Genomic DNA, 114,711 nt, shown 5'->3' with positions numbered 1-114,711 from the left:
AGGGATATTGTTTGACATATAAAAATTATTAATATTATAGCCTTATATATTAAGAAATTTATTATTATGAAACTAAAAGATTTATTTATTAAACATGCTATTAAAACTCCTTTTTTGGTTGATTGTAAAGACGATAAAATTGTATTTCCTTCAGATAAAGAGCAAAATATAAAAATAGACTAAAAGAAAAAATAGGCGAGGAAGAGTTTGAAGGATTAACGGCTTCAGATAGAATAGTTCAATGTCCTGAAAACTTAGAAAATATAGCTTTAGTAAATATAGAAAAATATCCTGATATATCGCTTATAGCAGCAACATTTCTTAATGATGTACAACGTGAATATTATATAATCCATATAGATATCGATAATAATATTAAATCGATGGTCGTGCCTCCGTATTGCAGTTTAGAGTAAATAGTCTATAATCCTCAAACAGTAATAAGAGAGAATTATAGTTAAGGAGTTATGGCAAAAATAGATGTTAAGTGTAGATATTGTAACAACACAGAAGAAGTAATAAAGTCAGGATATTCAATTTCAAAACAACAGAGATATGGTCATGCCTCCATATTGCAGTTACGCCTATTAAAAAGCTATACGTTCAATAAGAGTACCAATAACCTTATCATGAATATCCAATGACTTGGAAAAGCAGATTGTCTTACGTGCAAGCCTCTTGCATCTCGTTCTAAGGTTCAAGTTACTTCGTTCTATCCGTTGAGTGTATTTTTTACTGATAATATGCTTTTTAGGGTCTAATAACCTAGCATAACTCCCCCATCCATCTGTATAGTAAAAAGTCACCTTGAAATTCTCTAGTTTTTTCAGTAATGATTCTAATGTGCTATCACATCTTGTACCAAACGTATAAGCAACTACTTTTAACGAAATCTTATCCAAGGCATACCAAAGCCATCGTTGTCTGGATTTATTCTGTACATAAGACCATTGTTCATCTATCTCAGGAGCAATAATTACTTTTGTTGTACTGATAGAATGATTTATTGTTTTTAATACTAGATTTTTTTAAAACACGGATAACTGTATTGATACCCACTTTTAATACTCTTACTGTATCTCTAACTCCAGAGCCGTTGATTGACATTTCTACTATTTGCTCCTTAACTCCAGGCTTAGATGCATTATTAATATACTCCAATTGAAAATATCGATTACACCGCTTGCATTGATATCTCTGTTGTTTTGAAATTGAATATCCTGACTTTATTACTTCTTCTGTGTTGTTACAATATCTACACTTAACATCTATTTTTGCCATAACTCCTTAACTATAATTCTCTCTTATTACTGTTTGAGGATTATAGACTATTTACTCTAAACTGCAATACGGAGGCACGACCCTCCAATTGAAAATATCGATTACACCGCTTGCATTGATATCTCTGTTGTTTTGAAATTGAATATCCTGACTTTATTACTTCTTCTGTGTTGTTACAATATCTACACTTAACATCTATTTTTGCCATAACTCCTTAACTATAATTCTCTCTTATTACTGTTTGAGGATTATAGACTATTTACTCTAAACTGCAATACGGAGGCACGACCTGCTTTTTAATAGGCGTAACTGCAATATGGAGGCATGACCTTACTATACAGATGGATGGGGGAGTTATGCTAGGTTATTAGACCCTAAAAAGCATATTATCAGTAAAAAATACACTCAACGGATAGAACGAAGTAACTTGAACCTTAGAACGAGATGCAAGAGGCTTGCACGTAAGACAATCTGCTTTTCCAAGTCATTGGATATTCATGATAAGGTTATTGGTACTCTTATTGAACGTATAGCTTTTTAATAGGCGTAACTGCAATATGGAGGCATGACCAATCAATGTATACTGTTCTTACCGACTTGCAGTTAGAACATTTATATATTGTTACCGCCGGTAATAATATATATAAAAAAACAGAAAAAATAAGTGTAGTCGGAATAGAGAACTTATCTAATTTACAGCTTGGTTAAAGTATATAAGTTACCATATTTCATTACCTTTAGTCTTATCATCACTTAATAATTCATGATGATAATTAGAGTCAGTAATATTATCTAGTAATATATCTAATTCAGATTTTTCTGTGCTTAAACTGTTATTAGTGAATGTTAAACTACACATAAGGATTTTTAGTTTTTACGTAAGTAAATCTAATAGGAATGCCTGGCATGTCAAAAGCCTCACGCATATTATTTACTAAATACCTGGTATAGCTATCGGTAATTTTTTCCGGATTATTGGAGAATAATTTGAAAGTAGGGGGGCGGGTTTTTGTTTGAGTCATATATTTTACACGCACTCTTTTACCGCCTTTTTGTAGAGGTAGTGGATGTGCTTCCGTAGTAAAATTAAGCCATTCATTTAATTTGCTAGTAGTTATTTTCTTATTCCAAATTTTATAGATTTTAAGACACGCATCTAAAACCTGCTCTATATTTTGTTTATTTATTGCTGAAATAAATAGAACGGGTACGCCCTTAACCTGAGGCAGATGAGTATTTATCTGATAATAAAATTCTTCCTGAAATGCTTCTTTTTCGGATTCTTTAACTAAATCCCATTTATTCACTACTATAACTATACTTCTCCCCTCATTTACCACATGGCTTGCAATATTTAAATCTTGCTGTTTTAAAGGGGCTAAAGCATCAATCATTAAGATTACGGTATTAGCAAATTTAATAGAGTTAATAGCATCTGAAGCCGATAATTTTTCTAAAGACTCTGTAATAGTAGATTTTTTGCGGAGTCCTGCCGTATCGATTAATTTAATGTGATTATTTTTATATTGCCAATCAATTTCAATTGATTCACGAGTAATACCGGCTTCAGGACCGGTTAATAATCTTTCATCATTAATAAGAGCGTTTATAAAAGTAGATTTTCCGGCGTTAGGTCTGCCACTAACTACTATCTGCAAACAATCTCCTTTAATTGGATCGGCTATATTTGTCTCGATTGATTCTTCTTCAGGTAACTTGGCAATAATTTCGTCATATAAATCAATTAAGCCTGTGCCATGCTCGGCAGAGATAGCCACCATACTATCAAACCCTAATTTGTAGTATTCTTTATCAAAATCAAAAGCTTTCTCGCATTTATTAACTATCAATATAGCAGGCTTATTATATTTTCTAACAAAGCTACCAAGTAGCTTATCATCGGGCAATATTCCGCTTCTACCGTCAACCATAAAACAAATTAAATCTGCCTCTAAAATTGCTTTAGTAGTCTGTTCCATTAACCTTTCTCCCATACTATCAGGATTCTCTTCAAGTCCTGGGGTATCAATTAATAAAAATTCAAATGAGCCGATTTTGCCGTCTGTATATTTTCTATCCCTAGTGACGCCCGGCAAATCGTGAACGATAGCTTTTTTACGTATGCTTAATCTATTGAAAAGGGTTGATTTGCCTACATTCGGACGACCAACTAAAGTAATGATTTTCTTAGTCATTATTAATATATTATTATGGTTAAGAGAACTAATAATGCTCCGATAAAACCTACTATATTTGCTATTATAATAGGTGTATTTTTTATTAATATGCCGTATATAAGCCAACTACAAAGAGCAATAGCACTTATAGTAAAGGCGGGCATAGAAACAGAAGCCGAAGATTTGCAGGTGAAAATCTTATGAGCCTGTACATAAAACATAAAATTGCCGATTGTACCGACAATCGTCATATATTTTTCGTAAAATTTCATGAATTTTGGAGACATATGTTTATTTCTTATTTTTTCGTCATTGTGAGGAGTGAAGCGACGAAGCAATCTCAGGAGTTTGTTATTATCTCATGAGATTGCCACGCAGCCTACGGCTGCTCGCAATGACGAATTGGACAACCCTGACTACCCCTTAAAACTCGCAATTACCGGTATATGATCCGAAGGTTTTTCTTGAGTCCTTAAATTATAATCCATATAGCAATTTTCTAAATAGTCAATAGTATTATTACAACCAAGAATCATATCAATTCGCATACCTTTATTTTGTTCAAAACATCCGGCTCTATAATCCCACCATGAAAATTCTTGTTTACTCGGATGTATCAATCTATATAAATCCTCAAACCCAGAATTTAGAATAGTACGTAGTTTTTTTTGTTCAACCTGAGTAAAACAAGTAGTTTCAGCAAGAGCTTTAGGTGAATATACGTCTATATCGAACGGTGCAATATTGAAATCACCGCCTATGATAGTTTTTTCGTCAAAAGATTTTTTAGTTGATAGATAATTGATAAAATTATCATAAAATGCTAGCTTTGCTACAAATTTATCGCTACCGACAAATGAACCGTTAGGAGCATAGAGCGAGATTATATTACAAAACCCTATAGGTAATGATAATTTTATTTCTAAGAATCTTGCTTGATCACTGCAGTAATTATTCGGAAAATCCTTAATTATTTCATCGGCAGGAAATTTTGAAATTATAGCAACACCGTTATATGATTTTTGCCCGTGAACATAAAAATTATAAGGTAGATCGGATAATTCATCAAAAGGAAATTTTTCGGTTTCGCATTTTATCTCTTGCAATAATAAAATATCCGGATTTTCTTTAGATAAAAAATTACGCAATAAATTAAGTCTTGTTTTTATGGAATTAATATTCCAAGTAGCTATCTTCATGTTTGTTTTTCTATGTCTTCTAATTTTTCATTACGGAATCGCCACTCAAGAAAACCAAAATGATAGACTAAGAGACTAGTAATAAATGCTCCGGAAATTACTATAATCATTGAATATTTTATTGTATGATAATTTGGATTACTACCATACATATCTAATAATACGCTAAAAGCTATACCCCATAATACAGTGATTTCAATACTAACGCCTCTTGGTACCCTCTTAATTGAATTTTCTTTCATAATAAAATCTCGTAATATTGCACCGCAATTAGCCGTAATGAAAGCAAAAAACGGTCCCCAAAAACTTAGAGGCTCAATTTTGTGAATAATAACCATTGCAACTCCTATAATTATAAAAGTTGCTTGTCCGAATGAATCGCAAATTGCTACTATATTATTTAATGATTGTTCTAAATAATTATCTTCAGCAATCTGTTTATTATAATAGCTGAATAATTTAATAATTGTAAAACCGAGTAAAACTACTACAAATATGTAATAGAAATAAGAAGGAGTAAAATAGAAGTTTAAATGTCCGGTATCATGATTTACTATTAAATCTAACATTATGCAGCTACTAACAGATGGTAATACCGCAAATAAAAATGTACCGAATAAAGTACTATTTTTTCTGCTACTCAAAATAATTCCCGAAAAAGCAAAAGCAAGGCAACCAAGTAAACCTATAACATGACACCAACGAGAATCTATAGATTTAGGCAATAGAATATGATATATATATGTCTTAATAATTTTTTTATACTCGTTACTTGCAAGAAAATCATCTATCGCAAAATTAAATTGTTCAACTATGTTTAAAGATACGGTTTTTTTGCTAAACATTAAATGTAGGGGTGTTTTAATATTTAAGGGAACTTCTAATATATTCCTGTCCATTGTTCTTCCTAAAATATTAACGGCACCAACAATTCGATCACTAATGAAACCATCAATTTCTTTCTTGATTAGTCCATTTATCAATTCCATATTATTTTGATATATTCTAATTATATCTTGATTTTTCTCATTATATAAAAAATCCGTAAATTTAGGGTCTCCGTATACAGTACCTTTCACTATTCCTAACTGGAGATTAAATAGACGTATTTGTGCTGTTAGTTCATTAACATTTTGGAAATTTAACTTTTTGGCAAGCGGTTCAATAATAAATAATGATAATTCTTCAAGACGATAAGGCTTTGAAAAATAAGCATAGTTACTTCTCTCAGTAGTATAAGTAGCTCCTGCTGTCATGTCGGCATTGCCGCTTTGAATATCTAGCTGATCTTGATACCAGCTATCTTGATTATACTCAATATTAATACCTATTTTTGCAGCAATAGCGTTAATTAATTCTATATCCATACTGGAAACGGTAGTATGACCGTTTGAAGTAGCAATTAAGTATTGGTAAGGTTCATTTATATACCAGGCATTTATCAAAGTTTTTTTATCGGCTGTCCCTTCGCATTCTAAAATTGCTTGTTGTTCGTTTGCACCTATGCTCAAAGCATAAAAATTTTTAGAAATGAGAAGTATAAAAATAAAAAGCTTTAAAATTTTCATGGTTTGTATTTTTTAAATTAACGTGTCATCCCGCGGCAATACTTTATCGTTATTGCGAGGAGCGAAGCTTTGCTGCAATCTCATGAGGTAATACTAATTCCTGAGATTGCCACGCTCCTTTTAGTCGCTCGCAATGACGGTATTACGAACTACTTTAATTTCGCCGTCAGAAAATTTAATATTAAAAATTTTTTCATTTGCAGCAGTAATTTTAGAAGATAAAAAATTACCCGTTTCCCCTTTAACTATAGCAAAACCTCGTTTTAATACGTTATTATAATCAAGGCTTGCAAGTAACGTACTATTTAATTCTAATTTATACTCAAAATTTTTCAAAGTATTATTTGCCGATTTTGATAGATAAGCTGTTTGATGTGTTAATTCTAATGTTTTGTAATTGAGTATTTTAGCAGGGTTAACTCTTTCTTTAGAAAAAGATTTAATCTTTGTTTCTTGTAGTTCAATAAAGCACGGTAAAGCATCTAGCAAATTAAAACCGGTTTCGTCCAGTAATTGCTGCTTATTATTCATATAGTGAGAGAGATATCTGTGTATTTTATCGTAATTTATTATATTTTGTTCGTGATATTTAATTAACCTGCTAGTATTATTCAATAATATTTTTTCATAAGATTGTAGAGTATTATTTAAAATAGATCGTACCGGTACAGCAAATTCTGCGGCAGCAGTCGGTGTTGGAGCTCTTTTATCGGCTGCTAAATCTATTAAAGTATAATCCACTTCATGACCTACTGCGGAAATAATAGGAATTTTTGAGTTATAAGTAGCACGTACTAATATCTCATCGTTAAATGACCAAAGATCTTCTATAGAACCGCCGCCTCTAGCAACAATTATAACATTTGGTTTATTTATCTCTTCTAAATTGTTAAATCCTTCAATTGCTTCAGCAATTTCATTGCCGGAATTTTCGCCTTGTACGCTAACCGGCCATATTATTATCCGAGTTGGAAAACGTTCGCGAATGCGATGAATAATATCTTTAATAACAGCACCGGTTATTGAAGTGATAACGCCTATTTTATCAGGTAAAAAGGGTATAGGAATACGTTTCTTATTAAATAGTCCCTCTTTTTCTAAACGAGCTTTGCGTTCATTTAGAATTTGCAACATAGAACCAAGTCCTGCAGGTTGCAAATTATCTACCGATAATTGATAGCGTGAATTACCTGCATAACTTGAAAGCTTGCCGCTAATCACCACTTCCATACCGTCATTTAAAGGAAATTTGATTTTAGCAAGAATAGGACGCCAGCAAGTACAAGCTAAAATAGCGGTATTTTCTTTTAAGTTAAAATAAGCATGACCTGAGCTTGCTATTTTTAAACCTGAAATTTCTCCTTTTACCTTAATATAGCCAAAATTATTTTCTAATAATTCTTTGATTTTATTAGAAATCTCACTAACTGAAAACTCTTTGGTTGCTTGATTTGCAATGAAATTGTCTAGCATTTTATTCTTGGTTTTTTTGAGCTGAGAGTAGTGCATTATTCGTCATTGCGAGGAGAAGCTATAAGTTTCGACGAAGCAATCTCAGGAAGTTTGACGAGATTGCCACGTCGATGCTACGCATATCCTCGCAATGACGTTACCTCAATAGAATAACCTTGCTACTCTCAAAAGAGCAAGCAAAATTTTTTATTATTTGATATATTACTAATAGCTTGCTATTATTTTTTACTATTAAAATATATTTATTAATATAAATGCTATTGCGAATAATATGCTTGCTTATTATCATAATATTTTCTTTGGTAAGCTTTGCCGATCTTTCTAAGAATGGTCAGAATATTAAAATTAGTAATATGATAGCCGACTTCGTAGAGTATAACGAAAGTCAGGATTTGATATATGCTAAAGGTAATATAAGAATTATCACGGATGAGTATTTATTAACGGCAGATAATTTACTTTATGATATAAAAAATGATATTTTATGGGCAGAAGGTAATATCCGAATTAAGGATAAACAAAACAGAATAATAGAGGGTGATAAAGCAGTTTTAAAAGATGAATTTAAGAAAGGTATCATATCGGAATTCATTTTACTTTCCGGTGATAATAATCTTTTAATTGCTAAACTTGCCGAAAGAATAGACGAAAATAATCTTAAGCTGCACCATGCCGAATTTACCCCTTGCGATGTTACTTGTAATAGAAACCCTATTTGGCAAATTGCTGCTAAGGATACTTATATTCACTCTGAAGAACATAGAGTAGTTTATAAAAACGTGTTTTTTGAAGTATACGGCGTACCGATTTTTTACTTACCGTATTTTTTTCATCCGACTCCTACGGCCCCTGCAACTTCCGGATTATTGGTACCTGACGTCAAAAATAAAGGGTTTGGTATACCTCTATATCTACGTGCAAAACCTAATATGGATTTTACTCTCACTCCAAGGATTTTTAGTAAATATCAAACTTATGAGCTAGAAGCACGCTATCGTCCGAATGATACCGATAATATGAATTTTCAAGGTAGTTACGGTAAATTACCGTATTTTCTAAAAAAAGACGGAAATGTAGTGAAAAACAAAAAAGTTTCTTCTTATCATTATATAGCAAGCGGTAATTTTATTAGTACCGATAAAGTTTATGATTACGGCTTCAGGGTGGAACGTACATCGGATAAAGCTTATTTAAAAAATTATTATAATAACTACGCTTCATATTTAACTTCTAAAATATTCTTAAATAAAATTCATGAAGCTGATTATTTTTCGGCGGAAGGATTAAGTTTTCAAGGCTTAGGTAGTAATGATAGTAAATATACTGACCCGTTAGTATTACCGAAAATCAATACAAAAAACGTGATAAATTTGAATGATAATGAAAACAGCCATATCGTTGTTGAAAATAATACGTTAATGTACAAAGAAAGAATAGGGAAACAAGTCGCTAGAACCTCTTTGCAACTATCCTTTATGCAGAATGTGCTGACTTCTTCAGGGCAAATTTTTGATTTTGTAGCAAAAGATAGAGGTGATTTTTATCTTGCTAGACGGGCTTATTTAGATAAGACGAGAGAAAATAAATCATTTCAAAGGAATATACCGGAATTGCAAACCTTATGGCGTTATCCGTTAGTAGGTAATATAACAAAAACGATAAATTTACTTATTGAGCCGGTAGTTTCTTTTACTATGGGACGTAAACTATCTAAGAAAGATAAAAAATTTGTTATAATTGATCCTGCTAAATATGAATTATCCGAAAAAAATATCTTTTTATCCAACCGTTATAGCGGTATTGATTGCCATGATTTCGGTAATAGATTAAGTTACGGCTTAAATACTAGTATTGCTAAAGAAGAAAATTATTTAAAATTATTTTTAGGACAGTCACGTAATACAAGATATAGTATAGATTTGCCTGCGGATGATACGGAAAATGTAGGACAGATTCTAGGTAATCTTTCTAATAATTTAGAAGTGTTTTATAGCTTTCGGAAAGATAAATATTTCAGACCTATTAGAGATGAGGTGGGAGGAAATTTTAACTATGATAAGATTAACTTGCTAGGTAGTTTTATTCAGCTTACAAACCTTAAAAAATATTATTCCGTAGAAAGTATAAAGGTTTCAAATAATAGAGTACGACAATTTTATGGAGACATAAATTATCAGCTAGCGGAAAATTGGACTATAGGCTTTGGTGCACGTATTGATCTCTCTAGACGTTCTCCAAATTTACTTACTCGAACTATTAGGGTGACATATGCTAAAGATTGTGTTAGAATTACTGCAAAGATTTATTCCGATTATCTAGCCGATGGAAGCAGAGGAATCAAAAAGACTACCTCTTCGCCGACTATTTCTATCGGTTTAAAGGTGCTAAATATGTGAGTTTAGCATTGTGCTTGTGTGGATAGTTGTCATTGCGAGGAGCGAAGCGACGTGGCAATCCAGAAAAAGTAATAAAAAATGCTATTTAGCATTTTTAACTGGATTACTTCGTCAATTTACTATGTAAATTTCCTCGCAATGACGAGTTGCTATCCACATAAAAACTATTCCAATTATTACGTTATGTGAGTCTGAAAAAATATGAAAAAATTACTACTTATAATCATTACTGTTTTTTTTGCTTTTAATGTAGCACAAGCTTCGTTGCCGAATATAGTAGCATCCGTAAATGATGAACCTATTACTCTTAATGAGTTCCGTGCTAGAAAAAAAATGATTATGGCACTAAATAATGTTGAAAGTCTAACGCCTGCTCAAGATAAGCAGCTAAGTGACTTAGCAATCAAGAGCTTAATTGATGAATCTTTGCTTTTTCAATATGCCGGAGATAGAGAAATTCCGCAAGAAGAGATAGATAATGCTATTAAATCTATTGAAGATCGTAATAAAATGCCTCACGGTTCTCTTCTTCAGTATTTAAAAAGCAGATCGGTTAATCCTGATAGTTTTATTTCCCAAATTAAATCCGAGTTGATTAAAATGAATATTTTATCAAGTCTATCAAGATCAGTACAAGTAAGTAATAAAGAAATAGATGTCGCAATTTTATCTAGTGATCAAAAAGACGTAGAAATTTCAATGCAAGTATTTACATCTAAAGATGGTGGCAATAAAGCGTTTACACAGATGAATAATTTGAAAAATCGACTAAAAAAATGTGCAGACGTTAAAAAATCGCTTTATGATAATTTTGCTACTATGCAAATTATTACCGATAAGCTTAGCAAGATAGAAGCTGTAAAACAAACTATTGTAAAGGACTTAAGCTCGGATAAAGCAAGCAGTGTTTTTGAAGTAAATAACAAATTTGAAATAATATTAGTGTGCAGCAAAAAAATCTTAAATGTTAATGAAGATGAAAATAATTATGTAGTAAACTTCCTAACCAATAAAAAGATTTCACAAAAAGCACAAAAAATGTTTGAAAATATGCGTAAGAAAGCAGTTATAAAAATAATGTTATCAGAATAACGTCATTGCGAGGAGCGAAGCGACGTGGCAATCTCATGAAATAATACAAACTCCTGAGATTGCTTCGTCAATACTTCGTATTTCCTCGCAATGACGATGCTTGCTCTACACAATCACCTTTAAAATCCATGCTCCCTTCAATTGCAAAACATGCAGCATCTCATCAAATTAATCCTCTTAAAAAGCACGGACAAAATTTTATTTTTGACAGTAGTCTATGTGATAAAATTGTACGTGCGAGTAACCTTGCAGCAAACAGCAGAGTGCTAGAAATAGGACCAGGCACCGGAGGATTAACTAGGTCAATATTGCAGAAAAATCCTGAATCCTTAACTGTTATAGAAACAGATGAGAGATGTATCCCGCTTCTTAATGAGATTAAAGAATATTATCCTAATCTAAATATTATAAAACAAGATGCTCTTAAAATAAATTTAACTGATTTAGGTTATGATAAAGTAACTATAATCTCTAATTTACCATATCATATAGGTACTGAGTTAGTAATTAGATGGCTGAAAGAAGCACGGTTAATTACTAATATGACGCTAATGTTACAAAAGGAAGTAGTAGAACGTATTTGTGCTATGCCGTCAACTAAAGCATATGGCAGGTTATCGGTAATATGTCAGTTAATTACTAAAGTGGAAAAATGCTTTGACGTAGCACCGACTGCTTTCTATCCACCTCCTAAAGTATATTCTGCGATAGTCAAACTAATACCTTTAGAAAATCCGCCGTCTATTGCTCTGATAAATAAAGTTGAGCAAATAACAAAACTTGCTTTTGCAGGACGACGGAAAATGATCAAATCATCACTGAAAAATCTTGTACCTAACATACATGAAATATTAACTCAGTTGAAAATCAATGATAATTATCGTGCTGAAAATCTTACTCCTCAAGATTATTTGAGAATTGCCGAAATGTTGGACAATGTCATCTAGTTCGCTTGACGAGCGTTGTTGCATGGCTCAACTTCACTCTTGTCATCCTAGCTAACTTGAACGCGGGATCTAGCTTAAAATACTAAATTATTAATATTTTTTATTGTTTTTATGGACCTAGTTAGCAAGCCACGGGGTGACATAGTGGGGTTTACCGAGTCATGCAACAAGGCTGGCTTGTCCACGGGATGACACATCATTCAGTTTTATCTAACTTTTTTGCTTCTGCTTCTTGCTGTAGTTTATATTCTGCTGCTTTTTCTTCTATATAGTTAAAAAAGAAATAACAAAATGTTAAAAAGCTAGTTAAAATGATTGCAAACGTTATTAATATTAGCTTAAGTTCTTTTTTAGAGTTTTCAGCTTTTAATCGCTTTTCCTCCTCTTCATTAATTATAAACTCAGGTAATATATCTGATTCTTCTTCTTTATTTTCCATGCGTTACCAATATCTTAAGTTTATTAAAAATTAATGATAGAGTTTAAATATCATTTAAGTAAATTACGATATAAAGATACTTAAAATAAGTCAACAATTTTTAATCATTAGTTGTGATTTAATATAAATTACTGTTTTGATTTTGGGAAATCTACATTATCTTAGCCAAGTGTATGAAGGTGTTTAAGCTTTCTTCGTCGTCTTTGGTCATTATATAAGGTACTTTAACATATATAAGCATTTGATGTGTTTTGTCCGATATTTTATTTTTCTCTAAAACGCATATAATTTGTGAGTATTGTTATATTCATCTTGTATACTAAACGCTTTATTTGCTACAACTGATTTATCAGATTTTGATATAAAATCATCAATAAAATAGTTTAAAGGATCTCCAAATAATTCGCTTAATTGCTCGTCATTTTGAAATTCTTCATATGATAACGATCTTGCAGTTTTCAACTTAAAATATGATTTAATCATTTCAAGAGCAGAATATCTATCGCAGTTCATTATTAAGAATTTTATATAACATTTTTTATCAAAATATGCAGGTATCATTTTTAAATCCTTATTAATAATTTGCTGTTTGTAATAAGATAATTGACGCATAAAAACGATAATTGTAGCTGTAAGACCTGCAACTAAGATAGAGTATAAATTTAGTGATTGAAAAAGCATATTTTTAATATATTTAATTATAACTACCAACGATAGTATAGTATTTTCTGCTTTTCAATCTAAAAATGAAACATTGCTATATATTACTTATTTTTTCTTTCAATTAGTTTATTTATCACATATTTATTGTGTCGCTAATAGAACATGAGGTTTATATAAATTAAGTTTCAACTCAACTAATCAATTTTTATATCTAGGACAAGAAAGTTATTAAAAAATAAATTTCTAAAATCTTATTAATTTTTGCTTAAAAATATATTAAAATATAAGAAAATAAAAGTTGAACATCAATTAATGCAGATAAATAAGCAGCAGAAAAAGGACCTTTTGATATTATTGGTGATGCATGGTTGTTTTGATGAGTTAAAAAACTTATTAGAAAAGCTCGGTTATAGAATTAAAAAAGATAATAAATATATTATTACTCATCCTCAAGAAAGACGAATTATTTTCGTAGGGGACTTAGTAGATCGAGGTCCAAACTCACCGGAAGTATTACGCTTAGTAATGGATAGTGTTTCCTCATCTATTGCCTTTTGCGTTAACGGTAACCATGATGACAAACTAAAACGAAAACTTCAGGGACGAAATGTTGTTATTGCCCATGGACTTCAGGAAACACTTGATCAATTAGAAAAACGAGCCGGCAGAATTTAAAGCATCTGTTCTTGAATTTTTAGAAAGTTTAAGTAGTTATTACATATTAGATAATGAAAAATTAGCAGTATCACATGCCGGCATTAAAGAAAAAGATCTAGGGCGTAGTTCTGAGCGAATAAGTAAATTTTGTATGTATGGTGCAACCATCGGTGAAATTGATGAGTTTGGTTTACCGCTTCGTTATCCGTGGGACCAAGAATATCAAGGAAATACGCTGATTGTTTATGGGCATACCCCTGTTTGTGAAGCACAGTGGCTTAATAATACTATAAATATTGATACAGGATGTGTATTTGGAGGTAAACTTACTGCACTTCGTTATCCGGAAAAAGAGTTAGTTTCTGTAGATGCTGCGAAAATTTATTATAAACCAATCAAACCATTTAAGAAATAATTAGATTATGAATTCAAAAATAATAAAGAAAAAATAAATATGTATGAGATAGTTCAAATAAAAATTGTAAATATTTTTCATAAGCCGGTCGTGCCTCCGTATTGCAGTTTAGAGTAAATAGTCTATAATCCTCAAACAGTAATAAGAGAGAATTATAGTTAAGGAGTTATGGCAAAAATAGATGTTAAGTGTAGATATTGTAACAACACAGAAGAAGTAATAAAGTCAGGATATTCAATTTCAAAACAACAGAGATATCAATGCAAGCGGTGTAATCGATATTTTCAATTGGAGTATATTAATAATGCATCTAAGCCTGGAGTTAAGGAGCAAATAGTAGAAATGTCAATCAACGGCTCTGGAGTTAGAGATACAGTAAGAGTATTAAAAGCGGGGTATCAATACAGTTATCCGTGTTTTAAAAAATCTAGTATTAAAAACAATAAATCATTCTATCAGTACAACAGAAGTAATTATTGCTCCTGAGATAGATGAACAATGGTCTTATGTACAGAATAAATCCAGACAACGATGGCTTTGGTATGCCTTGGATAAGATTTCGTTAAAAGTAGTTGCTTATACGTTTGGTACAAGATGTGATAGCACATTAGAATCATTACTGAAAAAACTAGAGAATTTCAAGGTGACTTTTTACTATACAGATGGATGGGGAGTTATGCTAGGTTATTAGACCCTAAAAAGCATATTATCAGTAAAAAATACACTCAACGGATAGAACGAAGTAACTTGAACCTTAGAACGAGATGCAAGAGGCTTGCACGTAAGACAATCTGCTTTTCCAAGTCATTGGATATTCATGATAAGGTTATTGGTACTCTTATTGAACGTATAGCTTTTTAATAGGCGTAACTGCAATATGGAGGCATGACCATAACATTTATTAAAGCGTAGGTATTGTTAAGTAAAAAATGCTGAAAAGCTTGACTTTATGCTGCGTTCGCCGTTTGATACATTGGTGAATTTGCCTAAAAATGGCGAATGGTACCCGCGGCCGGACTTGAACCGGCAAGAGCTTACGCTCCACGGATTTTAAGTCCGTTATGTCTACCATTCCATCACGCGGGCAATTATAAATACAGAACTGTATTTTTCTAAGTGGACAGATTAATAAAAAAAATACAAAAAAGCAAGTACTTTTATCGTTAATATATTAGTCGGATATAAAAAAATTATTAAACCACTTTAAAATAGTTAGTTTACTCATTAATTTATTAGATAATTAACTTAAATAGTGACAAAATAGTAATAATATGATAGATTAGTTTCAGAAAGTAATACTTTCCCTTGCATGTTATTGACATGTTTATTGACAAATGCCGCAAGGTAAGGTAGTTTTGCATAATGAATTTTTATCGGCTCTTATATTTAAGTAAGATTTAAAGTAAAATTTAAGTTTTAGTTATTATAAGCGTGTGTTAAGTTCAAATAAGTAATTTCTATCTAATAAAGGTTTTTATGGCTACAAATATAGTAGGTAAAGTTAAGTGGTATAATTCTACGAAGAATTTTGGATTTATTGAACAGGAAAATGGCGGCAAAGATGTGTTTGTACACAAATCAGCCGTAGACGCAGCAGGTTTACATAGCCTTGAAGAAGGACAAGATGTAATTTTTGATCTTGAAGAAAAGCAAGGAAAAGCCTACGCTGTTAACCTCAGAATTAAATAAATATATTTATAATACCAAAAGCAGCTATCCAAAATTGTTTATAATTTAGGGTAGCCTAGTCATCTTTATCAAAATAGTAAATATTTTGTTTTTGTCTTATAATAACCTATATAATTTTAAGTATAATAAATTATTTTTACTAAGGGGCATGAAAATGCCCTAAATCTAATAATATTATTCTGGCTTGAATAAGATTCTAAAATAGTTTCATTATTCATTATCGTTTTATATATTTAGTTGGTTTGTAATCTAGCTTAAGCATATTTTTTGATTCAGGATAATTATATAAGTCGTTATTTTAATTTACTATAACTTATTTTTTATACAATAGACCTGCATAACTTATCTTAGAGGCTATCTGTAAATAAATTTTAATTAGTAATTAAAGAGTTTTTTTAGCGAAAAGTGATAAGATTTTTGAAGAAATAGTTATTCATATTTCAAAAAAAAATCTTATAATTTGCAGCCAAAAAGAATTAAATTATCGGTTAAAATTTATTTACAGCTAGGCTCAGGAAATAAGAGATCTCTACTCTACTCAAGCGTACTATAGTTAAGTATACAAGGCTGAGAGAGCATCTCATATATCTTTAAGAAATGGGCTATGTAAGAGGTCTAATCAATAATGTGCATATTTTGATTTAAAACTATATTGGATTATATAATGAAAAATTTTAATTTATCTGAAGAATTAATTATCGCTCTTGAGACAATGAATATCACTGAGCCGACTGAAATACAAAAGCAATCGATTCCGGTTGCAATGGCAGGGTCGGACATACTTGCTTCTAGCCAAACAGGTTCAGGAAAAACTCTCGCTTATTTATTGCCGTTAATTGATTCATTTATTAAAAATAAAACTACTGCTTTAATTCTTGTTCCGACTAGAGAATTAGCAACGCAAATACACAGTACTTTAAATAAAGTAACTACATCCTATAAAATTAATAGTGCAGTTTTGATAGGCGGTGAACCGATGCTTAAACAATTTATGCAATTAAAAAAGAATCCGAAAGTGATTATTGGTACGCCGGGGCGTATTATCGATCACTTAAATAGAGGAAGTCTAAAAATTGATCGCATAGGCATAACCGTACTTGACGAAATGGATAGAATGCTTGATATGGGGATGAAAGAACAGTTAGAAGAAATCAATAAATTTTTACCGGAAAAAAGACAAGTTTTAATGTTTTCTGCTACTATGCCAAAACATATTATTGCTGTTTCTCAAAAATATCTAAACAATCCGATACGTATTACAGTAGGTGCTACTAATAAAGCAGCTGCAGAAATAAAACAGGAATCAATGCATGTTTCTGATAAAGAAAAATTTAGTGAATTAACTAAACAACTTGGTAATAGGGAAGGATCGGTAATTATTTTTGTGAAGACTAAACGCTCTGCTGATCAATTAGCTAAAATGTTAAAATATGAAAATCATAAAGCAGAAGCTATACATGGTGATTTAAGTCAGCGTCAACGTGAAAGAGTAATTTTATCATTTCGTAAGTCAAATTATAGAATAATGGTAGCAACTGATGTAGCGGCTCGTGGACTTGATATTCCTCATACACAGCATGTTATTAATTATGATTTACCTATGTGTCCTGAAGATTATTTACATAGAATAGGTAGAACGGGTAGAGCAGGGGCCACCGGCCATGCTTTGTCTTTTATTTCTCCTGATGATGTTATTAGATGGCGTGCAATTGATCGTCTAGTAAATAAAGGTGAATCTACACCACGCAGTGAGTTTAGGAGTGATAAAAATAATCGTAAAAGATCATTCGGTAAAAGAGCAGGCGGTGAGGGTAAAAAGTTTAATTCTTTTGATAATAATCGTAAAAAAACTTTTGACGGTAACAATTACGGTAATAAAAGAAAGAAAGTCTCGTAGTTTAGATTTACGTCATTGCGAGCAGCCATAGGCTGCGCGGCAATCTCATGAAATAATAAAATCCTGAGATTGCTTCGTCAAAACTTACAGTTTTTCCTTGCAATGACCGAAAAACCGACCTATGCAACAACGCCAACGCTATGCGGGAATGACATCAAGGCATTTTATATAAGGAGGATAAATTCATAAGTTTAAATTTTTCACGATTTCAATCTATATTTAATATTTTATTCATATTGATAATTTCTTTTCCAGGTGGTTTAATTTATTTACTTACCGGTTCAACTCTTTCTTTTTGGCTTCGAGAATCCGGTTTTGATAAAATCACTATCGGGCTTTTTAGTTTAGTTAATTTTATTCATATATTTAAATTTTTATGGGGTCCTTTACTAGAAAAAGTAAGTTTTGCTCCTTTAAGTAAGCAAGGATATAAATATTGTTTAATTATTACTTTGGTTAGCTGTATTTGTTGTGTATATATTCTAACAAATTTTAACCCTAACACTCATTTTATACCATTTGCTTTATGCTTAGTAGCGGTGGCATTTTTTTCTTCCATTTATGATATGTTGCTTCAATCATCACAGATGTTACTTATTACAAATAGAAATTGGGGCATAAGTGAGGCAGCTTGTACTACAGGCTTTAGAATAGGTATACTTATAGCAGGTTCAGGAGCGTTATATTTATCGACTATCATATCTTGGCAAGATGTTTATCGTTCTATGGCAATTTTATGTATACCGTCATTACTATTAATTATAATCTATCCGCTTAAATTTAAAGATAAGACAATTATCAACGATTTTGATAGATTTTGGCATGCTTTTTATGATTTTATTAAGAAACCTAAATGGCTAATAATTGTTAGTTTTATGCTTCTATATCGTCTTCAAGATAATTTTCTTTCAATGATGCCGAATATGTTTTATCTCGATATCGGGTATACGAAGAAAGATTTAGCACTTGGATATAAAGCTTTTGGTATGTGCGCTGCAATCCTTGGAGGTTTTATAGGCGGGTTTTTGTGCCGAAAATATGAATATTCTTATTTGCTTAAAAGAGCATTAATATATCATGCTTTATCTAGCCTATCTTTTTTATTTCTCTATTTTTATAATCGAGATATTACAAGTCTGTATATAGCGGTCTTTTTTCAAGAATTTACCAAAGGCTTAACTATGTCGCCGTTTTTTTCTTACCAATTAAGATGTTGTAGTTCTAAATATTGTATAACCCAAATTGCGTTAATTACTTCTATTGCTTATATTAGTACCATATTGTTTGGTAGTATTTCAGGCTATGCAGCTACTTATTTAGGTTGGACTTATTTTTTCATCGTAGCAGGATTTTGTTTTATACCGGCTTATATATTAATTAGATATTTACCGACTTATGTCATTCCTAGCTAAAAGGGTTGTTGTTGTGTGGCTCGGCTCCATCATCCCGTGATTTATTCACGGGATCTAGTTAAAAATACTATATTATTAGTATTTTTAGTTGTTTTACTGGATACTGTAGATAAGCCACGGTATGACACTGAACGTGCTTTCCGAACCATACAACAACACCTAAATTAATCCGCTAATCCGGCTAGCTTTACTTCAGGAAATAATTCTTCGGTCATGCCTCCATATTGCAGTTACGCCTATTAAAAAGCTATACGTTCAATAAGAGTACCAATAACCTTATCATGAATATCCAATGACTTGGAAAAGCAGATTGTCTTACGTGCAAGCCTCTTGCATCTCGTTCTAAGGTTCAAGTTACTTCGTTCTATCCGTTGAGTGTATTTTTTACTGATAATATGCTTTTTAGGGTCTAATAACCTAGCATAACTCCCCCATCCATCTGTATAGTAAAAAGTCACCTTGAAATTCTCTAGTTTTTTCAGTAATGATTCTAATGTGCTATCACATCTTGTACCAAACGTATAAGCAACTACTTTTAACGAAATCTTATCCAAGGCATACCAAAGCCATCGTTGTCTGGATTTATTCTGTACATAAGACCATTGTTCATCTATCTCAGGAGCAATAATTACTTCTGTTGTACTGATAGAATGATTTATTGTTTTTAATACTAGATTTTTTTAAAACACGGATAACTGTATTGATACCCACTTTTAATACTCTTACTGTATCTCTAACTCCAGAGCCGTTGATTGACATTTCTACTATTTGCTCCTTAACTCCAGGCTTAGATGCATTATTAATATACTCCAATTGAAAATATCGATTACACCGCTTGCATTGATATCTCTGTTGTTTTGAAATTGAATATCCTGACTTTATTACTTCTTCTGTGTTGTTACAATATCTACACTTAACATCTATTTTTGCCATAACTCCTTAACTATAATTCTCTCTTATTACTGTTTGAGGATTATAGACTATTTACTCTAAACTGCAATACGGAGGCACGACCCAAATAATATGGAAAGATTTATTTGAAGAAGAATTGCAAGGTCAACATATATATACTTTAGAGATTGGTGATACAACCCACTATACTGAATTAGATTTTACTGCATTAAATTATAATAATGTACAAAATACAGTAGAACCTAAATTTCCTGACTTTACTCAACAGGAGTTGTTAAGTATTTTTTCTTCCAATATACAAAATAATCATAATAATTGTATACCATTTCCTAAAGGAATAAACCTTGAAGAACAAGTTACCATAGATGTATTAAATAATTTATTATTAGGTGCTTATAATAAATGTAATTTTTTTGAATTCAATAACGGATCAGAAATATATTTTAGATTACCTAATAATGAAAGGCTTGCCATGAAAGTTTTTAGTTTAAATAATCAGCCTATATTAAAAGAAAATAAATTTGAAAATGCTATATTATTTTTAAGTAAAAAAATAAACGAAAATGGTGATGTTGACTATAGTGAAGGCTTTAGTGCTGATATAGCCGAGGGCAAAATAAATTCTTCTTATATAACTCCTTTAGGCGAAATAATGGATTTTAATTAATTTAAAAAAACAATCATATGCAAAATAAAATTATACTACTTCTTACATTATGTTTTTTAAATACTCATTTATTAGCTGATACCGATAAGCGGTTAAAAGATATTGCACCCTACCCTCTACCGACAGATAGCCAAAAACGATATGTAATTCATTTACCTACAGAGTCTAATGAAGAAAAGCTAAAAGTAGAATTGCAAGCAACAAAAAATGCAATGAAAGATTGTAATCGTGTTTGGTTTGGCGGTAAGCTGGAAACAAAAACTTTAGAAGGATGGGGATATAATTATTATATAATCGATCAAGTTAGCGATCACCCTGCTAGTACAATGATGGCATGCCCTGGGGTAAAAGCAACCATGCAACCGGTTAGTGTATTTTTAGGCGATGAAATATTTTTAAGATATAATAGCAAACTACCTATCGTAGTATATGCTCCAAAAGATGTTGAACTACATTACGTTATTTGGCATCAAAATGATATAATCAATTCTGCAAAGGAAGGTTAGTATTATAGATATCGTCATTGCAAGTAGCTGAAGTTGTTATTATATGGCTTCTATGTCATTCCCGCAGAAGCGGGAATCCAGCATAAAGCGAGATAAATCGAACTTTTAATTTTAAAAATTTGCTGTATTTATACTTTTTTTCTGGATTCCCGCTTCTAGCTAGGAATGACATAGAATGCGGGAACGACATCGAAACTTAAAATCAACTCTTTTTAGTCAATACCTAAATTACTCAAAATCTTCCTCTACGGCTTCAACTTCTTGCACTTCCGGTACAAAATGTTTAAGCATGGATTCAATGCCGTTTTTTAAGGTGATAGTAGAGCTTGGACAGCCAAGACAAGCACCACGAAGTGCTAATTTAACTACACCGTTTTCAAAGCCTTTATATATTATGTCACCACCATCTTGTGCAACAGATGGTCGCACTCTAGTTTCAATAATCTCTACGATTTGCTTCTCTATTTCCGAAAGCCCATCAAGGTTATGATTTACATTATCTGCTTTTGTACTTTCTTCAAATACCGGAAATCCTGAAACAAAATGATCCATAATAACCATTAAAACTTCAGGCTTTATAACTTGCCAATTACTTTCAGCTTGCTTAGTCACCGTTATAAAATCACTACCAAAAAATACTGATTTCACATTATTAATATAAAATAGTGACTCTGCAAGTTTGCTTCTTCCTTTAACTTCAGCAATATCGCTAAAAAATACCGGCTGTTCACTACTTATTTCCTGCCCCGGGAAAAACTTTATTGCATCAGGGTTGGGAGTATCTTCAGTTTGAATAAACATAATTAAAGTACACTAATAAATTTGTTAACCATAATAACTTGATAGTACTATTTTGACAATAGACTTCTTGCATAACTTGCTTCTAAGGGTAATTTGTACGTCGATCCGGTACTCGCATCCTCACGTACTAAAGTGTACGCTGCAGTGGCAAGCACTTCCGTGTATCCTACAAATTCCTCCTTATTAGCTACGTTATGCAAGAAGTCTAATATATTTGTATTTATCTTGGAGATTGTTGTATGGCACTGTTAACAAAATAATTTTAAAGCTATTTTGTTAACAGTACCATAGCAACTTTTTAATTTATCGTTGATTTTATTAAAATAAGTTATTATTTTAATATATTACTAACTACTGCTAGATTATTATGCCTAAAAAATTTACTACAAGAAAAGGTCGTGCCTCCGTATTGCAGTTTAGAGTAAATAGTCTATAATCCTCAAACAGTAATAAGAGAGAATTATAGTTAAGGAGTTATGGCAAAAATAGATGTTAAGTGTAGATATTGTAACAACACAGAAGAAGTAATAAAGTCAGGATATTCAATTTCAAAACAACAGAGATATCAATGCAAGCGGTGTAATCGATATTTTCAATTGGAGTATATTAATAATGCATCTAAGCCTGGAGTTAAGGAGCAAATAGTAGAAATGTCAATCAACGGCTCTGGAGTTAGAGATACAGTAAGAGTATTAAAAGTGGGTATCAATACAGTTATCCGTGTTTTAAAAAAATCTAGTATTAAAAACAATAAATCATTCTATCAGTACAACAGAAGTAATTATTGCTCCTGAGATAGATGAACAATGGTCTTATGTACAGAATAAATCCAGACAACGATGGCTTTGGTATGCCTTGGATAAGATTTCGTTAAAAGTAGTTGCTTATACGTTTGGTACAAGATGTGATAGCACATTAGAATCATTACTGAAAAAACTAGAGAATTTCAAGGTGACTTTTTACTATACAGATGGATGGGGGAGTTATGCTAGGTTATTAGACCCTAAAAAGCATATTATCAGTAAAAAATACACTCAACGGATAGAACGAAGTAACTTGAACCTTAGAACGAGATGCAAGAGGCTTGCACGTAAGACAATCTGCTTTTCCAAGTCATTGGATATTCATGATAAGGTTATTGGTACTCTTATTGAACGTATAGCTTTTTAATAGGCGTAACTGCAATATGGAGGCATGACCCAGTAATGATTCTAATGTGCTATCACATCTTGTACCAAACGTATAAGCAACTACTTTTAACGAAATCTTATCCAAGGCATACCAAAGCCATCGTTGTCTGGATTTATTCTGTACATAAGACCATTGTTCATCTATCTCAGGAGCAATAATTACTTTTGTTGTACTGATAGAATGATTTATTGTTTTTAATACTAGATTTTTTTAAAACACGGATAACTGTATTGATACCCACTTTTAATACTCTTACTGTATCTCTAACTCCAGAGCCGTTGATTGACATTTCTACTATTTGCTCCTTAACTCCAGGCTTAGATGCATTATTAATATACTCCAATTGAAAATATCGATTACACCGCTTGCATTGATATCTCTGTTGTTTTGAAATTGAATATCCTGACTTTATTACTTCTTCTGTGTTGTTACAATATCTACACTTAACATCTATTTTTGCCATAACTCCTTAACTATAATTCTCTCTTATTACTGTTTGAGGATTATAGACTATTTACTCTAAACTGCAATACGGAGGCACGACCATAAGATTCAATTTTATTTTGTAATTTCTCTTCTAAATAATCTATTAGTGATGCAATATCTGCAGGAAAATTTTTAGTTATTTCTAATAATTCTTTTTTATGCTGTTCTGAAATTATATTCATTTTCTAATCTAATCCCGTTTCTTTCTTAAAAAAGCCGGTATGTCATGAATATCAGACTCTTTATTATCTTGATCTAGAGTATTAACAATAATGTTTTTGCGTTCTAAAGTTTGATTATTTGAAGCACGCAGAGAACCCCATATTTTTCCTAAAAATGATGGTTTTGGTGAGTCATCTTCAGATTTGTTGAAACTATTTGCATGTAGCCCTAGCTCTTTTTCATTTCCGATAAAATTTTGATTTATTGGAGAGTCGGTAATTTCAATATTTTCGGTACTATAGCTGTTAAAATCAGGAATTTCTTCTATTTGTGTAGGTTGTACTATAGCTTCATTATAAGTTTCTTCAGGAACTATATTGGTAGTTTCAGCTATTGCGGGTTTATATGTCGGTACTTTATCGGCATCAATACCGGTAGCAACAACCGATACTCTGATAATTCCTTTTAGTTCCGGATTAAATGTTGAACCGAAAATAATATTAGCATCAAGATTATCTACTTCTTCTCTAATTCTATTAGCAGCGTTGTCAACTTCAAATAAGGTCATGTCAGAACCGCCGGTAATATTGATTAATACACCTCTTGCACCGCACATTGAGCTATGATCTAGCAGCGGATTTGAAATTGCAGATTCTGCCGCTTTAATAGCTCTATCTTCGCCGCTAGCTTCACCCGTACCCATCATTGCTTTACCCATTTCGCTCATTACTGCTTTAATGTCAGCAAAATCAAGATTAATAAGTCCTGGCATAATCATTAAATCTGTTACTCCTCTAACGCCTGCATGTAATACGTCATCTGCCATTTTGAAAGCATCGGCAAACGTCGTTTGTTCATTAGCAATACGGAATAGATTTTGGTTCGGTATTACAATTAAAGTATCAACGAATTGCTGTAATTCAATAAGTCCTTTATCGGCAGTTTTCATACGATGACCGCCTTCAAAATGGAAAGGTTTAGTTACTACCCCAACCGTAAGGATGCCTAGTTCTTTAGCAATGCGTGCAATAACCGGTGCAGAACCGGTACCTGTACCGCCGCCCATACCTGCCGTAATAAATACCATATTGCTATTTTCTAGGTAACTACGAATTTCGCTTTCTGATTCTTGAGCAGCAAGTGCTCCAACCTCAGGAGAAGCTCCTGCTCCAAGACCTCTAGTCGTAGAAACACCGAGTTGTATTTTGTTAGTGCATAAAGAATGTTCAAGCGATTGTGCATCAGTATTAGCTACTACAAAATTAGCACCTTGCAGATTAGCACTAATCATATTATTTACTGCATTACTACCTGCACCCCCAATGCCGAAAACCGTAATGGTCGGCTTTAATACTATATTTTCAGGAGCTTTTATATTTAAAACCATGATACTCTTTTATTTTATATAATTAATGTTTAAGTATAATAAAAGATTAAGGCTGTGTGAAGAAAAATTTAATTAATATATTTTTGTTCTTTTTGGTTGCAAATTATAAGATTTTTTTGAAATAGGAACAGCTATTTGCTGCAAAAATCTTATTAATTTTCGCTCAAAAATATCTAAAAATATAAATAATTAAATTTTTCTTCACACAGCCTAAAAATTTCCACAGTATTTTATGAAAAGTTTAAAATAAGTTTTCTTTTAATAGCGGAACACCGTTATTATGACATGCTTTTTTTATTAATGCTTTATCGTTAGTGGCTATAGGAAGCCCTTCATGCATGGCAGTTAACAAATAAGTTGCATCGTATGAAGTAAGATTATTGGCTCTTGCACTTTGTGTAATTTCATTTATGGAAAAATTAAAATTTGATATGTTAAGAGGCAGAGAATTATATAAATCTATAAATTTAACTGTATCGGCTATATGTAATCTGGTCATGCCTCCATATTGCAGTTACGCCTATTAAAAAGCTATACGTTCAATAAGAGTACCAATAACCTTATCATGAATATCCAATGACTTGGAAAAGCAGATTGTCTTACGTGCAAGCCTCTTGCATCTCGTTCTAAGGTTCAAGTTACTTCGTTCTATCCGTTGAGTGTATTTTTTACTGATAATATGCTTTTTAGGGTCTAATAACCTAGCATAGCTCCCCCATCCATCTGTATAGTAAAAAGTCACCTTGAAATTCTCTAGTTTTTTCAGTAATGATTCTAATGTGCTATCACATCTTGTACCAAACGTATAAGCAACTACTTTTAACGAAATCTTATCCAAGGCATACCAAAGCCATCGTTGTCTGGATTTATTCTGTACATAAGACCATTGTTCATCTATCTCAGGAGCAATAATTACTTTTGTTGTACTGATAGAATGATTTATTGTTTTTAATACTAGATTTTTTTAAAACACGGATAACTGTATTGATACCCACTTTTAATACTCTTACTGTATCTCTAACTCCAGAGCCGTTGATTGACATTTCTACTATTTGCTCCTTAACTCCAGGCTTAGATGCATTATTAATATACTCCAATTGAAAATATCGATTACACCGCTTGCATTGATATCTCTGTTGTTTTGAAATTGAATATCCTGACTTTATTACTTCTTCTGTGTTGTTACAATATCTACACTTAACATCTATTTTTGCCATAACTCCTTAACTATAATTCTCTCTTATTACTGTTTGAGGATTATAGACTATTTACTCTAAACTGCAATACGGAGGCACGACCTGTAATCTATTACGTTTTTCTGATACTAATAGAGTATTAGTTATTTCAAGTTTCCAAAGATACGGTACTGTAGCTCCATGTTTCATACAATAATTTAATACAAATTTTGAATGTTCATTTTTTTCATCTTCAAAACACCATGTTATAGCTACAGAGCAGTCTAGTATAAAAGAGCGATTATTCATCTTCTGCCTTCATCTCTAAGCTCTTTAATAGTATAAGGTGCTAATGTTTTACCCTTACTAAATTCAGCAAATTTTTCCACTACATTTTCTATTTTTGGTCTGTGTGTGATTGGTGAAAGCACGGCAACCGGTGTATTATGCTTACAAATAGTAATTTGTTCGCCGTCTTGTACACGTTGTATTAGATCGGAAAAATGAGTTTTTGCTTCTAGTAGGTTAATTTGATTAGATAAATTTGTTTCACATAGGTAATATAATAAATAGACTAATTTAATATTAGCCTATTTATAAGATTTTGTACAGCAATATTAATAGTTTAAATTTATATTTTTATATCAAACCTAAGATTGACCAATCATTTTTTCAGGAACTACTATTTTATCAAATTCTTCTTCGGATAAAAGATTGAGTTTTTTAGCTGCTTCTTTTAAAGTTATTCCGTGCTTATGTGCTTCTTTAGCAATTTTTGCAGCATTATCATAGCCTATATGCGGATTAAGAGCCGTAACAAGCATTAGAGATTTATCACGTAAATCATTAATGCGTGCTATATTGGGTTCTAATCCTTTAACACAGTGAGTAACAAAGCTATTTACGCTATCGGATAACAGCTCTATAGATTGTAGGATATTGTATATTATTACAGGTTTAAATACGTTAAGTTCAAGATGTCCGTTTGAGCCGGCAATAGTAACTGTAACATGATTTCCCATCACCTGACTGCATACCATTGTTAAAGCTTCGACTTGGGTAGGGTTTACTTTACCTGGCATAATCGAAGAGCCGGGTTCATTCTCAGGTAAATGCAGCTCACCAAGACCGCATCTTGGACCGGAGCCGAGCAGTCTTATATCATTTGCTATTTTCATTAAGCTAACTGCTATAGTATTAAGAGTTCCTGAAAATTCTACTAGTGCGTCATGGGCAGCTAGACTTTCAAATTTATTAGGAGCCGTTTTAAAAGGTTGTTTAGTAAACTCTGCCACTTTCTCGGCAAATTTTATATCAAAGCCTATTTTTGAGTTAATAGCTGTGCCGACTGCCGTTCCACCTTGAGCAAGTAGATAAACTTTTTTTAGTGCATCTTCTATGCGTTCTAAAGCATACTCTATTTGTGTAATATATCCGGAGAATTCCTGTTTAAGAGTTAAAGGAGTTGCATCCTGCAAGTGGGTACGTCCTATTTTTATGATTTTATCCCAATCTTTTGACTTGTCTTGCAAAGAGGTAAGTAAATTATTCAAAGCCGGTATAAGTTGCTGTTTAGTTGCAAGTGTTGTTGCTATATGCATAGCGGTTGGAAAAGAGTCGTTGGATGATTGTCCTTTATTAACATGATCGTTAGGATGTACTGGAGATTTACCTCCTTTCTTGCTTGTTAATTCTTCATTAGCAATAGAGGCAATAACCTCGTTCATATTCATGTTTGTTTGTGTACCTGAACCTGTTTGCCAAACTACTAAAGGAAAATTATCCTCAAATTCACCTTCTAAGATTCTATCCGTGGCTTTATCGATACTTGTAGCTATTTTAGCTTCTAAATCACCAAACTCATAATTAACCTGTGCTGCACATTTTTTTAAAATAGCAAGAGCACGAATTAAAATTTCAGGCATTTTTTGTTTGCCTATTTTAAAATTTTCTAAAGATCTTTGAGTTTGAGCCCCCCAATAAAATTTTTCTTCTATCTGAATTTCTCCAAAAGAATCGCTTTCGGTTCTGTAATTTTTCATAAATTGTTAAATGTTATATAATTATCTATTTTTTTCATAAAATGATCACTTACTACATTCAAATCTAATTGCTGGGCTAATTTAGCAAAGCTATAATATAATTTGTCTGTTAAAGAAGCTTTTTTTAGATTCTTAGCAATAAATATTAATGTGCTTTCTATCATAAGATTACGATTAAAACTATAAAATTTTTGCCAATGTTCGTTATATTTAGGTTCAGAAGATTCTATATAATCGGAATATATAGGTTTAGTAATTACTGCTTTACCTTGATATATATCAAATATAGTATCATTAATTAATCTTTCATTCTTGAGGTTATTGATCACTTTATCAAAAAAATTATTTAATATAGCCGTTGTGGTCATGCCTCCATATTGCAGTTACGCCTATTAAAAAGCTATACGTTCAATAAGAGTACCAATAACCTTATCATGAATATCCAATGACTTGGAAAAGCAGATTGTCTTACGTGCAAGCCTCTTGCATCTCGTTCTAAGGTTCAAGTTACTTCGTTCTATCCGTTGAGTGTATTTTTTACTGATAATATGCTTTTTAGGGTCTAATAACCTAGCATAACTCCCCCATCCATCTGTATAGTAAAAAGTCACCTTGAAATTCTCTAGTTTTTTCAGTAATGATTCTAATGTGCTATCACATCTTGTACCAAACGTATAAGCAACTACTTTTAACGAAATCTTATCCAAGGCATACCAAAGCCATCGTTGTCTGGATTTATTCTGTACATAAGACCATTGTTCATCTATCTCAGGAGCAATAATTACTTTTGTTGTACTGATAGAATGATTTATTGTTTTTAATACTAGATTTTTTTAAAACACGGATAACTGTATTGATACCCACTTTTAATACTCTTACTGTATCTCTAACTCCAGAGCCGTTGATTGACATTTCTACTATTTGCTCCTTAACTCCAGGCTTAGATGCATTATTAATATACTCCAATTGAAAATATCGATTACACCGCTTGCATTGATATCTCTGTTGTTTTGAAATTGAATATCCTGACTTTATTACTTCTTCTGTGTTGTTACAATATCTACACTTAACATCTATTTTTGCCATAACTCCTTAACTATAATTCTCTCTTATTACTGTTTGAGGATTATAGACTATTTACTCTAAACTGCAATACGGAGGCACGACCAGCCGTTGTTATCTCTTCTTCTGTAAGTTCATTTATAAATATGTCTAATTGTTTTTCAAAACTCTCGATAATTTGTTCATTTGGTCCCCTTTTCATGACTTTTCTCTCAAATTAATTGATATAATAAAAGTTTATGACTTTAATTTTAGTAGACTAAATATTTATATCGAAGTAAATAAAAAACAATATTTGATTTATTAAAAATATTATTTATGTAATGAATGAAAAATTATAGAAGCGGCATTTGATACATTAAGACTTTCTACTCTCTTAGAAATAGGGATTTTGGCTAAATAATCACATGTTTCTTCGACTAATCTTCGCATGCCTTTATCTTCTGAGCCAAATACTAATACCATTTTGTCGGAAATTAATTTATCGGTAAAGTAGTCATTTGCAGAACCTGTTAGACCTATAATCCAAAAGCCGTGTTTTTTAAGATAATTCATACATGAGCGTAAGTTAGTAACTTTAATTATAGGTATTAATTCTAAAGTACCGCAAGCCGCTTTAGCAATGCTGCCGCTTTCATTCGGAGAATTATCTTGAGGTAATATTATAGCATTTATATCAAAAGCAGCGGCACTACGAATAATTGCTCCAATATTTTGTGTGTCTGTTATTTGATCAAGAATCGCAATTTTACATTTTGGGTTTTTTATATCTACGTCCTCTAGATTGTAAGAAAAAATTGGTCTAACTTTTGCAGCTATTCCTTGATGTGTTTGGTTTTCCAGTAATTTAGATAAAATATCGTTATTAACAATTTCATAAGATCTAGTACCTATTAATTTTTTGTTTGTATCAAAAATTTCCCTAGTGCATAAAATATTTTCAATTTGACGTTTTGGATTATTTAGAGCAGAAAATACAGGATGTTTCCCATACATATAATAACAATTTTTAGAATCAAGTTTTTTATTTTGCATCTTATTGAAAACCGTCAGTAATTTGTTCTTGACAGAAACTACTATTTATTATAGAAAGTTACAACTAAATAAATGTGCAAGCTGCTATTTGTTTATTTGATGATTCGGCAAGAAGTTTTATTAAGTCCTAATACTAATTATATATTGTATTTTACAGTGAATTAGTCTATTTAATACAGTAAAGTTCTTTAGGAGGGGTGGCCGAGTGGTCAATGGCAGCAGACTGTAAATCTGCCCGCGTAAGCGTTCGAAGGTTCGAATCCTTCTCCCTCCACCACTTAAATGGTTCAGGGAAGCGTATCATTTTATTTTAAAAGATTCATGTATATATGTTTAATTTTATTTAAAAATAAAACATAATTGTGTATATTTATAAACCTGAATAAAATTGATATAGCATTGTTAACAAAATAGCTTTGAAATTATTTTATTAACAGTGCCACAATGCGGGTGTAGCTCAATGGTAGAGTTCCAGCCTTCCAAGCTGGCTGTGTGGGTTCGATTCCCATCACCCGCTCCAGAGATAGTGGTAACAAATAAATTTAGCAAAAAATGCACTTATAAAAAATTAACTTGTATTAAACCTAATTGTAGAGAGTAATAACATGGCAAAAGCAAAATTTGAACGAACTAAACCGCACGTTAATATAGGTACGATCGGTCACGTAGATCACGGTAAAACTTCCTTAACGGCAGCAATAACTATAGTACTTGCTAAGACAGGTGGAGCAAAAGCTACAGCGTATGATCAAATTGATGCTGCTCCTGAAGAAAAAGAAAGAGGTATAACTATTTCTACTGCACACGTAGAATATGAGACTAAAAATAGACACTATGCACACGTAGATTGTCCGGGACACGCTGACTATGTAAAGAACATGATAACCGGTGCTGCTCAGATGGACGGTGCAATATTAGTAGTTTCTGCTGCTGATGGTCCTATGCCGCAAACTAGAGAGCATATATTACTAGCAAAACAGGTAGGTGTACCTGCTATGGTAGTATTCTTAAATAAAGTAGATATGGTGGATGATCCTGATCTATTAGAACTAGTAGAGATGGAAGTAAGGGAATTATTATCAAAATACGGTTTCCCGGGTGATGAAATACCTATTATTAAAGGTTCTGCACTTCAAGCTTTAGAAGGAAAACCTGAAGGTGAAAAAGCTGTTAATGAGTTAATGGATGCAGTAGATAGCTATATACCGCAGCCTACTAGAGAAACTGACAAACCTTTCTTAATGCCGATAGAAGATGTGTTTTCTATTTCAGGAAGAGGTACGGTCGTAACCGGTAGAATAGAATCTGGAATAATTAAGATAGGTGAGGAAATTGAAATAGTCGGTCTTAAAGATACACAAAAAACTACCTGTACCGGTGTAGAAATGTTTAGAAAATTACTTGATGAAGGACAAGCTGGAGATAACGTCGGTCTACTACTACGTGGTACAAAGAGAGAAGAAGTGGAAAGAGGACAAGTGCTTGCGAAACCCGGTAGTATAAAGGCGCATGATAAGTTTGAAGCTGAAGTATATGTGCTTAGTAAAGAAGAAGGTGGGCGTCATACACCGTTTACTAATGACTATCGTCCGCAGTTCTATTTTAGAACGACAGACGTTACCGGTACAATAAAATTGCCTGCTGATAAGCAGATGGTTATGCCTGGAGATAATGCTACTTTTACAGTGGAATTAATTAAACCGATTGCTATGAAAGAAGGGTTAAAATTCTCTATACGTGAAGGTGGTAGAACAGTGGGTGCCGGCGTAGTAACTAAAATAAATAATTAATTGATTTTATAAATACCTATTATTTTTTAATAATAGGTATTTATATTTTAAGATGTCTGAAAAACATCTTGCTGTTTAAATATTAGGTTTACTGAATGAAAAATAAAATCAAAATTCGTTTAAAATCATTTGATCACCGTAGTCTTGATCAAGCTACAAAAGAGATAGTTAGTGCTGTTAAAAGAACATTTGCTAACATTAATGGTCCTATTCCTTTACCTAGAAAAATTGAAAGATTTACCGTAAATAGGTCTCCTCATGTACATAAGAAGTCAAGAGAGCAATTTGAAATTAGAAAGCATAAAAGATTATTAGTTATAGATGATCCGAATCCGGCGGTTGTTGATGCTTTAAGTAAAGTTGATTTAGCAGCAGGTGTTGATGTAGTGATTGAATTAGAGAGTGGGGAATAAATGAGAACCGGTATAATTGCTCAAAAAATTGGGATGACTAGTGTTTTTAATGATAAAGGAGAAAGAATTTCTTTGACATTAGTAAAAGTTGATGATTGTCAAGTGGTAGGGCATAAAACTCTAGAAAAACATGGATATAATGCTTTGGTTATAGGTATAAAAGATAAAAAAATATCTAGAGTAACCAAGCCTATGAAACAAGTTTTTGCTAATGCTAAAATATCTCCTAAAACTAAATTAAAAGAATTTAGAATTTCTGAAGAGAATTTTATTGATATAGCAGCAAGTCTAGAAGTAGATCATTTTACGGCAGGACAATTTGTGGATATAACGGCAACTACTATAGGTAAAGGGTTTGCCGGTAGTATGAAAAGACATAATTTTAGAGGTCTTGAGGCTTCTCACGGTGTTTCTATATCCCATCGTTCGCACGGTTCTACAGGGCAAAGACAAGATCCGGGAAAGGTTTTCAAAGGCAAAAAAATGGCTGGTCATATGGGATGTAACCAAGTTACTATTCAAAATTTGAAAATATTTGCCGTTGATAAAGAGCGTAAGCTTATTATGATTCAGGGTAGTATACCTGGTCATAAAAATTCGTATCTTTCAGTAAAAGATGCAATAAAAAAGATTTCAATAACTGTATAATAGATATTTAGAGGCTATCAGTAAATGAATTTTAATTAATAATTAAAGAGCTATTTTAGTGAAAATTGACAAGATTTTTGCAGGAATATTATTCATATTTCAAAAAAATCTTATAATTTACAGCAAAAAAGAATTAAATTATCGGTTAAAATTTGTTTACTGATAACCTCTTAGACATGTTTGTTGAGGTTAAAGATTATTAAATTAACAAAACGCCATGCAATATTATTTATATAAAAGTTTTATATAAGACTGTATAAGGTTAAATAAAGATGAAAACTAAAATATTAAGTCTTGCTAATGAAGAAGTTGGTGAGATTAGCTTAAACGAAGATATATTTGCTGTTGAATTTATCAGAGATGATATAATAAAGCAGGTTATTGATTGGCAGAGAGCTAAAGCAATGTCCGGTAACCATAAAACTAAAACAGTATCAGAAGTATCAGGAACCACAAAAAAACCTTTTAAGCAAAAAGGTACAGGTAATGCAAGACAAGGCTCCCTTAGATCGGTACAGATGCGTGGTGGTGGTGTAGCTCACGGACCTAGAGTACGGAGTCATGCAACAAAATTACCTAAAAAAGTACGAAAACTTGGTTTAATTCATGCTTTATCCGAGAAATTCGCTGAAGGAAAATTATTAGTAATAGATTCTTTAAAGCTAGATAAGCCTAAAACTTCTGCTCTTGTAAATATATTAAGCAAATTTCAAGGAAAAAGTTTCTTTGTAATAGATGGAAATGAAGTAGATACTAATTTTTCTTTAGCTGCAAAAAATATTTATAATACTGTGATTGTTCCACAAATAGGGGCAAATGTTTATGATATAATACGGCATGAATATGTCCTATTATCACAAGAAGCAGTGAGCGTTTTAGAAGAGAGGTTAAGATGAGTTCTTATAAATATTACGATTTAATTAGAAAACCTATTATTACAGAAAAAACTACAACCCTTTCGGAACAAAATAAATACGCTTTTTATGTAGATAAATTTGCTGAAAAACTTACCGTTAAAAAGGCTATAGAAGAAATATTTAAAGTAAAAGTAAAAAAAGTGAATATTTTAAACGTTAAAGGTAAGAAGAAAAGATTCAAAGGAATTATAGGGACTCAAATCAATAGAAAGAAAGCTATTGTTACATTAGAAAAAGACCATAATATCGATTTTGCCGGAGGAATTAAATAAATGGCTTTAAAAAACTTTAATCCAATTACTCCTTCTCTTAGAGAGTTAGTTCAAGTTGATAAAACTAGTTTATGGAAAGGCAGACCTTTAAAATCTTTGACCAAAGGTATATCTAAAACCGGTGGACGAAATAATCAAGGTAGAATTACTTCTTGGCACAGAGGTGGAGGACACAAAAAATTATATCGTATTATTGATTTTAAAAGAAATAAAATAGATATTTCTGCTATTGTTGAAAGAATAGAGTATGACCCTAATAGAACTGCTTTTATTGCTTTGATAAAATATGAAGATGGGGAATATTCTTATATTCTAGCACCGCAAAAATTATCTGTAGGTGATAGAGTAATATCAAGCCAAGATGCTGATATAAAAATAGGAAATTGTTTACCTTTAAAATTCATTCCTATCGGTACTACTTTACATAATGTTGAAATGAAAGTGGGTAAGGGTGGTCAAATTGCAAGGTCTGCAGGTACTTCAGTAGATCTAGTGGGTAAAGATTCAGGGTATGCTCAGATTAAATTAAGATCAGGTGAATTTAGATTAGTACCTTTAGATTGTAAAGCTACTATAGGTAGTATATCTAACCCGGATCAAAAAAACATTAATTTAGGCAAAGCAGGTAGAAATAGATGGCTCGGTTGGAGGCCGCATGTTAGAGGTGTAGCAATGAATCCTGTAGATCACCCTCATGGCGGTGGTGAAGGTAAAACTTCAGGAGGACGCCATCCTGTTACTCCTTGGGGATTCCCAACAAAGGGTAAGAAGACACGTAAAAATAAACGTACTTCAAAATTTATCGTAAAGAAAAGAAAATAGATTTTAAATTAATTAGGTATTAGTATGGCACGTTCAATATGGAAAGGGCCTTTTGTAGACGGTTATTTAATAAAGAAAGTTCAAAAATTAATGGAATCAGGTAAATCTGAAATGATTAAAACTTGGTCTAGAAGATCAACGATTTTGCCTATTTTTGTAGGGTTTACCTTTTCTGTTCATAATGGAAATAAATTTATTCCGGTTTCTGTAAATGAAGAAATGGTTGGAAGAAAATTAGGTGAATTTGCTCCTACTAGAACATTTCACGGTCATGGAGCAGATAAAAAAGTCAAAAGAAAGTAAAGATTTATATGGTACAGGAAAATAAAAATTTTGCTACGGCAAAAGCTAAATCTATTAGAGTAAGTCCAAGGAAGCTAAATTTAGTTGCAGCTTTTATTAGAAATATGAAAGTATCTGAAGCATTGGTACAGTTAACTTTTTCTCCTAAAAGAATTGCAAAAGTTGTAAAAGATTGTTTACAATCTGCTGTTGCAAATGCTGAAAATAATTTAGGTCTAGATATAGATAGATTGGTTATTACTAAGGCGACTGTAGGTAAGGCTTTAGTAATGAAAAGAGTTATGCCAAGAGCAAAAGGAAGAGCAACTAGAATAAATAAGTTTTTTAGTAATCTTTATATAACTGTTACAGAAAAAGAGGATAATTAAAATGGGGCAGAAAGTTTGTGCACATGGTTTTAGAGTTGGACCGACTTTAATTAAAGGTTGGGATTCCGTATTATATGCAGAAAAACATTATAAAACTCTTTTTATACAAGATTTAAAAATTAGGGATTTAATAAATAAGGGTTTTAATCAAGCTCAAGTTAGCAGAGTTTTAATTGAACGTCCTTCTAATAAAAGTATTATAATTAATATTAATACCAAAAAACCAAATATCATTATCGGTAGAAACGGTAGTGAAATTGATAAGCTAAAAAAAGCTATCGAGAAAATGACTTCTTTAAAAGAAGTTTATATAAATATACACGAAGTTAGAAAATTTAATATAGATGCTGCTATAGTAGCTCAAACTATAGCACTACAGCTTGAAAAAAGAGTTTCTTTTAGAAAAGCTATGAAAACAGCAATTCAGGCTTCATTTAAACAAGGTGGACAAGGTATAAGAGTTAGTTGTTCAGGGCGACTTGGAGGTGCTGAAATTGCTAGAACCGAGTGGTATATAGAAGGAAGAATGCCGTTACATACTTTAAGAGCTGATATTGATTATTCAACAGCTGAGGCTATAACTACTTATGGAGTTATAGGGGTTAAAGTGTGGATTTATAAAGGTGAATATACAGAAAATAAAAGATATAATTAATTTTAAGTATTAAAATGTTAGCTCCGAAAAAACAAAAATTTAGAAAAGCTCATAAAGGTAGAGTTGCTTCAAAAGCAAAAGCAGGTACGACGCTTGCTTTTGGATCATTTGGTCTAAAATCTATAGACGGTTGGCGTGTTACTGCAAGACAAATAGAAGCAGGAAGAAAAGCTGCTACTAGATGTATGAAAAGGCAAGGAAGATTATGGATTCGTATTTTTCCGGATGTTCCCGTTTCTAAAAAGCCTGCCGAAGTAAGAATGGGTAAAGGTAAAGGTTCTCCTGAATTTTTTGCAGTTAGAGTTTCGCCTGGAAGAATTATGTTTGAAATTGAAGGGGTAGAAGAAAATGTTGCACTTAGAGCTTTGGAGCTTGCAAGTGCAAAATTACCTGTTAGAACAAGGATAGTGAGACGTTATGAATGATTTAAAATTATTAAGAAGTAAGTTATCTACTGAAACAATAGAAGAGCTTTATAAAAACCTTAATCTTTTAAAAAAAGAATTGTTTAATTTAAGATTTCAACAAGCTTTAGGTGAGTTAAAAAATACTAGTAGGTTTTCGTTAGTCAAAAAGTCTATAGCACGTATTAAAACTGAATTAACAAAAAGATCTAATAGTGAGGAATATTAAAATGCCGAAAAGAGTGTTACAAGGCGTGGTTATAAGTTCAAAAGCTGATAAGACGGTTACAGTAAAAGTAGAAAGAAAGTTTAAGCATCCTATTTATAAAAAGTTCGTGAAAGTATCTAAAAAATATGCTGCTCATGATTCAGAAAATAAATATCAAGAAGGAGATAAAGTTAGTATAATTGAAAGTCGTCCTATCTCAAAAACCAAAACATGGTTAGTGGTAAATGGGGAATAAAGTTTTTTAATCTTTGACTTTATAAGGTAGATTGTTTATTTTATCTCTCGTGTATAAAAAATTGGAAGTAGTTTATGATTCAAATGCAGAGCATCTTGGAAGTTGCAGATAATTCCGGTGCTAAAAAAGTTATGTGTATTAAAGTTTTAGGTGGCTCTCACCATATGGTGGCAAAGTTGGGTGATGTTATAGTTGTATCTGTTAAAGAAGCTATACCCGGCGGTAAGGTTAAAAAGGGTGATGTTTATAAAGGCGTGATTGTTCGTACAAAGACCGGAGTAGTAAGACCTGACGGTAGTACAATAAAATTTGATAAAAACGCATTAGTGCTTTTGAATAAACAAGATGAACCTATCGGTACTAGAGTTTTCGGTCCTGTTACAAGAGAACTTAGAGCGAAAAAATATGTTAGAATAATGTCGCTTGCAGAGGAAGTGTTATAAATGATTAAATTAAAAGTAAAAAAAGGTGATGAAGTTGTTGTTATTACCGGAAAGCACAAAGGAAAAAAAGGTAAAATATTAAAAGTTTTTCCTGAGGACAGTAAAGTAATTGTTTCTGGAGTAAATTTAGTAAAAAAGCATACTAAACCTAATCAAATGAGTGAAGGCGGGATAATAACTAAAGAATTACCTATACATATCTCAAATATTGCACACATCGATCCAAAAACTGGTAACCCTACCAAAGTAGCTTTTAAATTCTTAGAAGACGGTTCTAAGGTTAAAGTAGCAAAGAAATCAGGGGAAATTATCGGTAAGGAAGGTAAATAATGTTAAGATTTAAAGAATTATATCAGCAAAAAATTATTGAAAACTTACAAAAAGAATTTTCTTATAAAAATAAGCATGAAATACCGCAAATTAAGAAAATTGTTATAAATATGGGAGTAGGGGAAGCGATAGCCGATTCCAAAGTAATTAATAATGCGGTAAATGATCTTACTTTGATTTCCGGTCAGAAGCCGGTTGTAACGTTAGCAAGAAAATCTATTGCAACCTTTAAGTTACGCGAAAGTATGAAAATAGGCTGCAAGGTTACATTACGTAAAGATAGAATGTATGATTTTTTAGAAAGACTAGTAATTGTTGCGTTACCTCGTGTTAAAGAATTTCGCGGTTTTTCTTATAAAAGTTTTGACGGTAAAGGGAATTTTACTTTTGGATTAAAAGAGCAGATAGTTTTTCCTGAAATTAATTACGATAAAATCGATACAATAAGGGGTATGGATATTACAATCGTTACATCTGCTAAAACAGATAAAGAAAGTAAGTTTTTGTTATCAGGGTTTAATTTACCTTTTTATAATTAATTTTTAGGATATATATAATGGCAAAAGTAAGTTCTATAAAAAAGAACGAAAGTAGGAAAAAAAAATCACAAAGTTTACATAATAAACGTTCAGCACTAAAAAGTAAAATTTATGATAAAAATATTTCATTAGAAGAGCGTTTTTCTTTGGTAATGTCACTTGCACAATTACCTAGAAATTCATCATCTACTAGAATAAGAAATAGATGTGAGCTTACAGGTAGACCAAGAGGTGTTACAAGAAAATTCGGTATATCTAGGAATAAGCTTAGGGAATTAATAGGTAGAGGCTTAGTTCCCGGTGTAGTTAAGTCAAGTTGGTAAAAGTCGATAGGTAAATAATATGTCAATGACGGATAATGTAGCAGATATGTTAACTAGAATTAGAAATGCTTATAAAAGCAAATTGATAAATGTTTCTTTTCCTAGTTCTAAAATTAAAACTTCAATTTTAGATGTTTTGCAAAAAGAAGGTTATATAAAAGATTATGTAACTACTCAAAAAAATAATATTAGTTATACTGAGGTAGCTTTAAAATACTCTGTAAACGGTGATGCTTCTATATGCGAAATTCATAGAGTATCAAAGCCTGGAAAAAGAGTATATTCTGCTATTAAAGATTTGAAAGGATATTATAATAATATGGGTATATATATTCTTTCTACTCCTTACGGCGTTATGTCTGATAGAGAAGCTCATATCAAAAATGTCGGCGGCGAAGTAATTTGTAAAGTATTTTAAGGTAAAAAAATGTCACGTGTTGGAAAATTGCCGATTACTATACCTGAAGGTGTAAAAGTTGGTTTAAATGATTTAGAAGTAAAAATATCCGGACCTAAAGGCGAATTATCAAAAACTTTTAAAGGTAATATAGCAATTTCATTGGCAGAAAATAAGCTTTTAGTAAAACCTTTAGCCGCAAATAAAAATGCACGTGCTATGTGGGGTACTGCAAGAAGCATAATATCAAATATGGTTACCGGCGTTAAAGAAGGGTTTAAGCTTAAACTCGAAATTAACGGAGTCGGTTACAGAGCAATGGTAAAAGGTAAATATTTAAATTTAATGCTTGCTAAAAGCCATAATACAAAAATTGAAATACCTTCAGATATTAAAATAGAGGTACCTAAGCAAAATATTATTATTCTTGAGGGAATAGATAAAGAAAAATTAGGACAATTTGCCTCAATTATTATAAAACAGAGACCACCTGAGCCTTATAAAGGAAAAGGGATTAAATTTGAAAATCAATTTATACCGCGTAAAGAAGGTAAGAAAAATTAAATTTAAGAGTTAAATATGCGTAGTGCTAAGCTAAAATTTGAAAAAAGAAGAAGTAGAATAAGACATAAAATATCTAAAACATCTAATAGAGTTAGATTATCGATATTTAAATCAGGTAGACATATATATGCACAAATTATTGATGATTCTAAGTCTATAACGATTGCTTCTGCTTCAACTTTAGATGAGAAAATAAAAAAATTAAAAAAATCTCATTGTAATATTGAAAATGCTATCAAAGTAGGTGAAGAAATAGCAAAAAAAGCTGATTCTGCAGGGATAAAAGAAGTAGTATTTGATAGAGGCGGATATAAGTATCACGGTGTTGTAAAAGCTCTAGCTGATGCAGCTAGAGAGAAAATAAAATTTTAGGTTATAAGGTTGTAGTAATGTCTAAAGTTAAAAAAAATGAAGAGACTTTAAGCGAAGTTTTAGTTGATGTAAATAGAGTTACAAAAGTAGTAAAAGGCGGTAGAAGATTTGCTTTTTCTGCTTATGTAGTTGTCGGTGATAAAGCTGGCAGAGTCGGAGCGGGACACGGAAAAGCTAAAGAAGTAAACGAAGCTCGAGGAAAAGCAAAACAAGCCGCTAAAAAGAGAATGATGAAAGTGCCGCTATATCAAAATAGGACTATTCACCATGACGTTGTCGGTAAAAGCGGAGCTGCTAAAGTGATTTTAAGAAGAGCTAAAGCAGGTACAGGCGTTATAGCCGGAGGGTCTATGAGAGCAATTTTTGACTCTTTAGGCGTTCATGATATTGTTGCTAAATCAATAGGTTCAACGAATGTTTACGCAATGATTTCTGCAACATTTGATGCCTTAAATAAACTTGCATCACCAAAATCTATTGCTATGAGAAGAGATAAAAAAGTAAATGAAATATCTGTAAAATCCTCTGATATTCAAGTTAATGAATAATGTTGCGTTAAGTATAGGTGAAGTTATGAATAATAATATAAAAATTACTCAAGTTAAAAGTGCTATAGGTCGTAAGTATGATCAAAGATTGACATTAGTTGGGCTTGGTTTAAACAAAATTAATAAGAGCGTTATTCTTGAAAATACTAATTCAATTAAAGGGATGGTTGAAAAAGTAAAGCATTTGTTAAAAATAGAAAATATGTAATTAGAGTTTTTAAATGAAATTAAATGAATTATATAATAATATAGGTGCTAAAAAAAATAAGAAAAGAATAGCACGCGGTATTGGTAGTGGTAAAGGAAAAACCGGCGGTAGAGGAATTAAAGGTCAAAAATCTAGATCTGGCGTTGCAATAAAAGGTTTTGAAGGTGGTCAAACACCTATGATCAAAAGACTACCTAAAAGAGGATTTAATTGTATTTCAACTAAAAAATACAATATAATAAATATTTATAATATTGAAGAAGCATTAGCCGATGGGCGTTTAAGTGCTGCTGATACTATTACAAAAGAAAAATTGGTAGAAGCCGGAGTAGTTAATAATAAAAGTAATAAGAAATTAGTGAAATTATTATCTATTTGTAGTGATGATTTCGCTTCTCCCCTATCATTAAAATTAGATGCTTATTCTTCTAAAGCTAAGGATTTAATCGAAAAAGCAGGTGGAAAATTATTATAGTATATGGGGCAGAATTTTTCTAAAAAATCCGGTAATGATTTAGTTAGTCGCATTGTTTTTACTATTCTCATTCTTATAGTATGTAGATTTGGGTCTTTTATACCTATACCCGGTATAGATTCAATTGCTTTAAGTAGTGTGGCTGAAAAGAATCAATCCGGAATACTTGGAATGTTCAACATGCTATCCGGAGGATCGCTAGGTAGAATGTCTATTTTTGCTTTAGCAATTATGCCGTATATTACCGCCTCAATTATTATCCAATTAATGTCAGTTGCATATAAACCTTTAGAAAATTTAAAAAAAGAAGGGGAAGTAGGTAAAAGAAAAGTAAATCAGCTATCGAGATATTTAACGGTTCTACTTGCTTCTTTTCAGGCTTATGGAGTTGCTATAAGTTTAGAGTCGATTGTAACAAATACCGGTCCTGTAGTAATTTTAGCGGGTTTTTTCTTTAGAGTTACAACCGTAATTACTTTGGTTGTAGGCACTATGCTATTAATGTGGTTAGGAGAACAAATTACACAACGCGGAATAGGTAACGGTACGTCCTTAATTATATTTATAGGCATAATTTCAGGAGTACCTAGTGCTATTATTAGTATGTTTGAATTATCAAGAAAAGGAGCATTATCGCCTTTAATAGCGTTAGCTGTTTGTATTGGAGTAGTTGTATTAATAGCTATAATTATATTTTTTGAAAAAGCCCAAAGAAAATTATTGGTGCAGTATCCTAAAAGACAAGTAGGAAATAAAATTTATGGAGGGGAAGCAACGCATATGCCTCTTAAATTAAATACTTCTGGTGTAATACCTCCAATATTTGCTAGTTCAATTTTACTATTTCCTGCTACGCTTGCTAATTTTTCTAATAGTAATTCAGAAACTATGGGCATGCTTACTTATTACTTAGGGCATGGAAAGCCCGTATATATTTTATTATATGTAGCATTAATTATGTTTTTTAGTTTTTTTTATACTGCAATAGTATTTAATTCTGAAGAAACTGCTAATAATTTAAGAAAATACGGTGCTTATATTCCAGGTAAAAGACCAGGAAAAAATACGTCTGATTATTTTGATTATATACTTACAAGGCTTACGGTTATAGGTGGGATATATTTAAGTGTAATATGTGTAATTCCGGAGCTATTAATGAATAAGTATGTAATTTCTCTTTCGTTAGGAGGTACGAGTTTTTTAATTGTAGTGAACGTGGTACTTGATACTATGACTCAGATTCAAACTTACTTATTTAGTAGTAAGTATGAAGGTTTAATGAAGAAAGTAAAATTAAAAAATTAAAAATGAGCTTAAATAGTGATAGTAATTTTTTTAGGTCCTCCAGGAGCCGGAAAGGGAACACAAGGAAAAAAGATAGCTAAAAAAATTGATTTACCACATATAGCAATCGGTGATATATTTAGAACAATTATTAAAACGTCAACTAGTGAAGCAGAGTTAATTAATAATTATGTTAAGCAAGGGGAGCTTATCCCTAATGAAATAGTTAATCAAGTAATTAAAAATTTTTTATTATCCTCTGAATATAAAAACGGTTATATATTAGATGGATATCCACGTAATTTAGAGCAAGCAAAATTCTTTGAATCATTTATTAAAGAAAAAATTAAAATAATATATTTCGATGTTTCAGATGAATTATTAATTAAAAGAGTTTTAGGAAGATATAGTTGTAAAAATTGCGGTAAAATATATAATAGTTACTTCTTGCAGCCTAAAACTGATAATGTATGCGACGTTTGCGGTTCAAGTACATTTGATTATAGAAAAGACGATAATGAAGAAGTAATAAAAAAAAGAATTGAAGTATATAAAACAGAAACATATCCATTAATAGATTATTATAAAAATAGTGGTAATTTTTATATAGTTGATGGAAGTAAAAATGAACAAGAAATAGAAATTGATATACAGAAAATACTAAAAATAAATTGACTTTATCAAAGATTTTTATATTATTTTCTAGTTACCAGTAAAATTTGGAGATTATTTGTGGCAAGAATTGCAAGTGTTAATATTCCCGATAATAAACGTTTAGTTGTGAGTTTAACTTACATTTACGGTCTTGGGCCTACTATGGCATCAGAGATCTGTAATAAAGCAAAAATATCGAAAGATAAAAAAGTTAAAGAACTTACGGATCAAGAGTTAATAAACTTACGTAATATTATTGAAAGTGAGTATAAAGTTGAGGGTGATTTAAGACGAGAAGTTACGCTTAATATTAAGAAGAAGAAAGATATAAGATGTTATCAAGGGCTTAGACATATACGTAAGTTGCCGGTGAGAGGACAGAACACGCATTCTAATGCTCGAACTAGAAAAGGTAAAGCTATTGCGATAGCCGGAAAGAAAAAAGCTGTAAAATAATAGTTTAAGTATAGAGTATAAATAATGAATCAGACGGTTAAAGTTAAGAAAAAGAAAAAAACTATCACTCTGGGTGTTGTGCATATCCGAGCATCATTTAATAATACTATAGTAACATTTACTGATATCCAAGGTAATACTATTTCTTCTGCATCGGCAGGAGGTAATGGGTTTAAAGGGGCAAGAAAAGCAACACCTTATGCAGCTCAAGTAACAATTGATAGAGCATCGGAAAAAGCAAAAGAATATGGTCTAAAAACTATTTCTATTAGGATTGGAGGGCCGGGAGCTCAGCGTGAATCAGCAATGAGAGCTTTATTCGGGCAAAATTTTGTGGTTACATCAATTTTAGATGTATCGTCAATTGCTCATAATGGAGTAAGACCGCCAAAAAGAAGAAGAGTATAAGAGAATCATAGGTATTAAATGTTATCGTTAAGTAAAAATTGGAATACTTTAATAAAGCCGAATAAAGTCGCTTATGAAAATTTTCCGGAAACCAATAATAAAGCTAAAATTGTAGTTGAACCTTTAGAAAGAGGTTTTGGTTTAACACTCGGTAATGCTATGAGAAGAGTATTACTTTCTTCTTTACAAGGAGCAGCTATCACTTCTATAAAGATCCCTGCTATAGAACACGAATTTTCTTCTATACCCGGTGTAAAAGAAGATGTATCGGAAGTGATTTTAAACATTAAAGGTATTGAAGTAAAAATGCATGTTGCAGAAAAACGTATCATGAAATTAAAAGCAATAGGACCTTGTGTTATAACGGCCGGTATGATTGAAACAGGTCATGATGTAGAAATACTGAATCCGGATCATGTAATTTGTAATCTAGCTAAGAACAAGCAGCTCGAAATGGAATTAACTTGTAAGGTTGGTAAAGGATATGTACTTAGCACAAATAGCTATGAGGATAATTTACCTATTGGTGAAATAGCTATAGATGCTTTATTTAACCCGGTGAAGAGTGTTACTTATAAAGTAGAAAATACTAGGGTAGGTCAGGTTACCGACTATGATAAATTAATTATGTTTGTAGAAACTAACGGTGATTTATTACCTGAAATGGCTGTAGGTTTAGCTGCACGTATTCTACAAGAGCAATTACAGTTATTTATTTCTTTTGAAGAACAGGAAGAAGATAAGCAAGTTAAAACTGATGCTTTACCGTTTTCACCTTATTTACTTAAGAGAGTTGATGAATTGGAATTATCGGTTAGATCGGCAAATTGTTTGAAAAATGATAATATAATATATATAGGGGATCTAGTAAAAAGAACGGAATCCGATATGCTGAGAACTCCAAATTTCGGTAGAAAATCTTTAAATGAGATTAAAGAAATATTGGCAAAATTTAATTTAAGATTCGGTATGGATGTACCGGATTGGCCACCGGAAAATATTCAAGAATTATCTAAACGTTATGAAGATTCTTATAATTAAGGACTAATAAAAATGCGACATAAAATTAAAGGTAGAAAGTTAAATGTAACAAGTAGTCATAGGCAAGCAATGCTCGCTAATATGGCTGTAGCACTTGTAACCCATGAACAAATTAAAACTACTTTACCAAAAGCTAAGGAATTAAGATCTTACATTGAAACTCTAATTACTAAAGCTAAAAAAGCTGATTTAACGGTAAGAAGAAGCGTTTTATCAAAAATAAAAGATAAAAAAGCAGTAGAAAAGCTTATAAATATTTTAGGTACCAGATATAAAGATAGACCTGGCGGTTACACTAGAATAATAAAAGCCGGATTCCGTTATGGTGATTTAGCACCGATAGCATATATTGAATTTGTAGATAGAGATATTAATGCTAAAGGAAATATACAGCAAGATGCTAATGAAGAAATTAAAAATTAAAATATAAGGGACTCGGTAATTGCTAATCATTTTTTAGCAAAAAAAGCTGCCAGACAAACAGTAAAAAGAACTCTAATCAATAAAAAAAGATCTAGTGCAATAAAAACTTTTATAAAGAAAGTTGTACATGAAATCAGTCTTGGTAATAAAGAAAATGCTAACTTAGCTTTATCTGTTGCTCAGTCTAAGATAATGCAAGGTGTGAAAAAAAATATAATTAAATTAAATACCGCCTCAAGAAAAATCAGCAGGTTGTCAAAACAAATAAAAAGTTTGAACGAAAGTAAATAACACTTTATAGGTAATTTAAAAGCAAGAGCTAATAAAATTTTGCTATAAATTACTTATATATACTTCTTATTAATTATAAATAATGTTATTTTACTAATTAATAAAAAATATGGGCGATTAGCTCAGCTGGTAGAGTATCTCGTTTACACCGAGAGTGTCGGCGGTTCGAGTCCGTCATCGCCCACCAATCGAAAGTTTTTAGTATTTCAACGAAAACATCACGCAATCCATGAGCCTTAAACTTAAGCTTTTCAGTTTTAAATATTACAATAGTTAAACCTATCAAGAAAAATAGTATCTTTGTGAAATGGCATTATTAACTAAGTATATATTAGTTAATAATTTAATGCCCTTGCAAGAAAATTACAAAGTAATTGATGAAATAATCCAGTAAAAAAATACTAAATTTTAGCATTTTTTATTGGAAGTGAAGTGCAACTTACTATTAGCTTATTTTTACCTGTTCATTAAGGACTTAATAGTATGATAATAAACTAATTGAGAGAGAAAAATATTTATATGTCAATCCGGTACTCGTATCCTCATATACTTTTTGTATGTTGCAGTGCGAGGTGAGTGTTTCCTCTTTATAGATTAGGTTATGCAAGAGGGCTATGGATGATTTCCTATTTTACCTTATTAACCCTAAATCTTTTTTTGTAATTCTTTTTATATAATTATTTGGCGTATCTGTATTTTTATTAGAAATAGTATTGTTATTAATTAATTGTTTCCCGATTCTATTTACTATATTTTCTGTGCCGCTTAGTTCTAATTTCTTTTTTAACTGTATCGTTTTATATTCCTTATGATCATTAGTATTTGTATTTTCAACTGCTTTTGTTAACACGCTTTTATGGGTAGTTATTTGTTCTGGTTGTTTATAAAAAGGATTAAGTGTTCTATTTATATCTTTTAGTACGTCTACTATTATATTTTGTGATGTTATTTTTTTTGTATCAGCATATTCTAATGCTGTCCTTAATGTTATTTCTTCACTAAGCTGATTAAATCTCTGTTGTTTTTCTTGATCGGTAAATTTAAAGTAATTCTTATCTTGTAGTAAAGCGGTTAATGCTTCAGTTTGAACAGCTTGTTTATATCCTATCTCTGCTAATTCTTGGATATTTTTATAATTACCTATATCTGTTTTTTGTTTTTCTTGATTAATATTATGGTTTAACTCCTTAATTAACTTTATTCTATCCTGAATCTGATTTACTGAATCTTTAGAACTTTTTAATGATTGTAATCCTATATTTATTGATGAAATTATTTGTGCTACACCACCACCGATTATAGCGGCAGATACCCCTGCTACGTTTACTATATTACTTATTCCATTTGTTATAACCGATGCTATAAATAATGATTGAGTATTTTGACCTTTCGTTTGATTCGGATCATTATGTATATATAAATCATCTTTTAAAATATCTTGTAACTTCGGGTCAATTTTTAAAAGAGCTTGTTGTTTACTCAAATCGTCACGATGTTTTACTAATAATTTATTTTCTTGGGTAAGAAGACGTATCTTTCGAGTATGTACTACATCTATTATTGCTTTACCTACTATAGATGTTGCCATGGCAGCAGCTGATACAAACATAAATGGAGCTGTTGCGGGTGCTATAGTTGCCAGCATAATACTACTTGCTATTAATCCGAGTACACTAGCTGTAGTTTTATTAAAAAGAATCTTTCCTGTTATGTTGCTTATTTTCTTTATATTACCCCATGTTTTTGAGGTCTTAATACTATTTAGAATATTAGATGTTCTTGAGTTAGCTTGTGCTTTATGCTCACTATTTGGCTGTTGTTCATGGTTTTTTAAGGCGTTTGTGCCTCTATTCATTAATTTTTGTATCCGTTCTTGCTCTATTATATATAAATCATCTTTACTTTTTACTGTTTCTTGAGAAATTATACGCTCCAAGTTACGCCTTTGTATAACTTCTATATCATCCATACTTCTAAATATTGGAGGCTGCTTTTTAGCTACTGGATCTATATTATTGGATGATGCCTTTTTTTTCTGCTCCTTTACAATATCTAAATCTTTTGCTAGTGATTGTGCGTATTTATTTTCTTCTTCTATAGGTCTTGCCATTCTATTCGCTCTATTTGTATGCCTTTAATCTCTTTTAGGGTGCATTATAGATAATTATTAAAATTTGTGAATAGTTATCTATAATTAAATTACTTAAAATGCAAATTTAAGGTAAATCTTTATTATGAATTAGTGATAATAGAGCAAAGATAGATAAATAATAATATAAACTAACTAAAAGTTATTGTATTATTAAAAAATTCATATATTAATTAAAATACAAAGTTATTTATTAATTATTATGTCAAATACACCTAAGTTAGAAAATCACTATAATAAATTTTTACAAGATATTATGCTTAAAACATTAGAGCAGAATAAAACTGTAGAAACCTATTTAATACAAGAAGATTTTAGTAGTGCTTTAGATGAGCTGCAAAAAATAAACGAAAAGCTTGAAGAATATTGTAAGGTTTTTTCTCTGCTTGAAATAATTAAAACCGAACTCTCTGAAGAAGATAAATTATATAACTAATTATAATTGATATAAAAGGTGAAAGCCGCGTTTCGCCTTTTATATTCAATAATAATTTCCTGCTTCAACTTCTAGCTTTTTAAAATGTGATATACCGAGGCTATAGCCTATAATAATAGGAATTACTATCATCAACAATCCTAAATTATTAAAACGTTCTGTTAAATAAACAAGCCCAAAAGAACTAATTACATACATAGCGGCTCGTGAAGAAGCATATATAAAGCTAGCATAGGTAAATCGTTTAAAAACCGGAAAACTTTTATAAAATATTGGAATTGCCGGAAATTCACTTGGAGAAAAAGTAACTACAATTAGTTGAATTAAGAGAATTTGCCAGCCTTGTGTTATATTATCTAATATTAATGGACTAAATAGAAGAAAAGTTAAAAATATTACTAATTGCGTTTTTAAAATTTTTAGTGGGTGAAATTTATAGCATAAACACGTAAGTGCTAGTGCTACAAAAAATTCTACTATAGAAATAATGAAATTTTGATGTATTACTGCTTCAGCGGTATAGTGTAACGAATCTTTAAGTATATTACTACAATGAATATAAGCAAAATAGAACCATACCGGTTGTGCTAGTTGTATTAAAAAATAATAGATTGCAGTCTTCTTATTAACTTTTTCTTGCCATACAGGATTATTTTTTATCTTTGCTACATCAATTATATTACTATCTTTTATAGTTTCTTGTATTCTACGCTTAGCATCAACAAAATCCGGTGTTTCACGTAAAGTAGTCCTAGCAGCACTCCCTATTAAAGCAATTCCTGCACCTACCCAAAATGCGATACGCCAATTAAAACTGTAAGATGTAACTAAAGTTGCTACGCCAAGGGCAACAGTTAATCCTAAGCTAGCACACACCCCTACAAATGCTACGGCAGGAAAGCGTTTAGGAACTCCGACGGATTCCGTTAAATATAATTCTGCTCCTACTCTTTCTCCCATGGACGACATACCTTGCACTATACGGCATATTGTTACTATCCAAGCGGCACTAGCACCTACTTGGGCATAAGTAGGAAGATTAGCCATAACGATGCAAGAAAACGACATTAAAATAGTGGTAATAATGACTGTAGATTTCCGACCTATATTATCTCCTATCCAGCCAAATAACAAAGCTCCTAAGGGTCTAAAAATAAAAGTAGAACAAAAAGAAAAAGCTGCAAGAAGGCGATTAACGTGAGTATCATATTGCGGAAAGAAAAGCTCATTAAGTAGTACTGCCATATGAACATATAGCATAAGATCAAAATACTCTAAAAAAGTACCTATCGATAGTAAGCCTATAGCCTGTTTTTGTTCTCTATTTAAATTTTTTTGTTTTTTTTCGTATCCCAACACAATTTTTTCTAAAAAGTTAATTTATAGAAAGGTTATATTGAGAAGATTTAAAGTCAAGGAAAAAGTTACAATATTTTATGATTATACTTATTTAAAACTTCTTTGACTAATGAAGTTGTTATTTTTCTTTTGGAAATTAAAGCAAAATAGTTAATATTTTCTAATATTTCTATAATTTTAGAATATTCCCTAGGCAAATTTACTAAAAGAAAATCTATTATTTGTTCTGATATTGTTACCGAAGAAATAGAAAAATGCTTAAATATTAGAATTTTGATTAATTCATCATCAGGTGAGTTTAATGCTATACTAAGGACTGATTTAATACGCGAAGATAAATCGGGTAAAGTAAAATTTCTGCTTTTATTAGATGAGGTAAGTAAAAGATATTTTTGTTTTTCATTAATAATATTAAATATATGAAGTAATGCCGGCTCTTGCCAGTTTTCAATATCTTCAATGATAAAAGCATTATATTTTTCTAAAATTTCTTCATTAAAAAAAATATCTTTAATAATATAGGCACTGCTTAAATTTTGCCATATTTTGGTTAAATAAGTTTTTCCTGACGAAGAAGGTCCTTTAATTAATAAAGTAAATTTATAAGGATTAACGCCAAAGCTGCACTGCCAATTTTTTATAATATTATAAGCTTGCTCGTTAGAACTAGAAACAATAAACTCATCAGGATGATATTTATTAGAAGTAGTAAAACGAAATATATATTGCTGCATTTATTAATCCTTAGCAGCATTGTTGTAGGTCGAGGAGGTCATTTTCATGCTTCTCTATGTCATTCCCGCGAAAGCGGGAATCCAGAAAAATAATCTTAATACTAGTACACAAATTATACATTAATTCATAAAATAAACCTAAAAAAACAAGTTTTTTATAGGTTTGACTGGATTCCCGCTTTCGTGGGTATGACATTAGACACTTTTTAAAAATCATACAATAATATTATAACTTAGCCGTCTGTTTGATAGAATTTGCTAGATTTATAAAATTTAATTAGATTTAGGAGTAAAATTTTTGTAATCCCTGCAATTGGTATAGCAAAAAATATTCCAATAATTCCAAATAAACTGCCGCAGGCAAAAATCGAGAATATAATCCAAAGAGGATGCAACCCTATTTTATCACCGATAATTTTAGGGGTTAGAATATAAGATTCACAAATATTTCCGACTAGATAAATTATCATTATATATAGTAATTTGCTAGTTACACCAAAAGTTAAATAGCCGATAATTAGAGTTAAAAGAAACGATATAAAAGTACCAAGAAAAGGAATAATGACAAAAAACCCTGTTAAAATACCGAGTAAAAGAGCGAGATCAATACCTATTACGGTAAATGCAATACTATAATAAGTAGATAATAATAAGCAAATATTTAGTTGTCCTCTTATGTAAGCAGATAACAGATTATTAATTGCCGATAATATTTCAAGGATTTTCGGTCGGGTTTTTATAGGTAATAATGATTTCATGTTTGCAATAATTTTAGACCAATCACGTAGGAAATAAAATAATATTATAGGTATAAGTAAAAATAAAACAAATATGTTAATGGTAATAATGGTATAACGCCAAAAATTATTAGCAATACTGCCAAGTATAGTAAATATACTATTTATAAAATCACTTAAAGAATTCTTGATTTTATCGGCAATATCAGGTTCTATCGAATAAATTTTTGCCATTATAGGAGGTAATATTTCTGCCTGTAAATAATTTTTATATTTTGGAATATTATTTATAAAAGTAAAAATTTGTCCATAAATTATCGGTACTAAAATAGTTAAGCTTAAGAAAAATATGCTCAAAAATATCAGATAAATTATGCTTGATGCAAATTTATTTGATATTTTAAATTTTGATGCGATAAAACCTATAGCAGGTTGTAGTAAGTAAGATATTATAAATGCGATAAAAAATGGTTTTACTGCGTCTGAAATTAGCATAAAACCGCTTATAAAAAGCCCTAAAAAAACTAGCCAAAATATAGCAGTTCTATTCATATTATTATTTTCTATTCGGATTTTTTAACTACTTGTACGGTAGCGGGTCTAAGTAGCCTATCTCTAATTTTATATCCTGATTGCATTAAAGTAATAATGCTATTCGGTGCATGATCAGGATGTTCTATCTGCGAAATTGCATTATGTAAATTATAGTCGAACATTGATCCTATTTTCGGCTTTATTTCTTCAATATGATGTTTATGAAAGATTTTGTCCAGTTCATCTTTAGTCATCTGAACGCCTGCAATAATATTTGTGACTTCTATATCAGAATTCGCCGGTTTATGAGCTAATGCTCTTGAAAGATTATCACTAACATTTAGTAGTTCTTTAGCAAATGTAGCAATTGCATAATCTTTTGCTTCGTCACGTGCTTTTTCTAAACGCTTTCTTGTATTATCTATTTCGGCAGTAGTTCTAATTAGCTTGTCTTTTAACTCTTCAATTTCTGCTTTTAACTCTGTTATTTCCGGATTTGCCGTTTCAACTATCTCTTCAGCAATATCATTTATTGTTTGTTCATTATTTTCTATATTATCATCTATCATATTATTTACTTTATATTTATGTTCTTTTTTGAGATATATATAGATATAATAAAAATTTTTTCAATGGTATACTTGTTTAATTTAAAAAATTGCGGCGTCACTTTTCGCTTATAATCCTCACGTAGTATACCTACGCTGCGGTTATAAGCTTTAAAGTGTCTTGCTCTTTTTCAAATTAAACTTCGTCTACCGATTCTGTATATTTATTAGGAGTACAAATTGTATTATGAGACAGTCAGGAAGAAAAAGCAACCAATTACGTCCTATTTCATTAGAATTATCACCGCTTATTAATACGGAAGGTTCATGCCTTATTAAAATCGGTAATACACATGTCATGTGTAGTGCTACTTGCGAAACTACCGTACCGCCGTTTTTACGAGGGCAGAATCAAGGTTGGGTTACCGCTGAGTACGGCATGCTCCCAGGCTCTACATCCCAGCGTATTAAAAGAGAAGCAGCACAAGGGAAGCAAGGAGGAAGAACCCAAGAAATACAGCGTTTGATAGGAAGAAGCATGCGATGTGTAATTGACTTGAAGAAACTAGGTGAGAGGCAGATTATTATAGATTGTGATGTTATTAATGCCGATGGCGGTACTAGAACGGCAGCGATAACAGGAAGCTACGTAGCATTACACCTAGCTATTAGATCATTGATGAAAAAGAGAATTTTAAAGGTAAATCCGTTAATTAGTCAAATTGCAGCTGTTTCTTGCGGGATATATAAAGGTGAGGCGATACTAGATTTGGATTATTTAGAAGATAGCGATGCGGAAGTGGATAGTAATTTTGTATTTGCAGGTAATGGTAATTTAATCGAAGTACAAGGCACGGCAGAGAAAGAACCTTTTTCCGAAGAGCAGTTTTTAGCAATGTTAAAACTTGCTAAAGGCGGCGTAGCAGAATTATTTAAACTACAAAATCAAGTGCTGCTTGGGGCTTAGAGGTGTTATTTTGTGGGGCGGTAAAATGCTCTTTATGTCATTCTGCGAGGCATTGCCCGCGTGGATACCACCCCGTCATTGCGAGCAGGCATTGTTGCGTAGACCGGTAAAATCCAATGTGTCACCCCGTGGCTTGACCACGGGGTCCATAAAAACAATAAAAAATACTAATAATTTTAGTATTTTTAACTGGATTCAGTGGTCAAGCCACGGGATGACAGAGGCGAAATTGATCCACGCAACAACGCATTCCTGCGAAAGCAGGAATGACAGAAAATATCAATAAAATTTAAGCGTAGGGATTATCATAAAAATTAGTATCTTCACCTGATAATATAATTATCTTATCTCGATTAGTATTATTTATAAATACCTTATGATTAAGATCTGTTACTTTAACACTACTATGTGGTCCTAAGATTAATTCCTCAATATTACCTAGGCTTTTAAACGTGACCCGCTGATTAGCTCCAATTGTTATTTTATCGGGAGATATATTAATATTTGCTATTTTGGTCATGCCTCCATATTGCAGTTACGCCTATTAAAAAGCTATACGTTCAATAAGAGTACCAATAACCTTATCATGAATATCCAATGACTTGGAAAAGCAGATTGTCTTACGTGCAAGCCTCTTGCATCTCGTTCTAAGGTTCAAGTTACTTCGTTCTATCCGTTGAGTGTATTTTTTACTGATAATATGCTTTTTAGGGTCTAATAACCTAGCATAACTCCCCCATCCATCTGTATAGTAAAAAGTCACCTTGAAATTCTCTAGTTTTTTCAGTAATGATTCTAATGTGCTATCACATCTTGTACCAAACGTATAAGCAACTACTTTTAACGAAATCTTATCCAAGGCATACCAAAGCCATCGTTGTCTGGATTTATTCTGTACATAAGACCATTGTTCATCTATCTCAGGAGCAATAATTACTTCTGTTGTACTGATAGAATGATTTATTGTTTTTAATACTAGATTTTTTTAAAACACGGATAACTGTATTGATACCCGCTTTTAATACTCTTACTGTATCTCTAACTCCAGAGCCGTTGATTGACATTTCTACTATTTGCTCCTTAACTCCAGGCTTAGATGCATTATTAATATACTCCAATTGAAAATATCGATTACACCGCTTGCATTGATATCTCTGTTGTTTTGAAATTGAATATCCTGACTTTATTACTTCTTCTGTGTTGTTACAATATCTACACTTAACATCTATTTTTGCCATAACTCCTTAACTATAATTCTCTCTTATTACTGTTTGAGGATTATAGACTATTTACTCTAAACTGCAATACGGAGGCACGACCAAAATTATTATCGAAGATGACGATTATTTAATGATTAAAGAAATAGCCTTATATAATTTACCGTCTTGTTTTCATGTTATATCTGTTCCGAAAAGTCTACCAAGAACTAAACCGAAGGCTCTTAATTATGCTTTAGAATATTCACGTGGTGAGTATCTAGTCGTATATGATGCTGAAGATAAACCTGAACCTGAACAGCTACTTAAAGCTCTAACAACGTTTAGAAGTTTATCTGATGAATATGTTTGTCTTCAGGCTAAGCTCAATTTTTACAATAAAAACGAGAATATTTTAACTAAATTATTTAATATAGAATATAGTTTATGGTTTGAATATATCTTGAAAGGATTAAGTTTATTAAAACTTCCTACCCCTCTTGGTGGTACTAGTAATCATTTTAAAACGGATATATTAAATAAGCTTGGCGGATGGGATGCTTATAATGTAACGGAAGATGCCGAGCTTGGTATAAGAATTTACTCACAGAACTATAAAGTAGCTATCCTTGTTTCCTATACTCTAGAAGAAGCTCCGAATAGTTTAGGTAATTGGCTAAATCAAAGGTCACGTTGGATTAAAGGTTTTCTGCAAACATTTTTTGTATTTAAAGCACAAAAAGATAAATACCGAAAATTTACTTTATTGCAAGTAATAACAATTTATATTTTTATCGGCTTATCTACATATAATTTTTGGAGTTTACCTTTTATAATATTTTCTATTGTTATAAATAAAAATTCTATAATTAATTATTTATGGCTTGTTAATAGTATTTTTTCGCTTTTATATCTTTATAGTACTGCTCTGTATATATTAAAGAATTCTTTAAAAAGCGGAAAAGTAAAATTTCAGGATATAGTAGCTTTGATCTTATGGGCTAGCTATTTTATATTACATACCATCGCTTCATATAAAGCAGTATTTGAAATAATTTTCTGTCCTTTCAAATGGAGCAAAACTAAACACGGCACTAGTTTAGAGGATTTTGAGAAAGAATAGACCTCTTGTATAAACAAAGAAGAATTTGAAAGAGGTCCGTAAAAAAAATTTTATTCTTTCCCCTTGAACTAGCAAAAATAAAATATATATAGTATGTACATTTAAAGATTTAATAATTGGAGGTTAAAATGTCTTTTAAACCATTACATGATAGAATTGCAATAAAGCCTATCGAACACGAAGAAAAAACTAAAGGTGGAATTATTATTCCTGATACCGCAAAAGAAAAGCCGATGCAAGGTGAAATAGTAGCCGTAGGTAACGGTATTCGTAATAAAAAAGGTGAAATTCATCCTTTAGAGCTAAAAATAGGCGATAAAGTTTTATACGGTAAATGGGCAGGCACCGAAATTGAAATTAAAGGCGAAAAACTGATCGTTATGAAAGAAAGCGACGTATTTGGTATTATTAATTAATTATTTGTTTTAAGGAGAAATTAAATATGGCAACAAAACTTATTAAACACGGCTCAAAAGCTCGTGAGCAAATGCTAGAAGGCATTGACATACTTGCAGATGCAGTAAAAGTTACTTTAGGTCCAAAAGGTAGAAATGTACTTATTGAGCAATCATTCGGTTCACCGAAAATTACCAAAGACGGTGTGACGGTTGCAAAATCGATCGAGTTAAAAGATAAAATTAGAAATGCAGGAGCTCAGCTATTAAAATCAGCTGCTACAAAAGCTGCAGAAGTAGCCGGTGATGGTACTACTACAGCTACGGTACTTGCTAGAGCATTAGCTCGTGAGGGTAATAAGTTAGTCGCAGCGGGCTATAATCCTATGGATTTAAAGCGTGGTATGGATTTAGCGGTAAACGCAGTAGTGGAAGAAATTAAAAAATCCAGTAAAAAAATCAATAGCCAAGAGGAAATCGCACAGGTTGGTACTATTTCTTCAAACGGTGATAAGGAAATCGGTGAGAAAATTGCTAAGGCAATGGAGGAAGTCGGTAAAGAAGGCGTGATAACCGTTGAAGAAGCAAAGAATTTTAGCTTCGATGTTGAAGTAGTTAAAGGTATGATGTTTGATAGGGGTTATCTATCACCGTATTTTGTAACGAATTCCGAGAAAATGGTTGCTGAGCTTGAAAATCCTTTCATCTTATTATTTGAGAAAAAATTATCAAATTTACAACCGATGTTACCTATACTTGAGGCTGTAGTACAATCACAACGTCCGCTATTAATTATTGCTGAGGATGTTGAGGGTGAAGCTCTTGCAACGCTTGTAGTCAATAGATTACGTGGTGGTTTAAAAGTTGCGGCAGTAAAAGCCCCAGGTTTTGGTGATAGAAGAAAAGCAATGATGGAAGATATTGCTATCCTAACTAAAGGTGAGCTTATTACTGAAGATTTAGGTATGAAGCTTGAAAATGTGAGTATTAAAAGTCTAGGGACGGCAAAAAGAGTAACAATTTCTAAAGAAAATACTGTAATTGTTGACGGTAACGGTGATAAGAAAAATATTGAAGATAGGGTATTACAAATTAAATCTCAAATAGCTGAAACTACTTCTGATTATGATAAAGAAAAACTACAAGAGCGTTTAGCTAAACTTTCCGGCGGTGTTGCCGTATTAAAGGTCGGCGGTGCTACAGAAGTTGAAGTGAAAGAGCGTAAAGATCGTGTTGAAGATGCACTTGCTGCTACAAGAGCTGCAGTTGAGGAGGGTGTTGTTGCAGGAGGCGGTGTAACATTACTTCACGTTTCACAAACTTTAAGAAATCTTAAAGTAGATAACAAGGATCAACAAGCAGGTATTGAAATAGTAATAGAAGCTCTAAAAGATCCGTTAAAACAAATCGTTGAAAATGCTGGTGAAAACGGTGGTGTAGTAGTTGGAAAATTATTAGAGCATAAGGATAAAAATTTCGGCTTTAATGCTCAAGATATGCAATATGTCGATATGATTAAAGCAGGAATTATCGATCCGGCTAAAGTAGTGCGTACTGCACTTCAAGATGCTGCTTCCGTTGCTTCGTTAATTATTACCACGGAAACTTTAATTGTTGACGAGCCTTCTGATAAAGAAGATTCAATGCCGCCAATGCGTGGTGGTATGGGAGGCATGGGCGGTATGGACTTCTAAGTCTATATCTCCATAAGATATGTTATGCAATAGGTCTAATAAACTCGTCTTGTTGCATTGCTCGTTTCCATCATTGCGAGGAGACATTGCTGCATGGATCGGTTTTACCGCCGTCACTCAGTGGCTTGACCTATAGTACCGGACTTCTATTCTATGTCATTCCCGCCTCCGCGGGAAGATATTGTTACGTGGTCCGGTTTTCCGTCATTGCGAGGAAAAATTGAAAATTTTGACGAAGCAATCCAGTTAAAAATTCTGTAAATCAGAATTTTTTTAATCTTTTTTTGGATTGCCACGTCGCTTCGCTCCTCGCAATGACGGTTTTGGTATCTACGCAACAATGCCACGCAGAAATGACATAAACGAGCCATGCAATAACGCTGGCTTGACCACACGGGGTCTAGTTAAAAATACTAATAATATTAGTATTTTTAGTTGTTTTACTGGATACCGTGGACAAGCCACGGTATGACACCGAATGCGTTTTGTGGTCCACGCAGGCAATGCTTGTTATAATAACGATTTTAACAACGTACCGTACAACATACTATCAAGTCGTAGTTAGGATACTGAAAACTGATTTATGTAACAAATGGGTTTTAAAGCGATTCTTTGCTTAATTTGAAAATAAATTCTTTAATAAAACTCTTCCTTAAAAAATAAAATATAGAATTTCTTGTAATTATTTCAATAAATGATTGCAAATATTTTTTAATTAATTATAATAGCTCAACCTTTGGTATTTATCCTATGAGACTGTTAAAAAATAATTTTAAAGCTCATTAAATTCTTTAATTACAAATTATAAGGTTTTTAAAATAAGGATAGCTATCCTATCAAAAATCTTTGTTAATTTCAATTAAAGTTATTTTGTTAACAGTCCCATATAGAAGATCAAAAGGTTTAAAGCGGTTTTGCCTTTAATTATTAAGAATAGATTTTTTGTTAAAGCTATAGGCAAGCTTAATCTATAATATATATTCGTTCAATTTAAAAAATTAGTAATAAAAAGTTTCTAGCTTTGGTCAGTTAACTATACTAACTAAAATTAGTAAGGTTTTAGAAAATTACTATTCTTTATTTTTAAAAAATCTTATAATTATACAGTTAAGAAAGACTAAAATAAGATAATTTAAATTTTTATGTAAAACTTAAAAAAATTAGGTTCTAAAAGATAAAAATAATAGGGTAGGGTAGTGCAAAGCTCGCCACAAGCTTAATTTTTCCTATTAATATCCAACTAAAGCTGGGTTTTATTAATATTTACTAAAATAGCAAATTAATTAGAAATATTAATAGAATTTAATTAAGTTTATTGCTTTAATTGGTGTTTAGTTATTCGTAAGTATAACTATTAACTAAATTAGTATAAATTAAGGAGGTAGTTTTGCTCCAAAGGGTTATTAAACATTTAAATCATAATTTATCTGAACATGATATTACTGCTCAAATAACAGGTAGGATCAAACATCCAATATCAATTTTATATAAATTATATCGTAAGTATAAAGTTAGAAGAATTAACAGATATTTTTGCGATAAGAATAGTGGTAATAGATGAAGAGAAATGTTATAAAGCTTTAAAAGTAGTTCATGATCTTTATGAGCATGAAAAAGGATAAATTTAAAAATTATATTCTTAATCCTAAGCCAAACGGCTATCAATCTTTACATACTATTATTACAACTGAGGATAATTATAAAATAGAGATACAAATACGTTGATCATAAGATGCATTATCATGCAGAGAGCGGTGAAGCTGCACACTACTGGAAATATAAAAATAGTTTTTAGCTAATATACACTTTCTTCTAAAGTAGCATTGCATACTTTAATTTATTTTGTATTATTTTGAAGTTTAAAAAAGAAATTTCGTAAACCGACTTTTTGAAATATTTCTTTTTGTTCTGAAGGGAAATGTTGCTTGATAAAATTAGTGCAAACATTTAATAGTTGTTGTTCTACGGTTCGTATTTCTAAATAAGCTGCTATGAGTAAGAAGCTTTCTATAGTTTCTTTTACTGTTTCTAAAGCCTTTTTCCGTAGATTTAGCATTTATAGTTTGTAAATTATGTAGGCGATCAAACACTTTAATAAGTGCGATATCATATCTTTGTTCCTGTATTAGTAAATTTAACATTTCACCGGAGCTAATTTTACCGTACGGCTTAATTCTTGTTAAACGTTCTAACGCTATCGGCAATATTCTTATCAAAAATTTTGCTAATATCAGCGTATGTAAGTATTGTATCCTCTATAGTATCATGAAGAAGGGCAACATTTATCATATATGATTTGTAAAGTTTAGGAGCCTCAAGAGCCGTAAAATCTGCAAGCATGATTGCAACTTCTATAGGTGAGAATAATAAGGCTCCTGATTGACGCATTTGAGAAGCATGATATTTACGGGTATAATAAAGACCTTTTTCAATTTCTGTTATATCTATAGGCGAGTCTACTATAGTATTCAAATATTTAATTCGATCAATTAATTTTTTACTATAATCACAAACCTCAAATTTTTTCTGCCAAGTATCAATATCTTCCATAAACCTACTAATTATTTAAACTTTTTTAAAAGGAGTATATACATATTATTAGTATAAAATATTTTATAAGAAAATTAATAAGATTTTAGAAAGATATGATATTTATTTTTTAAATTTATCGATAATCAATGGTTAAGCACAAGTTAAACTATATCTTGATTTTTAAATAGAATTATATTCTTGTGATTTTTTTACACAGTTATATTACATTAATATTAATATAATAAATTGAATATATCAATATAATAATAGCTGATAGCTTAAGTAAAAATATAAAAATAGTTAATAAAATTTAATAAAAAGAAAAGCATTTTTTTATTTATTCTCAAATATTTTTCATTTTAGTGTTTTATAACTTCTTGCAATATATTAAAAATTTAGTAAGCATTGTTAACTGTAAAGGTGGTTATTATTTAATCTATTTTTATTTCAAAAATATTTATAATTTTTAACAATTAAACTAAAGAGGTTATTTTATGTCGTCATATGAAATTACTGCAAAATGGGTAACAAGTTCTCATGATACCGGATGGTATTTTCCATTAGAAGTTACAATAAAAAACAATACTAACCAGGCAGTATTTGCTCCGGAAATAAGTTTTGATCTTAGTAAAGTAGAACACATTGATCCTGCACAACCAATTAACGCTTATACCGGTTTTACTCATCAATCAAATACTTTACCTGTAATTAAAGGTAAGTTAGCAGGACATTTAGCAACTCTACCGGCTAACGGTTCTGTAACTGTAACTTTTGGGGTGAGTTTTAATCCGGCGGTGCTTCCTAATCCAAATGCACTACCTGAAAAATTTACTTTTAATGGTGAACTAATAGAGAATCCAGAGCCAGAACCGGAGCCAGAGCCAGAACCGGAACCAGGAACTAGTAAACTAGTACAAAAAGATGATTTAACTGAGCAGACATATAAACTGACTGGGTTTAATCCTAAGAGCGAAACTATTAACTTTAGTTATACATCAGGTAGGGTACTTAAAGATGTTTACAATAAATATGAGTCAGATAAGGAATTTGAAGTTGGTGGTTACTATATGGCTTGGTCACAATTTGACATACGCCTACAGGATCCTACAGCGATTAATGGGGCTGGGCGAGGCGTAGATATAAAGAAACATTATAATCATAATTTTGACAAGCTGGTTTTAGGATTTTCTGCAATCAATGGTGATAAAGGAGAAAAAGAAGCAATCATAAAACTATCTGCTGATCAGTTAGGATTACAAAAGTTTGAAATGACCACCGTTGGTAATTGGGATATGCTTGCAGCATATGTTAATTGTGGTTTTCCAGCATATGCAGGTGAAGACTACCCAAACTTATACAATCAACAAAAAGCTCAAGGAGCACTAGGTGCTTTTCACAACCTAAAAAAAGCAAGTCCTGAGGGAACAAAATTTGCCCTTAGCGTCGGCGGATGGACTATGAGCGAAGCTTTTCATGAAATGGCTAAATCTCCAGCAGCTCGTAAAATATTCAATGACTCAATAGTAAAGTTTATAGAAAAATTTCCAATGTATAAACAAATTGATGTTGATTGGGAATATCCAGGAGCAGCAGGGAATGGTAACCCACATGGTCCTGAAGATGGTAGGAATTATACATTATTAGTTAAAGAGTTAAGAGAAACACTTAACGCCAAGGGGCATACAGATGTTGTCATTGCTATAGCAGCAGCAGCTGATCCTGCAAAACTAGCACTATCAAATATAAAAGACTTGGTTGATGCAGGAGTAACCCAAATTCACTTGATGACATATGATCTTTTCGGTGGTACCTACGGAGAGGGAAAATTAGCACACCATACTAACCTTTATAGTAGAGACGGCGACAATAAAGAGTGGTCTATAAATCAATCTGTAAAATATCTTACTGAAGAACTGAAGATCCCTGCGAAATGTGTGCATATAGGTTATGCAGGTTATGGCCGTAGTGCACGTGAGGTAGAGATAGAGTCAGTTTCTCCATTAAAGGGTACATATAAAGTAGATCCTCAAATAGTTGGAACTTTTGAAAACGGTGTTACTGAGCAGAATGATGTTTATTTTAATTATTTTGATCCAAGCACAGGAAAAGGGAAAAATGGATTTATACTTTATACTGATACAGTAGCTAATGCTGATTTCCTTTACAATCCTACATCTAAAGTATTTATGTCCATAGACACACCTAGAACTGTTAAAGCTAAAGCAGAATATGCAAAGAAACATGGTCTTGGAGGAATTTTCACATGGACCGTAGATCAGGATAATGGTGTACTATCTAATGCTGCACATGAAGGTTTAGGTCATAAATGTGTTAAGCAAAACATAGATATGAGTACATTTTATTTTGAGGGTGAAACTGAATTAGTAGGATATAGCAGCGATACTATTGTCCTCTAATAATTGCCTGCGTGGATTGGAAAACGCACTCGGTGTCATTTGGTAACTTGTTCACGGTGTCCAGAAAACAACTAAAAATACATTAGTATTTTTAACTGGATTCCGTGAATAAATCACGGAATGACAGAGGGAAAAACAGTTCACGCAACAATGCTTAAATTCCGTTACTATCTACTCAAAGCTTTTAGACCTTCCTTTAGACCGTCTTTTATAAATGAAATTTTAGCTTGTTTGCCGTCTGCAGTGATTAGTTCTAAATAATTATCGTTTGATAAAATCATATCTAGATCATCTTTTGTAATAACAGCCAAAGCCTGACAGCCGTTTACCGTACAATTTACGTATTTTCCGGCTGCTATTCGTTTGTCACCGCTATTAATAACTGTACCTGCCGGAATTTGAACATTTGACGGGACTATTTCTATTATTTTTAATTCCTGTTCTTCTTGTTCCCCATTGAAATAACCTATGTGATAAATGGCTAATATTTCCTTTTCTTTATCTTTCTCTAGATTATTAATTTGTTGTGATAAGAAGCAAAGTTGTTTTTTCATTATTAAGAGTGCAATTTAAAGTCCAAGCTCCGTACTTTTTTGGTGCTGATGAAGCATCGACATTTTCTACTCTGTATACAATAAAAGTACCGGTTATTATAAATAATCCACTAAGAACAAAAGCAATTTTTTTTATACAATCTTTCATATAATTTTTAACCTTTTTAAAATATTTTCTTTTCCTAAAATTTCTGCAATTTCAAACACGCTAGGTGAAGCCGTCATACCTGTTATTAAAGCTCTTACTGGCTTCATAATATCATTCAGTTTTAAGCCGTTATGAGTTGCTATTTCTTTAAATTTATTCTGCACGGATTCCTTATCAAACTGCTCAATCTTGTTTAAACCTTCTATAACTTGCTTAATCAAATCCTTATCGCAATTTTCTATAATTTCTTTTGCTTCTTGTTCATAAATAATAGGTGAATTTATCAAGTAAATCCTAGCAAGTTTGGCTAAATCTAGTAATGTTTCGCTTCTAACTAACAAGCTCGGCATTGCTTGTTTTATATAACTTACCTCTTTCTCACTAATCTTGTAATTTTGTTTCAATATCTCTGCAGTCTTTGAAGTTAAGCTATCATTGTCAAGCATTCTTAAGTAATGAGCATTAAGGCTATTCATCTTAGCAAAATCAAGCTTAGAAGGTGATTTACCGAGTGAATCAAGATTAAACCATTCTATAGCCTGAGCCGGTGAGATAATTTCATCATCACCGTGACTCCATCCAAGACGCAATAAATAATTACACAAACTTTCCGGTAAATATCCCATATCCTTATAAGCTTCAACACCTAAAGCTCCATGCCTTTTGGATAATTTTGCTCCGTCTGCTCCATGAATTAAAGGTATATGAGTCATGCTCGGTACTTCATAGCCGAAAGCCTGATAAATAGCAATTTGCCTTGCTGCATTGGTTAAATGATCGTCACCTCTAATAATATGAGTTATACCCATATCATGATCATCTACTACAACGGCTAGCATGTAAGTAGCAGTGCCGTCTGTCCGGAGTAGTACCATATCGTCTATATGCGAGTTTTCAATTACTACATCGCCTTGTAAAGTGTCATGAATTGTTATGCTTCCCTCTCTTGGAGTTTTTAGACGTACTACCGGTTTAATATCGGTAGGGTAGGTGGACGAATCTTTATCACGCCACTCGCTATTAAAAATAAAATGTTGTTTATTTTCTAAAGCTTTTTGCCGCTGTCTTTCTATTTCTTCTTGGCTAGTAAAACAATAATATGCTTTACCTTCTTGTAGTAATCTTAGTGCTGCCTCTTTGTAAAGATTATTACGTTTAGACTGAAATATAACTTCGCCGTCCCAATCAAGTCCTAGCCATTTTAGACCTGCGAATATAGCTTCTACAGCTTCTTTAGTTGATCTCTCTTTATCGGTGTCTTCGATGCGAAGCAAGAATTTACCGTTATGATGCCTTGCAAACAAATAGTTAAATAAAGCAGTTCTTGCCGAACCTATATGTAAAAACCCCGTCGGTGACGGAGCAAATCTAGTAATTATGTTAGTCATTATATTGTCTTTCTTCCCAAACACATAAAATAATTTACGTCGATATCGTCGCTTAATTTCCATTCATTTTTAGCAGGATCATATACCAAGCCTTTCAGCTCTTTAATTTCGATGTCGGTATCCGTAAGCATTTCATAAATTTCTGATGGTTTTAAAAATTTGCTATAATCATGAGTGTTTTTAGGCACCCAACCTAAAACATATTCAGCAACTATTATTCCAAGTACATAAGCTTTTTTAGTACGGTTAATCGTAGAAATTATTGCCATACCGTTTGGCTTAATATGTTTGACCAAATTTAGTATAAATTGCTGCACGTTTTCTATATGTTCAATAACCTCAAGACAAATTACTACATCATATAGCTTGTCACTCTGTAATTCTTCTATAGTAGATTGTAAATAATTTACTTTTACGCCGTTTTCCTTAGCATAAGTGCTTGCCGTTTCAATATTACTTTGCAGAGCGTCAATGGCTGTAACATTAAAACCTTGAGCAGCTAAAGGCGTTGCAATTAACCCTCCGCCGCAACCGACGTCTAATATTTCTAAACTAGACCTCTTCGGAAACTCTACTTCTAGGGGTAATTTGTACGTCGATCCGGTACTCGCATCCTCACGTATGCTTATATACGCTGCGGTGGCAAGTGCTTCCGTGTCTCCTTCAAATTCCTCCCTATAAGCGAATTTCCAAAGAGGTCTACTAGAAATATCATTGTAATGCGAGGTTATTTTCTCTATTATATATTCAAGGCGAATAGGATTTATGCGGTGTAAGATACCGAATTCCCCATCCTTATTCCACCAATTATGAGAAATTTTCTCAAATTTTTCTAATTCTTTTTTATCGATTGAAGACATAGTCTATGATATAGGTATTATATTATTATCAAGTAGTATATGTCATTATCTGCGTAGGCGGGAATCTATAATAAATAAACTTAATATTAGTACAAAATAAATTTTTATATATTTTACTGGATTCCCGCCTATGCGGGAATGACATCAGGATTACCACACTATACAACAAACATATATAATATACTCAGATGACTTTAATAATACTAGCCTTAATTTTAATTAGCTGCATATTTGCTCCCCTTGGCTGCATTGCCCTATGGAAGAGATATATTTATTTCGGTGACGGGCTTGCTCATAGCAGTTTTTTAGCGGCTAGCATAAGCATTATAGCACATTTTCCATTAATATATTCAGGAATAATAGTTGCAATTCTTTTTTCATTATTTGTGTTTATTTTTAAAAATAATTCTGAAAAAAATGCAGTTATTAATTTGATTTCTAGCTTTATGCTCGCTATTGCTTTAGTTATTAATTATTTTACTTCCTCGCAGAACAATATAGTAAATTTATTGTTTGGGGATATTTTATCCGTGTCTTTTAATGATTTGATTATACTAGGGGTAGTGCTAATAACTATTATAAGCTTTATAGTATATTTTTATAATCAAATTCTTCTTATAATCATCAATAGAGATATTGCAGTCATAAAAGGCTTAAAGGTTAATATTATTGAGCTAATATTTTTACTTCTTCTCTCATTATCGGTATTTTCTGCTATAAAGATTGTCGGTGCATTGATGGTAACCGCTGTTTTACTTATTCCTGCAATGATTGCACGGTTTGTGGCATATAGCCCCTCTCAGATGATTATAATATCAATTTTTATCTCTTTATTTATTAATTTTTGTGCTGTACTTAGTTCTTTCTATTTTGACTTACCTTTAACTCCATTGTTTATTATATTAGGTATGTTTATTTATGGGCTACTGTATTTGAAGCGATTATTATGAATAAAAATGAATTTACTGAATATGTCAAAGAATTGTTAGAACCATATGGTTCAGTAACCGTTCGTGCAATGTTTGGTGGATATGGTATATATAAGGGTGGTGTTATGGTAGGAATTATTAAGAGCAATGAATTATATTTTAAGTCAGACCTAAGCACTTATGAATATTTTCAATCTTTCGGTTCTGAGCCATTTATATATCAAAGTAAAGGTAAACTTGTAACTTTATCATATTGGAAGGTGGTATCTGAAATTATGGAGGATCAAGAGTTATTAGGTAAGTGGTTTAAATTAGCGTTGAATGCTGCTATCAATAGTCAAAAGAAAAAATAAATGTTACCCCGTGACCCCTCCGGCGTTGTTGCATGGTTCGTTTATGTCATTCCTGTGCGGCATTGTTGCGTAGATTGGTAAAACCTACTGTGTCACCCCCTGGTTTGACCACGGGGTCTATAAAAACAATAAAAAATACTAATATTTTAGTATTTTTAAGTGGATCCCGTGGTCAAGCCACGGGATGACAGAGGTGAAATTGATCCACGCAACAATGCCTTCCTGCGTAGGCGGGAATAAATCTAGGTCTTTTAAGAACTACCCAATAGTGCTATGATAATAACATTATTTTACTTGTATGTAAGGATATTGTCCGTTAAATTTTTTTATGCGTTCTTCAATGCTTGTCTTAGGTTTATACTGTTCCCATTTTTTCATACCCTCTTCAAATTTTCCTATAGGAGTATTTAGAAGTTCAATAATAGGCTCAATATCTTCTTGTATTATAAAATCTAAATCTAGCATTTCAAGATTTGCTATAACGTCGCGTGTTATAGAATCCTCTTCTTCATTTTCCCAATCTAGTAATTTTGTATAATGGCCAAAAATTATTTCTATAGTTTCATAAAACTCTGCTGTGGTTATTTTATCCTGCTGCCAAGCTCGTAATAAACTTATTAAATATTCTCGAGTTACTACAAAAGTTCTTTCAGTTACTGACATATATTTTCCTTTTGTTAAAATTCATTATACGTACTTATCTACATTCTTCATAATCTCAAGATAGTCTATCTTACCACTTGCAAGCAGAGGTATTTCTGAATCGGTAATAATTACTTTCGGTAAATGTAGTAAAGAAATTTGAGCTTTAGATACAGTATCTGCAAAATTTTCTCTATTTATATCGGAACCGGTAGTAAGTAAAATAATTTTTTCTCCGTGCGTTTTATCGGCGATGGAAATGGCAGCGTGCAAGGAATCAGGAGCAATTTCGCTTGCAAGTTCTTCAATCTTTGTAAGAGATATCATTTCCCCCGCTATTTTAGCAAAGCGTTTTAAACGTCCTAAAATTGTTATATATCCTTCAGAATCGATTTTGACTATATCGCCTGTGTCGTACCATTCTTTATAAGTACGGTGACCTTCTAAGTCCAAGTAACCAAGCATGATGTTAGGACCCCTAATGAATAAACGTCCCCCTTCATTTATTCCCTCTACTTTCTCAAGCTTATAATCAATTTTCGGTAATAATCTTCCCACGGTGCCTGCTTTATTATGCATAGGGGTATTGCAAGCTATAATAGGTGAGGCTTCTGTAATCCCATATCCTTCAAAAATACGTATGCCGTACTTATTAAGCCAGAATTGTCTTGTAGATTCTTTTAATTTCTCGCTACCGGCAAATATATAGCGTAATGAGTAAAAATCATATGGGTGAGCGTAATTAGCATAACCGTTTAAAAAAGTATCGGTAGAAATTAATATAGTTGCTCCGATATCGTATATAACTTCAGGAATGCTGCGATAATTTAGTGGAGAAGGATATAGAAACAGCTTAATACCGTTTAAAGTTGTAATAATTGCACCACCAAGACCAAAGCAATGAAATAAAGGTAATGAATTAAATACTATATCTTCAGGACTAAACGGTACTTTAGCAGTTATTTGATATCTATTAGTTTGTAAATTCCTGTGAGATAATAATACGGCTTTAGGTTCTCCTTCAGTGCCTGAAGTAAAAATTATCACTGCCGGTTTTTCGTCATCATGATTACGACAAAAATAATTGTAATAAGTTTGAGCAAAATAACTCCCTATTTTTGCTTTTAGTTTTAGAGCTGTACCAATCTGATTTTTAAAATCTTCTAAATATATTATTTTAATACCGAAATCTAATAAGTTAGTTATTAATTCATGTAAATTTGCTTTTTCGATAAATTGTTTTGAAGTGTAAACTACTTTAATTTGTGCAAGTTTACAGGAGTTAATAATAGTACTTATGCCGCTGCTCCAGTTAATTATAGCAGGAACATAACCGCTAGATTGCATGGCGTAAAAAGTAATTAATGTATTCGTGGTATTAGGCAACATTAAGCCTAAATTTCTGCCAAAGATATTATTCTTTTTGATTAAATCACCTAGGATAAAAGATTTTAATATTAAATCTCGATAAGTAACCGCATTATTTTCAAAATCATCAACTATTTTTTTCTTAAATCCATGAATTTTAGCAGCTTCTATAAGAGATGAGAATAAAGTGTTTTTATAGTCTGAGCTCTCAAACATCATGTCAGCCATGATATCATAAAGAGTCCTAGATATATAACTGCGTCGTTCTTGATTACTTGCAGCATCCATATTAGCGAATTTTACCGGCGGTAAAATTGTTATAGTAATTTTAGGAAATATTTTTCTTTTTAATATGTTTTTTAATTTTGATAAATGAGTAAATTGAGTACCGTCTATTCTAACAGGTAAAACGGTAGCACCGGCTTTATCGGCAATCATTCCCGGTCCTTCGTATATTTTCATTAAAGAGCCGGTAACGCTTATTCTACCTTCAGGGAAAATTGCTACTTTCTGATCCTTTTGTACTTCTTTTACTAAAGTCTTTATTGCCATTGGGTTACTTGGATCAACCGGCAAAGTTCTTGCCATACGTAAAAACGGTTTAATCCACCATATTTTTTGTATATCGGGACTAATTGCAAAAGTCATTTCTTCTCGTAAGTAAGTAGCAATTAGCGGTGGATCGAGATATGAAATATGATTAGCGACAACTACTACTTTTTTACCGGCTTTTTGGAAATTTTCAAATCCTTTTACTTCAACCTTATACATAAGATCAAAACAGATTTGGAATATTCTTCGTAATAGCTTAAACGGAATAATTTTAACTTCAGGTATTAAACGGTAAATATATATAGTAACGATTATATTAGCTAGGCTAATAAATAATATAATCCAGGGTATAGTGAAATTTAGGTAAAATAATAAAGATAAAATAATTGTTGAACCCGCCATGAAAATGGAATTAATGAGGTTATTAACGGCAATAATTCGGCTACGATGAGCAGGGTTTGCATAATGCTGTAATATAGCAAAAAGGGGAACGATATATAAACCGCTTATTGCTGCTAAGAAAAATAAATCTATAACTATTCGCCAATTATGTCTTTTTGATAAAAATACCAAAATACTTTTTAGCTGAGTAGGTTCGTAGTTAACTGAGCTAATTCTGCTTGCAAAGAATAAATCAATACCGAAAATACTAATGCCTAGGGCTGAAATAAATAGATATTTAACGGTAATCTCATCTTCAAATATTTTGCTACATAAAAATGAACCGACCCCAACACCAAGCGAGAAAACTGCTAAAAATAAGTTAGCAACATTCTCATCAGCTTTAAAAGTTATCTTAGCAAGTAAAGGTATTTGTGAAATTATAGCAGCTCCGATAAACCAAAACCATGAAATACCAAGTATAGCTAAATATATATGTTTTTTTGCTTTGGCATATTTAATCATATTTATGCTTTCATCTATAATATTAAAATTTATTTTAATATCACGATTTGCATTTTTAGATTTTGGATAGAAAAGGCTTGTAATGAAGCCGAGAAAAGCGATGGTAATTAAGGAATAAATTATAAAATTATTGCTGATTGTATAATAGCTGCCGATTATAGTACCGATAAAAATACCGATAAAAGTTCCGGCTTCAACAAAGCCGTTAGCTCCAAGTAGTTCGTCTTTATTTAGGTGAACAGGTAATACGCTATATTTTATTGGACCGAAAAAAGTAGAATGTATACCCATTAAGCAAATAGAACAGAATAGAATTAGCAGATTATTATGATGAAATCCATAAATTGCAAAGGCAATTATACCGATTTCACAAATCTTAATAATCTTAATAAGGCTTGCACGTTCGTATTTGTCGGCAATTTGTCCTGCTATGCTTGCGAATATTATGAAAGGTAGTACAAAAGTAGCATTAGCAATTAAAACGAGTAGATTATTATATTTACTTAAAGAACCAGTAATGCCGTAAGTTATAAGGATTACTAGAGCATTTTTTAATATATTATCATTAAGACAACCACATAACTGTACTATAAAATTCGGTAAAAATCGTCTATCTTTGAAAAGATATAATTTGTTTGTGTCCATATTATATTAAATATTTAAAATACCGATTTTGTTGGATTCAAATCGTCATGAGCTACGGAAAAATTGAAAATTTTGCACGTCCGCAATCTCAGGATGCTTGACAAGATTGCCACATCGGGACTATGTCCCTCCTCGCAATGACGGAAAAACCAATCCATGCAACAAAATCTAAACTCCCCAAATATTAGCAATTTATATTAATATGTCAAATTGCATATAGATAAATACTTTTTAATGAGGATTATTTAAATCTTCATAATAATCGCACATTGCTTCTCTATTAGCAGGAATATTATTATTAGATTCCTCTATATACTGTTTGGGAATAAAAAGAGAAAAAATTTTACTAATTTTAATTATTACTTCATGTAAACTCACATTTATTCTCCTAAAAATTATTTTCTATTCTATCACTCTTTATAGATATAAGGACCTAATATCAATATTTTTCTTTATTATTCTTTTCTTTTTGTACTTTCTTTCTTCTTTGTAAATTCTTTTTTAAAGCAGTTGATAAGTTATTAAATTTAGCTGTCGGTTTGGCTTTTTTCGGTGCTTCTTTGGTCTCTTCGGTAGATGACATAAATAATTATCTTTTCACATTAGCATTATTATATTATATTATGGATATTTTGGAAATAAAACTATAAATAATCTATGAATCAAAGTAATATAATCTCTCCTGAGTTACTGGATGAGAGAAAGAATATTGCAAGGCAAGGGGGCGGTGAAGCTAGGATCAACGCACAACATCAAAAAGGTAAGTTAACTGCACGAGAACGCATAGAAGTATTATTAGATCCGAATAGCTTTACCGAAACAGGTATGTTTGTATCCCATAGATGCAATAATTTTGGGATGCAGGATAAAAAGTTTTTAGGTGACGGTGTTGTAACGGGACACGGTACGATAAACGGTAGGTTGGTATTTATTTATAGCCAAGATTTTACCGTACTTGGTGGCTCACTCGGTGAATATCATGCTAAGAAAATCTGCGATATTATCGATCAAGCTATAGCAACCGGTGCTCCCGTAATCGGTATTAACGACTCAGGGGGAGCAAGAATTCAAGAAGGGGTTGATGCTCTTGCCGGATACGGTGAATTATTTCAGCGTAATGTTTTAGCGTCGGGTGTTATCCCTCAAATTACCTTAATTATGGGACCTTGTGCCGGTGGTGCGGTATATTCCCCTGCCTTAACCGATTTTATATTCATGGTTAAGAATAGCTCTTATATGTTCGTAACCGGTCCTGATGTAGTAAAAACCGTTACGGGTGAAGAAGTAAGCCAAGAAAAGCTCGGCGGTGCTAGGATGCACACCACTAAAAGCGGCGTTGCTGATCTTGCATTCAATAATGATATAGAAGCATTGCTCGAAATTCGTAAGTTCTTTAATTTCCTTCCGTCATCCAATCGTAGTCCTCTTCCTGTTCGTTCGACTATTGACCCTGCCGATAGAGTCGATATGTCTCTTAGCACGTTAATACCTAACACACCTAATAAGCCTTATGATATGAAAGAGCTTGTTGAACGTATCGTTGATGAGGGAGAATTTTTTGAACTACAACCTGATTTTGCGAAGAATATCATTATCGGCTTTGGTTATATGGAAGGTTATCCGGTAGGATTTGTGGCTAATCAGCCTTTGCATTTAGCAGGATGTTTAGATATAAACGCCTCAAGAAAAGCAGCAAGGTTTATTAGATTTTGTGATGCTTTCAATATTCCTATAGTAAGCCTTGTTGATGTACCTGGATTTCTGCCCGGTACATCTCAAGAGCATGACGGTATTATTAAACACGGGGCTAAGCTGTTATACGCATATGCGGAAGCTACAGTGCCGAAGATTACCGTAATTACCCGTAAGGCTTATGGAGGTGCTTATATAGTTATGAACTCCAAGCATCTTAGAGGCGATATAAACTATGCTTGGTTTAATTCGGAAATCGCTGTTATGGGTGCAGAGGGAGCAGCCGAGATAATATTTAAGGAAGAATGTAAAGACCCTGAAGCTAAAAAGCAAAAAATCGATGAATATAGGAAAGTAGTAACTTCGCCTTTTGTTGCGGCATCTAGGGGATATTTGGATGATATTATAAGACCGCAAAATACTAGATGGCGAATATGTAAGGCGTTAAATTTCCTGCGTACTAAAAAAGTAGAATTACCTTGGAAGAAGCATGATAATTTGCCGCTTTAGCCAAACGTCATTGCGAGGAAAATTACGAAGTAATTGACGAAGCAATCTCAGGATATTTGACGAGATTGCCGCACTCCCTATGGTCGCTCGCAATGACGAAAAATACAAGAAAAATTATAACAAAAAACTATGAATAAACCATTATTTGATAAAATTTTAATTGCTAATCGTAGCGAGATCGCCGTTAGGATAATACGTACCTTAAAAAAGATGGGAATAAAGTCGGTTGCAGTATATTCTGAAGCAGATACAAACTCAATGTATGTGCAGCATGCAGATGAGGCTTATTATATAGGTGATTCCCCTGCAACGGAAAGTTATTTATCTATTAAAAATATTATCTCAGCAATTCGTGAAAGTGGAGCAAGTGCAGTACATCCAGGTTACGGTTTTTTATCGGAAAATCCAAATTTTGCTAATATTCTTAAAAGAGAAGGTGTTGTTTTAATAGGACCGAGTGCCGGAACTATTAAAAAAATGGGCGATAAAATCGAAGCAAAAAAGATAGCGATAGAAGCCGGAGTTAGCACAGTTCCGGGTTATATGGGAACTATAAACGATGTTAAGCAAGCGGTGGATATTGCTAAAGAGATTGGTTTTCCGGTAATAGTAAAAGCGACTGCCGGCGGCGGTGGACGTGGTATGAGAGTAGTGAATAATCCTGCTGAAATGGCAAATGCTTTTGAGTCGGCAAAGCTTGAAGCAGCCAATAGTTTTAGTGACGATAGATTATTTATTGAGAAGTTAATTCAAACTCCCCGTCATATCGAAATTCAGCTAATTGCCGATCAATACGGCAATAGTGTATGTCTCGGAGAGCGTGAATGTTCAATACAGCGTCACCATCAAAAAGTAATCGAAGAAGCACCGAGTTCTTTTATTACTGAAGATATAAGGCAAGAAATGTATCGGCAGGTAATATCCTTATCTCAAAAAGTGGGATATTATTCGGCCGGTACCGTTGAGTTTATAGTAGATAGCAATAAAAATTTCTATTTTTTAGAAATGAATACAAGATTGCAAGTCGAGCATCCCGTTACTGAGCTAATTACCGGTATAGATATCGTTGAAGAGATGATAAAAATCGCAGCCGGTGAGAAATTATCCTTTACACAAGATGACATAAAATTAAAAGGTTGGGCATTTGAATCACGAATTTGTGCCGAAAACCCAAGCCGAGGTTTCTTACCTTCTAGCGGTAGAATTATAGCTTATTCCGAACCTGCAAAGAGTCCTAATATCCGTATAGATACAGGAATTGGGCTTGGCGGTGAAGTAAGTATGTTTTATGATTCGATGATTGCAAAATTATGTACTTACGGTGAAACAAGAGAGCAGGCGATTGAGGTAATGCGTTCTGCTTTGAGTTCTTATATAATTAACGGTATTGCTCATAATATCAGTTTCTTAGAAGCTGTAATGCTACATCCACGCTTTGTTAGCGGCGATATTTCTACTGCCTTTATTCAAGAAGAATATCCTGACGGTTTTTCCGGAGCTAGTCTAACTTCAGAAGTAACTACCGTATTTTTAGCAACGGCTATTTTTATTTATATATCAGAGCAAAGACGTGCTTCTTTAATTTCCGGCAATATTAACAATCAAGCTAACAAAATAGGTACAAGATGGGTAGTAACTATCGATGATAAATTATTCCCCGTATTAATTACACCTGTTGAAAACGGCTATAATATACGTCACGAAAGCGATAGAATATATATTCGTAGTAACTGGAATTTAGGTAATGAACTTTTTACGGCTATAATTAACGGTAAAAAGACAAATGTAAAAATTGAGAATATCAGAACCGGTTATTTATTATCGCATGCCGGTATTAGCGTAAAAGCCTTTGTACGCTCTCCTCGTATATCAGAACTTGAAGCGTTAATGGTCTCAAAAGTAGTAGTAGAAGAAAGCTCCGAACTTGGAGCTCCTCTAAGCGGTCAGATTGCTGCGATAAAGGTGAAAGAAGGGCAGGAAGTGACGGCAGGACAAGAAATTATGATTTTAACTGCTATGAAAATGGAAAACCTGATTCTTGCCGAAAGAGACGGAAAAATAGCTAAAATTTTTGTTAATGAAAAGGATAATGTTGTAAGAGGACAGGTATTATTAGAATTTGCTTGATATACTCTGCTATCGCTATTGCGAGTGGGCATTGCCCGCGTGGATCGATTTCACCTCTGTCATCCCGTGGGCTTGACCAGCGTTGTTGCATGGCTCGAAAAACGCACTCGGTGTCATTCCTGCGAAAGCAGGAATCCATCATAAAGCGAGATAAATCGAGCTTTTAATTTCAAAAATTTGCTGTATTTATGCTTTTTTTTGGATTCCTGCTTTCGCAGGAATGACATAAAACTAGCCATGCAACAACGTCGGCTTAACCACGGGATGACACCGTAGGTTTTGCCGATCTACGCAACAATGCCTCCTCGCAATGACGGAAAAGCCTATCCATGCAACAATAGAAAGCAGTTTACTATATTCATTTATTCAGATATATCCATTAAGTCAAAATTTTCTCCTAAAATACTAAAGTTAGTATCTTTCTCAAGACATAAAATATTAAAGCTAGTTTCTTCTTCGAGAATATATTCCATTAAGTTAAAATTTTTCTCAATGTATGAAATCATTGATTTGTCCGCCTTATCAGCCATTTCTAGAGCTTCAAATTGACACTCTCTTAAATAATATTGTGCTTTTTGATAATAATTAGAGCTTTTGTGTATTTTACTATACATTTCTATAGCTTCAGCGTATTTATCTAGATTGTAAAAAGAACTACCGCAATTAAATAAAGCACTTTGATAGAGTGAGAAATGGTTATCAGAGATCTGACTATAATATTTTATGGCTTCTATAAATTTCCCTTGTTGAAAGTAACACTCTCCTATATTAAACAGAGCATAAGGATAAGATGTGCTACTTTTATCTATTTTGCTATAAGCTTTTATAGCTTCTTTATATTGCTCATTCCTAAAATAATTATTTCCTTTCGTAAGATTTGGATTAGCCATGGTTCCTCCGTATTTTAATTAGATTTTTTTATAAAAAAGTATATATTACCATGAAATATGATTCCCATGTTTCATGGTAATATATATGTATCTAATAAATGTGCAAGAGGTTTTTCGTCTGAGCTACGGAAAAGCTGTAAGTTTTGATGAAGCAATTCAGTAAAAAATTCTGATTTACAGAATTTTTTTAATTATTTTCTAGATTGCTATGTAGTCTTGTTAGATGGCTCATTCGGTCATGCCTCCATATTGCAGTTACGCCTATTAAAAAGCTATACGTTCAATAAGAGTACCAATAACCTTATCATGAATATCCAATGACTTGGAAAAGCAGATTGTCTTACGTGCAAGCCTCTTGCATCTCGTTCTAAGGTTCAAGTTACTTCGTTCTATCCGTTGAGTGTATTTTTTACTGATAATATGCTTTTTAGGGTCTAATAACCTAGCATAACTCCCCCATCCATCTGTATAGTAAAAAGTCACCTTGAAATTCTCTAGTTTTTTCAGTAATGATTCTAATGTGCTATCACATCTTGTACCAAACGTATAAGCAACTACTTTTAACGAAATCTTATCCAAGGCATACCAAAGCCATCGTTGTCTGGATTTATTCTGTACATAAGACCATTGTTCATCTATCTCAGGAGCAATAATTACTTTTGTTGTACTGATAGAATGATTTATTGTTTTTAATACTAGATTTTTTTAAAACACGGATAACTGTATTGATACCCACTTTTAATACTCTTACTGTATCTCTAACTCCAGAGCCGTTGATTGACATTTCTACTATTTGCTCCTTAACTCCAGGCTTAGATGCATTATTAATATACTCCAATTGAAAATATCGATTACACCGCTTGCATTGATATCTCTGTTGTTTTGAAATTGAATATCCTGACTTTATTACTTCTTCTGTGTTGTTACAATATCTACACTTAACATCTATTTTTGCCATAACTCCTTAACTATAATTCTCTCTTATTACTGTTTGAGGATTATAGACTATTTACTCTAAACTGCAATACGGAGGCACGACCAATTAGCCCAATTAGGGAATTGTTCTGCAATAAGTTCTTTTGCTAAAAGCTCTGTAATTTCTATATTCATAACTTTTTGCCTATTATTAAGTGATCAAGTAACAGGATGACAGCGGTAGAATTGATCCATGCAATAATGCTGGGCTAGGGATGGCATAGAGGGTTTTTCAAGAATTGTCCTATACTATAATTCTAACCTCCGGAACGCCCAACTTTCAAATCCAGCTCTTTTAAATCGAATTTTATATCGATTATTGCTCCCTCTTCTTCTCTGTTCGCTATATCTAGAATGCCGCAATGTTCTTCAACTATTCTTTTGACTATAGCAAGCCCTACCCCCATACCTTTACTACTGGTCGTAACATAGCTCTCGGTAGCTTTGCCTATTAGCTCAGGCGGGAATCCTTTACCGTTATCTATTACAATAACGCTAATAAAATCGTCTTTAGCATCTATAGTAACTTCTATTTTTCTGGATTCTCGCCCTTCTATTGACTCTTCTGCGTTTTTCAATAAATTGATCATAACTTGATTTATTTGGGTAGCATCACACATAAAATCAAATTGATCTACGTTAGACTCAAATTTATACAAAATATTATCATTAAGTAATTTACGTGCTTCAACAATATGCTTAACTAAATAAACTAATTCACTTTTCGTAAATTTAGGAGCAGGAAGACGTGCAAAAAGAACAAATTCGGACACTATATTTTTAATATCGTTAGTATGGCGAATAATCATTTTTAAATAATTTTCAAATTCTGCCTTTTCCTTAATTTCAGGACTAAATTTCTTAAGTAATCTTTCAGAAGCAAGTAAAATAGGAGTTAACGGATTCTTGATTTCATGGGCTACTTTTTTTGCAACATCCGACCAAGCCATAGCCCTCTGTGCTATAACTAAATCACGTTGCTGGCGGGAAAGCTGCTTAATCATTCTATTAAATGCCGCATAAAGCGTACCTATTTCGTCTTTATCTACTTCATTTTCAGGCACTTGTACCGTTAAATCACCGTCTTTAACTTTGTCAGTTGCAGTAACTAATTTTTTAATAGGCTTTACTATTTTAGCGGTAAATATAACCCCAAAACTTATAGCTACAAAAAGAAGTAATAAGGCAATAAAGATAAACATTATAGAGAACTTAATCTGTATATTATCTATTTCGTTTTTAAGGCTATTATACTCGGCAGCTGCTCCGTTAGTTGCATCTATATGGTCGATAATTTTATTATCTACTAATCTACCGATTAATAAATACACATCATTATATTCTTTTAATTTAATCAGCATCCTTATTTTGGTTGGATCGGATTTTACTTCCACCGGTTCCCCTAAATCCGCTTTTTTAATTAAATGTGCGGGAATAGTTGCAAATGATAATGAAAAACTTAAATAACTATTAGCTACTATAGTATTAGTAGATTTGTTTAAAACTATAGCTTCATCAAGCGAACGCATCTCTGCTTCGGTATTAAGTGTTTTAGTAAATAAAGCGGGATTATGAATTAAATCGTAATACATATCGCTTAAATCTTCAGCAACGGCTAGAGCCGTTTCTTTTAGCTGTAATTTATGCTCGGCAATATAAGATTCCGCAACTATTACGGATTGATCAAGAACTGTAGAAATCTTCTTATCAAACCAAGCTTGAACACTAAGATTAAAAAAATAAACAGAAAATACTGAGACAATTATAGTTGGAATAGCTGCAACTAAACTAAAGGCAATTACAATACGATTTTGTAATTTAGAACTATCATTATTACTATTTTGAGTAAAAAATTTTTGAGTTAGTAAAACGCCTAAAATTAAAAAAATTGCTAAATCAATTAATAAGAACCCAATAATCGTACTAAAATTCTTTGATTCTAAAGATATCACATAAGAAGTAGCATAGGCAAAAATAATAGCTGCCGTTGCTAAAGTAAAAATTAGCACTCTACTAGAAAAATAAGAACGTAAATTTTTTTTAAGATAACTAAGCATAGATACGGTTTATATGGCTATAACAATTCTTTATAACATAAAAAAAAGCTAATTGGGAATATTTGTACTTTAATGTCATTCCTGCGGGGGCGTTGCTGCGTGGACACCTAATCGTCATGAGCTATGCAGCCATAGGCGTTGTTGTATGGCTCGTTTTATGTCATTCCTGCGGAAGCAGGAATCCATTACTTTTTGCTGTCATACCATGGCTTGACCACGGGATCCAGTTAAAATACTAAAATTATTAGTGTTTTTTATTGTTTTTATGTACCTAGTTAGCAAGTCACGGGGTGAGACAGTGAGTTTTACCGGTCCACGCAACAATGCCTCGCGGGAATGACATCGAGCCATGCGAGCAGCACCCGTGGCTTTATTGCAAGGAAAATTACAAAGTAATTTGACGAAGCAATCTACATAACAAAAAAGCTAGAAATATTAATATTTCTAGCTTTTTATTTAGTATTAAAATTGTTTGAAATTTTATTCATCAAACATTTTTTTACGAGCAAATTTTCTCTGTCTTCGCACTGCTTCTTGTGCTTTACGAACACGCTTCGCTGAAGGTGTTTCATAATAACGCTGTTCTTTCATCTTACGAAAATAAAGCTCTCTTTGTAGCTTTTTCTTAAAATTCTTAAGCGTATTGTCACAATTACCGGCGTGAACATTTACTAGTATCACTAAAATTACTCTCCTTAAAAGATATTGTGGTTTATTGAACTATACCCTATAATTAAGTTATATGTCAAGGTTAAAAAATATGAGCATTAAAGAAGAACACCATATCAAAAAAATAAGTTTCGTGCAATCTTTATTAGAATTATTACCGTTTAATGAATGGAATAATAAACTACTTGAAGAAGCAGAAGAAAAATGCGGCTTTGTAAAAGGTTATGCTTTAATAGTTTTTCCGGAAGGTTTATCTGAAATAATAGAATTCTTTGAAAGCTACTTAGATAATATTATGCTAGAAAGCTTAAAGACAATAGAAGAGCCGGCAAAAATAAGAGAAAAAATATCTTTAGCGGTAAAGATTAGGATCAAAACCGTACTCCCTATTATTCATAGCAAAAATGCTGCTTATTTTGCATTAAACCCGATGCAAGGAACTGAGGTTGCTTTCCGTAGTTGCGATGCTATTTGGCGTTATGCCGGAGATAAATCTCTTGATTTTAATTACTACACTAAAAGGGGCTTATTGCTCTCGGTTTATGTTTCATCTATTCTTTTTTATATCCAAGACGAATCGGAAAATTATATTGAAACCGATAAATTTATTGAGACCGCTGTAGAAAATATAGTAAAAACTTTTTCGCAGATGAAAAAATTACTCGACCCTTCAAATATTCCCATAGTTAGAATGTTCACGTAGGTATATTTAATGGGTAATATTAATTTTTCATCAAATTAGAAATACTATGAAACTTATAAATAAAGTTAATAATGAATTACATTTAATCACTTTTCATAAGGCTGTAAAAGAAGCTCAAGAATTGTTTAAACAACATGGTTCTAAATCAGAATCATTTGTTGATGAATTTTTAAAGCAGAAATATCAAGAAGCAAATAAAGAAAATTCTAAGTTTTAATATTATTCGTATAGTATCGTCATTGCGAGGAAATTGTGATGTTGTTGCATAGATAGGTTTATGTCATTCCTGCGAAAGCAGGAATCCATAGGGCTACTCAACTAAATCTTTCCATTCAGGGTTAGCTTTTTCTATCAGTTCTATTTTCCAGTTACGTTTCCACTTTTTCAAATTTTTCTCTCTTGTAATTGCTTCTTTAATATCAGTAAACTCTTCTGTATACACTATAAAGTACCATGCTTATTAGAACATAATATATATACCCAATACATTTTTTGTTTTTTAGTTTTATTTTATGGATTCCTGCTTTCGCAGGAATGACATCGAGTAGGTTTTTCAAATAGGAGTTAACACAGTTTTTAGTATTAGAAAGTTCCTTGGTTTTCATTTGTCTCTTAAAATTAAACAGTTTAGTACAAATTATATATTTATCTCTGTGTCATTATCTATTATTATAAACCAAACTATTATAATAATTTCTAAAATAATGACAAATACTAAATATTATCCTGAAGTTAGTTCAAATGCTGATTTTGCTGCTATAGAGCGAGAGATACTAAAATTTTGGCAAGACAATAATATATTCCAAAAATCTATTGATGATAGGACCGGAGAGGCGGAATTTATTTTTTATGACGGTCCACCTTTTGCAAACGGTTTGCCGCATTACGGTCACTTGCTTACCGGCTTTATTAAAGACGTATATGCTAGATACCAAACAGTTAAAGGTAAGAAAGTCGAGCGTCGCTTCGGCTGGGACTGTCACGGTCTTCCTGCTGAAATGCAATCAGAGAAAGAACTTGGCATTTCAGGGCGTCTTGCAATAACTAATTTCGGTATAGAGAAGTTCAATAGCCATTGCAGAGCTTCGGTAATGAAATATGCGAGTGACTGGGAAGAATATGTAACTCGTCAAGCACGATGGGTGGATTTTAAAAATTCTTATAAAACGATGGATAAGAATTTTATGGAATCTGTCCTTTGGGCATTTAAGGAGTTATATAATAAAGGGCTATTATACGAATCTATGCGGGTAATGCCTTATTCTTGGGCATGCGAAACACCGCTTTCTAATTTTGAAACAAGGCTTGATAATTCTTATCGTGAGCGAGCAGATAAAGCTGTAACGGTGAGTTTTGTACTAACCGATGTCATTCCCGCGAAAGCGGGAATCCAGGGAAAAATGGATCCCCGCCTACGCGGGGATGACATTGAAGGAGACAGACGTGACATAGAATATAGAATCCTCGCTTGGACCACGACGCCTTGGACACTTCCCTCAAATCTAGCCTTAGCCGTCGGTAGTGATATCGATTATGCGTTAGTACCAAAAGGAGATATTTATTACATTATAGCCGCCTCTTCCGTCTCTAAATATACAAAAGAGCTAGAACTAAAAGGGGATAAGAAATTTACTACTATTAAAGGCTCAGAGCTTCAAGGATTGAGCTATAAGCCGTTATTTAGCTATTTCGAGAATCATCCAAACAGCTTCAAGATATTTGCCGGCGACTTTGTGGTTGAGGGTGACGGTACGGGAGTCGTACACATGGCTCCCGGCTTTGGTGAAGATGACCAAATACTTTGTGAATCGAAAGGAATCTCACTTGTTTGCCCTGTTGATAATAGCGGTAAATTCACTAAAGAAATTCCTGACTTAGAGGGTTTGCAAGTATTTGACGCAAACGACAAAATAATTATCAAACTGAAAGAACAAGGAAATTGGCTAAAAACCGAGCAGTATATTCATAATTACCCTCATTGCTGGCGAACAGATACGCCTCTTATATATAAGGCCGTTCCATCATGGTACGTAAAGGTTACGCAGTTTAAAGATAGGATGGTAGAGCTTAATCAGCAAATTAACTGGATACCTTTCCATGTTAAAGATAATTTGTTTGGTAAGTGGCTTGAAAATGCCCGTGATTGGTCAATAAGCCGTAATAGATTTTGGGGAACGCCGCTACCTGTATGGAAATCTGACGATCCAAAATATCCACGTATAGATGTTTACGGTTCTATAGAGGAATTAGAGAAAGATTTCGGCGTTAAAGTTACTGATTTACATCGTCCGTTTATTGATGAACTGACTCGGGCCAACCCTAACGATCCAACCGGTAAATCAACAATGCGTAGAATCGAAGACGTGTTTGATTGCTGGTTTGAAAGCGGCTCAATGCCATATGGGCAAGCCCACTACCCTTTTGAAAATAAAGAATGGTTTGAGGATCATTTTCCGGCTGATTTTATAGTTGAATACTCAGCTCAAACACGTGGTTGGTTTTATACTTTAATGGTATTATCTACCGCTTTATTTGATCGCCCACCGTTTTTAAATTGTATATGCCACGGCGTGATTTTAGACGCTACTGGTCAAAAGCTCTCAAAGCGTCTTAATAACTATGCCGATCCGCTGGAGCTATTTGATAAATACGGCTCTGACGCTTTAAGAGTTACGATGCTTTCTTCAAACGTCGTTAAAGGTCAGGAGCTATTAATCGATAAAGACGGCAAAATGGTATTTGATACGCTTCGCCTATTCATCAAACCTATTTGGAATGCTTACCATTTCTTCACAATGTACGCTAATGCCGATTCACTTAAAGGCGAGCTTAATTTTGCTTCTCAAAACGTGCTTGATATTTATATATTGTCTAAGCTCAAAATAGCAGTAAATAAAATTGAAGAAAGTTTAGATAATTTCGATACGCAAACGGCTTATCATACAGTTTCAGAATTTTTTGAAGTATTGAACAACTGGTATATAAGACGAAGTAGGGCAAGATTTTGGAAAAGCGAAAAAGATGCAGATAAACAAAATGCTTATAATACTCTGTATTCATGTTTAGAGACTATGGCAATTGCAATGTCGGCACTAGTGCCTATGATTGCGGAGGCGATATATTTGGGGTTATGTCATAAACGACCGGACGTCATTGCGAGGAAAGACTTAAGTCTTGACGAAGCAATCTCAGGAAATTCTCATGAGATTGCCACGGCACTTTCAGTGCCTCGCAATGACGGTTTAGTATCCACGCCGGCAACACCGCCTCGCAATGGCGGTTCTATCTCTGTCCATCTATGCAACTACCCTAATCTCTCAAGCTTTGAGATAAATCACGAGCTAGTTGCTACCATGGATAACGTACTTGATATTTGCAGTAATAGCTTGTTTATCCGAAGCACTGAAAATATCAGAGTAAGGCAGCCGCTTGCTAGCATAACTATTATCAGTAAACATAATGATAAACTAAAAAGCTTTGAAGATTTAATTAAAGACGAAATTAATGTCAAATCAGTAATTTATCGTGATGATTTAGAGAATTACGCAAGCAAAAAACTATCGATTAATTTCCCAATGCTTGGTAAACGTCTTCCCGCTAAAATGAAAGAGATAATAGCCGCCTCTAAAAAAGGTGAGTGGGAAGCTATCGGAGGCGGTTTAGCTATATGCGGTGAAACCTTAAATAGCGACGAATATAAGCTAGTTTTAGAGCCGTATTCACACATTAAAGGAGCAGCAAGTTTTGAGGATGATAGTAGCTTGCTCATACTTGATTTAGAGCTAACTCCTGAATTAATAGAAGAAGGATACGCAAGAGACATTGTACGCTTCATACAACAGGCTCGAAAAGATGCCGATTTCTCTATAACCGACAGGATTTTAATTGAAATAATAAGCGAGTTTGATTTATCTAAGATAATTGATAATTATGGAGACTTTATTAAAGAACAAACTTTAGGCGAGTTTGCTAAAAATTTCACGCCTGATTATGTAAGTAAAGTAGAATTAGAGAATCATCAAATACAACTTAAAGTTAAGAGATCGTAAATTATTTTACTATCAATTAAGATATTGATAATTTACTTAGATTAATCTATAGTACGCACGCTATAAATTAATTGTCATGCCTCCATATTGCAGTTACGCCTATTAAAAAGCTATACGTTCAATAAGTTCTCTAGTTTTTTCAGTAATGATTCTAATGTGCTATCACATCTTGTACCAAACGTATAAGCAACTACTTTTAACGAAATCTTATCCAAGGCATACCAAAGCCATCGTTGTCTGGATTTATTCTGTACATAAGACCATTGTTCATCTATCTCAGGAGCAATAATTACTTCTGTTGTACTGATAGAATGATTTATTGTTTTTAATACTAGATTTTTTTAAAACACGGATAACTGTATTGATACCCACTTTTAATACTCTTACTGTATCTCTAACTCCAGAGCCGTTGATTGACATTTCTACTATTTGCCCCTTAACTCCAGGCTTAGATGCATTATTAATATACTCCAATTGAAAATATCGATTACACCGCTTGCATTGATATCTCTGTTGTTTTGGGAGGCACGACCAGGCTGGGCTTTGTGGAAAGCTTTAATTGCTCCACTAGATGGTCTTTATGCTGTTAAGAATTTACAAATTATTCATGATATTTTATATGAGCATGAAAAGTTATGATTGAGATAGGTATTTATTAAATACTATATCAATGAGTAAAGATATATGCACAGTATATAATAAAGAATATTAGCATTAGTGATGATTAGATTTTAACTAAAGTTTTGTAATGATTATAAGCTGTAAAAGCAGGATCTAAATTAGATATATAGAACAAAAATAAAAAAAATAAAATAATTTCAAAATTGTAGTTGACAGGGCTGATTATATTGCATATAACTACACCTATCCAAAGCGATAAATGAAAAAAAGTCGCAGCTGTTTTTAAAAGTAAATAATTAGATATAGATAGTGACAGTAAACATGTACATATCACAAAAGTGATAATTAAACCTGTCAATTTTTTAAAGTAAAACTGACAGAATCAAACTTGAGAGTTTGATCCTGGCTCAGAACGAACGCTATCGGTATGCTTAACACATGCAAGTCGGACGGACTAATTGGGGCTTGCTCCAATTAGTTAGTGGCAGACGGGTGAGTAACACGTGGGAATCTGCCCATCAGTACGGAATAACTTTTAGAAATAAAAGCTAATACCGTATATTCTCTACGGAGGAAAGATTTATCGCTGATGGATGAGCCCGCGTCAGATTAGGTAGTTGGTGAGGTAACGGCTCACCAAGCCGACGATCTGTAGCTGGTCTGAGAGGATGATCAGCCACACTGGGACTGAGACACGGCCCAGACTCCTACGGGAGGCAGCAGTGGGGAATATTGGACAATGGGCGAAAGCCTGATCCAGCAATACCGAGTGAGTGATGAAGGCCTTAGGGTTGTAAAGCTCTTTTAGCAAGGAAGATAATGACGTTACTTGCAGAAAAAGCCCCGGCTAACTCCGTGCCAGCAGCCGCGGTAAGACGGAGGGGGCTAGCGTTGTTCGGAATTACTGGGCGTAAAGAGTGCGTAGGCGGTTTAGTAAGTTGGAAGTGAAAGCCCGGGGCTTAACCTCGGAATTGCTTTCAAAACTACTAATCTAGAGTGTAGTAGGGGATGATGGAATTCCTAGTGTAGAGGTGAAATTCTTAGATATTAGGAGGAACACCGGTGGCGAAGGCGGTCATCTGGGCTACAACTGACGCTGATGCACGAAAGCGTGGGGAGCAAACAGGATTAGATACCCTGGTAGTCCACGCCGTAAACGATGAGTGCTAGATATCGGAAGATTCTCTTTCGGTTTCGCAGCTAACGCATTAAGCACTCCGCCTGGGGAGTACGGTCGCAAGATTAAAACTCAAAGGAATTGACGGGGGCTCGCACAAGCGGTGGAGCATGCGGTTTAATTCGATGTTACACGAAAAACCTTACCAACCCTTGACATGGTGGTCGCGGATCGCAGAGATGCTTTCCTTCAGCTCGGCTGGACCACACACAGGTGTTGCATGGCTGTCGTCAGCTCGTGTCGTGAGATGTTGGGTTAAGTCCCGCAACGAGCGCAACCCTCATTCTTATTTGCCAGCGGGTAATGCCGGGAACTATAAGAAAACTGCCGGTGATAAGCCGGAGGAAGGTGGGGACGACGTCAAGTCATCATGGCCCTTACGGGTTGGGCTACACGCGTGCTACAATGGTGTTTACAGAGGGAAGCAAGACGGCGACGTGGAGCAAATCCCTAAAAGACATCTCAGTTCGGATTGTTCTCTGCAACTCGAGAGCATGAAGTTGGAATCGCTAGTAATCGCGGATCAGCATGCCGCGGTGAATACGTTCTCGGGCCTTGTACACACTGCCCGTCACGCCATGGGAGTTGGTTTTACCTGAAGGTGGTGAGCTAACGCAAGAGGCAGCCAACCACGGTAAAATTAGCGACTGGGGTGAAGTCGTAACAAGGTAGCCGTAGGGGAACCTGCGGCTGGATTACCTCCTTAAAGACTAAATTAGTATATTGCTTATATTTATATAAGTAATTACTCAGTCCAAATATTTACTGTCACTATCTTTAACTAATTGTTTGCTTTTAACTACTAAGCAGTTTCTTCTACAGGTCTTAAAAATCTTGGTCATGCCTCCATATTGCAGTTACGCCTATTAAAAAGCTATACGTTCAATAAGAGTACCAATAACCTTATCATGAATATCCAATGACTTGGAAAAGCAGATTGTCTTACGTGCAAGCCTCTTGCATCTCGTTCTAAGGTTCAAGTTACTTCGTTCTATCCGTTGAGTGTATTTTTTACTGATAATATGCTTTTTAGGGTCTAATAACCTAGCATAACTCCCCCATCCATCTGTATAGTAAAAAGTCACCTTGAAATTCTCTAGTTTTTTCAGTAATGATTCTAATGTGCTATCACATCTTGTACCAAACGTATAAGCAACTACTTTTAACGAAATCTTATCCAAGGCATACCAAAGCCATCGTTGTCTGGATTTATTCTGTACATAAGACCATTGTTCATCTATCTCAGGAGCAATAATTACTTCTGTTGTACTGATAGAATGATTTATTGTTTTTAATACTAGATTTTTTTAAAACACGGATAACTGTATTGATACCCGCTTTTAATACTCTTACTGTATCTCTAACTCCAGAGCCGTTGATTGACATTTCTACTATTTGCTCCTTAACTCCAGGCTTAGATGCATTATTAATATACTCCAATTGAAAATATCGATTACACCGCTTGCATTGATATCTCTGTTGTTTTGAAATTGAATATCCTGACTTTATTACTTCTTCTGTGTTGTTACAATATCTACACTTAACATCTATTTTTGCCATAACTCCTTAACTATAATTCTCTCTTATTACTGTTTGAGGATTATAGACTATTTACTCTAAACTGCAATACGGAGGCATGACCAAAATATCCTTCTCATTATTTAGTAGCAATGGAGAATATTGCTCCTTGTGCGAAATAAGAAATTATTTATATTTTAAATAATTGCGAGGAAAAATTGAAAATTTTGATGAAGCAATCTAATTAAATTCTGAATTACCATGCTCTCTACGTTCGCGGTGTTGTTGCATGGCTCAAAAAATGCGTTTTATGTCATTCCTGCGAAAGCGGAAATGATATAAATAAATCATGCAACAATGCTTACGTTCATTCGCTAATAGCGATATCTGTTGATAGTTAGCAATACCTGTCAACAGAATCTAGTAATTCTTGACATATTTTTATATTAATAATATCTTCCTATTAAAATTTGAGAGATATCTAGGTTAATTTATGAAAGTTGCCAAATCACAAGCAAAGATACTTTTTTCAGCATTAGATGAATGGAATAATACCGGTTTACTTGATGATAATACGACTATATTACTTAAAAACGATATAGAAATATTAAATTTTGATTGGAAGAAATTAGCTAGATATTCTTTTTGGATTTCTTTAATATGTATAGTTATTGCTATTAATGCTATTTTGTCTGATCGTTATCTACGAGAATTATTAGAATATATTTTTAATGCCCCGTATCTGCTGAAATTTATTACCTTATCAACTTTATCGGGAATAATTTATTTTGTTGGTTTTAAAAGACAGCAACAAAAACCAGAGAAAATTTTTAGCAATGGGGCAATATTATTTTTAGGGGTCTTAACCACTGCTTGTGCTATTTATCAACTAGGAAAAGCATTTGATTCAGGGAGTGGACATTTTTCCATTTTATTGCTTTTATCTTTTATTGTTTATGCCATATTAGGATATTTCTCTAAATCAAATTTAATTTGGTGCTTTGCTTTAATTTCACTAGGTAGTTGGATGGGAGCAGAAACCGGGTATATGTCAGGATGGGGAGCATATTACTTAGGTATGAATTATCCATTACGTTTTATATTATTTGGAGGAATCTTAACATTTTCTGCTCTTGCACTAGAGGAAAATAAAAAATTCAATCATTTTACTCAAGTAACTCTTGTAATTGGTTTATTATATTCATTTATTGCAATGTGGTTATTATCAATATTTGGAAATTATGACCCTGAAGATTATAGCACCTGGCGGTTGGTAAAGCCGATAGAATTATTTCATTGGTCTTTATTATTTGCCTTAATGTCCGGAGCAGCTATTTATCACGGTTTAAAACAAGATAATTCGATAACTAAAGGATTTGGAGTTGCTTTTTTATTTATTAATTTATATACAAGATTTTTTGAATATTTTTGGAATACAACTCATAAAGCAGTATTTTTTACAATTCTAGGAATAAGCTTTTGGTGGCTTGGAAGCAAAGCAGAGAAAATTTGGAATCTTACTGCGGTCATGCCGTCTTACGTGCAAGCCTCTTGCATCTCGTTCTAAGGTTCAAGTTACTTCGTTCTATCCGTTGAGTGTATTTTTTACTGATAATATGCTTTTTAGGGTCTAATAACCTAGCATAACTCCCCCATCCATCTGTATAGTAAAAAGTCACCTTGAAATTCTCTAGTTTTTTCAGTAATGATTCTAATGTGCTATCACATCTTGTACCAAACGTATAAGCAACTACTTTTAACGAAATCTTATCCAAGGCATACCAAAGCCATCGTTGTCTGGATTTATTCTGTACATAAGACCATTGTTCATCTATCTCAGGAGCAATAATTACTTCTGTTGTACTGATAGAATGATTTATTGTTTTTAATACTAGATTTTTTTAAAACACGGATAACTGTATTGATACCCACTTTTAATACTCTTACTGTATCTCTAACTCCAGAGCCGTTGATTGACATTTCTACTATTTGCTCCTTAACTCCAGGCTTAGATGCATTATTAATATACTCTTACTGCAAAAAAATAATTAATATATACAAGTTCTGCTGTTGTGTAGTTTTTAAGCAATAATATATAAATTAATTATTTTTAATTCACAAAATGTCTTAATAAAACATAATAAATATCCTACAATAATATTAAAAAACATTAAGGGCAAAATATATGAATTATTTAGGATATGGTGGTATTTCTCTTGGAACAATACTTGCAATAGTAATATCGTTTAATGTGAATAAATCAATATTATGGGCTATCATTCATGGATTTTTTGGATGGTTTTATATAGTATATTATTTGTTATTTAGAAAATAGACTTCTTGCATAACCTCCTTTTAAAGATGATTTGTACGTTAATCCGGTATTGCCGCGTGGACCGGTAAAACCCACTGTGTCACCCCGTGGCTTGCTAACTAGGTACATAAAAACAATAAAAAATACTAATAATTTTAGTATTTTTAGCTGGATCCCGTGGTCAAGCCACGGGATGACACAGGCTAAATCGATCCACGCAACAACGCCTCCTCGCAATGACGATTAGATATCCATGCAACATATCTACTCGCATCCTCATATATTTATATACGCTGTGGTGGCAAGTGCTTTCGTGTTTCTTTCAAACTTTCTTTCTAAGATAGGTTATGTAAGAAGTCTAATAATAGGAATCATCTGCAAGAATAAAAGCTTTAAGTTGCTTTAAAGAGTGAAGTTTGTTAATCTCTACAAAAACATATTTGAGATTATATGATAACTACATATTTAAAGGAAAATAATTCTATAGTAAAAAATGAAGAATATATTATTAATGAATCTACATTATGGATTGATTTATTCAATATAACCGATGAAGAAAAAGTAATAGTAAAAAATACATTAAATATAGAAATACCAACTTTAAAGGATATATCACAAATTGAGATTTCCGAGAGGTTATATGTTGAAAATGAGGCGTTATATCTAACTATTACAGAACTTATTAATAAAGAGCAAGAATTTCCCGAAACACATTCTATAGTATTTATTTTGCATAAAGGTTGTCTTATAACAGTTCGTTACGTAGAATTAATACCCTTTAATGACTGTATAAATAAATTTGCTAAGCAGCTTAATAACAAATATAATGCAGAAAATATTTTATTTATGTTACTTCGTAATATGGTAACAAGATTATCGAATATTGTACAGTCGATTAGTATGGATATTGATGATTATGGACGTTTAATACTTGATAATAACATTAATGATTTGCGTATAGATCATACCAATGTATTAAAGAAAATAGGTCGAAAAGGTGATTTACTTTCTAAAAGTCGTGAATGTTTATTTTCTTTAACTATGGCTATTCAATATATTTTAAAATCTCCACAAATAACTCAAAATAAAGCATCTAAGGATCTATTAGATACATTGCTTCGAGACGTAGACTCAATAATTAATTTTTCACAATTTATATCTAGTGAGATTGCAAGAACTCTAGACGCAGCACTAGGTATGATTGCTATTGAACAAAATAATATTATTAAAATTTTCTCGTTGGTTACTATATTTTTTCTCCCACCTACTTTAATAGCCAGTATTTACGGCATGAATTTTACCGTAATGCCTGAGCTTAAATCACCGTATGGTTATCCTATAGCTTTATCTTTAATGCTATTATCTACAATTATTACCTATAAATATTTTAAGAAACGGAAGTGGTTATAAGTTTTTATTGATAATAGTTTGATAGAATTTTACATAAAAATCAATGACCGTATTTTATAGTCAATTGATTTGGATTCGCCTACTAGTCTATAGGTTTCGCTCCTTGCTTCTTGTATGAAAATCCAATTGAATTGACTATATGACATTGACACTATCTTAATTAATTATTATATTACCAAAAGTTAAAATTTCTTAAATTTTAATTTAATAATAATTAGGATTTGAATATGAGCGAATTAGATTTTGAAGTAGAAAAGACAAGTTTTGTAGTAAGTGTTATTGATGCTATTGAAGAGTATATAAAAGCAGAATTTTTATTTGACTATGAAAAGCAAAAAGAAAATTTTCAGTATATTTACAATAATTTAAAGTACCTTAACCAATCAATGCCTATTGAGAATGCTAAGGTTATGAAAGAGTTTTTCAGATTAAAATCAGAATTTAGAAAATATATTAAAGATAAAGATAAGAATGTAGATAAGGAGTTTTTGAAGTTAATATATATAGAGTCTTCTAAATTTATAAAAGAAAAAATTGTAGAAATAGAGAACAAAATAGAGCGTATTAAAAACGGTCAAGCTGAAAATGAAGAAGAAAAAGAGGCTTATAACTGGAGTAAGAGTAATGAATTAAAGCAAAAAGAAATAGAAGATGCGTATAAGAAAAAACAAGACGAGGAAAGTATAGACAATTATAAACAATTAAGTGTAGAGGTGCAAGCGTCAAGGCCTAAAGCATCAACAGAAAAGCATTTGTTAGTTAAAGATGGAATGTTAAGTGCAGAAGAAATAGAGTCTATTATTTCAAATTATCCATTGTTAGAGATATTAGCTAGTAGTTATTCCAGGGAAAATAACATAAATGAAGATAGAATTATTGAAGCTAGAATTATAGTAAGAAGATTGTTTGAAATTGCTCGTAATTATTATGAAGATGATAAGCAAAAAGGCATAAATGAACTTGGAGCAATAAACTATACAAAAGCAACTTATCTTCTTAATGAAAATATTCAAAAATTACTTAAACAAAAGCAACTTAGTTTTAAAGATATTGATTACGTAGTTGGTAATGAGTTAGAGAAGTTATGTGAGTTAATAGCAGGAAATAGTGCAATTCTTACTCTTAATAATGAGCAAATACATAGCAGTAATGATTTTTTTGATTTAGCAATATTAGGTAGATTAGAAGAAACTCTCAAAAAATTATCCGAGGATTTTACGGTAAATGATGAGCGGATAAAATTCTATAGAACACTAACAGAGGAAAATGATAAAAAATTCTTTTTTGAAAATTGGAAGTTAATAAAATGGTTTTCCGATACCATAACTTATGAGGAACTATTGCAGTTGTTACCTAGTAAAAAATTTTTATTAGATCTCTTAAAAGATAAAAATCTATATAAACTAGCAGAAAAAATGACTATTGCTAAAAATGAGTTACTTGAAATGTCACAAGAGGCACAAGAAAATTATTTAAAAGAAATAAAAATTGAAGATTGTTTAGATATTCATGTAGACTTTATGAATATAAATACTCTTAGACTTGTTCTAGAATCAAATACGACTCTTACTAATATCTCATTCAATTCTGATACTAACGTAATTATAGAAACAGGAAAATCTTTGAATATTGCCGCTACTAACTATAGGATCAGGAAGCACTTTAAATATATCCGGTGAGGGTACACTAACTCTAGGATCAAATATTGTTTCAAAAAATATAATAGAAAATATAAATTATAAAGGAATAACTCCTGAAATTCTTTTAAATAATACTATTGCACTCAATTTAAATTTTACGGAAGAAAATATATATAATAATTCAGATACAATAATATTGGGAGATATTGATTCGGAGATTTAATAAACTCTATTTTTATACTCAACTAGGATAAGATTTTTTAAATCTTATCCTTTCTCGCTTTATTTGTAATGCTATTATCTATAATTATCAACTCTAAATTTTCTCTTGACTTCTTTAAGAATTACCATATTCTATGGAAATTACCGCATAATATGATAACTAAATTAATTGAATAAGGATGTAAATATGCAAAAAATATTGCTTAAAGGTCCGGATGTAAATATGAAAAACGAAAATCCTGATATCAAGGAAATAAAAACCTTAGATGAATTAATTTCAGGGCCGGGTGAATATTTTATAAATGCACATGGATCAGAGTTTTTCTATAAACCTACTAATTTAGGTTTATGGGAGAAAATTAAATCATATTTTATGCCGGAGCCTTCTTACTTATCAATGAGTATATTTTCTGATGAAGATACAACTTCTGTGGGTCATGCCTCCATATTGCAGTTACGCCTATTAAAAAGCTATACGTTCAATAAGAGTACCAATAACCTTATCATGAATATCCAATGACTTGGAAAAGCAGATTGTCTTACGTGCAAGCCTCTTGCATCTCGTTCTAAGGTTCAAGTTACTTCGTTCTATCCGTTGAGTGTATTTTTTACTGATAATATGCTTTTTAGGATCTAATAACCTAGCATAACTCCCCCATCCATCTGTATAGTAAAAAGTCACCTTGAAATTCTCTAGTTTTTTCAGTAATGATTCTAATGTGCTATCACATCTTGTACCAAACGTATAAGCAACTACTTTTAACGAAATCTTATCCACACGACCAAAATACTAAAATTATTAGTATTTTTATTGTTTTTTGGATACCATGGTCAAGTCACGGTATGACACCGAACGGATTTTTCGGTTCACACGGGTAAAGCCTCCTCGCAATGACGGAAAAACCGCTCCATGTCGGGCGATGTTAAGCCATTCAATAAAATCTAAATATTTCTTAGAATTATTTTACTTAATTCACAATTCAAGTGTGAGAAGTTTATCTCTTCAAACCCTTTTCTTGGAATAATAATCATTGCGAATTTTATAGCATTAAGCTTAGAATCGCTAACAATAATTCTAATCAGATGTCTTATACGCCTTTTAATTTTGTTGCGAACCACGGCTTTTTTATTTAGCTTTCTGCTAACTTTGATTCCTAAAAAGGTGTTGTATTTTGATTCAAGGAAGATTTTTGGAAGTTTTTTGGCTATTACCAAAATAAAATATCTCTCATGGAACTTCTTTCCAAGCTTATTTATAAGCTCAAATTCTTTTTGATTTTTTAAAGAGGTAATAGCCAATTTGGTAAGTCAGATTATTTTAAGCAGATAATTTATGTCTACCTTTAGCACGACGTTTTCTTAAGATGGCTCTTCCGGTCGGAGTAGCCATTCTAGCTCTAAAGCCGTGTCTTCTTTTTCTAACTAAATTGCTAGGTTGAAATGTACGTTTCATAATATTTATACCGAACGAAAATTAATTACTTATAATGAAATAAATGCCATTGCGAGGAAAAACTGTAAGTTTTGACGAAGCAATCTCAGGGTTTTATACTATTTCATGAGATTGCTACGCTTCTTTCAGTCGCTCGCAATGACGTTTACTATTTATACTTAAATATGTGCTTTTGCTTGCTCTACGATACTTGCGAATCCATCACTGTTATTGACGGCAAGTTCTGCAAGTACTTTACGATCTATATCGATTTCTGCTTTTTTAAGAGCTCCCATAAATTGAGAGTAAACAAGCCCATGCTCTCTTACTGCCGCATTTATTCTTTGAATCCATAACCCTCTAAAATCACGCTTACGATTTCTACGGTCTCTATAAGCATATTGTAAGGCTTTTTCTACTTTTTCAATAGCTACTCTAAAACAGCTATTAGCTCTACCTCTATAGCCTTTGGCTAATTTGAGGATTTTTTTATGTCGATTTTTGGAAATTTTTCCTGATTTTGCACGTGTCATTGCTTTAGCTCCTAATTAAATTAATTTATACCGTACGGTAAAAAATATTTTTTAATATTATATCCGTCTTGAGGACAAAGTATTGTAGTTCCTCTAAGGTTACGAATTTGAGCTTTAGTGCGACGACGCATAAAATGTTTTTTACCTGCTTGAGAGGCGATAACCTTGCCGGTAGCAGTAAGTTTAAAACGCTTTTTTACAGCAGATTTTGTTTTTAATTTAGGCATGATTATTCCTTTAAATTGGTATTTACTAAGATTTAAACTGTAATTAGGCATACCAAAGCCACGTACAGATAGAAAACTAGATAATAGTTTTTTTTATTAGTTATTGCAAGATTTTTTTATATAAATGTATTATAATGTGCTTAACCAATAGATAAATTATTAAAAAATGTTCGGACAAAATCCTAAAAGAAGCATATTAAACGGTGACGGTACTAAGTTAGAGGTGCACTCTATTTTTAAGACTATACAAGGTGAGGGTATTTTTGTAGGTTGCCCTGCGATTTTTATTAGGCTTGGAGGGTGTAATCTTGCTTGTAATTTTTGCGATACTGAGTTTGAAGATTTTAAGTTAGTAGATATAGCTGAGATTTTAAATAAAGTAGAAGGCTTGGCATTAAATTCTAAAAATGAAAAATCAATCAGTTTAGTAGTAATAACCGGTGGCGAGCCGATGCGTCAACCGATAGAATTATTATGTCAGAAGTTATTAGACCGAGATTTTAAGATCCAAATAGAGACTAACGGTACGTTATATCGCTCTTTGCCGAATGAAGTGTCTATAATTTGTTCGCCGAAAGCCGGTAAAAACGGTTATAGTAAAATAAGGGAAGATTTATTGCATAAAATTAGTGCAGTGAAATTTATTGTTGCTAAAAATATTTTAGAATATAGCATCATACCGGAAATAGGGCAAACCTCTTATAATATACCGGTTTTTATTCAGCCTATGGATCAAAACGACCAAAGACTTAATGCCGAAAATAATGAGTTAGCAGTAAAATTAGCCCTAGAAAGCGGTGCTAGGTTATCGTTGCAGACTCATAAATTTTTAGGTATTGAGTGAGATACTCGTTTAATTTGAAAAATTGGCGTCGTTGTTTTATATTTTTTGTTCCTCACGTAGCTTATCTACGCTGCGGTCAAAAAATATAAAACGCCTTGCTCTTTTCCAAATTAAACCTCGTCTCTCTGAAAATTATTAGTTAAGTTATATAGTATCCTAAAAATACTTGAATTTTATATTAATTGAAGCTATTATAATCTTTTTTAAGTTTAAAGTGTTGAAATAATGAGTGAAATATTAGAACTTGAAGCGAAATCCCGCACGGAATTCGGTACGGGAGCGGCAAGAGCATTAAGAAGAGAAGGACGTGTTCCGGCTATTATTTACGGAGCGGGTAAAACCCCTGTTAGTATTTCTTTGGAAGAAAAGGAAATAACTAAATATTATAGAAAGCCGGCGTTTATCTCTCAGTTAATTAATTTAACGATCGATAAGAAAAAATATAAAGTATTACCGAAAGCGGTGGAATTACATCCCGTTACGGATATAGTACGCCATGTTGATTTTGTCTTTTTAGAAGAGAAAACTCAAAAAATGGAAGTACCTGTAGTATATGAAGGGAAAGAAAGAGCTTTAGGCGTTAAAAGAGGCGGATATTTTAATATAGTAAAAAGAAGAGTTACTTTATTATGTGATGTTAATAACATCCCAAGAAACGTAACTATCGACGTTACTAATATGCCTATTGCTACTTCGCTAAAATCTTCAAAAATAGAATTACCGAAAGGATGCAGTTTTACTACTAAAAAAGAATTTGTTCTTGCAACTATTATAGGACGTAGAGGAGCAAAAACTGAAGCTGAAGGTGAACAACAAGCCGCTGAAGCAGGGAAGTAAGATACTTCTCACGATAAGGACTTGCTTAGATACTTAAATCGTCATTGTGAGCGGGCAAGATACCAAAACCGTCATTGCGAGGAGCGGAACATTGTTGCAATCTCATGAAATAATAACAAACTCCTGAGATTGCGGACGTACAAATTACTACATAATTCTCCTCGCAATGACGAAAAACCAATCCATGCAGGTAATACTGAGCTAAGGATGACATTATTCTATACTTCTTCCAAATTAATATTTCTTCAAAAATTTTCCATTACTATTTATTAGGTAAATTATTATGATTCTTGTTATTGGTCTTGGTAATCCAGGAAAAGAGTATCAATATACGAGGCATAATATCGGCTTTATTGCTATAGAGAAAATAGCAAACCAATATAATTCATCATTTAGTATAAAGAAAAAATTCAATTGTGAGATTGCTGAAACTATTAGTGATGGACAAAAGATAGTTTTTATAAAGCCCACTACCTATATGAACTTGTCCGGTAAGTCAGTGATATCGGTGAAAACATATTATAATATCCACTCCGCAAAAATCTTTGTTATTCATGATGATATTGATTTAGAAACAGGTAGAATAAAGTTTAAGCTTGGCGGCGGTAACGGCGGGCATAACGGTTTAAAATCGATTGACGGAGTTATAGGTAATAATTATAACAGAATTAGGATTGGAGTCGGTAGACCGCAAAATAATCAGGATGTAGCAGATTACGTACTTAATAATTTCCTGAAATCCGAATATGAAACAGCAATGCAAGCTATAGATAAAATCGCTAATAATTTTGGTTTAATATTAGATAATAAGTTAGAAGAATTTAAGAATAAGATAGTATAAAAATCGTCATTGCGAGGAGAGGCGAAGCCTCGACGCGGCAATCTCAGGATATTTGACGAGATTGCCACGTCGCTTTGCTCCTCGCAATGACGGGAAAACGATATTAAAACTAAACAGAAAAAATTTATGACACAAGATTTTGAAATTGTTTATGCCGATGAAATGGATAAAACTCATAGAACTATAATTATTGAGGCTTTGAACAAAGATGCTAGAGAAAAAAAGGGGTTAGTAGGAGATATTGAATCTTTTTCATTGTCTTGTTTAGATCAGGATAAAAATTTTGTTGCAGGAATTAGCGGTATGAGTTCTTGGGGAGGGTTTTATATTGATTCACTTTTTGTTAATGAAAATATAAGAAACCAAAATTACGGTACTTTACTAATGCAAAAAGCTGAGGATTTAGCACGTGAACGAGACTGTAATTTTATTCATCTTGTTACTATGGACTTCCAAGCAAAACCATTTTATGAGAAACTTGGGTATAAAATTGAATTTGCTATGCACGGTTACGAAAAAGACTCTATAATGTATTATTTACGGAAAAATTTATGACACTAAAACTCGGAATTGTTGGGTTACCGAATGTCGGTAAGTCAACGTTATTTAATGCCTTAACGGCAAGTCAGGCTGCGGATGCTGCTAATTATCCGTTTTGTACTATTGAGCCTAATAGCAGTAAAGTTTTAGTACCGGATGAGCGTTTGCAACGACTCGCAAATTTAACAGGAAGCGGAAAAATCATTCCGTCTTATATTGAGTTTGTCGATATTGCAGGGCTTGTTAAAGGTGCAAGTAAAGGGGAGGGGCTTGGTAATAAGTTCTTATCTCATATCAGGGAAGTTGATGCAATACTGCACGTACTGCGTTGTTTTGAGGATGAGGATATAACGCACGTACATAATAAAGTCGACCCAATTCACGACCTTGAGGTTATTGAAACAGAGTTAATACTTGCCGATATAGAATCGGTTGAAAAGCGTTTAGCAACAAGCGAAAAACGCTTGAAGTCAGGTGATAAAACAATGGCAGAGCAGATAGAATTGTTAAAAGAGGTTTATAAAGTGTTGGCAGACGGTAAACCTGCAAGAGTATTAAATGAAATTTTAGGAGCTGATAATTTAAAACAATTGCAGTTAATTACTTCTAAGCCCGTTTTATATATATGTAACGTACTTGAAAAAGATGCTGCTATGGGTAATGAATTTACGAAATTAGTAGCAGAAAGAGCAAAGAAAGAAAACGCTAAAAGTGTCGTAATTTCTTCAAAAATAGAAGCTGAGATTGCTTTACTTGAAAGCATGGAAGAAAAAGAAGAGTTTTTAAAATTTATAGGTTTAGAGGGAACGGGGCTTAGTAAAGTGATTAAAGAGGGGTATAATCTCTTAAACCTTAAAAGCTTTTTTACCATAGGTCCTAAAGAAGCCCATAGTTGGACTTTTAAAGACGGCACGCTTGCACCGGCTGCTGCCGGCATTATTCATACCGATTTTGAAAAAGGTTTTATCAGAGCGGAAGTTATCGGCTATGAAGATTACATAAATCTCGGTAGTGAAGCAAAAGCCAAAGAGGTAGGCAAAATGCGTTTAGAGGGTAAAGAATATAAAATGCAAGATGGGGATATAGTACATTTTAGATTTAACGTATAGCTACTATGGGCATTGCTAACTAAAAGCGGATATCGTCATTGCGAGGAGCGAAGCGACGTGGCAATCTAGAAAAAATAATAAAAAAATTCTATACATCAGAATTTTTTACTGGATTGCCGCGCTCCCTACGGTCGCTCGCAATGACGGAAAAATACTTAAAATACCGAAAAAAGTAATATTATGAAAACAATTTTGCCCGATCGTTCCCTAAAAATCCAAGCAAGGCTTAATTTTATAGTGCAGCAAATTTTAGATATTGCACAAGATAAAATTGCTATGATTATCTTATATGGCTCTTTTGCAAGAGGTGATTGGGTACGTGATCTACCTAACGGCTATCATAGCGATACTGATATTTTGATAATCCTTAAGAAAAGTAAATATAAAGGGCATGCTACTTTAAGATTAAAAGATAATATATATAAACGATTAAAAAAACCGGAGTAATAAAAGATCAAATTATCCCATATGATTCACGAATATCAATAATTCTAGAGTCAATAGATGAAGTAAACAGGCAATTAGAAATAGGGCGTTATTTTTCACAGATATTAAAAAAGAAGGTATTCTTTTATATGATAGCAAGGAATTTACCTTAAGCGAAGCTAAAGATTTACCTTGGAGTGAGATGAAAGAAATTGCTAAAGATTATTATGAATATTGGTTTGATAAAGGAAAAGGTTTTTTATTAGGAGCAAATGATTTTCTACAAAGAAATCAAAATTCCATAGCAGCTTTCTTGTTACACCAAGCTACGGAAAGTTTTTACAGTAGCATTTTATTAGTTTTTTCTAATTATAAACCAAAGCTACATGATATAGAGGAATTAGGCGGCAGAGCAGCAAATTATAATAGCGAATTATGGGAAGTATTTCCGCAAGCAAATGAAGAACAAAAAGAATGTTTTGAATTACTAAAAAAAGCTTACGTTGATGCAAGATATGATAAAAATTATAAAATTAGCAAAGAGCAGTTACTTTACTTGATTGAGAGAGTAGAAAAATTAAAAAACATTATGGAACGAATTTGTTTGGAGCGAATTAATCAGTAAAAGCGGCGGTATTTATTTATGTCATTCCTGCGGAGTCGGGGTCTTGTTGCATGGCTTGGTTTTTCGTCATTGCGAGAAGAATTACGTAGTAATTCGACGAAGCAATCCAGTAAAAATTCTGATTTACAGAATTTTTTTATTATTTTTTCTGGATTGCCACGTCGCTTCGCTCCTCGCAATGACGAGTTGGTATCCTCGTAACAATGCCACGCGGGAATGACATAAACGAGCCATGCAACAAAGCCGATTTCTGCAATTAACAGAATGACATAAAAATGTAGTTTACAACACTTATGAAAATAAGCGCTAAAATCCCGGCATGGATGCTTCTGTGCTTATTTATTTTATCACCGACTACGGAAACGATTTATACTTCAGGATTACCGAGTTTAACTAAATATTTCGACATTGACGGCGGTATCACTCAAATTACGTCTACATTATATTTTTTAGGATTTGCTCTCGGTATATTAACGCTTGGCAGATTATCGGATATTTACGGTAGAAGACCTATAGCTTTACTCGGGCTTTTTATTTATGTTATATCTTCAATTATCAGCATTTTTGCAGTTAATATAGAAATGCTGATGATAGCTCGTTTTGTACAAGCTTTCGGTGTAAGCGTGGGTTCTGTTATTGGGCAGGCTATGGCTAGAGATTCCTATCAAGGCTCAGAGTTATCATATGTCTACGCTAGCTTATCTCCGTGGCTGTTATTTATCCCTTCACTCGGTTCATCGATAGGTGGTTATATTATAGAATATTCAAGCTGGCATTATGTTTTTGTATTTTTTAGTCTTACCGGTACTATATTACTAGCTTTATATTATAAAGTTTTACCTGAAACAAATTCTTATATAGATTTTTCACAAAGCAGTAAATATTTCGAGGTTTTGCAGGTAATTATTAAAGATAAAATTCTTTGGTTATATGCTTTTATCATCGGTGCATTTAACGGCATATATTATGGTTTTTTCCTAGAAGCTCCTTTTATTTTTATTGATAAAATGAAAGTTTCGCCATCTTTTTACGGTAAATTAGCGTTTTTGTTATCTTTTGCCGCTATCTTTGGAGGATTTTTAGGAGGGTATTTAATAAAAAAACGCCATGTACACGATAAAAAAGTTATGGGTTTAGGATTTATTTTTAGTTTGTGCGGTTGTATATTATTTGCGGTAAATGCTTTTATATTAGAAGTGGTTTCAGCAAGTCATAGTCTTGCAATCGCTATGATATTTGTACCTATGATGATTCATATGGTTGGGCATAATCTACTTATCCCTATGATGCTTCGTTATGCACTGGAGGATTATGCTAAAGTAACAGGTACGGCCGGGTCTATATTTGGTGCAATATACTATGTAGTTATCGCTGCCGTAACTTATTTGGTTTCTAAAATACACAGCGAAACGATAAGCAATTTTGCTTTATTATGCTTCGTTTTAAGTATTAGCTCTGCTATTTCGTTTTATTGCATTTGGGTTTTATATAAGAAAAAGTCAAGTATTCCTAACTAAAGATAAGCATCGTCATTGCGAGCAGTCGTAGACTGCACGGCAATCCAGAAAGATAATAAAAAAATTCTGTAAATCAGAACTTTTTTTCTTCCTTGCTTCGTCAAAACTTACAGTTTTTCTTCGCAATGACGACCTTTATTATCCACGCAGGGAACACCTGACGAGTAGAGGCGGTGGTATTTATAGTAATTTACGATATTCTGCCTGAATCAAGGCGAATGCCAAGAATGCATCACGAAGCGGAATACGCTTTTTTTCACCCGATACTGAGACTTCCAAAAAACCTTGAGATAAGCCTTTTTTTATCTCATCTTTTGTAAAACTATATACGCCTGCGATTGCTTCAGTTTCTTCTATTGCTGAGTCTTCTTTAGAAGAAACTTTTGCTATAAATATAGGATTCACAGTGCTTGCCATGCCTGTATCTAACGCTATCTCTCCTAGAGATTCTAAGGATTTTGCAACTAGACCTGATTCTTCTTTTAATTCACGCATTGCAGCTTTTGTAATTGGCTCATGCAAATTTATCCCTCCTCGTGGTAATTCAAATTCCCAAGAGCGAGTTGCATGCCGGTAAGTGAGAATTAAACTAATTTTACCGGAAGGTAAAATTGGTAAAATAGCTACCCCATGCGGAGAGCTACTTAAAGTATTTTTCCATATAACTCTATTATATGTTCCAGAAACTCCTTTTGGAAATAATACTGCGTCCCGTATCCAAATCCAATAATGATCCTCAGCAATAATACCTATACGGCTAAATTTTGTTACATCTTCTTCTGAAAATCCTTTCTTCAGTAAGCGTCCTTTTTGCTTTTCTGCGATCTGCTGAATTTTACTAGGGTCAAGAATAATTTCAATTTCTCCATCTTGGTAATTTCCATTAGATTTAGAAAGTTGTTTGACATAAGAAAAATATTCCTCAGAAGGCTTAGAGCCAAAGGCATATTGGGTCGTGCCTCCGTATTGCAGTTTAGAGTAAATAGTCTATAATCCTCAAACAGTAATAAGAGAGAATTATAGTTAAGGAGTTATGGCAAAAATAGATGTTAAGTGTAGATATTGTAACAACACAGAAGAAGTAATAAAGTCAGGATATTCAATTTCAAAACAACAGAGATATCAATGCAAGCGGTGTAATCGATATTTTCAATTGGAGTATATTAATAATGCATCTAAGCCTGGAGTTAAGGAGCAAATAGTAGAAATGTCAATCAACGGCTCTGGAGTTAGAGATACAGTAAGAGTATTAAAAGTGGGTATCAATACAGTTATCCGTGTTTTAAAAAAATCTAGTATTAAAAACAATAAATCATTCTATCAGTACAACAGAAGTAATTATTGCTCCTGAGATAGATGAACAATGGTCTTATGTACAGAATAAATCCAGACAACGATGGCTTTGGTATGCCTTGGATAAGATTTCGTTAAAAGTAGTTGCTTATACGTTTGGTACAAGATGTGATAGCACATTAGAATCATTACTGAAAAAACTAGAGAATTTCAAGGTGACTTTTTACTATACAGATGGATGGGGGAGTTATGCTAGGTTATTAGACCCTAAAAAGCATATTATCAGTAAAAAATACACTCAACGGATAGAACGAAGTAACTTGAACCTTAGAACGAGATGCAAGAGGCTTGCACGTAAGACAATCTGCTTTTCCAAGTCATTGGATATTCATGATAAGGTTATTGGTACTCTTATTGAACGTATAGCTTTTTAATAGGCGTAACTGCAATATGGAGGCATGACCCATTATAGTTATAATATTAGCTATATACTAAAATATTAATCATTAATTAAGTCTTCTTTACTAATAGTTACAATTTTATTTTGTAAGTTAAATTTTGTTAAGTTTATACAGATAAATTTATTGACAATTATTAACTTTTGTTATATATTGCCGCACAATGTAAATCTTTACGGTATTGTTATGGCAGAAAAAATTGATAATGCAAAAACTAATAGAGTACTTGCACTTTCCGGTGGTGGAATTAAAGGTATATCCGAATTAATGGTACTTATAGAAATCGAAGAGAGAACAGGAAAATCTATTTCTGAACTATTTCCTATTATTTCCGGTACTAGTGTCGGTGGTCTTATTGCTGCATTATTAACAATTCCGAAAGAACCAGGTTCAAACGAACCAAAATATAGTGCTAGAGAAGCCCTTGAGATATTTAAGTCGAGTGCAAATGATATATTTCCTGATACTTTCTTAGGTTCGGTTAAGCAGTTATTTACTCATAAATATAGTCAGAAACCTTTAAAAGAATTATTAGAAAAATATTTAGGCGATAATAGAATGGATAATACTACTTCCCGCCTTGTTATTCCAGTAAATGATTTGACTACTAACGATGGAGAATTGGAAATTTTTGACAGCTTTCACGGTTATAGCCCTCATGTTAGGGTAAAAGACGTATTACTTGCAACAACAGCTGCACCTACATATTTTAAACCTATTATGGATAAAGCAGCCGTACAAGGACATGAATATGCTTCCGGCACTCCTTACGCATATGCAGATGGAGGGTTAGACGCAAACAGACCGGCAAACGAGGTTTTAAAGTTGCTTAAAAAAGGCTATATACATAAAGAACAAAGTCATATACGCGAAGAGAAAACTCTCAGTCGCACAGAACAGAAAGAGATATTAGACAATACTATGGTTTGTGCATTCAATTTCAGTAATGACATCGAACCTACGAGTTCCATACCTAAAATCGGCTTTGACGGGGTAATAGGTTGGCTTGTAAAAGGAAAATTAGTAAGCAGGCTTATGAACAATATGGAAAATTCTTCCACTATCGAGGTTAAAAATGATTTATCCGGAGAAGATGAATTTTTTGAAATAGGATTACCTATTACTAAAGAGACTGAAAGTTTAGATGATGCAAGTCCTAAAAATATCGAAAAATTAGAAGAAATAGGACGTAAATATGTAGCAGAGAATAGCGAACAAATACAAAGATTATGTGATACTTTAATAGATAATTTAAATAAAGAACAAGCAGCTAATCAACCTGTAGATTTAATAGATGAAGGCTTTGAAGAAGAAGAGGATATAGCAAACAACGAGGATGCAGTTAATACACCGATAGCTCAAGCTCTAGATTCTAAAGATATAAAAGACATAGAACCTGGAAAAGAAAAATTATTAGCAGGTATCAAGGAATTTTTTAATCCATTCATCGAAAAAAATCCAGAAGCAAAAGCAGATATAGAGAATTTTTTACACGAAATAAAAAATTGGACATTAGAAGAAATTGAAAATGGTATTGTTAGTTTTAAAGAAGCTAGCTTAAAATGGCAAGCCGAGCAAAATAGCCTTGATGTATTTAGTAGCTGTAGTATGGAAGCCTTAAAGGAAGAGATGGACCTTGAAGGGATAGACGATGAAGTCTCAAACCATGAGATTTTAGCGTAATATTCTTTTGCTTCGTCAATTACTTTGTAATTTCCTCGCAATGACGGGAAAACCGGCACACGCAGGAATGACATAAAACAATTCATGCAACAACACTCGAAAGCGAGAATTCAAAAAAACGCTGAAACAATATACTAAAATCTTTTATCCTTGGTTCTCATGGATAAATCAAAGAGTTTTAACACCTCTATAAAATTAATAGCAGACCTCTGCGTAACCTATCTTATAAAGAGGTCTATTTTAACTAAATCTTATGGAGGAACAATGACAAAACTATTTATCTCTATTTTTGTCTTATTTTACTTGCAATATGTGGTCATGCCTCCATATTGCAGTTACGCCTATTAAAAAGCTATACGTTCAATAAGAGTACCAATAACCTTATCATGAATATCCAATGACTTGGAAAAGCAGATTGTCTTACGTGCAAGCCTCTTGCATCTCGTTCTAAGGTTCAAGTTACTTCGTTCTATCCGTTGAGTGTATTTTTTACTGATAATATGCTTTTTAGGGTCTAATAACCTAGCATAACTCCCCCATCCATCTGTATAGTAAAAGTCACCTTGAAATTCTCTAGTTTTTTCAGTAATGATTCTAATGTGCTATCACATCTTGTACCAAACGTATAAGCAACTACTTTTAACGAAATCTTATCCAAGGCATACCAAAGCCATCGTTGTCTGGATTTATTCTGTACATAAGACCATTGTTCATCTATCTCAGGAGCAATAATTACTTTTGTTGTACTGATAGAATGATTTATTGTTTTTAATACTAGATTTTTTTAAAACACGGATAACTGTATTGATACCCACTTTTAATACTCTTACTGTATCTCTAACTCCAGAGCCGTTGATTGACATTTCTACTATTTGCTCCTTAACTCCAGGCTTAGATGCATTATTAATATACTCCAATTGAAAATATCGATTACACCGCTTGCATTGATATCTCTGTTGTTTTGAAATTGAATATCCTGACTTTATTACTTCTTCTGTGTTGTTACAATATCTACACTTAACATCTATTTTTGCCATAACTCCTTAACTATAATTCTCTCTACCAAATTTCTTTTACTGAATCATTTTTTGAGGGCATTTGGTATATATCTATGTCATTTTTGTAACATTTTGGCTTTGTTACATTGCTGTTTATGTCATTCCTGCGAAAGCAGAAATCCATTAGTCAATAAGTATAAATATAAAAGATTTAAATAGTTTCATTTTTTTCTAGGTTCCCGCTTTCGCGGGAATGACATAGTACTTTACTAATTCTGCAATATTTTCATCAGCAAATTAATCTCTTCGCGTAATTCTATATCGTTTTCCAGTAATTCTTCTACTTTCTTAATAGCATGCATAACCGTCGTGTGGTCTTTTTTACCGAATTTTTTACCGATATCTGCAAGGCTTTTCGGTGTTAATGCTTTACTAAGATACATAGCTATTTGACGTGGTCTTGCAACTTCTCGTAATCTCCGTGACGAAGACATATCGGATAATTTAATATTATAACGACTAGCTACCTTTTTCTGAATATCTTCAACGGTAATTATTCTTTCATTAGAACGTAATAAATCTCTTAAAATATTTTGTGTATTTTCGAGTGTAATTTCTTTTAAAGTAAAATTAGAATGAGCTATGACTTTATTTAAAGCTCCTTCAAGTTCTCTAACGTTTGAAACGATTTTAGATGCTAAAAAATCAATTACGTCTTTCGGTATTTTAACGTTCATCTGTTCAATCTTAGATTCTAGAATACCGAGTCGTAGCTCATAAGTAGTACTATGAACGTCAGCAACTAAGCCCCATCCAAGACGAGATTTTATCCGATCTTCAATATTATCTAAATCTGAAGGTGACCTATCACAAGAAATAACCATTTGACGGTTATTATCAATCAATGTATTAAAAGTATGGAAAAATTCTTCCTGCGTACTATCTTTACCGCAAATAAATTGAATATCATCAATCATCAACACGTCAACCGAGCGGAATTTCTCTTTAAACGAGATTACTTCTTTATTACGCAGAGCTTTAACAAACTGATACATAAACTTCTCTGCAGACATATATATCACTTTGCGGCTTGGGTTATTCTGCTTGATGTACCAACCGATTGCATGCATTAAATGCGTCTTACCGAGCCCAACCCCACCATATAGAAAAAGCGGATTAGACTCAGAAACCGCACCTGATGATTCCGCAACAGCTCTTGCTGCTGCATAAGCTAGTTCATTTGGGGCTCCAACCACAAAATTATCGAAAGTAAAACGTACGTCAAGAGTTGAAAAGATATTTTCCGAATTAAGCTCACTGCTGCCGATATCGGCAAAAGTCTTAGTAGGTAATTCTATAACTGTTTGGGTTGTTCCAGGTAACTCTTTAGTAATTATTTCAATCGACTTAATGGTATTATTATAATGTTGAAATAGTTGCAATATGACCATAGAGTATTTGGATTTTATCCAATCTCTAACAAAGTTAGTAGGGGCACAAAGAATAACGGTATTTAATGAAGACTCTATAAAATTGACTTTACTAAACCAGCTATTATATAGAGTTTCACCGTAATGATTGTAAAGATCTTGAGCCACGTGACTCCAGACATTTACATAATTATCACCTTGATCCGTTAAAATTATTTGATTAGTACTCACTTAAAACTGCCACGGTAAGTTATTTTGTTTCCAGCCTTTGTCTTGATTATTTCCTTCAAAGCCGTCACTAATATTATAACAATTTTTATAACCCATATTAGCTATAAAATTTGCTGCGATAAATGACCTATATCCTGAACGACACAGAAAAAATATTGCTGCATCTATTTTATCTTTAATTATAGATAAAAAATTATCTTCAAAATCTTTATTCAATTGCCAATTTAGAAAGACCAACTTATTTTTATTATCTAAATGAGGTATCCCAACTTGTTGCCACTCTTCTTTAGTTCTAACATCCACAAGAAAAGCATTATCATTTGAAATTAATATATCATAAGCTTTTGTAGAACAGATATTTTGAACCGACATATTTACGCTTTTTTGCTGTTATTGATAATTTGAAAAGTTTACGTCATTGCGAGGAAAATTACGTAGTAATTTGTACGTCCGCAATCTCAGGAGTCCTGCTTTATGAGATTGCCACGCTCCTTTTAGTCGCTCGCAATGACGGCATTAACTGCTTCGAGGCAATGCCTAAAGCATTTTAAAATGATCTTGGTATCTGATAAATTTAATAATATTATTATAAAAAAATTTTGCAAGATGTTATAGATGAATAAATTAAATAAAAACTCTTTACAAAAGAAACTTTTTTACCGTAGTAAAAACCGCGGCTGCAAAGAAATGGATTATATACTCGGCAGCTTTGCCGAAAAGTACCTATCCTTAATGGATGAAAAAAAACTTGAAGGCTATTCTTTAATACTTGATCAAAATGATAATGATCTTTATAATTGGATTAATAATAAATCTTCTGCTCCTTCTTATCTAGATGCCGAAATAATTGATAAATTACGCAAAATAGCAAAAATATAAATTCCTGTAGAATGTTACAACAAAAATTTCCGGCTACTGCCAAATCTTTCTTTGCAACCCATAATTTTACTAAGAATCTCAAGCAAGATTTTATCTTGAGTAGCAGTAATGAAGATGAAGCGTTGCAATTATACAAGCAAGCTTTATTTTTTTCTTCTAATGAAAATATTTATTACTTTCCAAGCTATGATACTATCCCTTACGACCATACGTCACCAAATGCAAATATCTTATCTAGACGTGCAGAAATATTAACCAAGCTAACAACAAATAATAGTAACGGCAAATTACTCATCACTCATGTAGCGAACTTATTAAACAAATTACCGCCGAAAGATTTTTTTTCTAAATATTTTTTAAAATTATCTCCTAAAATGAAATTTACTACGGATGAGCTTGCTATGTTTCTAGTAGAAAATAGTTTTACAAGAAATGCGAGTAGCATTGATGTCGGGGAATTTGCGGTTAGAGGCGAAATCATTGATATAATATTGCCTGGTCCTAAAGCTTATAGAATTAATTTTAGCTGGGATTATATTGAATCAATAAAAGAATTTGATATTGATACACAAATTTCAACTAAATCTTGCAGCGAACTCGTTATTAGTCCTGCAAATGAGATAGTTTTAAACTCTGAAACAATCGGTAATTTTAAGAATAATTACTTACGAAATTTTGGAGTTAATCATACCGATAATCCTTTATATGAGGCAGTGATATCAGGAAGAAAATTCGCAGGATATGAACAATTACTTCCATTATTTTATAATTCCTGCTCTAACTTAGTAGATTACCTAAACGATCCTATTTTCATATTCGATAATTTATCAAAACAAGCCATTTTAGAGTTTGAGCATAGTTATAACGATTTTTATTCAGCAAGGTCAGAGGTAAATAAACTTAAATTTAATAGTTTCTATCCCACCCTTTCACCGACTGACTTATATTTTACCGCTTCTGAAATAACGGAATTACTAGAACAAAAAAATAATATATTGATTAGTTATGAAAATTCTGAGCAAGCAACTCTAATTGAAAATATAGCTGCTACAAGCTTTATAGAAAAGAAAACGGTTTTTGATAAATTATTTGAGATTATTAAAGCTCATTCTTCTAAAAAAATCGTAATAGGTGCAGCTTCTTTAAGCGGTCTTGAGAGAATTAAAAGCATCACCCAAAATTATGAATATAAATATAATGAGATAAATAAATTAGATGAGGCTAAGGATTCAGTAATAAATGTCGGGATAATTCCTTTAAATCAAAGCTTTTATACTAAAGAATATTTATTTATTACCGCTAGCGAATTATTAGAAGAAAAATCTAGCTCTACAAACACTAACAAAAAGCTTAAAAATATCTTGCTGGAGCTTGATAATTTAGCTGAAGGTGAGTTTGTAGTACACAAAGATCATGGAATAGGGCAGTTTTTAAAGCTAGAAGCTTTAGAAATCAAAGGCAAACTACATGATTTTTTAAAGATTTTATATGCCGGTAATGATAAATTATATATACCGGTTGAAAATATAGAGGTAATAAAAAAATACGGTAATGATAATGCAGAGCTTGATAAGCTTGGCAGCGTCTCATGGCAAAGAAGTAAGGCGAAACTTAAAAACCGTATAAAAGAGATAGCACTGCATTTAATACAAATAGCAGCTAAAAGGAAACTTAATAGCAGTGCTTCCGTTGAATTTGACCTTGAAGAATATGATAAATTTTGTGCTAATTTCCCTTTCAGTGAAACAGAAGACCAGTTAACCGCTATAAACGATATTAAAGAAGACTTGAGAAACGGTATGTTAATGGATAGGTTAATATGCGGTGATGTCGGGTTTGGTAAAACAGAGGTAGCAATGCGTGCCGTCTTTATGGTAGCAAAATTTCTAAATGAACATTTACCTCAAGTAGCTGTAGTTGTACCGACAACTATTTTATGTAGTCAACATTTTTCAAGGTTCATAGAAAGGTTTAAGGGATTTGGTTTAAATATTAAGCAATTATCTAGCGTTATTAGTGCTAAAGAAGCAAAAATTATAAGATCGGAGCTTGAAAGCGGTAAAATAAATATAATAATAGGCACTCATTCTTTATTACACAAAAATACAAAATTCTTTAATTTGAAATTGTTAGTAATCGATGAAGAACAACATTTCGGTGTCGGTCAAAAAGAATTTCTTAAATCGCTAAAATCCTCTTCCCATGTACTTGCAATGTCGGCAACACCGATTCCTAGAACCCTGCAAATGTCAATGACCGGTTTAAAAGAACTTAGTATTATTGCAACGCCGCCTCTAAACAGGTTGGAAGTTCGGACGATGGTTATGCCGTTTGATCCCGTTATTATCAGAGATGCATTATTACGCGAACATTTTAGAGGTGGAAGAAGCTTTTATGTGGTTCCAAGAATTAAAGATATAGAGGATATCGAAAAACAATTAAAACAAATCGTGCCGGAATTAAGTTATAAAATAGCTCACGGAAAAATGACCCCGAGTAAAATTGATGAGGTTATGAGCGAGTTTTATGCCGGTAAATTCGATATACTAGTCTCAACTACTATTATAGAATCAGGAATTGATATAGCCGAAGCAAATACCATGATCATACATAAGGCCGATATGCTGGGGCTTAGCCAGCTATATCAATTGCGTGGTCGGATAGGTCGAGGTAAAGTGCGGGGCTATGCCTATCTAACAGTAGCAAGTCATAAAAAGATGACATCGCACTCCTTAAGACGTTTAGAGATAATACAAAATAGTTGTGCTTTAGGCTCAGGTTTTACTATTGCAAGTCATGATATGGATTTACGGGGCTTCGGTAATTTGATAGGTGAAGAACAATCAGGACAAATTAAAGAAGTAGGTACGGAGCTTTATCAAGAAATGCTGGAAGAACAAATAGCTATTTTTAAAGATGAACCGATTGTCTCGGAGCAGCTCTTTATTCCGACTATTAATTTAGGATTATCCGTCTTTATTCCTGATAATTATATATCCGATTCAGCCCTTAAACTTGGGCTATATAGAAGAATAGGTAATTTAAGCAATGAGATAGAAGTAGAGAAATTTAAAGACGAGATGATTGATAGATTCGGCTCACTACCGATTGAATTTAATAATTTACTTGATATTGTAAAAATAAAACTATTATGCTTTAAGTTAAATATTGAGAATTTGGATTCAGGAGATAACGGATTTGTGATTAAATTTTATAAAAATGCCGATATGACCGATAAAATTTTGAAGTTCGTTAGTACTTACTCTAATCAGGCAAAAATCAAACCGGATAATAAATTAGTATATATCAAGAAATTAGTAGATAAAAATATAATTGTTGAGGCGAATCAGTTACTCTGGAGTTTAGAGGAGGTGTAGACTCGATGTCATTCCTAATACGTCATTGCCTGCGTGGATACTAGAACTGTCATTGCGAGGAGCGAAGCATTGTTGCAATCTCATAAAGTAGGACTCCTGAGATTACTTCGTCAAAATTTTCAATTTTTCCTCGCAATGACGGAAAAACCGATTCTCGCAATGACGATAACACTTTTTTAACGTAATAAACATGCCCTATAACCTAAAACAATTATTTCAACAACATAAAGTAAAAGGTTTGTCGATTAATTCTAAAACCGTTAAGGATAAAGACGTCTTTTTTGCGATTAAAGGACAAAATGTTGATGGAAATGATTTTATAAATGAGGTTTTAAATCAGGCGGTAGCATTAGTAATTACAGACAATAAGAAAAATACTATTATAGATGATAAAGTAATTTACGTAGAAGATGTACAGGCAGCTTTATATGAAGCCATAGAAATATTCTATCCTAAAAAACCAAAGAATCTAATAGCCGTAACCGGTACTAACGGTAAAAGCTCGGTAGTATCCTATATAGCTCAAACATACTCACTGCTTGGGAAGAAAGCTGCATCTATAGGTACAATAGGGGTAGAGATATTCGGCTGTGATAATCTTATAAATGATGTACCTGAATTAACAACTTTGGATTATTTAAGCTTTAGAAAAATTGCTCATAATTTAGCTGAAAACAATATAGAATATTTAGCTTTTGAAGCTTCTAGCCATGGTCTTGAACAAGCAAGACTTGGTGAAACAAAAGTAAATATCGCATGTTTTACTAGCTTTAGTCAGGATCATCTAGATTATCACCATACAAAAGAAAATTATTTATTAGCCAAACTGAAATTATTTACTAGACATCTTTTTAAACCAGCTTATAGAGAGGAATTTAAAGGAGACACGGAACACAGCACCACAGCGTACACACTAGTACGTGAGGATGCGAGTACCGGAACGACGTCTAAATTACTTCTAGAAGCGAAGTTTGGGAAGATGTCTACCGAGCATTTATTACCAAGCGGCATTGCAATATTAAATTCCGATATAGAAGAAATAGAGTTCGTTAAAGATTATTTACATAATCATAATATTAAATTTATCACTGTTGGAAAAAAAGGTGATGTACAAATAACTAAAATCAATGGTTCTTTAAAAGGACAAA

General features: G+C 32.5%; 125 protein-coding genes, 4 tRNA genes, 1 rRNA gene and 19 pseudogenes (2 of these 149 running past the window's edge). 83 read left to right on the top strand and 66 right to left on the bottom strand.

The features are described from left to right. Window positions 1-15: the end of a 2-polyprenylphenol 6-hydroxylase gene (gene ubiB / locus ACNFN7_RS01740; protein ID WP_485440584.1), read on the top strand. The gene continues 1,422 nt to the left of window position 1, outside the view; only the last 15 of its 1,437 coding nucleotides appear in the window; its start codon lies beyond the left edge, outside the window; its stop codon occupies window positions 13-15. Window positions 16-467: 452 nt separating this feature from the next. After that, window positions 468-644 (top strand): hypothetical protein, encoded by a 177-nt coding sequence (locus tag ACNFN7_RS01735; protein ID WP_485440583.1) that lies wholly within the window; start codon window positions 468-470, stop codon window positions 642-644. On the opposite strand, the gene ACNFN7_RS01730 is transcribed toward ACNFN7_RS01735, so the two are convergent. Further along, window positions 588-1,281 (bottom strand): IS1 family transposase gene (locus ACNFN7_RS01730; protein WP_485440526.1). Its coding sequence is split into 2 segments (ribosomal slippage): window positions 588-996 and window positions 995-1,281, totalling 696 coding nucleotides; the frame shifts between segments, so codons are not numbered across the junction. The two genes, ACNFN7_RS01735 and ACNFN7_RS01730, sit on opposite strands and share 57 nt — an antisense overlap. A 40-nt stretch (window positions 1,282-1,321) precedes the next feature. After that, complete coding sequence (locus tag ACNFN7_RS01725; protein ID WP_485440582.1) at window positions 1,322-1,489, bottom strand: IS1 family transposase; 168 nt, start codon at window positions 1,487-1,489, stop codon at window positions 1,322-1,324. A gap of 138 nt (window positions 1,490-1,627) precedes the next feature. Between ACNFN7_RS01725 and ACNFN7_RS01720 the strand changes: the two are divergent. Together ACNFN7_RS01720 and ACNFN7_RS01715 are read left to right on the top strand one after the other, a co-directional pair. Further along, window positions 1,628-1,822 (top strand): annotated as a pseudogene (locus tag ACNFN7_RS01720) (IS1 family transposase); the annotation flags it as partial. Window positions 1,823-1,857: 35 nt separating this feature from the next. Next, entirely contained in the window at window positions 1,858-1,989 is a 132-nt protein-coding gene (locus tag ACNFN7_RS01715) for a hypothetical protein (protein WP_485440581.1), read from the top strand. A 10-nt stretch (window positions 1,990-1,999) separates the two neighbouring features. On the opposite strand, the gene ACNFN7_RS01710 is transcribed toward ACNFN7_RS01715, so the two are convergent. The 7 genes and pseudogenes from ACNFN7_RS01710 to ACNFN7_RS01680 all read right to left on the bottom strand — a co-directional run bounded on the left by ACNFN7_RS01710 (window position 2,000) and on the right by ACNFN7_RS01680 (window position 7,987). After that, window positions 2,000-2,140, bottom strand: coding sequence for a hypothetical protein (locus tag ACNFN7_RS01710; RefSeq protein ID WP_485440580.1), 141 nt, complete (start codon window positions 2,138-2,140; stop codon window positions 2,000-2,002). Continuing rightward, entirely contained in the window at window positions 2,133-3,476 is a 1,344-nt protein-coding gene (gene der / locus ACNFN7_RS01705; RefSeq protein ID WP_485440579.1) for a ribosome biogenesis GTPase Der, read from the bottom strand. The genes ACNFN7_RS01710 and der overlap by 8 nt, the downstream gene beginning before the upstream one ends. A 2-nt stretch (window positions 3,477-3,478) precedes the next feature. Then, on the bottom strand, window positions 3,479-3,745 hold the full coding sequence (locus ACNFN7_RS01700) for a SemiSWEET family sugar transporter (protein ID WP_039594854.1): 267 nt from the start codon (window positions 3,743-3,745) through the stop codon (window positions 3,479-3,481). A 129-nt stretch (window positions 3,746-3,874) separates the two neighbouring features. Further along, the gene (gene xth / locus ACNFN7_RS01695) at window positions 3,875-4,657 is read right to left on the bottom strand and encodes an exodeoxyribonuclease III (protein ID WP_485440578.1); all 783 of its coding nucleotides are present in this window, start codon (window positions 4,655-4,657) and stop codon (window positions 3,875-3,877) included. After that, window positions 4,654-6,225, bottom strand: a complete 1,572-nt coding sequence (locus tag ACNFN7_RS01690; protein WP_485440577.1) for a transporter substrate-binding domain-containing protein — start codon at window positions 6,223-6,225, stop codon at window positions 4,654-4,656. The genes xth and ACNFN7_RS01690 overlap by 4 nt, the downstream gene beginning before the upstream one ends. Before the next feature lie 120 nt (window positions 6,226-6,345). Further along, window positions 6,346-7,698, bottom strand: a complete 1,353-nt coding sequence (xseA, locus tag ACNFN7_RS01685) for an exodeoxyribonuclease VII large subunit (RefSeq protein ID WP_485440576.1) — start codon at window positions 7,696-7,698, stop codon at window positions 6,346-6,348. A gap of 81 nt (window positions 7,699-7,779) precedes the next feature. Continuing rightward, window positions 7,780-7,987: pseudogene (locus tag ACNFN7_RS01680) on the bottom strand (hypothetical protein). Here ACNFN7_RS01680 and ACNFN7_RS01675 point away from each other — a divergent pair. The 3 genes from ACNFN7_RS01675 (at window position 7,953) to rsmA (ending at window position 12,133) form a co-directional block, all read left to right on the top strand. Next, the gene (locus ACNFN7_RS01675; protein ID WP_485440575.1) at window positions 7,953-10,094 is read left to right on the top strand and encodes an LPS-assembly protein LptD; all 2,142 of its coding nucleotides are present in this window, start codon (window positions 7,953-7,955) and stop codon (window positions 10,092-10,094) included. The pseudogene ACNFN7_RS01680 and the gene ACNFN7_RS01675 overlap by 35 nt on opposite strands. Window positions 10,095-10,295: 201 nt before the next feature. Continuing rightward, window positions 10,296-11,186, top strand: a complete 891-nt coding sequence (locus ACNFN7_RS01670) for a SurA N-terminal domain-containing protein (protein WP_485440574.1) — start codon at window positions 10,296-10,298, stop codon at window positions 11,184-11,186. Window positions 11,187-11,314: 128 nt separating this feature from the next. Further along, window positions 11,315-12,133: a 16S rRNA (adenine(1518)-N(6)/adenine(1519)-N(6))-dimethyltransferase RsmA gene (gene rsmA / locus ACNFN7_RS01665; protein ID WP_485440573.1), complete on the top strand. Its 819-nt coding sequence runs from the start codon at window positions 11,315-11,317 to the stop codon at window positions 12,131-12,133. Between the two features lie 196 nt (window positions 12,134-12,329). Here rsmA and ACNFN7_RS01660 read toward each other — a convergent pair whose 3' ends face one another. Then, entirely contained in the window at window positions 12,330-12,572 is a 243-nt protein-coding gene (locus ACNFN7_RS01660; RefSeq protein WP_485440572.1) for an RP671a family tick cell line-upregulated protein, read from the bottom strand. Window positions 12,573-12,723: 151 nt separating this feature from the next. Further along, a pseudogene (locus tag ACNFN7_RS01655) lies at window positions 12,724-13,283 on the bottom strand (hypothetical protein). 213 nt (window positions 13,284-13,496) lie between these two features. Between ACNFN7_RS01655 and ACNFN7_RS01650 the strand changes: the two are divergent. From ACNFN7_RS01650 to ACNFN7_RS01640, 3 genes and pseudogenes are all read left to right on the top strand, one after another. Next, window positions 13,497-13,910, top strand: coding sequence for a metallophosphoesterase (locus tag ACNFN7_RS01650; protein WP_485440571.1), 414 nt, complete (start codon window positions 13,497-13,499; stop codon window positions 13,908-13,910). Window positions 13,911-14,043: 133 nt separating this feature from the next. Then, the gene (locus tag ACNFN7_RS01645; protein ID WP_485440570.1) at window positions 14,044-14,307 is read left to right on the top strand and encodes a bis(5'-nucleosyl)-tetraphosphatase PrpE; all 264 of its coding nucleotides are present in this window, start codon (window positions 14,044-14,046) and stop codon (window positions 14,305-14,307) included. Between the two features lie 168 nt (window positions 14,308-14,475). Further along, window positions 14,476-15,168 (top strand): annotated as a pseudogene (locus ACNFN7_RS01640) (IS1 family transposase). A gap of 139 nt (window positions 15,169-15,307) precedes the next feature. Here the strand turns inward: ACNFN7_RS01640 and ACNFN7_RS01635 are convergent. Beyond that, window positions 15,308-15,393: transfer RNA gene (locus ACNFN7_RS01635), tRNA-Leu, on the bottom strand. Window positions 15,394-15,783: 390 nt separating this feature from the next. On the opposite strand from ACNFN7_RS01635, the gene ACNFN7_RS01630 reads away from it, so the two are divergent. The 3 genes from ACNFN7_RS01630 (at window position 15,784) to ACNFN7_RS01620 (ending at window position 19,305) form a co-directional block, all read left to right on the top strand. After that, a complete protein-coding gene (locus ACNFN7_RS01630) occupies window positions 15,784-15,996 on the top strand; it encodes a cold-shock protein (protein ID WP_008579233.1) in 213 nt (70 codons plus the stop codon). A gap of 664 nt (window positions 15,997-16,660) precedes the next feature. Next, the gene (locus ACNFN7_RS01625; RefSeq protein WP_485440569.1) at window positions 16,661-17,893 is read left to right on the top strand and encodes a DEAD/DEAH box helicase; all 1,233 of its coding nucleotides are present in this window, start codon (window positions 16,661-16,663) and stop codon (window positions 17,891-17,893) included. Window positions 17,894-18,078: 185 nt separating this feature from the next. Then, window positions 18,079-19,305 (top strand): MFS transporter, encoded by a 1,227-nt coding sequence (locus ACNFN7_RS01620; RefSeq protein ID WP_485440867.1) that lies wholly within the window; start codon window positions 18,079-18,081, stop codon window positions 19,303-19,305. A 239-nt stretch (window positions 19,306-19,544) separates the two neighbouring features. Here the strand turns inward: ACNFN7_RS01620 and ACNFN7_RS01615 are convergent. Next, window positions 19,545-20,238: pseudogene (locus ACNFN7_RS01615) on the bottom strand (IS1 family transposase). A 115-nt stretch (window positions 20,239-20,353) separates the two neighbouring features. Between ACNFN7_RS01615 and ACNFN7_RS01610 the strand changes: the two are divergent. Together ACNFN7_RS01610 and eco are read left to right on the top strand one after the other, a co-directional pair. Next, window positions 20,354-20,884, top strand: a complete 531-nt coding sequence (locus tag ACNFN7_RS01610; RefSeq protein ID WP_485440568.1) for a hypothetical protein — start codon at window positions 20,354-20,356, stop codon at window positions 20,882-20,884. Window positions 20,885-20,901: 17 nt separating this feature from the next. Then, on the top strand, window positions 20,902-21,390 hold the full coding sequence (gene eco / locus ACNFN7_RS01605) for a serine protease inhibitor ecotin (RefSeq protein WP_485440567.1): 489 nt from the start codon (window positions 20,902-20,904) through the stop codon (window positions 21,388-21,390). 228 nt (window positions 21,391-21,618) lie between these two features. Here eco and ACNFN7_RS01600 read toward each other — a convergent pair whose 3' ends face one another. Further along, complete coding sequence (locus tag ACNFN7_RS01600; RefSeq protein WP_485440566.1) at window positions 21,619-22,191, bottom strand: NifU family protein; 573 nt, start codon at window positions 22,189-22,191, stop codon at window positions 21,619-21,621. 56 nt (window positions 22,192-22,247) lie between these two features. Continuing rightward, window positions 22,248-22,424 (bottom strand): annotated as a pseudogene (locus ACNFN7_RS01595) (palindromic element RPE1 domain-containing protein); the annotation flags it as partial. 243 nt (window positions 22,425-22,667) lie between these two features. Between ACNFN7_RS01595 and ACNFN7_RS01590 the strand changes: the two are divergent. Continuing rightward, window positions 22,668-23,361 (top strand): annotated as a pseudogene (locus ACNFN7_RS01590) (IS1 family transposase). Here the strand turns inward: ACNFN7_RS01590 and ACNFN7_RS01585 are convergent. From ACNFN7_RS01585 to rlmB, 13 genes and pseudogenes are all read right to left on the bottom strand, one after another. Further along, window positions 23,305-23,526, bottom strand: coding sequence for an IS1 family transposase (locus ACNFN7_RS01585; protein ID WP_485440866.1), 222 nt, complete (start codon window positions 23,524-23,526; stop codon window positions 23,305-23,307). The pseudogene ACNFN7_RS01590 and the gene ACNFN7_RS01585 sit on opposite strands and share 57 nt — an antisense overlap. 1 nt (window position 23,527) lies before the next feature. Continuing rightward, complete coding sequence (locus tag ACNFN7_RS01580) at window positions 23,528-23,845, bottom strand: IS1-like element transposase (protein WP_485440565.1); 318 nt, start codon at window positions 23,843-23,845, stop codon at window positions 23,528-23,530. Window positions 23,846-23,885: 40 nt separating this feature from the next. Beyond that, a complete protein-coding gene (locus ACNFN7_RS01575) occupies window positions 23,886-24,050 on the bottom strand; it encodes a hypothetical protein (protein ID WP_485440564.1) in 165 nt (54 codons plus the stop codon). 8 nt (window positions 24,051-24,058) lie between these two features. Beyond that, the gene (ftsZ, locus tag ACNFN7_RS01570) at window positions 24,059-25,417 is read right to left on the bottom strand and encodes a cell division protein FtsZ (RefSeq protein WP_485440563.1); all 1,359 of its coding nucleotides are present in this window, start codon (window positions 25,415-25,417) and stop codon (window positions 24,059-24,061) included. Window positions 25,418-25,658: 241 nt separating this feature from the next. Then, window positions 25,659-25,916 carry a type II toxin-antitoxin system VapC family toxin gene (locus tag ACNFN7_RS01565; RefSeq protein ID WP_485440562.1) on the bottom strand — a complete coding sequence of 86 codons (258 nt, stop codon included), beginning with the start codon at window positions 25,914-25,916 and terminating at the stop codon, window positions 25,659-25,661. A gap of 24 nt (window positions 25,917-25,940) precedes the next feature. Beyond that, window positions 25,941-26,634 (bottom strand): IS1 family transposase gene (locus ACNFN7_RS01560; protein ID WP_485440526.1). Its coding sequence is split into 2 segments (ribosomal slippage): window positions 25,941-26,349 and window positions 26,348-26,634, totalling 696 coding nucleotides; the frame shifts between segments, so codons are not numbered across the junction. A 51-nt stretch (window positions 26,635-26,685) separates the two neighbouring features. Then, window positions 26,686-26,901, bottom strand: a complete 216-nt coding sequence (locus ACNFN7_RS01555; RefSeq protein WP_485440561.1) for a type II toxin-antitoxin system VapC family toxin — start codon at window positions 26,899-26,901, stop codon at window positions 26,686-26,688. Then, window positions 26,898-27,176, bottom strand: coding sequence for a type II toxin-antitoxin system Phd/YefM family antitoxin (locus tag ACNFN7_RS01550; RefSeq protein WP_485440865.1), 279 nt, complete (start codon window positions 27,174-27,176; stop codon window positions 26,898-26,900). The genes ACNFN7_RS01555 and ACNFN7_RS01550 overlap by 4 nt, the downstream gene beginning before the upstream one ends. A 66-nt stretch (window positions 27,177-27,242) precedes the next feature. Further along, window positions 27,243-28,634, bottom strand: coding sequence for a class II fumarate hydratase (gene fumC / locus ACNFN7_RS01545; RefSeq protein ID WP_485440560.1), 1,392 nt, complete (start codon window positions 28,632-28,634; stop codon window positions 27,243-27,245). Next, window positions 28,631-28,996 (bottom strand): annotated as a pseudogene (locus ACNFN7_RS01540) (hypothetical protein); the annotation flags it as partial. The gene fumC and the pseudogene ACNFN7_RS01540, both read right to left, overlap by 4 nt. A gap of 30 nt (window positions 28,997-29,026) precedes the next feature. Then, window positions 29,027-29,720 (bottom strand): IS1 family transposase gene (locus tag ACNFN7_RS01535; RefSeq protein ID WP_485440526.1). Its coding sequence is split into 2 segments (ribosomal slippage): window positions 29,027-29,435 and window positions 29,434-29,720, totalling 696 coding nucleotides; the frame shifts between segments, so codons are not numbered across the junction. A 40-nt stretch (window positions 29,721-29,760) separates the two neighbouring features. After that, entirely contained in the window at window positions 29,761-29,898 is a 138-nt protein-coding gene (locus ACNFN7_RS01530) for a hypothetical protein (protein WP_485440889.1), read from the bottom strand. Between the two features lie 110 nt (window positions 29,899-30,008). Beyond that, window positions 30,009-30,731, bottom strand: coding sequence for a 23S rRNA (guanosine(2251)-2'-O)-methyltransferase RlmB (rlmB, locus tag ACNFN7_RS01525; protein WP_485440559.1), 723 nt, complete (start codon window positions 30,729-30,731; stop codon window positions 30,009-30,011). A gap of 191 nt (window positions 30,732-30,922) precedes the next feature. Here rlmB and ACNFN7_RS01520 point away from each other — a divergent pair. The 32 genes from ACNFN7_RS01520 to ACNFN7_RS01365 all read left to right on the top strand — a co-directional run bounded on the left by ACNFN7_RS01520 (window position 30,923) and on the right by ACNFN7_RS01365 (window position 46,730). Beyond that, window positions 30,923-31,008 (top strand) — tRNA-Tyr (locus ACNFN7_RS01520). A gap of 169 nt (window positions 31,009-31,177) precedes the next feature. Further along, window positions 31,178-31,251 (top strand) — tRNA-Gly (locus ACNFN7_RS01515). Between the two features lie 85 nt (window positions 31,252-31,336). After that, entirely contained in the window at window positions 31,337-32,521 is a 1,185-nt protein-coding gene (gene tuf, locus ACNFN7_RS01510; protein WP_485440558.1) for an elongation factor Tu, read from the top strand. 95 nt (window positions 32,522-32,616) lie between these two features. After that, the gene (gene rpsJ, locus ACNFN7_RS01505) at window positions 32,617-32,934 is read left to right on the top strand and encodes a 30S ribosomal protein S10 (protein ID WP_011270629.1); all 318 of its coding nucleotides are present in this window, start codon (window positions 32,617-32,619) and stop codon (window positions 32,932-32,934) included. Then, a complete protein-coding gene (rplC, locus tag ACNFN7_RS01500) occupies window positions 32,935-33,582 on the top strand; it encodes a 50S ribosomal protein L3 (RefSeq protein WP_218461021.1) in 648 nt (215 codons plus the stop codon). Between the two features lie 272 nt (window positions 33,583-33,854). Beyond that, window positions 33,855-34,478: a 50S ribosomal protein L4 gene (gene rplD, locus ACNFN7_RS01495; protein ID WP_266264628.1), complete on the top strand. Its 624-nt coding sequence runs from the start codon at window positions 33,855-33,857 to the stop codon at window positions 34,476-34,478. Then, window positions 34,475-34,771, top strand: a complete 297-nt coding sequence (gene rplW / locus ACNFN7_RS01490) for a 50S ribosomal protein L23 (protein ID WP_011270632.1) — start codon at window positions 34,475-34,477, stop codon at window positions 34,769-34,771. The genes rplD and rplW overlap by 4 nt, the downstream gene beginning before the upstream one ends. Further along, on the top strand, window positions 34,772-35,593 hold the full coding sequence (gene rplB, locus ACNFN7_RS01485) for a 50S ribosomal protein L2 (RefSeq protein WP_017442486.1): 822 nt from the start codon (window positions 34,772-34,774) through the stop codon (window positions 35,591-35,593). It abuts the gene before it with no gap. A gap of 24 nt (window positions 35,594-35,617) precedes the next feature. Next, window positions 35,618-35,896, top strand: a complete 279-nt coding sequence (gene rpsS, locus ACNFN7_RS01480; protein WP_008580964.1) for a 30S ribosomal protein S19 — start codon at window positions 35,618-35,620, stop codon at window positions 35,894-35,896. An 8-nt stretch (window positions 35,897-35,904) separates the two neighbouring features. After that, window positions 35,905-36,264 (top strand): 50S ribosomal protein L22, encoded by a 360-nt coding sequence (gene rplV / locus ACNFN7_RS01475; protein ID WP_008580961.1) that lies wholly within the window; start codon window positions 35,905-35,907, stop codon window positions 36,262-36,264. A gap of 1 nt (window position 36,265) precedes the next feature. After that, on the top strand, window positions 36,266-36,919 hold the full coding sequence (gene rpsC, locus ACNFN7_RS01470; RefSeq protein ID WP_485440557.1) for a 30S ribosomal protein S3: 654 nt from the start codon (window positions 36,266-36,268) through the stop codon (window positions 36,917-36,919). 14 nt (window positions 36,920-36,933) lie between these two features. Then, window positions 36,934-37,344, top strand: coding sequence for a 50S ribosomal protein L16 (gene rplP, locus ACNFN7_RS01465; RefSeq protein WP_011270636.1), 411 nt, complete (start codon window positions 36,934-36,936; stop codon window positions 37,342-37,344). Next, entirely contained in the window at window positions 37,337-37,552 is a 216-nt protein-coding gene (gene rpmC / locus ACNFN7_RS01460) for a 50S ribosomal protein L29 (protein WP_004596213.1), read from the top strand. Before rplP ends, rpmC begins: the two co-directional genes overlap by 8 nt. A 1-nt stretch (window position 37,553) precedes the next feature. Beyond that, window positions 37,554-37,787 (top strand): 30S ribosomal protein S17, encoded by a 234-nt coding sequence (rpsQ, locus tag ACNFN7_RS01455; RefSeq protein WP_039594825.1) that lies wholly within the window; start codon window positions 37,554-37,556, stop codon window positions 37,785-37,787. Window positions 37,788-37,861: 74 nt separating this feature from the next. Then, a complete protein-coding gene (gene rplN, locus ACNFN7_RS01450) occupies window positions 37,862-38,230 on the top strand; it encodes a 50S ribosomal protein L14 (RefSeq protein WP_008580952.1) in 369 nt (122 codons plus the stop codon). Then, a complete protein-coding gene (gene rplX, locus ACNFN7_RS01445) occupies window positions 38,231-38,560 on the top strand; it encodes a 50S ribosomal protein L24 (RefSeq protein ID WP_485440556.1) in 330 nt (109 codons plus the stop codon). It abuts the gene before it with no gap. Then, on the top strand, window positions 38,560-39,099 hold the full coding sequence (gene rplE, locus ACNFN7_RS01440) for a 50S ribosomal protein L5 (RefSeq protein ID WP_040256101.1): 540 nt from the start codon (window positions 38,560-38,562) through the stop codon (window positions 39,097-39,099). Before rplX ends, rplE begins: the two co-directional genes overlap by 1 nt. 17 nt (window positions 39,100-39,116) lie before the next feature. Next, a complete protein-coding gene (gene rpsN, locus ACNFN7_RS01435) occupies window positions 39,117-39,422 on the top strand; it encodes a 30S ribosomal protein S14 (protein WP_011270640.1) in 306 nt (101 codons plus the stop codon). A gap of 19 nt (window positions 39,423-39,441) precedes the next feature. Then, window positions 39,442-39,840, top strand: a complete 399-nt coding sequence (rpsH, locus tag ACNFN7_RS01430; protein WP_011270641.1) for a 30S ribosomal protein S8 — start codon at window positions 39,442-39,444, stop codon at window positions 39,838-39,840. 9 nt (window positions 39,841-39,849) lie between these two features. After that, entirely contained in the window at window positions 39,850-40,383 is a 534-nt protein-coding gene (rplF, locus tag ACNFN7_RS01425; protein ID WP_485440555.1) for a 50S ribosomal protein L6, read from the top strand. 15 nt (window positions 40,384-40,398) lie between these two features. Next, entirely contained in the window at window positions 40,399-40,755 is a 357-nt protein-coding gene (gene rplR, locus ACNFN7_RS01420) for a 50S ribosomal protein L18 (RefSeq protein WP_202068896.1), read from the top strand. Between the two features lie 17 nt (window positions 40,756-40,772). Next, entirely contained in the window at window positions 40,773-41,303 is a 531-nt protein-coding gene (gene rpsE, locus ACNFN7_RS01415; protein ID WP_011270644.1) for a 30S ribosomal protein S5, read from the top strand. 25 nt (window positions 41,304-41,328) lie between these two features. Next, complete coding sequence (gene rpmD, locus ACNFN7_RS01410; protein ID WP_410526827.1) at window positions 41,329-41,511, top strand: 50S ribosomal protein L30; 183 nt, start codon at window positions 41,329-41,331, stop codon at window positions 41,509-41,511. Window positions 41,512-41,524: 13 nt separating this feature from the next. Beyond that, window positions 41,525-41,986 (top strand): 50S ribosomal protein L15, encoded by a 462-nt coding sequence (gene rplO / locus ACNFN7_RS01405; RefSeq protein ID WP_485440554.1) that lies wholly within the window; start codon window positions 41,525-41,527, stop codon window positions 41,984-41,986. Window positions 41,987-41,989: 3 nt separating this feature from the next. Beyond that, the gene (gene secY / locus ACNFN7_RS01400; protein WP_011270647.1) at window positions 41,990-43,291 is read left to right on the top strand and encodes a preprotein translocase subunit SecY; all 1,302 of its coding nucleotides are present in this window, start codon (window positions 41,990-41,992) and stop codon (window positions 43,289-43,291) included. 15 nt (window positions 43,292-43,306) lie between these two features. Then, entirely contained in the window at window positions 43,307-43,945 is a 639-nt protein-coding gene (locus tag ACNFN7_RS01395) for an adenylate kinase (RefSeq protein WP_011270648.1), read from the top strand. A gap of 57 nt (window positions 43,946-44,002) precedes the next feature. Further along, on the top strand, window positions 44,003-44,380 hold the full coding sequence (rpsM, locus tag ACNFN7_RS01390; protein WP_485440553.1) for a 30S ribosomal protein S13: 378 nt from the start codon (window positions 44,003-44,005) through the stop codon (window positions 44,378-44,380). Between the two features lie 24 nt (window positions 44,381-44,404). Next, the gene (rpsK, locus tag ACNFN7_RS01385) at window positions 44,405-44,788 is read left to right on the top strand and encodes a 30S ribosomal protein S11 (protein ID WP_008580920.1); all 384 of its coding nucleotides are present in this window, start codon (window positions 44,405-44,407) and stop codon (window positions 44,786-44,788) included. A gap of 18 nt (window positions 44,789-44,806) precedes the next feature. After that, the gene (locus ACNFN7_RS01380; protein ID WP_485440552.1) at window positions 44,807-45,829 is read left to right on the top strand and encodes a DNA-directed RNA polymerase subunit alpha; all 1,023 of its coding nucleotides are present in this window, start codon (window positions 44,807-44,809) and stop codon (window positions 45,827-45,829) included. A gap of 12 nt (window positions 45,830-45,841) precedes the next feature. Beyond that, complete coding sequence (rplQ, locus tag ACNFN7_RS01375; RefSeq protein WP_485440551.1) at window positions 45,842-46,252, top strand: 50S ribosomal protein L17; 411 nt, start codon at window positions 45,842-45,844, stop codon at window positions 46,250-46,252. An 18-nt stretch (window positions 46,253-46,270) separates the two neighbouring features. After that, window positions 46,271-46,543 (top strand): 30S ribosomal protein S20, encoded by a 273-nt coding sequence (gene rpsT, locus ACNFN7_RS01370; RefSeq protein WP_485440864.1) that lies wholly within the window; start codon window positions 46,271-46,273, stop codon window positions 46,541-46,543. A 111-nt stretch (window positions 46,544-46,654) separates the two neighbouring features. Further along, a tRNA-Val gene (locus tag ACNFN7_RS01365) sits at window positions 46,655-46,730 on the top strand. A gap of 444 nt (window positions 46,731-47,174) precedes the next feature. Here ACNFN7_RS01365 and ACNFN7_RS01360 read toward each other — a convergent pair. Continuing rightward, complete coding sequence (locus ACNFN7_RS01360; protein WP_485440550.1) at window positions 47,175-48,653, bottom strand: hypothetical protein; 1,479 nt, start codon at window positions 48,651-48,653, stop codon at window positions 47,175-47,177. Window positions 48,654-48,894: 241 nt separating this feature from the next. Here ACNFN7_RS01360 and ACNFN7_RS01355 point away from each other — a divergent pair, with 241 nt between their 5' ends. Next, window positions 48,895-49,128, top strand: coding sequence for a hypothetical protein (locus ACNFN7_RS01355; RefSeq protein WP_485440549.1), 234 nt, complete (start codon window positions 48,895-48,897; stop codon window positions 49,126-49,128). Window positions 49,129-49,173: 45 nt separating this feature from the next. Here the strand turns inward: ACNFN7_RS01355 and ACNFN7_RS01350 are convergent, their stop codons facing one another. The 4 genes from ACNFN7_RS01350 to grpE all read right to left on the bottom strand — a co-directional run bounded on the left by ACNFN7_RS01350 (window position 49,174) and on the right by grpE (window position 53,061). Further along, window positions 49,174-50,487 (bottom strand): MFS transporter, encoded by a 1,314-nt coding sequence (locus ACNFN7_RS01350; protein WP_485440548.1) that lies wholly within the window; start codon window positions 50,485-50,487, stop codon window positions 49,174-49,176. 65 nt (window positions 50,488-50,552) lie between these two features. Next, entirely contained in the window at window positions 50,553-51,221 is a 669-nt protein-coding gene (locus tag ACNFN7_RS01345; protein ID WP_485440547.1) for an HdaA/DnaA family protein, read from the bottom strand. A gap of 233 nt (window positions 51,222-51,454) precedes the next feature. After that, entirely contained in the window at window positions 51,455-52,510 is a 1,056-nt protein-coding gene (locus tag ACNFN7_RS01340) for an AI-2E family transporter (protein WP_485440546.1), read from the bottom strand. An 11-nt stretch (window positions 52,511-52,521) separates the two neighbouring features. Next, window positions 52,522-53,061 carry a nucleotide exchange factor GrpE gene (grpE, locus tag ACNFN7_RS01335; protein ID WP_485440545.1) on the bottom strand — a complete coding sequence of 180 codons (540 nt, stop codon included), beginning with the start codon at window positions 53,059-53,061 and terminating at the stop codon, window positions 52,522-52,524. 226 nt (window positions 53,062-53,287) lie between these two features. On the opposite strand from grpE, the gene rph reads away from it, so the two are divergent. Together rph and ACNFN7_RS01325 are read left to right on the top strand one after the other, a co-directional pair. Next, entirely contained in the window at window positions 53,288-54,007 is a 720-nt protein-coding gene (gene rph, locus ACNFN7_RS01330) for a ribonuclease PH (protein WP_485440544.1), read from the top strand. Window positions 54,008-54,089: 82 nt separating this feature from the next. After that, window positions 54,090-54,251 (top strand): annotated as a pseudogene (locus tag ACNFN7_RS01325) (tRNA lysidine(34) synthetase TilS); the annotation flags it as partial. Window positions 54,252-54,296: 45 nt separating this feature from the next. On the opposite strand, the gene ACNFN7_RS01320 reads toward ACNFN7_RS01325, so the two are convergent. Then, entirely contained in the window at window positions 54,297-54,527 is a 231-nt protein-coding gene (locus ACNFN7_RS01320) for a hypothetical protein (protein ID WP_485440543.1), read from the bottom strand. A 24-nt stretch (window positions 54,528-54,551) separates the two neighbouring features. Then, window positions 54,552-55,245 (bottom strand): annotated as a pseudogene (locus ACNFN7_RS01315) (IS1 family transposase). Window positions 55,246-55,357: 112 nt separating this feature from the next. Here ACNFN7_RS01315 and ACNFN7_RS01310 point away from each other — a divergent pair. The 3 genes from ACNFN7_RS01310 (at window position 55,358) to groL (ending at window position 58,415) form a co-directional block, all read left to right on the top strand. Beyond that, entirely contained in the window at window positions 55,358-56,326 is a 969-nt protein-coding gene (locus tag ACNFN7_RS01310; protein ID WP_485440542.1) for a glycosyltransferase family 2 protein, read from the top strand. 128 nt (window positions 56,327-56,454) lie between these two features. Continuing rightward, window positions 56,455-56,742, top strand: coding sequence for a co-chaperone GroES (locus tag ACNFN7_RS01305; RefSeq protein ID WP_218460482.1), 288 nt, complete (start codon window positions 56,455-56,457; stop codon window positions 56,740-56,742). Window positions 56,743-56,768: 26 nt separating this feature from the next. After that, window positions 56,769-58,415 carry a chaperonin GroEL gene (groL, locus tag ACNFN7_RS01300; protein ID WP_485440541.1) on the top strand — a complete coding sequence of 549 codons (1,647 nt, stop codon included), beginning with the start codon at window positions 56,769-56,771 and terminating at the stop codon, window positions 58,413-58,415. Between the two features lie 146 nt (window positions 58,416-58,561). On the opposite strand, the gene ACNFN7_RS01295 is transcribed toward groL, so the two are convergent. Next, on the bottom strand, window positions 58,562-58,711 hold the full coding sequence (locus ACNFN7_RS01295; RefSeq protein ID WP_485440540.1) for a hypothetical protein: 150 nt from the start codon (window positions 58,709-58,711) through the stop codon (window positions 58,562-58,564). A 1,091-nt stretch (window positions 58,712-59,802) separates the two neighbouring features. Here ACNFN7_RS01295 and ACNFN7_RS01290 point away from each other — a divergent pair. After that, a pseudogene (locus tag ACNFN7_RS01290) lies at window positions 59,803-60,210 on the top strand (bifunctional (p)ppGpp synthetase/guanosine-3',5'-bis(diphosphate) 3'-pyrophosphohydrolase). A gap of 42 nt (window positions 60,211-60,252) precedes the next feature. On the opposite strand, the gene ACNFN7_RS01285 reads toward ACNFN7_RS01290, so the two are convergent. Continuing rightward, on the bottom strand, window positions 60,253-60,471 hold the full coding sequence (locus ACNFN7_RS01285) for a hypothetical protein (protein ID WP_485440539.1): 219 nt from the start codon (window positions 60,469-60,471) through the stop codon (window positions 60,253-60,255). Window positions 60,472-60,584: 113 nt separating this feature from the next. Next, window positions 60,585-60,965, bottom strand: coding sequence for an HD domain-containing protein (locus ACNFN7_RS01280; RefSeq protein ID WP_485440538.1), 381 nt, complete (start codon window positions 60,963-60,965; stop codon window positions 60,585-60,587). Between the two features lie 476 nt (window positions 60,966-61,441). On the opposite strand from ACNFN7_RS01280, the gene ACNFN7_RS01275 reads away from it, so the two are divergent. After that, window positions 61,442-63,364, top strand: coding sequence for a glycosyl hydrolase family 18 protein (locus ACNFN7_RS01275; protein WP_485440537.1), 1,923 nt, complete (start codon window positions 61,442-61,444; stop codon window positions 63,362-63,364). A 167-nt stretch (window positions 63,365-63,531) separates the two neighbouring features. Here ACNFN7_RS01275 and ACNFN7_RS01270 read toward each other — a convergent pair. From ACNFN7_RS01270 to ubiG, 3 genes and pseudogenes are all read right to left on the bottom strand, one after another. Beyond that, window positions 63,532-64,066 (bottom strand): annotated as a pseudogene (locus tag ACNFN7_RS01270) (invasion associated locus B family protein). Beyond that, window positions 64,063-65,454 (bottom strand): glutamate--tRNA ligase, encoded by a 1,392-nt coding sequence (gltX, locus tag ACNFN7_RS01265; RefSeq protein WP_485440536.1) that lies wholly within the window; start codon window positions 65,452-65,454, stop codon window positions 64,063-64,065. Before gltX ends, ACNFN7_RS01270 begins: the two are co-directional and overlap by 4 nt. Then, window positions 65,454-66,314: a bifunctional 2-polyprenyl-6-hydroxyphenol methylase/3-demethylubiquinol 3-O-methyltransferase UbiG gene (ubiG, locus tag ACNFN7_RS01260; protein WP_485440535.1), complete on the bottom strand. Its 861-nt coding sequence runs from the start codon at window positions 66,312-66,314 to the stop codon at window positions 65,454-65,456. The genes gltX and ubiG overlap by 1 nt, the downstream gene beginning before the upstream one ends. A 188-nt stretch (window positions 66,315-66,502) precedes the next feature. Here ubiG and ACNFN7_RS01255 point away from each other — a divergent pair, with 188 nt between their 5' ends. The 3 genes and pseudogenes from ACNFN7_RS01255 to ACNFN7_RS01245 all read left to right on the top strand — a co-directional run. Further along, the gene (locus ACNFN7_RS01255; protein WP_485440534.1) at window positions 66,503-67,264 is read left to right on the top strand and encodes a metal ABC transporter permease; all 762 of its coding nucleotides are present in this window, start codon (window positions 66,503-66,505) and stop codon (window positions 67,262-67,264) included. Beyond that, window positions 67,261-67,596, top strand: a complete 336-nt coding sequence (locus tag ACNFN7_RS01250; RefSeq protein ID WP_485440533.1) for a TfoX/Sxy family protein — start codon at window positions 67,261-67,263, stop codon at window positions 67,594-67,596. The genes ACNFN7_RS01255 and ACNFN7_RS01250 overlap by 4 nt, the downstream gene beginning before the upstream one ends. A 59-nt stretch (window positions 67,597-67,655) precedes the next feature. Further along, window positions 67,656-67,816 (top strand): annotated as a pseudogene (locus ACNFN7_RS01245) (tRNA lysidine(34) synthetase TilS); the annotation flags it as partial. A gap of 65 nt (window positions 67,817-67,881) precedes the next feature. On the opposite strand, the gene ACNFN7_RS01240 reads toward ACNFN7_RS01245, so the two are convergent. The 4 genes from ACNFN7_RS01240 to ACNFN7_RS01225 form a co-directional block, all read right to left on the bottom strand. Continuing rightward, a complete protein-coding gene (locus ACNFN7_RS01240) occupies window positions 67,882-68,259 on the bottom strand; it encodes a hypothetical protein (RefSeq protein ID WP_485440532.1) in 378 nt (125 codons plus the stop codon). A gap of 24 nt (window positions 68,260-68,283) precedes the next feature. Next, window positions 68,284-71,709 (bottom strand): acyl-[ACP]--phospholipid O-acyltransferase, encoded by a 3,426-nt coding sequence (locus tag ACNFN7_RS01235; protein WP_485440531.1) that lies wholly within the window; start codon window positions 71,707-71,709, stop codon window positions 68,284-68,286. A gap of 231 nt (window positions 71,710-71,940) precedes the next feature. After that, on the bottom strand, window positions 71,941-72,087 hold the full coding sequence (locus tag ACNFN7_RS01230; protein WP_485440530.1) for a hypothetical protein: 147 nt from the start codon (window positions 72,085-72,087) through the stop codon (window positions 71,941-71,943). Between the two features lie 61 nt (window positions 72,088-72,148). Next, complete coding sequence (locus ACNFN7_RS01225) at window positions 72,149-72,292, bottom strand: hypothetical protein (protein WP_485440529.1); 144 nt, start codon at window positions 72,290-72,292, stop codon at window positions 72,149-72,151. A 74-nt stretch (window positions 72,293-72,366) separates the two neighbouring features. Between ACNFN7_RS01225 and ACNFN7_RS01220 the strand changes: the two genes are divergently transcribed. Continuing rightward, on the top strand, window positions 72,367-73,911 hold the full coding sequence (locus tag ACNFN7_RS01220; RefSeq protein WP_410527916.1) for an acyl-CoA carboxylase subunit beta: 1,545 nt from the start codon (window positions 72,367-72,369) through the stop codon (window positions 73,909-73,911). Between the two features lie 129 nt (window positions 73,912-74,040). Further along, on the top strand, window positions 74,041-76,038 hold the full coding sequence (locus tag ACNFN7_RS01215; protein ID WP_485440528.1) for an acetyl-CoA carboxylase biotin carboxylase subunit: 1,998 nt from the start codon (window positions 74,041-74,043) through the stop codon (window positions 76,036-76,038). Window positions 76,039-76,400: 362 nt separating this feature from the next. Here ACNFN7_RS01215 and ACNFN7_RS01210 read toward each other — a convergent pair whose 3' ends face one another. The 4 genes from ACNFN7_RS01210 to rpsU all read right to left on the bottom strand — a co-directional run bounded on the left by ACNFN7_RS01210 (window position 76,401) and on the right by rpsU (window position 80,641). Continuing rightward, the gene (locus ACNFN7_RS01210; protein WP_485440527.1) at window positions 76,401-76,928 is read right to left on the bottom strand and encodes a tetratricopeptide repeat protein; all 528 of its coding nucleotides are present in this window, start codon (window positions 76,926-76,928) and stop codon (window positions 76,401-76,403) included. 264 nt (window positions 76,929-77,192) lie between these two features. Then, a protein-coding gene (locus ACNFN7_RS01205) for an IS1 family transposase (protein WP_485440526.1) occupies window positions 77,193-77,886 on the bottom strand; the annotation gives its coding sequence in 2 pieces (ribosomal slippage) (window positions 77,193-77,601 and window positions 77,600-77,886; 696 coding nt in all). A 274-nt stretch (window positions 77,887-78,160) separates the two neighbouring features. Further along, complete coding sequence (locus ACNFN7_RS01200; protein ID WP_485440525.1) at window positions 78,161-79,960, bottom strand: sensor histidine kinase NtrY-like; 1,800 nt, start codon at window positions 79,958-79,960, stop codon at window positions 78,161-78,163. 480 nt (window positions 79,961-80,440) lie between these two features. Then, window positions 80,441-80,641 (bottom strand): 30S ribosomal protein S21, encoded by a 201-nt coding sequence (gene rpsU / locus ACNFN7_RS01195; RefSeq protein ID WP_485440524.1) that lies wholly within the window; start codon window positions 80,639-80,641, stop codon window positions 80,441-80,443. Between the two features lie 79 nt (window positions 80,642-80,720). Here rpsU and ACNFN7_RS01190 point away from each other — a divergent pair, with 79 nt between their 5' ends. Both ACNFN7_RS01190 and ACNFN7_RS01185 read left to right on the top strand, forming a co-directional pair. Then, window positions 80,721-81,332 (top strand): COQ9 family protein, encoded by a 612-nt coding sequence (locus ACNFN7_RS01190; protein ID WP_485440523.1) that lies wholly within the window; start codon window positions 80,721-80,723, stop codon window positions 81,330-81,332. A gap of 46 nt (window positions 81,333-81,378) precedes the next feature. Continuing rightward, the gene (locus tag ACNFN7_RS01185; protein WP_175265467.1) at window positions 81,379-81,549 is read left to right on the top strand and encodes a hypothetical protein; all 171 of its coding nucleotides are present in this window, start codon (window positions 81,379-81,381) and stop codon (window positions 81,547-81,549) included. Window positions 81,550-81,642: 93 nt separating this feature from the next. Here the strand turns inward: ACNFN7_RS01185 and ACNFN7_RS01180 are convergent. Continuing rightward, a pseudogene (locus ACNFN7_RS01180) lies at window positions 81,643-81,821 on the bottom strand (GIY-YIG nuclease family protein). A 215-nt stretch (window positions 81,822-82,036) separates the two neighbouring features. On the opposite strand from ACNFN7_RS01180, the gene ileS reads away from it, so the two are divergent. Beyond that, window positions 82,037-85,381 carry an isoleucine--tRNA ligase gene (gene ileS / locus ACNFN7_RS01175; protein ID WP_485440522.1) on the top strand — a complete coding sequence of 1,115 codons (3,345 nt, stop codon included), beginning with the start codon at window positions 82,037-82,039 and terminating at the stop codon, window positions 85,379-85,381. A gap of 110 nt (window positions 85,382-85,491) precedes the next feature. On the opposite strand, the gene ACNFN7_RS01170 is transcribed toward ileS, so the two are convergent. Both ACNFN7_RS01170 and ACNFN7_RS01165 read right to left on the bottom strand, forming a co-directional pair. Continuing rightward, window positions 85,492-85,656 carry an IS1 family transposase gene (locus ACNFN7_RS01170; RefSeq protein ID WP_485440863.1) on the bottom strand — a complete coding sequence of 55 codons (165 nt, stop codon included), beginning with the start codon at window positions 85,654-85,656 and terminating at the stop codon, window positions 85,492-85,494. Between the two features lies 1 nt (window position 85,657). Then, complete coding sequence (locus tag ACNFN7_RS01165) at window positions 85,658-85,855, bottom strand: IS1-like element transposase (protein ID WP_485440521.1); 198 nt, start codon at window positions 85,853-85,855, stop codon at window positions 85,658-85,660. On the opposite strand from ACNFN7_RS01165, the gene ACNFN7_RS01160 reads away from it, so the two are divergent. Further along, window positions 85,856-86,020: a hypothetical protein gene (locus ACNFN7_RS01160; RefSeq protein WP_485440520.1), complete on the top strand. Its 165-nt coding sequence runs from the start codon at window positions 85,856-85,858 to the stop codon at window positions 86,018-86,020. A 366-nt stretch (window positions 86,021-86,386) separates the two neighbouring features. Further along, window positions 86,387-87,885 (top strand): 16S ribosomal RNA (locus tag ACNFN7_RS01155). A 160-nt stretch (window positions 87,886-88,045) separates the two neighbouring features. Here the strand turns inward: ACNFN7_RS01155 and ACNFN7_RS01150 are convergent. Beyond that, window positions 88,046-88,739, bottom strand: a pseudogene (locus ACNFN7_RS01150) (IS1 family transposase). A gap of 451 nt (window positions 88,740-89,190) precedes the next feature. On the opposite strand from ACNFN7_RS01150, the gene ACNFN7_RS01145 reads away from it, so the two are divergent. Then, entirely contained in the window at window positions 89,191-90,264 is a 1,074-nt protein-coding gene (locus ACNFN7_RS01145; RefSeq protein ID WP_485440519.1) for a hypothetical protein, read from the top strand. On the opposite strand, the gene ACNFN7_RS01140 is transcribed toward ACNFN7_RS01145, so the two are convergent. The 3 genes from ACNFN7_RS01140 to ACNFN7_RS01130 form a co-directional block, all read right to left on the bottom strand. After that, entirely contained in the window at window positions 90,224-90,532 is a 309-nt protein-coding gene (locus ACNFN7_RS01140; RefSeq protein ID WP_485440862.1) for an IS1 family transposase, read from the bottom strand. The two genes, ACNFN7_RS01145 and ACNFN7_RS01140, sit on opposite strands and share 41 nt — an antisense overlap. Window position 90,533: 1 nt before the next feature. After that, window positions 90,534-90,722 carry an IS1-like element transposase gene (locus ACNFN7_RS01135; RefSeq protein WP_485440861.1) on the bottom strand — a complete coding sequence of 63 codons (189 nt, stop codon included), beginning with the start codon at window positions 90,720-90,722 and terminating at the stop codon, window positions 90,534-90,536. A 295-nt stretch (window positions 90,723-91,017) separates the two neighbouring features. Then, the gene (locus ACNFN7_RS01130; protein ID WP_485440518.1) at window positions 91,018-91,140 is read right to left on the bottom strand and encodes a hypothetical protein; all 123 of its coding nucleotides are present in this window, start codon (window positions 91,138-91,140) and stop codon (window positions 91,018-91,020) included. Between the two features lie 321 nt (window positions 91,141-91,461). Between ACNFN7_RS01130 and ACNFN7_RS01125 the strand changes: the two genes are divergently transcribed. From ACNFN7_RS01125 to ACNFN7_RS01115, 3 genes and pseudogenes are all read left to right on the top strand, one after another. Then, on the top strand, window positions 91,462-92,421 hold the full coding sequence (locus tag ACNFN7_RS01125) for a magnesium transporter CorA family protein (RefSeq protein ID WP_485440517.1): 960 nt from the start codon (window positions 91,462-91,464) through the stop codon (window positions 92,419-92,421). A gap of 227 nt (window positions 92,422-92,648) precedes the next feature. Beyond that, on the top strand, window positions 92,649-94,100 hold the full coding sequence (locus ACNFN7_RS01120) for a hypothetical protein (protein WP_485440516.1): 1,452 nt from the start codon (window positions 92,649-92,651) through the stop codon (window positions 94,098-94,100). A gap of 370 nt (window positions 94,101-94,470) precedes the next feature. Next, a pseudogene (locus ACNFN7_RS01115) lies at window positions 94,471-94,782 on the top strand (hypothetical protein); the annotation flags it as partial. Here the strand turns inward: ACNFN7_RS01115 and ACNFN7_RS01110 are convergent. The 5 genes from ACNFN7_RS01110 to rpmI all read right to left on the bottom strand — a co-directional run bounded on the left by ACNFN7_RS01110 (window position 94,747) and on the right by rpmI (window position 96,475). After that, window positions 94,747-95,061 (bottom strand): IS1 family transposase, encoded by a 315-nt coding sequence (locus ACNFN7_RS01110; RefSeq protein ID WP_485440515.1) that lies wholly within the window; start codon window positions 95,059-95,061, stop codon window positions 94,747-94,749. The pseudogene ACNFN7_RS01115 and the gene ACNFN7_RS01110 sit on opposite strands and share 36 nt — an antisense overlap. A 164-nt stretch (window positions 95,062-95,225) precedes the next feature. Next, the gene (gene rnpA, locus ACNFN7_RS01105; RefSeq protein WP_485440514.1) at window positions 95,226-95,582 is read right to left on the bottom strand and encodes a ribonuclease P protein component; all 357 of its coding nucleotides are present in this window, start codon (window positions 95,580-95,582) and stop codon (window positions 95,226-95,228) included. 19 nt (window positions 95,583-95,601) lie between these two features. Next, complete coding sequence (gene rpmH, locus ACNFN7_RS01100; RefSeq protein WP_014412518.1) at window positions 95,602-95,736, bottom strand: 50S ribosomal protein L34; 135 nt, start codon at window positions 95,734-95,736, stop codon at window positions 95,602-95,604. Between the two features lie 158 nt (window positions 95,737-95,894). Next, window positions 95,895-96,248: a 50S ribosomal protein L20 gene (rplT, locus tag ACNFN7_RS01095; protein ID WP_032138857.1), complete on the bottom strand. Its 354-nt coding sequence runs from the start codon at window positions 96,246-96,248 to the stop codon at window positions 95,895-95,897. 20 nt (window positions 96,249-96,268) lie between these two features. Beyond that, the gene (gene rpmI / locus ACNFN7_RS01090; protein ID WP_202068800.1) at window positions 96,269-96,475 is read right to left on the bottom strand and encodes a 50S ribosomal protein L35; all 207 of its coding nucleotides are present in this window, start codon (window positions 96,473-96,475) and stop codon (window positions 96,269-96,271) included. Between the two features lie 166 nt (window positions 96,476-96,641). Between rpmI and ACNFN7_RS01085 the strand changes: the two genes are divergently transcribed. From ACNFN7_RS01085 to ACNFN7_RS01050, 8 genes are all read left to right on the top strand, one after another. Further along, the gene (locus ACNFN7_RS01085) at window positions 96,642-97,319 is read left to right on the top strand and encodes a 7-carboxy-7-deazaguanine synthase QueE (protein WP_485440513.1); all 678 of its coding nucleotides are present in this window, start codon (window positions 96,642-96,644) and stop codon (window positions 97,317-97,319) included. Window positions 97,320-97,544: 225 nt separating this feature from the next. After that, a complete protein-coding gene (locus ACNFN7_RS01080) occupies window positions 97,545-98,156 on the top strand; it encodes a 50S ribosomal protein L25/general stress protein Ctc (protein WP_485440512.1) in 612 nt (203 codons plus the stop codon). Window positions 98,157-98,439: 283 nt separating this feature from the next. Then, complete coding sequence (gene pth / locus ACNFN7_RS01075) at window positions 98,440-98,997, top strand: aminoacyl-tRNA hydrolase (protein WP_485440511.1); 558 nt, start codon at window positions 98,440-98,442, stop codon at window positions 98,995-98,997. Window positions 98,998-99,123: 126 nt separating this feature from the next. Beyond that, window positions 99,124-99,552 carry a GNAT family N-acetyltransferase gene (locus tag ACNFN7_RS01070; protein WP_485440510.1) on the top strand — a complete coding sequence of 143 codons (429 nt, stop codon included), beginning with the start codon at window positions 99,124-99,126 and terminating at the stop codon, window positions 99,550-99,552. Next, window positions 99,549-100,646 carry a redox-regulated ATPase YchF gene (gene ychF / locus ACNFN7_RS01065; RefSeq protein WP_485440509.1) on the top strand — a complete coding sequence of 366 codons (1,098 nt, stop codon included), beginning with the start codon at window positions 99,549-99,551 and terminating at the stop codon, window positions 100,644-100,646. The genes ACNFN7_RS01070 and ychF overlap by 4 nt, the downstream gene beginning before the upstream one ends. 180 nt (window positions 100,647-100,826) lie before the next feature. Beyond that, window positions 100,827-101,093, top strand: coding sequence for a nucleotidyltransferase domain-containing protein (locus tag ACNFN7_RS01060; RefSeq protein ID WP_485440508.1), 267 nt, complete (start codon window positions 100,827-100,829; stop codon window positions 101,091-101,093). 181 nt (window positions 101,094-101,274) lie between these two features. Then, the gene (locus ACNFN7_RS01055) at window positions 101,275-101,697 is read left to right on the top strand and encodes a HEPN domain-containing protein (RefSeq protein ID WP_485440507.1); all 423 of its coding nucleotides are present in this window, start codon (window positions 101,275-101,277) and stop codon (window positions 101,695-101,697) included. 293 nt (window positions 101,698-101,990) lie between these two features. After that, entirely contained in the window at window positions 101,991-103,214 is a 1,224-nt protein-coding gene (locus ACNFN7_RS01050; RefSeq protein WP_485440506.1) for a Bcr/CflA family efflux MFS transporter, read from the top strand. Window positions 103,215-103,394: 180 nt separating this feature from the next. Here ACNFN7_RS01050 and ACNFN7_RS01045 read toward each other — a convergent pair whose 3' ends face one another. After that, window positions 103,395-103,835: an NUDIX hydrolase gene (locus ACNFN7_RS01045; protein ID WP_485440860.1), complete on the bottom strand. Its 441-nt coding sequence runs from the start codon at window positions 103,833-103,835 to the stop codon at window positions 103,395-103,397. A gap of 412 nt (window positions 103,836-104,247) precedes the next feature. Between ACNFN7_RS01045 and ACNFN7_RS01040 the strand changes: the two are divergent. Together ACNFN7_RS01040 and ACNFN7_RS01035 are read left to right on the top strand one after the other, a co-directional pair. Beyond that, window positions 104,248-104,941: pseudogene (locus ACNFN7_RS01040) on the top strand (IS1 family transposase). Window positions 104,942-105,151: 210 nt separating this feature from the next. Beyond that, a complete protein-coding gene (locus ACNFN7_RS01035) occupies window positions 105,152-106,648 on the top strand; it encodes a patatin-like phospholipase family protein (protein WP_485440505.1) in 1,497 nt (498 codons plus the stop codon). A 344-nt stretch (window positions 106,649-106,992) separates the two neighbouring features. Here ACNFN7_RS01035 and ACNFN7_RS01030 read toward each other — a convergent pair. The 4 genes and pseudogenes from ACNFN7_RS01030 to ACNFN7_RS01015 form a co-directional block, all read right to left on the bottom strand. Further along, a pseudogene (locus tag ACNFN7_RS01030) lies at window positions 106,993-107,685 on the bottom strand (IS1 family transposase). A gap of 230 nt (window positions 107,686-107,915) precedes the next feature. Next, window positions 107,916-109,307 (bottom strand): chromosomal replication initiator protein DnaA, encoded by a 1,392-nt coding sequence (dnaA, locus tag ACNFN7_RS01025; RefSeq protein ID WP_011270703.1) that lies wholly within the window; start codon window positions 109,305-109,307, stop codon window positions 107,916-107,918. After that, a complete protein-coding gene (locus ACNFN7_RS01020) occupies window positions 109,308-109,679 on the bottom strand; it encodes a rhodanese-like domain-containing protein (protein WP_485440504.1) in 372 nt (123 codons plus the stop codon). A 39-nt stretch (window positions 109,680-109,718) separates the two neighbouring features. Then, a pseudogene (locus ACNFN7_RS01015) lies at window positions 109,719-109,817 on the bottom strand (lytic transglycosylase domain-containing protein); the annotation flags it as partial. Window positions 109,818-109,922: 105 nt separating this feature from the next. On the opposite strand from ACNFN7_RS01015, the gene ACNFN7_RS01010 reads away from it, so the two are divergent. The 3 genes from ACNFN7_RS01010 to ACNFN7_RS01000 all read left to right on the top strand — a co-directional run. Next, the gene (locus ACNFN7_RS01010; protein WP_485440503.1) at window positions 109,923-110,186 is read left to right on the top strand and encodes an FAD assembly factor SdhE; all 264 of its coding nucleotides are present in this window, start codon (window positions 109,923-109,925) and stop codon (window positions 110,184-110,186) included. An 11-nt stretch (window positions 110,187-110,197) separates the two neighbouring features. Next, window positions 110,198-113,563, top strand: coding sequence for a transcription-repair coupling factor (gene mfd / locus ACNFN7_RS01005; protein WP_485440502.1), 3,366 nt, complete (start codon window positions 110,198-110,200; stop codon window positions 113,561-113,563). 190 nt (window positions 113,564-113,753) lie between these two features. Beyond that, window positions 113,754-114,711, top strand: the 5' portion of a protein-coding gene (locus tag ACNFN7_RS01000; protein WP_485440501.1) for a UDP-N-acetylmuramoyl-L-alanyl-D-glutamate--2,6-diaminopimelate ligase. It continues 635 nt past the right edge of the window; 958 of the gene's 1,593 nt are visible here — the first part of the coding sequence; it begins with the start codon at window positions 113,754-113,756; its stop codon lies beyond the right edge, outside the window.

The sequence above is a fragment of the Rickettsia sp. MAE-05 genome (assembly GCF_057319745.1).
Note: the sequence above shows the minus strand (reverse complement) of the source record. Positions and strands in the feature narration are given on the sequence as shown.

Coding starts and splice junctions, on each gene's coding strand:
- ACNFN7_RS01735 (WP_485440583.1), top strand. CDS start 468: ATGGCAAAAATAGATGTTAAGTGTAGATATTGTAACAACACAGAAGAA.
- ACNFN7_RS01725 (WP_485440582.1), bottom strand. CDS start 1,489: ATGGCAAAAATAGATGTTAAGTGTAGATATTGTAACAACACAGAAGAA.
- ACNFN7_RS01715 (WP_485440581.1), top strand. CDS start 1,858: ATGTATACTGTTCTTACCGACTTGCAGTTAGAACATTTATATATTGTT.
- ACNFN7_RS01710 (WP_485440580.1), bottom strand. CDS start 2,140: ATGTGTAGTTTAACATTCACTAATAACAGTTTAAGCACAGAAAAATCT.
- der (WP_485440579.1), bottom strand. CDS start 3,476: ATGACTAAGAAAATCATTACTTTAGTTGGTCGTCCGAATGTAGGCAAA.
- ACNFN7_RS01700 (WP_039594854.1), bottom strand. CDS start 3,745: ATGTCTCCAAAATTCATGAAATTTTACGAAAAATATATGACGATTGTC.
- xth (WP_485440578.1), bottom strand. CDS start 4,657: ATGAAGATAGCTACTTGGAATATTAATTCCATAAAAACAAGACTTAAT.
- ACNFN7_RS01690 (WP_485440577.1), bottom strand. CDS start 6,225: ATGAAAATTTTAAAGCTTTTTATTTTTATACTTCTCATTTCTAAAAAT.
- xseA (WP_485440576.1), bottom strand. CDS start 7,698: ATGCTAGACAATTTCATTGCAAATCAAGCAACCAAAGAGTTTTCAGTT.
- ACNFN7_RS01675 (WP_485440575.1), top strand. CDS start 7,953: ATGCTATTGCGAATAATATGCTTGCTTATTATCATAATATTTTCTTTG.
- ACNFN7_RS01670 (WP_485440574.1), top strand. CDS start 10,296: ATGAAAAAATTACTACTTATAATCATTACTGTTTTTTTTGCTTTTAAT.
- rsmA (WP_485440573.1), top strand. CDS start 11,315: ATGCTCCCTTCAATTGCAAAACATGCAGCATCTCATCAAATTAATCCT.
- ACNFN7_RS01660 (WP_485440572.1), bottom strand. CDS start 12,572: ATGGAAAATAAAGAAGAAGAATCAGATATATTACCTGAGTTTATAATT.
- ACNFN7_RS01645 (WP_485440570.1), top strand. CDS start 14,044: ATGTATGGTGCAACCATCGGTGAAATTGATGAGTTTGGTTTACCGCTT.
- ACNFN7_RS01630 (WP_008579233.1), top strand. CDS start 15,784: ATGGCTACAAATATAGTAGGTAAAGTTAAGTGGTATAATTCTACGAAG.
- ACNFN7_RS01625 (WP_485440569.1), top strand. CDS start 16,661: ATGAAAAATTTTAATTTATCTGAAGAATTAATTATCGCTCTTGAGACA.
- eco (WP_485440567.1), top strand. CDS start 20,902: ATGCAAAATAAAATTATACTACTTCTTACATTATGTTTTTTAAATACT.
- ACNFN7_RS01600 (WP_485440566.1), bottom strand. CDS start 22,191: ATGTTTATTCAAACTGAAGATACTCCCAACCCTGATGCAATAAAGTTT.
- ACNFN7_RS01580 (WP_485440565.1), bottom strand. CDS start 23,845: ATGGCAAAAATAGATGTTAAGTGTAGATATTGTAACAACACAGAAGAA.
- ACNFN7_RS01575 (WP_485440564.1), bottom strand. CDS start 24,050: ATGAATATAATTTCAGAACAGCATAAAAAAGAATTATTAGAAATAACT.
- ftsZ (WP_485440563.1), bottom strand. CDS start 25,417: ATGGTTTTAAATATAAAAGCTCCTGAAAATATAGTATTAAAGCCGACC.
- ACNFN7_RS01565 (WP_485440562.1), bottom strand. CDS start 25,916: ATGACCAGATTACATATAGCCGATACAGTTAAATTTATAGATTTATAT.
- ACNFN7_RS01555 (WP_485440561.1), bottom strand. CDS start 26,901: ATGAATAATCGCTCTTTTATACTAGACTGCTCTGTAGCTATAACATGG.
- fumC (WP_485440560.1), bottom strand. CDS start 28,634: ATGAAAAATTACAGAACCGAAAGCGATTCTTTTGGAGAAATTCAGATA.
- ACNFN7_RS01530 (WP_485440889.1), bottom strand. CDS start 29,898: ATGAAAAGGGGACCAAATGAACAAATTATCGAGAGTTTTGAAAAACAA.
- rlmB (WP_485440559.1), bottom strand. CDS start 30,731: ATGCAAAATAAAAAACTTGATTCTAAAAATTGTTATTATATGTATGGG.
- tuf (WP_485440558.1), top strand. CDS start 31,337: ATGGCAAAAGCAAAATTTGAACGAACTAAACCGCACGTTAATATAGGT.
- rpsJ (WP_011270629.1), top strand. CDS start 32,617: ATGAAAAATAAAATCAAAATTCGTTTAAAATCATTTGATCACCGTAGT.
- rplC (WP_218461021.1), top strand. CDS start 32,935: ATGAGAACCGGTATAATTGCTCAAAAAATTGGGATGACTAGTGTTTTT.
- rplD (WP_266264628.1), top strand. CDS start 33,855: ATGAAAACTAAAATATTAAGTCTTGCTAATGAAGAAGTTGGTGAGATT.
- rplW (WP_011270632.1), top strand. CDS start 34,475: ATGAGTTCTTATAAATATTACGATTTAATTAGAAAACCTATTATTACA.
- rplB (WP_017442486.1), top strand. CDS start 34,772: ATGGCTTTAAAAAACTTTAATCCAATTACTCCTTCTCTTAGAGAGTTA.
- rpsS (WP_008580964.1), top strand. CDS start 35,618: ATGGCACGTTCAATATGGAAAGGGCCTTTTGTAGACGGTTATTTAATA.
- rplV (WP_008580961.1), top strand. CDS start 35,905: ATGGTACAGGAAAATAAAAATTTTGCTACGGCAAAAGCTAAATCTATT.
- rpsC (WP_485440557.1), top strand. CDS start 36,266: ATGGGGCAGAAAGTTTGTGCACATGGTTTTAGAGTTGGACCGACTTTA.
- rplP (WP_011270636.1), top strand. CDS start 36,934: ATGTTAGCTCCGAAAAAACAAAAATTTAGAAAAGCTCATAAAGGTAGA.
- rpmC (WP_004596213.1), top strand. CDS start 37,337: ATGAATGATTTAAAATTATTAAGAAGTAAGTTATCTACTGAAACAATA.
- rpsQ (WP_039594825.1), top strand. CDS start 37,554: ATGCCGAAAAGAGTGTTACAAGGCGTGGTTATAAGTTCAAAAGCTGAT.
- rplN (WP_008580952.1), top strand. CDS start 37,862: ATGATTCAAATGCAGAGCATCTTGGAAGTTGCAGATAATTCCGGTGCT.
- rplX (WP_485440556.1), top strand. CDS start 38,231: ATGATTAAATTAAAAGTAAAAAAAGGTGATGAAGTTGTTGTTATTACC.
- rplE (WP_040256101.1), top strand. CDS start 38,560: ATGTTAAGATTTAAAGAATTATATCAGCAAAAAATTATTGAAAACTTA.
- rpsN (WP_011270640.1), top strand. CDS start 39,117: ATGGCAAAAGTAAGTTCTATAAAAAAGAACGAAAGTAGGAAAAAAAAA.
- rpsH (WP_011270641.1), top strand. CDS start 39,442: ATGTCAATGACGGATAATGTAGCAGATATGTTAACTAGAATTAGAAAT.
- rplF (WP_485440555.1), top strand. CDS start 39,850: ATGTCACGTGTTGGAAAATTGCCGATTACTATACCTGAAGGTGTAAAA.
- rplR (WP_202068896.1), top strand. CDS start 40,399: ATGCGTAGTGCTAAGCTAAAATTTGAAAAAAGAAGAAGTAGAATAAGA.
- rpsE (WP_011270644.1), top strand. CDS start 40,773: ATGTCTAAAGTTAAAAAAAATGAAGAGACTTTAAGCGAAGTTTTAGTT.
- rpmD (WP_410526827.1), top strand. CDS start 41,329: ATGAATAATAATATAAAAATTACTCAAGTTAAAAGTGCTATAGGTCGT.
- rplO (WP_485440554.1), top strand. CDS start 41,525: ATGAAATTAAATGAATTATATAATAATATAGGTGCTAAAAAAAATAAG.
- secY (WP_011270647.1), top strand. CDS start 41,990: ATGGGGCAGAATTTTTCTAAAAAATCCGGTAATGATTTAGTTAGTCGC.
- rpsK (WP_008580920.1), top strand. CDS start 44,405: ATGAATCAGACGGTTAAAGTTAAGAAAAAGAAAAAAACTATCACTCTG.
- ACNFN7_RS01380 (WP_485440552.1), top strand. CDS start 44,807: ATGTTATCGTTAAGTAAAAATTGGAATACTTTAATAAAGCCGAATAAA.
- rplQ (WP_485440551.1), top strand. CDS start 45,842: ATGCGACATAAAATTAAAGGTAGAAAGTTAAATGTAACAAGTAGTCAT.
- ACNFN7_RS01360 (WP_485440550.1), bottom strand. CDS start 48,653: ATGGCAAGACCTATAGAAGAAGAAAATAAATACGCACAATCACTAGCA.
- ACNFN7_RS01355 (WP_485440549.1), top strand. CDS start 48,895: ATGTCAAATACACCTAAGTTAGAAAATCACTATAATAAATTTTTACAA.
- ACNFN7_RS01345 (WP_485440547.1), bottom strand. CDS start 51,221: ATGCAGCAATATATATTTCGTTTTACTACTTCTAATAAATATCATCCT.
- ACNFN7_RS01340 (WP_485440546.1), bottom strand. CDS start 52,510: ATGAATAGAACTGCTATATTTTGGCTAGTTTTTTTAGGGCTTTTTATA.
- grpE (WP_485440545.1), bottom strand. CDS start 53,061: ATGATAGATGATAATATAGAAAATAATGAACAAACAATAAATGATATT.
- rph (WP_485440544.1), top strand. CDS start 53,288: ATGAGACAGTCAGGAAGAAAAAGCAACCAATTACGTCCTATTTCATTA.
- ACNFN7_RS01320 (WP_485440543.1), bottom strand. CDS start 54,527: ATGACCAAAATAGCAAATATTAATATATCTCCCGATAAAATAACAATT.
- ACNFN7_RS01310 (WP_485440542.1), top strand. CDS start 55,358: ATGATTAAAGAAATAGCCTTATATAATTTACCGTCTTGTTTTCATGTT.
- ACNFN7_RS01305 (WP_218460482.1), top strand. CDS start 56,455: ATGTCTTTTAAACCATTACATGATAGAATTGCAATAAAGCCTATCGAA.
- groL (WP_485440541.1), top strand. CDS start 56,769: ATGGCAACAAAACTTATTAAACACGGCTCAAAAGCTCGTGAGCAAATG.
- ACNFN7_RS01285 (WP_485440539.1), bottom strand. CDS start 60,471: ATGCTAAATCTACGGAAAAAGGCTTTAGAAACAGTAAAAGAAACTATA.
- ACNFN7_RS01280 (WP_485440538.1), bottom strand. CDS start 60,965: ATGGAAGATATTGATACTTGGCAGAAAAAATTTGAGGTTTGTGATTAT.
- ACNFN7_RS01275 (WP_485440537.1), top strand. CDS start 61,442: ATGTCGTCATATGAAATTACTGCAAAATGGGTAACAAGTTCTCATGAT.
- gltX (WP_485440536.1), bottom strand. CDS start 65,454: ATGACTAACATAATTACTAGATTTGCTCCGTCACCGACGGGGTTTTTA.
- ubiG (WP_485440535.1), bottom strand. CDS start 66,314: ATGTCTTCAATCGATAAAAAAGAATTAGAAAAATTTGAGAAAATTTCT.
- ACNFN7_RS01255 (WP_485440534.1), top strand. CDS start 66,503: ATGACTTTAATAATACTAGCCTTAATTTTAATTAGCTGCATATTTGCT.
- ACNFN7_RS01250 (WP_485440533.1), top strand. CDS start 67,261: ATGAATAAAAATGAATTTACTGAATATGTCAAAGAATTGTTAGAACCA.
- ACNFN7_RS01240 (WP_485440532.1), bottom strand. CDS start 68,259: ATGTCAGTAACTGAAAGAACTTTTGTAGTAACTCGAGAATATTTAATA.
- ACNFN7_RS01235 (WP_485440531.1), bottom strand. CDS start 71,709: ATGGACACAAACAAATTATATCTTTTCAAAGATAGACGATTTTTACCG.
- ACNFN7_RS01225 (WP_485440529.1), bottom strand. CDS start 72,292: ATGTCATCTACCGAAGAGACCAAAGAAGCACCGAAAAAAGCCAAACCG.
- ACNFN7_RS01220 (WP_410527916.1), top strand. CDS start 72,367: ATGAATCAAAGTAATATAATCTCTCCTGAGTTACTGGATGAGAGAAAG.
- ACNFN7_RS01215 (WP_485440528.1), top strand. CDS start 74,041: ATGAATAAACCATTATTTGATAAAATTTTAATTGCTAATCGTAGCGAG.
- ACNFN7_RS01210 (WP_485440527.1), bottom strand. CDS start 76,928: ATGGCTAATCCAAATCTTACGAAAGGAAATAATTATTTTAGGAATGAG.
- ACNFN7_RS01200 (WP_485440525.1), bottom strand. CDS start 79,960: ATGCTTAGTTATCTTAAAAAAAATTTACGTTCTTATTTTTCTAGTAGA.
- ACNFN7_RS01190 (WP_485440523.1), top strand. CDS start 80,721: ATGAGCATTAAAGAAGAACACCATATCAAAAAAATAAGTTTCGTGCAA.
- ACNFN7_RS01185 (WP_175265467.1), top strand. CDS start 81,379: ATGAAACTTATAAATAAAGTTAATAATGAATTACATTTAATCACTTTT.
- ileS (WP_485440522.1), top strand. CDS start 82,037: ATGACAAATACTAAATATTATCCTGAAGTTAGTTCAAATGCTGATTTT.
- ACNFN7_RS01145 (WP_485440519.1), top strand. CDS start 89,191: ATGAAAGTTGCCAAATCACAAGCAAAGATACTTTTTTCAGCATTAGAT.
- ACNFN7_RS01130 (WP_485440518.1), bottom strand. CDS start 91,140: ATGTACCTAGTTAGCAAGCCACGGGGTGACACAGTGGGTTTTACCGGT.
- ACNFN7_RS01125 (WP_485440517.1), top strand. CDS start 91,462: ATGATAACTACATATTTAAAGGAAAATAATTCTATAGTAAAAAATGAA.
- ACNFN7_RS01120 (WP_485440516.1), top strand. CDS start 92,649: ATGAGCGAATTAGATTTTGAAGTAGAAAAGACAAGTTTTGTAGTAAGT.
- rpmH (WP_014412518.1), bottom strand. CDS start 95,736: ATGAAACGTACATTTCAACCTAGCAATTTAGTTAGAAAAAGAAGACAC.
- rplT (WP_032138857.1), bottom strand. CDS start 96,248: ATGACACGTGCAAAATCAGGAAAAATTTCCAAAAATCGACATAAAAAA.
- rpmI (WP_202068800.1), bottom strand. CDS start 96,475: ATGCCTAAATTAAAAACAAAATCTGCTGTAAAAAAGCGTTTTAAACTT.
- ACNFN7_RS01085 (WP_485440513.1), top strand. CDS start 96,642: ATGTTCGGACAAAATCCTAAAAGAAGCATATTAAACGGTGACGGTACT.
- ACNFN7_RS01080 (WP_485440512.1), top strand. CDS start 97,545: ATGAGTGAAATATTAGAACTTGAAGCGAAATCCCGCACGGAATTCGGT.
- pth (WP_485440511.1), top strand. CDS start 98,440: ATGATTCTTGTTATTGGTCTTGGTAATCCAGGAAAAGAGTATCAATAT.
- ACNFN7_RS01070 (WP_485440510.1), top strand. CDS start 99,124: ATGACACAAGATTTTGAAATTGTTTATGCCGATGAAATGGATAAAACT.
- ychF (WP_485440509.1), top strand. CDS start 99,549: ATGACACTAAAACTCGGAATTGTTGGGTTACCGAATGTCGGTAAGTCA.
- ACNFN7_RS01060 (WP_485440508.1), top strand. CDS start 100,827: ATGAAAACAATTTTGCCCGATCGTTCCCTAAAAATCCAAGCAAGGCTT.
- ACNFN7_RS01055 (WP_485440507.1), top strand. CDS start 101,275: ATGAAAGAAATTGCTAAAGATTATTATGAATATTGGTTTGATAAAGGA.
- ACNFN7_RS01050 (WP_485440506.1), top strand. CDS start 101,991: ATGAAAATAAGCGCTAAAATCCCGGCATGGATGCTTCTGTGCTTATTT.
- ACNFN7_RS01035 (WP_485440505.1), top strand. CDS start 105,152: ATGGCAGAAAAAATTGATAATGCAAAAACTAATAGAGTACTTGCACTT.
- ACNFN7_RS01020 (WP_485440504.1), bottom strand. CDS start 109,679: ATGTCGGTTCAAAATATCTGTTCTACAAAAGCTTATGATATATTAATT.
- ACNFN7_RS01010 (WP_485440503.1), top strand. CDS start 109,923: ATGAATAAATTAAATAAAAACTCTTTACAAAAGAAACTTTTTTACCGT.
- mfd (WP_485440502.1), top strand. CDS start 110,198: ATGTTACAACAAAAATTTCCGGCTACTGCCAAATCTTTCTTTGCAACC.